This window comes from Virgibacillus sp. CM-4, from assembly GCF_000445495.1.
Taxonomy (GTDB): Bacteria; Bacillota; Bacilli; order Bacillales; family Amphibacillaceae; genus Virgibacillus; species Virgibacillus salexigens.
On the sequence record NZ_AUQA01000002.1, the window covers coordinates 980416 to 1095758 of the forward strand.

A 115343-nucleotide genomic window follows, 5' to 3' on the forward strand; every position below is an offset into this window, starting at 1 on the left:
ATAAATAATTGTCGTAAAAGCAGATGAAGAATTAAGGACTTTAAACTTAGATGCAAAACGAAAATGATACTTATGGACTACGCGCAAACCAATCAATTATCTATACAAATATAACATAATTATAATAGAATTGTAACTTAATTTCTACATATTTCCACAATTTCTGCCACATTTTTTTGATAAATTATATTTATTTCAGGTATAAACAATAGTATAATAGAATGTATATTAATTGTTAAAAGTTTGTAAATTCAACGTTAAAAAAACATAGTATAATAGTATTTATCAAAATACGGAGGTTTTTCATAATGAAAAAAGTAATCACTTATGGAACATTTGACTTACTGCATACAGGTCATATAAATATATTACGTCGTGCAAAAGAATACGGAGATTATTTAATTGTTGCAATATCAGCAGATGAATTTAATGCCTTAAAGGGGAAGAAAGCTTATTATACCTTTGAACAAAGAAAGGCTATTCTCGAGGCTATTCGTTACGTGGACTTGGTAATTCCTGAGTATACGTGGGAACAAAAAATAGAGGACGTCCAAAAATACGATGTCGATATTTTTGTTATGGGAGACGACTGGGAAGGTAAATTCGACTTTTTGGAAGAACATTGTGAAGTTGTTTACTTGCCAAGAACTGTTGGTATCTCTACAACAAAAATTAAGACTGACCTAAACATGACAAATAATGGTTAAAGAAATTTTTATAAGTATATACCTCTTTGCTTTCCGTATACTTTTTAATTTCTTTAAATTATTCCCACTAAAACAAAAAACAGTAGGTGTTTCCACGTTTGGGGATAATATTTACTATACAACTGAAGCTTTATCCAACTTGTCCGACGAAGAGATTATTATTCTTAAAGATGGGTCATGTAGGTATCCGTTTGATGATACAAATGCAACCATTATTCCGTTTTCTTTAAAAAATCCATTTGCATTTATTAAATCAGTTTACCATCTTGCTACTGCTACTACTATTTTAGTAGATACGTATTATGGTTTTTTAGCCGTTACCCATTTCAAACAAGGAGTAACCTGTATCCAATTATGGCATGCTGGTGGTGCAATCAAGCAGTTTGGTCTAATGGATCCTACAAATAAATATAGAACAGCAAAAGCAAATGAACGCTTTGCCAATGTCTACCGGAGCTTTGATTACACGGTTGTCGGATCGGAAATGATGGCAGAGACATTTAAAGAAAGTTTTGGGCTTTCAGATAATCGCATTCTGCGTACTGGTATACCGCGCTCAGATGTTTTATACGATCGTTCGATGAAGGATCGTATTTATCATAACATGTTAGTTAAGCATCCCAACATTAAGAATAAACAAATTATTTTATATGCACCAACATTTCGAAATAACCAGTTATCTAATTATCAATTGAAGTTAGAGATTGATAAGCTGTACCGCGAACTGTCTGATGATTATGTGCTGTTTATTAAACCTCATCCTGCGGTAACTTATGAGATAAGTGAAGTTTATAAAGATTTTGTATATGATGTGTCGGAATTTTATGATACGAATCACTTATTGCTTATCACTGACTTATTAATTACCGACTATTCATCCATTCCATTTGAGTATGCTTTATTGGAAAAACCAATGATTTTCTTTGCTTATGATATGGATGAATTTAGTTTTACTAGTGGCTTAATTGATGATTATGAACACAAGATGCCAGGCCCAGTCATAGCGTCGACAGAAGCTATTATTCTAGCAATTAAGGAAAATAAGTTTAATTATAAACAAATCAAAGACTTTGCAAAACAATGGAATGAGTACTCAAATGGTACATCCAGTTTAAATCTAGCGAAATATTTAACCGATACAGAAGAAAAAGAAAGAGCAATTGTTTAACATCCCATTTCATATGGGATGTTTTTTTATAATCTTTTTAAGCCCCTATCCAAACTCTTACACCTAGCATATCATATTTCATCCAGCATATTCTGTTAAGTTTCAGTAAATAATGTTAATTATCTGTAAATATAAATGAAATTAGTTAACTTATATATTAATATGGACACGTAAAGGATTAAATAGTTATTCTTTAACACCCGATGCGTGAACTTCAAAGGAGCCTGAGTAAATGATGAAACATATAACAATAATGAATGTTCCTTTTCTAAATACAGATCATCATTCGTTTGTATACTTACTAAACAAACGAATTCAACAAAAAGAGAAAACATTTGTTGTAACGGCAAATCCAGAAGTAGTGATGAAGGCACAAGAGGATTTGCATTTTATGCAGCAATTGCAACAAGCAACGTATATCGTCGCGGACGGAATAGGAATTGTAAAGGCAGCTAAAATATTAAAACAGCCTTTACCTGAACGAGTTACTGGCTATGATACAATGATTGATTTATTAAAACTAGCAGAAAAAAATCACTATCGTATTTTTTTACTTGGTGCACAGGAAGAAACCTTACAAAGAGCGATAACTAACATCCAGAACCAGTTTCCAAATATTGAAATTGTTGGTTGTAAAGATGGCTATTTTAACCTGGAATCAAATGATATTACAGATCACATTGTACAGTTACAGCCTGATATAACATTTGTCGCGCTGGGATGTCCAAGACAAGAGAATTGGATCGCGAACAATCTATCAAAATTCAATCATGGATTGTTAATGGGAGTTGGGGGTTCTTTCGACGTTATTGCAGGGAAGGTTCAGCGAGCACCTGTAATTTTTCAGAAGTTGAATTTGGAATGGCTTTACCGATTAGTAAAACAACCAACCAGATGGAGAAGAATGCTTGCACTTCCACAATTTGCTTTCCACATTGTTAAGCAAAAGAAAAAGGAAAAAGTTTCATGAGCCGTTCTGCTTTTGTTAGAAGTACGTTACTATTAACGGTCGCCACTTTAGTATCTAAAGTATTGGGAAGTGTTTTTCGAATACCTCTTCAAAATATTGCTGGTGACCATGTCTTAGGAATCTTTAGTCTTGTATACCCGGTTTATATGGTGGCTCTTACGTTATCTGTAGCAGGTATTCCTATTGCTATTTCAAAGCTAATCGCCGATGCTCGAGCAAAGGGTGAATTATCATTTGTAAAAGAAATTTACGTAACAGCAAGTATTCTGGCTTTATTGTTCGGTATCTCTAGCTTTCTACTAATATATAGCTTATCCACTCCTTTAGCTTCAGCTTTAGGAGGACAGTCTACAAGACTTGCTTTAATTGTAGTTACAGCCACCTTATTAGTTGCACCGTATATGGCTGTTTATCGAGGTTACTTTCAAGGCTTTGAGGATATGAAACCGACTGCTATCTCACAAGTTATTGAACAGTTCATCCGCGTTGGTTTGATTTTAGTTATTGCCTATTACTTTGTTCAACAAGACTTTTCTGATGCTACGGTAGCTGGTGGTGTCATGATTGGTTCGGTTGTAGGAGCATTTACATCACTTATCTATTTAAGAGTGAAATATATTCGTTCACCTTTAAGGCAAACCTTAACTAGGAAATATACGTTAAAGCTATTCTCCTCTTGGAGCAAACAGATATTAAAACTATCGATACCGATTGCTATTGGCACAATTACCATGGCTTTAATAAATTTTATCGACTCTTTTACCATTCCTTATGGTTTACGTAGTATAGGTGAATCGGAAACGGGGATTAATTATCTTTATGGTATCTATGGCCGTGGCCTTTCCATTGTCCAAATTGCGACTGTTTTTTCGACGTCGATTGTTCTCCCACTCATTCCGTTAATAACAACAAAGCTAGCAGAAGGAGAGACACAACAAGTAAGGTCCGTCATAGAAAAGACATATCGTATGACGCATTTACTTTCATGGCCTGCAGCAATGGGGTTACTAGGTCTTACATTACCAATTAATTTAGCTTTATTTACTGACTTAGAAGGAAGCGGAGTTCTAGCTATCCTTGGACTAAGTTCTGTTTTTACTTCGTTAACCATTTTAAGTACCGGTATTCTACAAGGTATGAACTTAGCTAAACAAGCAGCCTTCATAATTGTTTGCGGTATATTAATGAAAGCCCTATGCAATATTTACTTCATTCAATTATTTGGATTACGTGGTGCAGCTTTCTCTACGTTATTGGTATATATTGTTTTATTAATTATCAATACATGGTATATCTTTAAGCATTATCCATTTTCCATTAGACGTAAGCTAATAACAAAAATAATGATTGCTTCCATATCCATGGGGGCTGTTATTGGAGTACCAACCTTGTATGTATCTATAACAGATTGGTCACGGGTTCAAGCTCTTCTCTATTTGCTCGTAGCTATGTTCATTGGAGTTACTATCTATGTGTTACAACTATACCTATTTAATGTGGTGAATAAAACAGACATCGTAAAGAATATTCCTTATTTCTCCCAGAAAGGAAGAGCAGAAAAATGAACAAGCAGAAATGGATTTGGATGACGTTAATCGTCTTACTTGCAGTTACAATACCCGGAATTATTGAGCGTTGGCAGACAGAGGCAGAAAATAATACGTACGAAATCGCCGCTCCTTATCAAGAGATTGATCAGCTAGCAACAGATCATGAAGAATTAAATACAGAGGACATTCTTTCTTCTTTAAAAAAGTCTGGCTTAAATACGGTTAGCATAAGTCCTCTATCATTAAATTGGATGGAGAACCAAGACATCGTTACTATCTATAACGAACAGGAGTTAAACGATGCGTTACGATTTAGTAATCAAGACGAAATGGTGGACACGGAAGCAAAAGGATATTACATCACTCAACCAAGGGATGCTTATTTTAATAAACTGATTTCCGAAAACCTACAGCCTTCTTCCGTTACAATTAGTGGTCAGGATTTTTACTTTATTGAAAAAGAAATGGATATCCTATCTAGAAACATTGCTTACAATGAAGAGACGTTAGATCAAGTTAAACAGCTTGGACTTAACTATATGTTCCGAGTAGAAAATACAAACCAGAAATGGAATCAAAAAAGTGTCGATCAGCTCATCAAGTTAAAGGAAACAGATACTACTAATTTATTATTTTATGGTCAGGATGTCATTGGATATCCAAATATGGAAGAAGTAGAACAATGGACAAACCAATTAACCGATGTAGGCTACCATTTTTATTCCATTGAGTTTACTCAACAAAAAGGGTTACAAACAATAGCTCGTAATACTGACTACAATACGATCAGATTGCATAGTATGGATTTAAATAATAAAACACTACCGGAAAATATTGATCAAGCTGTACGAGCTGTCAAAGAACGAAATATACGATCTATTTTCTTCCATATTCAAACAGGTGATCCAACTGAAAGCTTAGAGAATGCGAATGCATTTGTTGAAGGTGTTCATCACAACTTAGAGAATAATTTCCAGCAAGGCTCTCCTAAGCCATTTACCGAAATAAACACACCAATCTGGACCCAAGTACTCCTCTTCCTTGCCGGCATTCTGTTTACAGGTTTAGCTGCAACGATCGTAAGGGATAGAAAATGGATGATTGCTGCTATCGTATTCATGACGCTTTTAGTAATAGGATATTATCTTACTGAAAGACTATTCCTCATACAGGGCTTTGCACTAATTCTTGCGATAGTAGCACCAATTTATGCTGTACTATCTACAATAAATACAGGAGATAAGCAGCTAGGCGGTATTACTTTGCATTATTTAAAGGCACTAGGGATAACCTTTGTCGGTATAATCATTGTCATTGGCCTACTAAACGGTAATGCTTTTATCACCGGATTTGAAGTGTTTAGAGGAGTAAAATTAGTTTATCTTATTCCTATTCTATTTGTCGGTGTATTTCTATTCTGGAGAGAAATCGTAATGCTATTAAAAGTTCCAGTGAAGTACTGGCATCTTGCAGTCATCTTTATCATTGGCGTAATAGGCATCTATTATATTACGAGAACAGGTAATAGTGCGACTGTAAGCGACATGGAACTGATGATACGAAGCACATTAGAGGAATGGCTATATGTTCGCCCTAGAACAAAAGAATTCCTCATTGGTCTTCCATTTTATTTATTAGCAATCTATGTGTTCAAAACGAATAAATTACTGGGAAAAGTCTTGGTGATTCCAGGGATCATTGGCTTTCTATCAATCATGAATACTTTTACCCACCTTCATATCCCATTGCATATTTCCTTACTAAGAACAGGTTATAGCATTGTTATTGGCTATCTCTTAGGACTGTTGCTTATCTGGATTTATCGAAAATGTGTACCCTTTATTACAAAACGCATCCGAAGGGAGTGGGTATAATGCATATTGTTGTTTCCGGTTATTATGGATTTGATAATGTTGGCGATGAGGCTATTTTGTTTTCCATTATAGAACAGCTTCGAATGGTTCAACCTACCATTAAAATTACCATATTATCTAATAACCCAGAACAAACGAAAAGAACCTATCAAGTAAATGCCGTAAACCGACGAAAGATTAATGAGATCATTCAAGCATTACGCGATTCAGATGGATTAATTAGTGGTGGTGGCAGTCTTTTACAAGATAAAACAGGGATGTTGACCATCCCCTATTATACGGGCATCATCAAATTGGCCAAATGGCTGCAGAAACCTGTGTTTATTTATGCGCAAGGGATGGGACCAATTAATGGGGTTTTAAGTAAATGGTTAGTGAAATATGCGTTAAATCATGTGGAGCAAATCACGGTACGCGATCAAGCTTCACAGCACTTACTGAATCAAATTGGCATTAAACATATGTCTACAATTGTTCCCGATCCTGTTTTAGGTTTAGATTCTAGCTCCTATGACCATCAATGGGAGACGGCTGATAAATTAACTCAAAAGTTCATTACTGTGAGTGTGAGGGATTGGCCAACGAATAAGCCATTCACTCAAAAGATAGCATCTACTTTAGATCAGCTCGTTCAAGATGGATATGCTGTGGTGTTCGTACCAATGCATGGGGAAAAGGATCAACGTAAATCGCAAGAGACAGCTGAACGAATGACAGAGCATAGTTATATTTCGCCAGCGAACGCTTCCTTAGAAGCTAAAATTGCGCTTATCGGTGAATCCAATTTACTCATTGGCATGCGTCTGCATTCACTCATATTTTCAGCAATTAATTATACGCCATTTGTAGCAATTTCGTACGACCCAAAAATTGATGCTTTTGCTGCGCTTTGTAATCAACCTGTAGTCGGACATGTAGAAGAAGACAATTGGGACGATAAACAGTTATATCAACAAGCAACCCATGCACTCGACAATGAAGAGCTAAGAAGAATGAAATTGAGAGAGATTGTACGCATGTATCAACGCGATGCAAGAGCCACACCAGAACTTGCGCTAGATACTTTCTTTGGGCGAGAAAAACGTCCATATAGTAATGTATAAATGTTAAATGGAAACACCCAAGTAGATTAGCTGACACCAATCTGCTTGGGTAATGAAAGGGAAAAATTCGTATTCAAACTAAAAAATGCGAACAAAGCTAGGAAGCAGCCTTGTTCGCATTTTTTAGTTTCGATCGTTGTAAGAGGTTTCTGATGTTCGTAATTAACGTTACGATAGCATAGCCATTTAATATACACATAACTGGTATAATAAAAAAGCCATATCTTGGAATAGTTAGGAATAGATTGGATAATCCAATATACAGGATAAGAATAGAAGCAATTGCGATTGCTTCTTTTTTTCGAGAAATAAACGAAATAATCACCGTAATAAATGCTAGATTTACAATTAGATGATGGATCATCTTGACGAAGTTCACATAACCATATGCCGTGTAGAAATAGATGGCATCTGGAAGTTTAAATAATTCGTATGTTTTTCCTACCGTAAACCAAGCTAACCAGAGTCCAAAATTTGTTTCAAACCCTTCTTTTATTTTCATGAGTGCATATTCCTTACTATCCATGCCCAGTTCCTCTTGTTCTTTCCAATAATCCGAAAAGCTGTACATATCAAAAGGGTTACTCCCTGCAAACCAACTGTTGCCTGAATGTGTAGATAATAGAATAAACTCTTGAAACACAATAAAATTTCGAATTACCCATGGAGCAATAACCACGGCAGCACCCACTGCCCAAAGAGCACTAATGACGATTGACGTTTTTATTTGATGACGATATTTTAGAAACAAAATAACAAATGCAATTAGTACCAAAGGCGCAATTACTGGTCGGAGCATAACTCCATAACAAAATACAACTGCAAATAAGATATGAAAGATTTTCTTGTTTTTTTCTAACGCTATTAAAAATAAATAGATCGCTAAACAAAAGAAAAAGATACCCGGTATTTCAGTTAACGCTGTCCGAAAATAATGGTAAGGTGTAAAGTAGACGGCATAAAAAGCACTTGCAGCAACCCCCATCCATTGATTCTTAAACGTCTTCAAAGCAATGTTATAGATGAGTAAAATAGTAGCTAAACTTAATACCATATTAAACACAGTTACGATGATCATTTGTTCGACACCTAAGGTATTCGCGATAAGAAAGAGTACCACTAATATCATGGGATAACCAGGTGTTACAAATGCATTGCTTTCCCCATTTGTGTTGTAACCATAGATGCCATCTTCAATGATTTGATTTGCCATTTCCGTATATAGATAAGCGTCCCGACTCCCATACTTCCATGTATGCTCTTTTAGCGCCGCTATCCTTTCACTTATCACGCCATCGTCTAATTGTTGTTGAATCTCTTCATCAGTTGGTTGAACAAAATTACTCCCTGGATGCTCGATGAAAAAATAGATATAGATGAAAAAGGAAAGGAACAAAATGAGTCCAAGGATATATAATGGGGCCTTCTCATATAACTGTTGAAAAAAAGTAGATCGATTCATAGATTACCTCGCTATTAAATATACTCCAAAAACAATAATTGCTGCACCAGCCCATTGAATTGGGGTAACCGTTTCTTTAAAAATAACGTATCCAATAACAACACCTAATACATAAGCAAGACTTTGGAAGGGATAGGCAATGCTAAACGGCATTCTAGACAATATGTATAACCAAAGGCCTGTTGCTAATACATAGATTAGACCACCACCAATAATATATGGCGATTTTATCACTTCAACTATCGTTCCTAACCCCATGGTGCCAATTTGCTGCATGCCCACTTTCCATAACATTTGACCACTAACTAAAAGCAAAATATTCACAACGAGCAAAAGATAATTCATATATTTTCTTTCCTTTTTTCCTCAAATTCTGAGCTTGAATTACGCTGCTGTTCTTTTAGTAATGCAAACTCTTGAGTTAAATGAATAACTTTCTGATTTAATTTCGAGATGCGCCTCGTTAAATCAAAAATCATAATAATCGTACTCAGTAAACCAAATAAGAATAATAAACTCGGTGCATAAACGATTCCTAACCAATCAGCGATTAGTTCCAACAATCCTCTTGAAAGACTCAGTATCCCCAAGATGACACTTAAAAAAAGCCAAATTAATGCATCTTTTGTTTCGAGAATCCCTCTCCGAACAGATTCAATAACGATGACAAAGAACAAACAAACAATAAGAAAACTAAATAAATTGATATTCATTGTTGCCTTACTCCTTAACAATAGACTGCATTAGGATGGAAAGTGTAACTTTTCCAAAGTAATATATGCTCTTCATAGGCGTTATCGATGATTCGCCACCAAGACGGGCATGCATATTGGCAGTGACTTCTTTAATTCTCATGTTTTTGCGATTCAAATGCATAAGTACTTCCGGCTCAGGATAATCTTTGGGATAATGATGAGCAAATAAAGTAATTACTTTACGATTAATGGCACGGTATCCAGAAGTAGGATCAGTAAAACGCTTTTTAGTTAGAAGCTTTAAAACAATATAAAAATAATAAATGCCAATTCTCCTTGTTTTACTCCCCTTATAATCCGTTTTCTTCAAGAACCTAGAGCCGATAACCATATCTTCTTCCTCCTTTATAATCGGCTCGATTAATTCTAATAAATCATGCACATTATGCTGGCCATCTGCATCAAATTGAACTGCAATTTCATAGCCATGGTTATATGCATATTTATAACCTGTTTGCACTGCTCCGCCTATTCCTAGATTTTGGGGTAAATGTAATGACACAATGTCAAATGTATCAATTATTTCTTTTGTTCGGTCCGTGGATCCGTCATTCACCACGCATATCTCTAATCTATCGATCTGATTGCTTAACTCCATTAAACTTGTTAATGTGGTAGCAATACTAGCTTCTTCATTATAGGCAGGTACAATAATAATCGTCTTAGGAATAGTTTTGATATTCATGGATATTACTTCCCTTCTGCTTTGGAATTTTAAATAATTTTTGCAGATTCATTTTTCCAAATAGCACCCAATAAAAAGGAATAAATCGATACGTTACACGTACAGCCAACCAGCTGAGTAAACCTACAAGAATAAATGTGATCACTTGCCATCCGTGATAGATGATTGGCGATCCAGAGTTAACTAACTGTCTGAATACCATTAGGAACAAGGGGTGGATGAGATAAATTCCAAAGGATGTTGCCCCTATTTCCATAAACACCATTTTGGTTCTTAATTGAAATGTTTGGTTTGCAAGATGAGCTAAATAGAACAAGAATACACCCGCAAATAAAGCATGCGTTGCCCATGTAAACTCCCCAATATAACTAGATACAAAACCAGGTAAGTAATTACCAATCGTTGTGAAAACACCAATCCTTGATAAATACATATAACCGGTATATAAAAATACCATTACGCCATAACCAAGGGTCAGTGGAATGATGATTCTCTCTTTAAAAAGTGGTTGCTTCCACTTAGCCTTTAAATCGTTATAATAGATTCCCAGAAATGCTCCCATAAAATAAAAAGATAAATAGGATAATGAAATCGACCCCTTCCAAGGAATATGGAAATAGTTGTTATTTAGAATAACCCATCCCCATTGCAATAGGAGGCCAATCCAAATGGCGTGTTTTCTTAAAAACGTTAATTTCTTAAAGGCAATCAAAAACAAAGGAAATAGTAGGTAGAATTGCACACTAATAAAGACGAAATATAAATGAGTATGTGCTTTCCCTAATGCCAATAAGGTTATAAAGCGGTTAATGGCAAAGGAAATACTGGGATAATCATAATAGACAACCATTTTTATAACAAAATAGAGTAAAGAAAATACAAAATAGGGAATTAAAATAAACTTTAGCCGCTTGCCATAAAATCGTTTCATTAATCCCCAGTTTGTTTCTCTAGGATAGTAATTATAAAATAATACAAAACTGCTTAGCATAATAAATGTTGGCGTACCTAGTTTTCCAGCTATATTCAAGAAATTATAAATCGGAAAAAGTACTGAATCTGGTTCAACATTTGTCACACCGCTCGATGAACCGTGAACCGCCAGTACTGCCAAAATCGCAAAAGCTCGTGCTAGCTGTATTTCATCCAGTGTATTCTTTCGCAATTGATTCACTCTCATCACCATTACCTATGTCATATTTCCGAAGTAACTTGTACTGCCAACCATTGCTTAGCTTACTTCGATTTTTCTTTACTTGTTTCTATCCAATTCAATATTGGTCGATATCTTTCACTCACAAGACCAGTTACTTCCACAATTAATTCAACCATTATCAAGACGGTCATCAAAATAATCGTCGTTCCCCACATTGCTGAACGAGTTAATATGACAGCTGCTAAGCTAAACAACCCACTTAAAGCATAAATCATGATTACCGTCTGACTATGACTGTAGCCCATACGGATAATACAATGATGCAAATGGAATTTATCAGGAGCAGCTAATGGTTTCTTATGTACAATTCTGCGGATGATCGCAAATAATGTATCTAAAATCGGGATAGCCAAAATAATAATTGGAACCATTAGAGAAAAAAGCGCCACATTTTTGAATAAGCCCATTACTGCAATCACGCTTATCATATAACCAAGAAACAGAGATCCAGTATCTCCCATAAATATCTTGGCAGGATGGAAATTATAAACCAAAAATCCAATCGTACTTCCTAATAGCATGAAAGAGAGCAATGCAATTGGATAATTCCCCATTGAAATAGCCAGTACAGAAATGGTTAATAACGCAATCGAAGATACTCCTGCCGCTAGCCCGTCCAATCCATCAATAAGGTTGATCGCGTTTGTAATGGCTACAATCCAAATAATTGTTAATGGTATCGCGGCAATACCAAATTCAATTCGGTCACCAAATGGCACCGTTATAAATTCAATTGTGTACCCGCCAAACACAGGCACCATTGCTGCGATTAGTTGCCCACCAAACTTCACCTTAGCAGATAGTTGCATTACATCATCCAAAATGCCGACAAACATAATAATCGTTGCCCCAATTAAAATTGGCCAATAGTTGTACGTCTGTGGAAGAAAAATGAGAAATCCTAGTAAAAAGCTGCTATAAATAGCAAGACCACCTAACCGTGGCATCATTTTTTGATGTACTTTTCGATGATTTGGTTTATCAACTGCACCAATTACAATTGCCAGTTTTTTTACAAATGGAGTTAAAATAATTGCTGCAATTAAACATATAATAATACCACTATAGCTCACAGGGAGAATCCTCCTATTATTTTTAATGACTTCACAAAAATAAAAATGCTCATAAGAGCATAACTATTTTATCCTACTTCTGTGCTAGACATGTATGAAATTAAACGATAACTTTCTGTAATTTTGAAGAAGTATCTGGATAATGATAAGCTTTATATTTTTCTAATTCATCTGTTGTTACCAAAACAGAAGGATACTTCTTAAATCGTTGCATTTGTTCTACGCTATTCACTGTCCATGCAACAACTTGAATACCTAACCCTTCGCAACGATTCACATATTTTTCTTTTAAGCCATCATGTTTCACAGCAATATAGCTTGCGTCCAATTTTTCAATAAGTCGAAAATGAGAGCGTCTCAATTTATTAACTAACGGTCCTATTTTGACTTCACTTGAAAGTTCACGAAGTTTTGCTAGTGATTTATGATCAAATGAAATTACATAAACTTGCTCAATCATATCAACCTTTTGAATCATTTCGAAAACTTTCTCTTCCACAGAATCATATAATTTTGTGTTTTTCATTTCTATTGAAACAATAACTTGATTTTTAGCTAATCGAAGAACTTCTTCTAAAGTAGGAATTTTTTCGTTTTTCTCAATAGAGAATTCCTGAAGTTCTGATAGAGTATAGTCACGAATTTCGCCAACCCCATCGGTCATTCGATCAATTTTATAATCATGCATAACAACTGGGATACCATCTTTACTAAGATGTACATCCAATTCGATATGAGTAAATCCTAATTCAATAGCAGCTTGAAAAGAAGACATTGTATTTTCTGGATATTTAGCTGGATAACCTCGATGTCCAATACCTCTAATAGTCATCACCATTCTCCTTTCTGCTTTCGAAAATAGTAGTGTTTATTTTCGATTAATTCCATTATAAATCTAATGTATTAAGCGCATATTAGCTAAGAGTAAATAGTTTGTAAATTTGATGAATATAATATAAAAAATTTCTAAAACAAGGTGTTAAACAAATAAAATGGTTAAAAACGGAGGTAACAGGAGATGAAAAAAGTAATTACCTATGGAACATTCGATATCCTTCATACTGGTCATATCAATTTATTAAGACGTGCCAAGAAATATGGTGACTACTTAATTGTTGCTATCTCTACAGATACATTTAATGCAAAAAAAGGAAAACAGGCATACTATACTTTTGAACAAAGAAAATTGATACTAGAAGCAATCCAATATGTAGATGAAGTAATCCCAGAACAGACATGGGATCAAAAAAGAAAAGATATTGAAAAATACCATATTGATGTTTTCGTTATGGGAGATGATTGGAAAGGAAAGTTTGATGATTTACAAGAACTTTGTGAAGTTATTTATTTGCCCAGAACGATTGGGATATCCACAACAAAAATTAAGAAGGATTTAACAAAACCTACACATGAATAGAGAGTTACTGATTACTTTTTATCTGATCATCTTTCGAATTGTTTTTAATCTTTTTCAATTCTTTCCTATTCGAAAAAAAACAACCATGATTGCTTCCTTAGGTCATAACATCCGCTTTACAGCGGAAGCATTAGAAAAACACACAGACGAATCGATCATTATTTTAAAAACAAAACGATGTCAACTCGAATTCAGGTCAACGGACCGGCGTACCATTATTCCGTTCAATGCTAATCACCCATTTGATTGGCTGCGCTCTATTTACCATTTAGCAACCTCGCACGTTATCTTTGCTGATAATTATTATGGGATATTGGCTGTTACCAACTTCCGGCATCGTGTACGTGTTGTTCAACTGTGGCATGCCGCTGGGGCAATTAAAAAGTTCGGACTTCAAGATCCATCCAACAAATACCGCTCTAAAAAAGCGATTGCACGATTCCAAAAAGTGTATCAGCGTTTTACAGACGTTGTGATTGGATCTGAAAAAATGGCATCCATATTCAAAAGAAGCTTCCATATTTCGGATAATCGGTTACGACGTACTGGAATTCCAAGAACAGATTTCTTTTATCAAACAGATCATATACGTCAAGTCAAAAATGAGCTTCAGCATTCCATCGGTTACGATCAAACAAAAAAGATTATCCTATATGCTCCGACTTTTCGAAACATGCCGAAAGCAGATGTTCAATTAAATATAAAGCAGCTATATGACCATTTAAAACATGAATATCTTCTTTTCTTAAGCATTCATCCGTCGGAACAGATTACCGCTACCAATCGCTATCCAGATTTTGTGTTTGATGTTTCTCATTTTTCGATGAATCATATATTAACCATCACCGAAATACTAATTACAGATTACTCTTCCATTCCATTTGAATTTGCTTTTTTTCAACGTCCAATGATCTTTTTCGCTTATGATTTAGAGGATTATAAACAAGAAAGAGGAATGTGGCAGGAATATGAGAATCTCGTTCCAGGTCCAATTGTAAAGACAACCGAAGCGATTGTACATTTAATAAGGGCAAATCGATTTAACCTGAATCACATGCCAGATTTCCATAAAGAATGGAATACCTATTCTGATGGTCACGCTTCAAACCGATTGATTAAAACAATTTATCACCTTTAGCATACCAGTCAAAAAAATCTGGAGTAATGTCCACCAAGTTTTTTTCAAGCTGTCGAGAAAATGTTCGACAGCTATTTCCGTGCTTGGAAAGCAGACACCTATGCATAAAAAAGATAAAATTCATGCAGTTCACCCATCATTGTTGATCTGCATGACTTCTTTAGATGCCCAGTCTATCTTAAGGAACTCCAAGGATAGAAGGTCCTTTCACCTCTACGGAAGAACGATTGAGCCGAGATCACCGAGCGTGAGCTTCAGAAGAAGCTCGGGCGCTCGTTCGTGGAATGGGAGGAACCTTCGTTACTAACAGCAAAAAAGCTTGCGGAAAACCAACGGTTTCTCCGCAAGCTAATGAATTTGGAGTATGGTACTAAAAATTTGTTTCGTTCATTACGAATCTCGATGCTTTGCTTCAATCTGTTTGGAACCTAATATTAAATAATTTAATTCTTCTTTTGGGATCTTATTAAACTCCGTTCGTTTCACAAGGTAGAAAATTCCACCTAACACAATCCAAGCTAATAAAGCGATCCTTGATTCAATTCCTAAAAAGGCTGGTGATCCCGGAATAAGCAGCAATGCTAGGAACACAATACTTGCAATCATCCCTAATGCTGAGAGTGTTTTCTTAAACGGTGAAATCACATGTTTTTTTGGATTAAATTTCTCATCCTTCTTTGTCTTGAATAGTGTAAAGGCTGTGTAACACGTATAAAAATAAGCGATGGTTACACCAATGGAAGACATGTCCACAACCCATAATAAAGCTTCTCTCCCGAACCATGGAGCAAGAGCGGAAACCACAACCGTAAAGATAATCCCCACATACGGCGTTTTGTGTTTAGGGTGAAGTCTAGCAAAAGCTTCTGGTAAGATCTTCGCACGAGCCATTGCAAACAATAAGCGACTGGAAGAAATAATAAAACCATTTAATCCTGTAAATACTCCCATCGTAAGAGCTGTAACTAATAGCACAAGTCCCATCGTACCAAGCAGTTCTTGAATGGCTGCACCTGTACCCCAAACATGGTTTTCATTTACAAGCCCCTGCCAAGGTTCGATCATCGCTGTGGCAAGTATCATAAGACTATATAAAATAGCTGCAAATAAAATAGCAAGAATAATTAATGAAAAAGCTTTTTTTGAAGAAAAATGAAATTCTTCAGCAGCTTGTGGTACATTATCAAAACCTACATAAGCCCAAGGGGCAATCGCTACAATTGATATAATTGCTGCAAAAGCCGTTGTATCCGTAGGGTATAATGGTTGAATATTTGCCAAACCAGAACCTGGATGCCCACCAACCATAAAGGTAATGGCTACAATACTAAGTATCATAATACTACAAAATATAAATTGCATACGACCGGATAAGCCAGTCCCTTTGATATTAAAATATCCAAATGCCCCTAGCAATACAGCAGCAATAATAATTTCCATGCCATAAACATCCCAGCCGGCTATTTGGTAAAGATGTAAATTCTCGATTAAGGCAGGGAATACGAACTTAATCATTAAAGCAAATGCAGACGCGTTCAAAGCTACAATACAAATATAACCTAATGTTAAAAACCAACCGCTTATAAACGCATGCGTACGTCCTAAACTAATAAAAGCATATGCGAATTCCCCCCCTGATACGGGGAAACTTTTTATAAGGAAACCATAGCTGACAGCGATAAGCATCATTAATAAAGCACCAATACCGAAGCCAAGAATTACTCCCATTGGTCCAGCTGTAGACATCCACGTAGTAGGTTGAACAAATGCTCCCCAACCAATTGATGAACCTAAAGCAATAGCCCATACCCAATGGGCTTTCAAAGATTTTTGCAGTGTCGTTCTCTCTTCCATGATTGATCTCCTTTTTTTGGTCAAATGGACCTAGTTGTTCCGTTCACACCTGTAAAATTTTATCACAGTAGTTGAACAGTAAACAAACTCCATTTCTCCTCACATATCAACTAGAAAAGGAACGTCCGGGCAGATGGTGGCATTTTTAATTGAACAGAATACATTATGACCGTATTTCTTGAGTATTCGGAACCTTCCTATCTTTACACGCTGGAACATTCATTGAAATTCTATTTTTCAATACTAATTTTCCCTTTTGCAATCCACTATACATAAGATATGCAAGGATAAATACCAGCGGTGTAAACAACAGATTCCACTCTAATGTTTCAAGCATATCTTGATAGCCATAACTTTTCATGAGCATGCGTACGCTTTCCATTACAAACACATGCGATACATAGATCCCGACTGCGTTTGATCCGATCTTTGATATAAGGGAACCTTTTCCTATCTGATCATATCTAAGAATGAATAAGAAGAGTGTTACTAGAAATGGAATTGTAGATAAATAATAATTCCCTTCTTCCCCGTCCATTAAACGTAAAGTAATAAACCCTTCACCAACTTGCGTAATAGCAAATAACAGGAGAAGACCTACATATATAAATACCGGTATTCTATCCGATAATTTCTTCCACTTCTCAACATATTGAGCAAAGATGCCACCTAGCGAAATGTAGAATAAAGCAAAGAACAAGGTATCTCGTGTATTTATCGGTACCTCAAAAAAGGAAGTATAGGATTGTCCAAACAGCCCAACAAGATTTAATCCTAAACTAATTAAAAATAGGATACGAAGTAACCTACATTTGGTAAACAAAAACAAAAGACTAACCGACCAGATAAGCGCTAATAGAAACCATAAATGATACTGTGTAAAACCAGCCCCATAATAGAACAGATCTAATGTAAAAACATCCTTTGTATAATTCCAAAACATCTCTTGTAAGGCTGGTATTGTTTTAGGCGTATCGATAAATTTAATACCCAAACTAAAGAGGTAATAAAAGAAAAACCAGGCTAGCCAAAGCTTAACTAACTTCCAAGTATATTTCTTGAAGTATGCCCACTGATAAACAAACGGTTTATCATGCTGTTGTTGGATGCTTTTCAATTTACTAATAAACAAATAGCCCGATACAACAAAGAAAAAAGGTACTGCAAACCGAGCTAATGTATCAATAACAAAATCGATATCATCACCTGCTATATTACCAAGCTTCGTATCACTTAACGTACCGGTATGGATACAGACAACAGCAAATATTGCATAGAATTTAAAATAATCAATACTATAATTGCGTCCCATGGTGTTTACCTTCCTTTCATATTGTTACCTATTATGTTTAATAAGTTAGTGTAAACGTAACACCATCTATTCATACTCTTTCGGACGTCGGCAGCAAGGTGTGCGGTATTTAATATATTTGTAAATGCTTATTAACTTTCGTTGCTAAAATTTAATATATTGCATAAAAAAAACCACAACTTTTGTGGTTTTCAACTTACAGAACTTAAATAAAAGATTAGAAGTTCTGTTTAACTATTTAAGCTATCTCCCCTCAAATATGCTTCTGATTTTCCTTTTGGGATACTTAAGGTTTGCCATGTATCACCCTTTAGCTGCTTGCTTATATAGAGAATCTGCCCAACATGAGAAGCATAATGGGCGAGTTGTCGCTCAATTGCATCAATGATGACAAGTGCTTCCCCGCGGATGCTGATATGCTTTTCTAAATCATGCTCATGTAGATGATTAAGAGCAGTAAACAAAACTTCCCACCCTTTCTCCCATAACTCGAACATTTCTTGGTTTGTAGCAATGGTATCGACAAACTCCTGATCGCGATTACGATCTGACTTCTCTCCATCAGTAGTTAGAAAGTCCTTCCATCTTGAATGCATATTTCCGCTCATATGTTTTACTATTACAGCAACACTGTTTGATACTTCGTTGGGTTTCCAGTGAATCTCATTATCATTCAGTTGAGCCATTGCTTTTTCACCTTGATCTTTTACTTGTTTGAACCGTTTTTGAATAACCTGAAGATAGATTATACCAATTGCCATATAAATCTCCTCCTCTATTATGTAGTTTCTACATACACACTATGATAGCTGTAATAAAGAACAGCTCCTTTAGGAAGCTGTTCTTTATTCTAGCCGAAGATCCCCCATAGCTTGCCGAAAATCAACCATAGTTGATTAAAAATAAACCCTAATGGATTGTCATTATCTTCTTCTTTATCATTATTTAATTGAGTTACCGTAACCGTTTCGACTGTCTCATGACCTGCTAGATCCACAACTTTAAATTCAAATTCATTCTCACCTTCTTCAAGATCTAGTTCAACTTCAATTTCATCCTTAAATTTATTCTTACCATAAGGTTTAGAGAGTTCATGTGTAAAGACATGGTCGCCATCAACAAATAAATTAATATCATCAAAGTTGTCCTTCACTTTGGCGGTTAGTGTGATCGAGTCTGATTTGGTTTTCTTTTTCCCTTTTACGTTTAATTTTGCTTTTGAACTATCAACGAAGTACCTGCGCCCAATTTCTGTTTCATTTCCAACATGATCGACTGCCTTAATATGTTTAAAGTAGTAGCCATCTTTTTTATGATCCATCGGTAATGAAAAGTCATAACGCTCTTCTGCTTCATTGTAAATAAGCTCGGCTTTTTCTCCATCAATGGTAACTTCTTTTACACCGGATTCATCTGTAACATATCCCTCAAAAATAACTTCCCTATCTGCATCAACGCCATTCATTTCAGGTGTAAGTAAATGTAAATCTGGAACGGTTGTGTCCGGTTCCACCATTTCCGCATCCACTTCCACTTCATTACCGGCGTAATCCGCTGTTACAACCGTAATGGTATCTTCCGGTTCAATTCCCGTTAATGGATGTTCCGTTTCCCCATCGACATAAGGTTCTTCTAAGACAGGTTCTCCATTAACAAATACATCCCAATAGGCGACGCCACTACCTTCTCCTTTATCTGTGGCATTGACCGTTAAAAGTTCGTTATCAAAGCTATAACTTGCTTCTACTTCTGGAGCCGTATTATCCAATATAACTGGTAATTGCAGGCTTTGCCATTCTGCTCCCTCAAAATCAATTACAGCTTCTACTTGAAGATAATAATTACCTTCAGGTGCCTGTTCCCCTTTTATTTTCCCGTCCCAAGCTCTTGCACCGGAAATAGAGTAATAGGCCGCTGCACCAGAATCATAATGATTTTTTGTTAATTCGGATTCTAAGCGAATCGTCCTTACCTTCTTCCCATCTTTATTAAGAACAGTAAACTTCGCATCCTTTGCATTTCTTAGGAATGACAGCATCATGAGTGCATCGTCCTGTACACCATCGCCATTTGGAGAGAATGCAATCTTTTCTGGATCTACTTCACCAGTAGCTAAATCTTCTCCTAAATAACCATATTGCATTTCTCCAGCATCGTCTTCTCCTAATGATGTGACAACAGATGTCATTCCATAGAATGAATCCTCATCCCAGATAGGTTCATCAAAAATTGGAGCATCGTCCCATTCTCCTTTAAATCCTACATAAGGAACAGCCAATTCGGGGTTAGTATCTGTCGGATCCGTTAATGTTACAAATCCCTCGAGCCAATATCCATTTGTAAAGATCTCTGATAGTGAATCATCTACGGAACTTATATCGATTGTAACGGTAAATGTCGTGGAATCATTTGCTGGAACTTCAATGGTTGTACTCGTTTCTCCATTAATTGTCGCCAACTCTCCAAGATCGTTTGCTGCAAAATCATTTGGGGCTGTCACCGTAACGCCTCCGCCATCTACGGGAGTATCCGTTTGGACATTAGCCTTGACATCATACGTTACCGCTTCATCACTTACATTCTCTGCAGTTAATTCAAACGATACTTGATCGCCTTCTATCTCTTTCAAAGCCACTTTGGCCTCATTTGTTTCTGCTTCTGTCACAACAACTGGCGTGGATAACGCTGCATGTAATTGCATGATTCCCGCCCCTTGTCGACGTGGAGATACTGGCTCACCTTCAAATTCAACTTGATCAGAAGTATTCATCATTAATTTTTTCGCTAGATTAACTCGATCTGCCTGCTCATATCCAAATTCTTCATCTACACGTTGCAATACAAGTGCGCTTCCCCCCGATACATGAGGAGCTGCCATGGATGTCCCGCTCATTAAACCATATTGGTTATCATTCAATGTCGAATAGATTTGCCCGCCTGGAGCCGTAATTTCTGGTTTAAAGTCTAGATTTGGCGTTAATCCCCAAGATGTGAAAGCACTCATCTTTCCAGCATCAGGATTATCAATTGTTGCTGTATCTCCTGAGAATCCAACGGTTACAGCTTGTCCATTGTTAAGTGCCTCAGCCAATTGATCTCCATCACTTTTTAGCATAAATAACTGCGGTATCGTAATTGCTGCGTCTGTTGCCATATTAACAATACCATCTGTATTATTGTAGATAATTACACCAGCAGCACCATTTTCTTGTGCATTCAATGCTTTTTCAGTAAATGCAAGTTCTCCTCTTTGGATTAACGCATACTTTCCTTCTACTTCTTTTCCTTCAAAATCTTCAGGATATCCTAAGCCCGCCTCAATGACCTCAAAGGCTGAACCATCAGTCGGAGGACTTGTCTGACCAGCCGATAAAAATGCTGCCGTTCCTGAATCCCCATCAATCGTGTAATCAAGTTCATCTACTTCCATGAATGTATTTTCATAAGAAGCTACCTGTAAAGAATCATCAGCTACTCCAGGTGAACCTACTAGCCCGTAATCTGGATTGGAAGCGTATGGGTAAAAATAGCCATCAGCAAACAATGCAGAGTTCCCGGCGGATATTGACATTAGTACACCATTGTCTACCGCACGCGTTACCGCTTGTTGTTCAGGTGAATCTGCGTCCACAAAACCTGATGGCGAACCAAGGCTCATATTTAGAGCATCCACACCTAACTTAATCGCATCATCAATTGCTTTTATATAGATATCACCAAACGTATATTGCATCTCTGGATCATTCCCAAATACTTTAAGTGCAAGTAATTGAGCCTCTGGAGCTATCCCTAGCACTCCCCCATTTTCTTCATCACCATTAGCGGCAACCGTACCAGCTACATGCATCCCATGATAGTTTGCCTCTGCATGTATTTCTCTTATTTCGTCATTCTCATCCATATAGTTATATCCATATGGTACTTTATTGGTATAATAACCGCCTGGAAGGTCCTCCTCTTCAATAATCCCATTCACGGTATCTTCTGTGAGAGCTGCTGACTCATTGTCAGAAAGCACCATATCCTGGTGAGTAGGATCAATTCCAGTATCAATAATTCCAACAACCATTCCTTCACCCTTGAAACCATAATCTCTCCATGCTTGTTGTGCCTCTACGAGCTCTTTGCTGTATTTCATATTAGGCTTTGCAATTGGACGTTCATACTTATTCACTACATGAACCTCTTTGACGCTAGGAATCGAACTAACTTTTTCTATGTCACCTTGCTTTATTTCTGCACTAAAACCATTTACGACCGTCGTAAACTCTTGTAAGTATTCTGCTTCTACTTTCTGTTGTGTCATTTCTGATTTAATTGTTTTTTGTTTCTTTTTCGCATCTACTTCTAATTTCTTTTTCTCACTTTCAGCCATACTATTAAAGGTTATCCCTCGTTTTGTGGCTACTTCAATAGCAGGCTGATCATCTACTTCAACAATGACACGTACCTCTTTATCAGGATCTTCTGTTGCATTCAGTTTATCCTTGGATAATTCCGTTTTCTTTAACGCTTGTCCAGATAATTGACTGATAGCATTTACTGTAGAAAAATTACTGAACGTGAGTAAGAATACAAATAAAATAAGAATAGTCCGTCTTATTCTCGGTTTTCCCTTCATTGACTTCTCCCCCTCTTCATAGTTTACTAGACTAAAGTGAGCCTCCTCCCTCTGAATGTACTAAGACTTAATATTCAGATTATAACAATCATATTAAATTTCAGAAAATTACACCAGTATCTAAAGTCCTAGTCGATAAGTTACATAATAAGTTGTGGATCGGCAACTTATTCATTTGTTTTATTTTATTTTTGCCATACTTATCCAATATATGACAATTTAAGTCCTTACGATAATCGTGACTAAAGACCCGGAAGAGGGATTACTTTGGTAAAATAAAACTCTCTCTTTCATTTTCAAAATGAATCAAAGTAAAAAACTACCCCCCTAAGTGAGGTGTAGTTTTTAAAATCTACGATTCATTTATAACCAGTTCGTATGGAATACGCCTTCTTTGTCTTTTCGTTGGTACGTATGTGCACCAAAATAATCCCGTTGTGCTTGGAGTAAGTTAGCAGGTAAGTCTTCTGCACGGTAACTATCGTAATAAGCAATTGCACTTGAAAATGCCGGAACAGCTATTCCTTGTTTTATTGCAATTGCAACGACTTCACGTAATGCATCCTGATACCCTTCAACAATCTCTTTGAAGTAAGGATCTAACATTAGGTTAGCTAATCCTGGTTCACGATCATACGCATCTTTAATCTTTTGTAAGAAATGCGCACGTATAATGCAACCACCACGCCAGATCATGGCAATATCACCATATCGTAGATTCCAGCCATTTTCTTCTGATTGAGCACGCATTTGTGCAAATCCTTGAGCATAAGAACAAATTTTACTCATGTACAATGCTTTACGTACCGCTTCAATTAGTTCTTGTTTGTCCCCGGAATATGAAAGTACAGCTGGACCTTGCAATTGTTTACTTGCCTTCACGCGTTCCTCTTTCATTGCTGAAATAAACCTTGCAAAAACAGATTCCGTAATTAATGGAAGTGGTACCCCTAAGTCAAGGGCATTCTTGCTTGTCCATTTACCTGTTCCTTTTTGTCCTGCAGTATCTAAAATGACTTCGACTAATGGTTTTCCAGTTTCTTGGTCTTTTTTTGTAAAGATATCCGCCGTAATTTCGATTAAATAACTGTCTAATTCACCTTTATTCCATTCGGCAAAAACCTCATGTAATTCATCCGTGTCCAAACCTAACACATGTTTTAAAATATAATAAGCCTCGGAAATAAGCTGCATATCCCCGTATTCAATGCCATTATGAACCATTTTTACATAGTGTCCTGCTCCATCTGGACCTATGTATGTTGTACAAGCCTCTCCATCTACTTTTGCAGAAATCGCCTCAAAAATTGGCGCGACTAAGTCATACGCCTCTTTTTGGCCACCAGGCATAATGGAAGGTCCTTTTAATGCTCCTTCTTCTCCTCCAGATACACCTGTCCCAATAAAGTGAATTCCTTTATCTTCCAATAACTTATTCCTGCGAATCGTCTCTTCATATAATGTATTCCCACCATCAATAAGAATATCACCTTTATCTAAATGCGGAAGCAGCGACTCAATGGTCGCATCTGTTGGCCTCCCTGCTTTTACCATCAACATAATCTTTCTCGGCTTTTCAAGCGATTGAACAAATTCTTCAATCGTTTTCGACCCTTTAAAGTTCTTTCCTTTAGCTTCATTTTCTAAAAAAGCCTCTGTTTTATCGCCAGAACGGTTATAAACAGCAACGGAGTACCCTCGACTTTCAATGTTTAACGCTAGGTTTTTCCCCATTACCGCTAAACCGATAACACCAATTTGTTGTTCCATGAAAATATGCCATTCCTTTCTACTACGATACAAATCGTTTAAATTTGATGTGACGAACTCCTTAACCACCAAATCTACCTTCATTATAGTAAATTTCCGGTATTTATAAAACACTTATGATTTATCCCTGTTCTTTTTCAATATTCGCCTAATAAAGTCAAGCATTGGGCGTTTACCTCCCATGACGATTCCAGCCATTTCTGCAAATAGATGAATCAGGAGCAGCACTAAAATGGTAATAAGAAACGCTGTAGTCATACTTGCAAAGGAAAACGGTATAGCCATCGTACCAAATAGGATACTGAATGCATAAATAATCAACACCGTTTTTCGATGGCTATACCCGGCTTGTAAGAGTTGATAGTGAACATGCTTATTATCTGCCATCATGATACTTTCTTTGTTGTAAGCTCTACGAATAACTGCAAATAATGTATCAAAGATTGGTACTGCGAGAACAATGATTGGGATGATAAAACTAAATAACGCAATGTTTTTGAAGAGACCTAACATGGATACAACGGCAATCATATACCCGAGAAAATTAGATCCTGTATCGCCCATATAGATTTTGGCAGGATAAAAGTTATGATATAAAAAGCCTAAATTACTTCCAATTAAAGCGATACAGAAATATGCAGCAACTACTTGCATATCAATAAAAGCCATCATACAAATACTAATTAATGCAATTGTTGAAACTCCTGTCGCTAACCCATCCAAACCATCAATTAGATTAATTGCATTGGTTACACCAACCACCCACAAAACCGTAATGAGTACACTAATAAACCCCAACTCTACGGTACCAAAGAAAGGTAACGTAAGTCTTTCAATAATTAAACCGGAAGATATTAAAAACGATGCAGCAATTAGTTGACCTGTTAACTTTACCACAGGTTGAATTGTAAATCGATCATCGATTGCACCTGTTAACACAATTACTACTGCACCTGCAGCAATTTCTGGTAGATGTGGATGCACTGGCTGCAAATAGAGCAAACCAGCTATTGTCCCCAAAAAGATAGCAATGCCACCTAGTCGAGGTGTTACCTTTGTATGTATTTTCCGGTGATTAGGAAAATCAACTGCACCGACAAGCGTTGCAAATTTCTTTACCGGGTAGGTTGTTAGAAAAGCAGTTAAGATTGCGATGACAAACGCTATTAGTAAATCCAAAACATTCAACATATCATTCTCCTAGCATCTTTGCTGTAATTCTTAGCTGCCTATATTGTCGGTTACATAATTGGTTAAATTATAGCGGATATTCGTTGGTTTTAGCAAATCATTGTCTATGAAGAAACGTTTGAACTTATAAAAAAGAGGCTGACGTACAAATCAGCCTTTCACCTATGCAACTGCAGTATAATGTTCCTATGGGATTCCTTTGTTAAAAATCAAGCTGAGCGAATGACAGCAATGATTTATCCTTGATTGTCTTCCATATCCAAATCTAATCGTTCCATAAATTCTTCAGCAGCACTATATCCTTGCTGTTGCAAATACCAATTATTAGCAGCAGCCTCAATCAACCCAACCACATCTCGACCTGGTTGCAGTTGAATTTCTATTTTAGGAACTGTCACATCCATATATTCACTCGATTCAGTTTCTACCTCTAACTCATTATTCAGTGCGTCCTTTTCCCATTCGGTTAATTTGATATCTAAGGCTATTCTCGTTTCTTCTTGAAATGCCTTCTGCCCATACACCCTTACTACATTTAATAAGCCAACACTTCGGAGAGCGAGAAACTCTTTATTCGTTTGATTATGTGTTCCGAGTAATGTATCTGGACCAAGCTTCTTCAAGACAACAATATCATCTGCTACTAATCGATGACCTCTGCCAATTAAAGCATGTGCAATCTCACTTTTGCCAATTCCTGACTTTCCTCTAATTAGAATACCTAACCCAAAAATATTGACACACACCGCATGGACTGCCGTTTCTGGCGCTAACGCCTTCACCATGTAGGCATCATATTTCTCGATAAATGTTGACGTAGGCTCTTTCGTTCGTAATAAAGGTATTCCCTCTTCTTTACAAAACTGCGTTAAATATGTCAGCCCAGCTTGCTCTGATGTAACGATAAAGCAAGGAGGGTGGTAATTTACAATATTACCAATTCGTAATCGTCGCTCCTCATGTGTCAGCTGATGTAAATACGTAATTTCTTTTCGTCCGAGCACTTGGACATGTTCCATCGGAAAAAAGTCAAAGTAGCCGATAAATTCTAACCCAGGGCGATGCGTTCTCGCCTTGGTAATGGATCGATCAAGTTGATCCTCTCCAGCCAATATTTCCAGATTGAATCTACCAGCTAGTTGTTTAATTGTTATTGACTTCATCTGTATACGCTCCATTTCTATTACAACTATAGCTTTTAACTATATTATGTTTCTATACGAAAAACAAGAAATGGAGGTTTCATAACGGATTGGAAATGTTAGAAAGTAAAATCTACTTCTTTTTTTTCCTGTTTTTCATAGCCTTTCATATAGTTAATTCGACGTTGCGCCGAGGCTTGGGTTACTTGTTCATCTGCATGATAAGAAGATCGAACCAATGGTCCAGCTTCACAATGTGAAAATCCTTTCTCAAGTGCAATTTGTTTTAACTCGGCAAACTCATCTGGATGGTAATAACGCTCAACATTCAAATGTTTTTTTGTTGGTTGTAAATACTGACCAATTGTCATAATATCGACTTTATGCGCTAAAAGATCATCCATTGCTTGAATGATTTCCGCTTTCTCCTCACCCAAACCAACCATAATACTAGATTTGGTCGGTGTTTTAGGAGCGATTTCCTTCACGCGTTCCAATAATTGAAGAGACCGATCATACATCGCTCTAGCTCTTACACGTTTTGTTAGCCTGCGTACCGTTTCAATATTATGATTAAAAATATCTGGTGCACTATCCATCAATGTATATAGACTCTCGTAGTCCCCTTTCATATCTGATGGTAGAATTTCAATCGTACATCCTGGGTTTTTTCTTCGAATTGCTCGTACCGTCTCAGCAAATACAGCCGCTCCCCCATCATTTAAATCATCACGTGCCACTGCTGTAACTACAACATGCCGTAGCCCCATAACGGTAACCGAATTAGCCACCCTTTCTGGCTCTCCCCAATCTAATTCATTTGGTAATCCAGTTTTTACAGCACAAAAGCGGCATCCTCTTGTACATGTATCTCCTAAGATCATAAACGTCGCAGTTTTACGTTCACTCCAACACTCATGTATATTTGGGCAGCGTGCTTCTTCACACACTGTATTCAGGCGATTTTCGCGCATTAATTTCTTTAATCCTCTGTAGGATTTATTCGTGTTTATTTTTGTTTTTAACCACTCCGGCTTTCGTATATATGTTTGATCTTTAGGCATGGGATACAACTCCTTTGATTGTATTATCTGTATATTTTCGTTCTGCTAGATCGTATACTTCATTCCATTGGCTTTTTGTTAATGTAAAAGGTTCAAGTTCAATATTCAATCCCTCTCCGAATCCTTCTAAAAAAGCTGTTTTAACCGTTTCATAGGAATGTTTCCTTTGCGTTACCTGATTAATCGTCGTAGCTTTTTTCCAAAATGCCTGTTTTTTTCTCTCCTTGACACGTTCAGAAGGAAATAAAAAAAGATCGAATAACATATCTACATTCATCGATATCGGAATCGAACCATGTTGGAGCAATACTCCTTTTTTTCTTGTCTGTGCATTACCAGATATCTTTTTGCCATCTGCAACCATTTCATAGAATGCGGGTCTCTCAAAACAAATACTACTCCGTTCTTTTGAAAACGATTCGGCATAATCAACTGGAATGTTTAAATTTTGATAGCCTCGTAGTATGCCTTTTGACAAATCATAGTACGCTTGACGAATCGATGAAGCAATTGCCGGATGTTGTTCAGATATTACAATACTATACGTTAGTTCATCATCATGCAGAACTGCACTGCCCCCAGTCATTCTCCGCACAAATTGACATTGATGGTTTTGAATACCTTCTACATCGATTTTTCCGTCTACTTTTTGAAAATGACCAATTGAAAGCGTGGGGGCTATCCATTGATAAAAACGTAATGTAGGCGGTATTTTTCCTTCATGATGCCAATTAAGTAATGCCTCATCTAATGCCATGTTAATGGCAGCATCATGAGGTACATTTTCTAAAAATCCCCATTTTTCTTGCACGAAAATCGCCTCCCATAAGAAGAATCTTTTCAACAAAGGCCTAACCGGAGGTGCACATGTATGAAAGAAAACCATGATACTTCCTCATAAAAAAGACTGCATTCGTCGTGAATGCAGTCAATAAAGTATCCCTATTGACCACACTTTCCCACGCAGGCATTATCCTGTTCGGGTACGAAGGGTCAAAACGATTCCTACGCTCTTCTCAGCTACTTTACATAGCTCCCCTAGTGTTGAAAAGATTCCATTTAGTTTTAATTTACCAACAAAATCAGCTTAACAAGCTTGCCATAAATTGTAAAGGCGCAATTTTTTTCGTACAACTTCATTTCTATTATTCTTCTATTTCTTTAAAGCGATGGCTTGATCTAAAACCTTATCTCCTTGGATCATGCCATAAGCTATTTGATCAATTACATCAACAGCGATTCCTTTTGGTTCCAACTGCTCTCTAATCTTCTTTTCTAAATAACGGACTTGTGGACCAATTAATACAACATCAAGATCATCCAGCTCGTTCTTTAATTGTGATTCTGCTACCGCATTAATCTCGGCCATTATATTTCTATCGTCAGCTGATTGTTTCATTTTTTTTACAAGCATGGAAGTCGACATCCCCGCAGAACAAACTAAAATAATCTTCATTTGTTTCCCTCCTCTAGGATTTGCATCTTTTCATACATATCAATCATTTCACTAGCTAAATCTTTTACTGTCATGGCGGTCATTAGATGGTCCTGTGCATGTATTAGAATGACGGAAACCTCTGTTTGGTTCCCTTCTGCTTCTTCCTGTAAAAATTTCGTTTGAATATGATGAGCTTCTGTAAATTCTTCATCCGCCTCTGCTATTTTTTGTCGTGCTTCAGCAAATTGATAAGATTTTGCTAAAGAAATAGCTTCCATTGCAGATGACCTTGCATTTCCAGCATGAAGTATAATCGAAAAGGATAGCATCTGTACATCTTCTTTTGTAGTCATGGTTATTCCCCCTTATTTCTCTTTAAGGTTCTTGCACCTGCTAAAATGAATGGAATATACATGATAACAGCCAGCACTAAATTAAATACTTGAAGCCCAATTCCACGCCAGCTACCGCCTGTTACTAGATAACCACTTAAAATTGGCGGTGTTGTCCATGGAAGAATTGCCACTGTTCTTGGCACTATACCAGTAGCTAATGCAATATAGGATGTAATCGTCAATGTTACAGGAATCAATATAAATGGAATTAACATCACAGGGTTTAATACAATTGGTAGTCCAAAAATAACCGGTTCATTAATGTTAAATAGCCCTGCTGGCGCTGATAACTTTGCAACTTGTCGATATGGATGGTTTCTCTCTCTACGTATTACAATAAAGACTGCAATTAACAATGCAATGGTCGTTCCTGATCCACCCATAAAAACAAATGAATCTAAGAATGGTTTTGTTACAATATTAGGTACGTCAAATGCTGACATACCGCTCTTAAATAAATCGAGATTTTGTTCAATCAGTGGCAAGTAGACCGGTTCAATTACTGATCCAATAATATTCGTCCCATGTAAACCAAAGAACCATAATAAGTGATTAAGAAAGGATACAACCATTGCTGCGGGCAAAGTATTCCCCAAACCTTGTAACGGTTCTTGAATTGCATTAAAGATAACTTCAAAAATACTTTGCTCTGCGAACACATTCATTAATGCCTGGAAAAAACCTAGAATAATTAAAATGATCACCGCAGGTACTAATGCTTTGAAGGAGCGTGTAACCCCGTCTGGAACACCTTCTGGCATTTTAATAGTCAAATTCGAATTTATCAATATTCTGAAAAGTTCTGTGACAAGAAGCGCTATAATAATTCCAACAAATAGTCCTTGCGTACCTAACCATGCTGCGGTTAAACCAGCGCCATCCTCTGTCCAAGGGACTAGCATAATAAAACCGGCAGCTGATATGAGACCAGCAGATAGCCCATCTACGTCATAAGACTTAGCTAAATTATAAGCTATAGAAAAGGATACTAAAAGACCTAATATAGCAAAAGTACCGTTCCAAATACTCCCCCCGACTGTTTGCCAATTGCCATCACCAAAGATTCCATTCATCCATTCAACAAAATTAAAGTTGCCAAATGGCGGAAAATTATTAATTAAAATAGCAAGTGACCCAACGATAATTAATGGCATGATCGCAACGAACCCGTCTCGGACAGCTACTAGATGTCGCTGTGATCCAATACGTCCAGCAATTTCAATGAACTTTTGCATAAATTTACTGTTCATCTTAAATCCCCCTTGAATTAAATTGTGGCAAATATGCTTGATGTGCTTCCAATAACTCATCCAGCACATCCTTGCTTCTCTTTTCATCAGCAAGTAATGGATTCATCACCATTGCTGTGTATGCATCGTTGTAGTTCCCAGTGATACTTGCTTGAATAACTAGTTCCTCAAAGGCCTTCATTTGATAAATATGACCTTTAACCGAAAGTGGTAAATGCCCAACAGCAATTGGTTTTGGTCCATTTTTAGTAATAATGCAATTAACTTCAATAACAGCATCTTCTGGCAAATCGGGTATTGCTCCATGGTTCCATGTGTTTACCGTCTGAATATCCTGTTTATTATTATAAATGGAGTCCATTAAACTACATGCTACATCGCTATAAAAAGCTCCACCACGTTCTTCAAGTTCCTTTGGCTTCTCATATAACGACGGGTTTTTATAAATCTCAAAAAGAGATCCTTCCAAATCCTGAACTACCTCGGCTCGTGTGCCATTTTCTTTAAACGCTTTCAAGTCTTTTTTTAGAACATCCGCCGTTTGAAAATAATATTGATGATATGGATTCGGAAGTAGACCCGTAGCTTCTATAAACGTCTTGGTCCAGCCTAAATTAACAATATTTGCTGGTGAATAGTCAAGGTCGTGGGTCACTTTTTCTAATACTTCATTCGTTCGATCTTCTCCATTAACAAGGACCTTACTACCAAATACAAAATGATTCATGCCAATAAATTCAATACTCACTTCATCTGGCTTTACATTTAAAATTTCTGCAGTCGAATGTCGCATATTAAATGGGATATTGCATACACCGATAACCTTCTTATGCGGAGAGTGTTTTAATAAAGCTTCTGTAACAATTCCAGCAGGGTTTGTGAAATTAATTATCCATGCATTCGGACAAATGTCATGCACGTCTTTCGCTAATTCTAAAAGGACTGGGATAGTACGAAATGCTTTGAAGATACCTCCAGCTCCGTTTGTTTCTTGCCCAATAAACCCATGGCTTAATGGAATACGTTCGTCTTTTGATCTGGCTTCTAACCCACCCACTCGTATTTGAGTAGAAACAAAGTCCGCATTTTCAAGTGCTTGCCGGCGATTTAAGGTCCATGTTAGATGAATTGCTTTATTTGATTTCTCTATCATTCGTAATGCTAATCGTCCAATTATTTCTAGTTTCTCTTTCCCCGCTTCAACATCTACAAGTACAATGTCTGTAACGGGAAATGAGTCATAGCGCCGAATAATTCCTTCAATTATTTCAGGTGTGTAACTAGACCCTCCACCTACTACTACAAGTTTTAATGTCATTTCCTTTAACTCCTTTGATGTTTTTTGAAACCGCTTTTATAATAGTGTATCGTTGTATTTTGTTGTTCATCTAAAATGTATCATACAAATTATTTAAAGTCCATACATTTCAAGAAATATGTTTCTTATTGTAATAACATTTATAAAATATTGTCATTATATGTGTAATCTTGTACACTTTAATTAAGTGAATTATTGCTTTTTTATGTCTTTAATTTTAGCGTTAATATATATCCAAACTAGGATCGAGTAAGGAAGTGTGCAAATGGAAAAGAATCAATCATTACATGCTTATATTAAGGAAGAATTGTTGAATCGTATTAAAACAAACAAATATAAGAAAGGAGAGAAAATACCTACCGAATTAGAGTTATGTGAAGATTTTGGAGTGAGCAGAACAACCATCCGAACTGCTCTAAATCAACTAACACTAGAAGGGTATTTAAATCGCCACCAAGGACGAGGTACATTTGTAGCAGATCAAAAAGTGAAACAAACGCTTTCGCAAACGGTAAAACGCTACAGTGATCAAGTTGCTATTCAAGGCAAAGAAGCTGAGATAACTGTATTAGATATACAAGTTATTCCTGCAAATGAATATATCGAGCATTCCTTAGACGTTTCTTTAAACGATCCTATTCAGCGCGTGGAACGTGTGAGAAAGGCAAATATGGAACCAACGCAATATGAGATTTCCTATATTCCGTGGAATGTTGCTCCAGGCATCACAAAAACGCAAGCAGAATCATCGCTATATGCTGCTTTAAAAGAAGAGTTTCAAGTACATATAGCCAAAACGATTGAACATGTAGAAATTACGTTAGCAGATGAAAGAGCTTCCAGCCATCTAAATTGTGAACAAGGTGCGCCTTGCTTTTATATTGAAACCGTTGCAGAAAACGAAAAAGGAGAGAAAGTAGAGTATTCACGTGCTTTCTTTAGAGGGGATAAAACAAATTTTGTAATTGAACGTAATTATCCATTTGAAAATAATCTATAATTTTAGAATGTAGGGGGATATTTATGATGCATGTCTTATTCAATGCCGATGATTTCGGATTAACCAAGGGCGTAACAGACGGAATTATAATGGCCCATCAAAATGGAGTTGTCACTTCAACAACCTTAATGATGAATGGGAAAGCAGTGAATTATGCTGTCGCACGTGCTAAAGAGAATGATACATTACATGTCGGCATTCATCTTGTCTTAACATGGGGGAAACCTTTAAGTTCCGTACCGGAATTGGTTTGTGAAAATAACCGGTTTAAATATTCAAGCAGGTATCGACACATGGAAGCGCCAAACTTGCAGGCAGTTGAGAAAGAATGGCGTGCACAAATTGAAGCTTTTTTAGCTACTGGTCTCTCTCTACACCATATCGATAGTCACCATCATGTACATGGATGGGAACCGCTACAACAGTTAATCATTTCACTGGCAAAAGAATACCAAGTGCCCGTACGTATAACAGATAACTTAGCTGCAGAACAAGATATTTTATTGACGGAACAAATTTGGTTAGACTTTTATGGGGATGGAGTTTCTGCTGACATTTTTACACGGCTGAAGCAGACAAATGCCAAAAGTATCGAAGTAATGACACACCCTGCCATTGTCGATAAGGAATTACGTCAGATTAGCAGCTATACAGATAAACGGAAGCAAGAGTTAGATATTCTTTGCTCCTTACACGTCCCCGATTGGGCTATCATTGAGTAAAGACATCTTCCATATAGGGGGGATTTCATGCAACAAGATGATGTATCTGTAGCGAAAGTATGTTTATTAGCTGGGAAAATCATGTTACAAAGCGGTGCTGAAACGTATCGCGTAGAAGATACCATGAACAGGATCGCCGCTTCTTATGGATTTAAAAAGGCTGAAAGTTATGCTACTCCAACTGGAATTCAATTTTCTACGGAAGGAGAAGCAACCTATTTCCGGAGGATTTCTAATCGTTCAACAGACTTACATAAGATCGCCGAAGTAAATCATATCTCTCGGCAAATCTCTGCACAAACGATTGAACCAAAGGAAGCTCTCCTGCACCTGAAAGGTATTCAGCATGCAAGTGAATCTTTTCCTTATTGGATACAAATGATTGCTGCTGCCTTCGTTAGTGGAAGCTTTACGATTATGTTTGGTGGAGCATGGCCAGATTTTTTACCCTCCTTCTTTGCAGGCGGTATTGGTTTTTTTGCAATGATTTGGTTTGAAAAAGTAGTTGAAATTCGGTTTATTGCTGAATTCTTTGCTTCCTTTATGATTGCAATAGCTTCAGGAATCGCCATTCACATTGGATTTGGTATACAGATGGATAAAATAATTATTGGTGCGGTCATGCCTCTTGTTCCTGGTCTGCATATTACCAATGCAGTTCGTGATTTGATGGCTGGACATTTGGTAGCTGGTGTTTCCAAAGGTGTAGAGGCAATTCTCACAGCATTTGCAATTGGTGCAGGTGTTGCTGTTGTATTTGCAATCATATAGATGTAGGAGCTGATATGTATGATTATCGCCCAACTAGTTACTAGTTTTATTGCGGCTAGCGGTTTTGGTGTCCTATTTAATGCACCACGTCAAGCCTTAATCCAATGCGGGATGGTTGGTATGTTTGGCTGGATTCTTTATTATATTTTAGTTGATCAAGGTATAGATGCTGTTCCAGCTACGATCTTTGGATCGATGCTTGTAGCAATACTTAGTCACCTATGCGCAAGACTATATAAGACACCAATTATTATTTTTAACGTATCTGGCATTATTCCTCTTGTACCCGGAGGGATTGCGTATGATGCTATGAGACATTTTGTTGAGAATGATTATTTTACAGCCGTACAACTTTCAACTAAGGTAATGCTGCTTGCCGGTGCGATTGCTATCGGACTCATGTTTTCAGAGGTTGCTAACCAGATCATTAAAAAAACTTGGGGTTGGCTCCGTCCGGAATAGTTGATTTTAGGATTTTTTCCTTATAAGATAGGTTGTATTATAATAACTTACATTTAGCTCATAAGCTAATTCGTAAATAGAAAATGGAGAGGGTATTCATGAGTACAGATAAACCAAATGCAATTATTGTTATCTTTGGAGCAACAGGAGACTTATCTAAGCGAAAATTATTCCCTTCCATTTACCGGCTATATAAAAATGGTAAGATTGGTGAGGAATTTGCAGTGGTGGGTCTTGCACGACGTCCATGGACAAATGATGTGTTTAGAGAAAATGTCCGTAATTCTATCGAGCAGTCATCCTCAAAAGAAGAGGATTTAGAAGATTTTTCTTCCCACTTTTATTATCATTCCTTTGACGTGACAGACACATCTTCGTATGATGATTTAAATAATCTGTTAGAGGACTTGGAAGGGCATTACCAAACAGATGGAAATAGAATCTTTTATCTTGCAATGGCGCCTGAATATTTTGGTTCAATTGCCAATCAATTAGAGGAAAATGGTCTGAAGAATGGAAAAGGTTGGACAAGACTTGTTATTGAAAAGCCATTCGGACATGATTTAGATTCCGCCAAGGAATTAAACAATCAAATTCGACATGCATTTGATGAAGATCAAATTTACCGAATTGATCATTACCTAGGCAAAGAAATGGTACAAAATATTGAAGTAATCCGTTTTGCTAATGGCATATTTGAACATCTTTGGAATAATCGATTCATCTCGAATATTCAAATCACATCTAGTGAGAAATTAGGAGTTGAAGAGCGAGCGCGTTACTATGATCATTCAGGGGCAACTAGAGATATGGTACAAAATCATATGTTGCAAATGGTTGCTTTATTAGCCATGGAGCCACCAATTAAATTGACGCCAGAAGAGATTCGATCAGAAAAAGTAAAAGTACTTCGTGCGCTTCGTCTTGTAGATCCAGAGAAAGTAAATGAATTTTTCGTTCGCGGTCAATATGGCAGCAGTAACTCTATCAAGGGATATCGTGAAGAAGCAACAGATCTTGCCAACTCAACTACCGAAACATTTGTTGCTGGTAAAGTAATGATTGATAACTATCGTTGGGCTGGAGTTCCCTTTTATATTCGAACAGGTAAAAAGATGAAGGAAAAGTCAACAAAAATTGTGGTTGAATTCAATGATATACCAATGAATTTATACTACAAAAATGAGACCGAAAAACACCCAAATCTGTTAATAATTAATATTCAACCTAATGAAGGAATTACCTTATACTTAAATGCTAAAAAAGCTGGAATTGGCTCTATTGCTGAACCGATCAAGCTTTCTTACACAAATAATGGCGTTGATGATATAAATACACCAGAAGCGTATGAGAAATTACTATATGATTGTATCATTGGTGATACAACCAATTTTACACATTGGGATGAAGTGGCGCATTCGTGGGAATTTGTAGATTCGCTACTAGATGCATGGGCAGCAGTAACACCAGACTTTCCTAACTACCCTGCAGGATCGATGGGACCTGAAGCTGCGGATGATTTATTAGAAAAGGATGGCTTTCATTGGTGGCCAATTACAGACTAGTTCATGTGAACAAGATACCTTACTACAACGTGAGGTACCTTGTTTTTTACATGCTAATCACCAGATTGATTATCAGGCATCATACCAGTAATGATTAGTACCACCGCTGTAATAAGATGCATAATCATACCAATCCCTGGAATCCATCCAATTAAAGAAGTTAGAATTCCAATTATACTTCCTGCTGTTGCTCCACCATCTCTTCTTGATAAGATCAACGTTATAATATGAAGTACGAGCATAACAAATAGTGGTCCCCATAAATTCGATATAATAAAAGCTCCACCAAGTATTGGAAAACCTAATAACGCTTCAAATATTCCCGTAATCCATTTCATAATTCGTGATATTGACATAGCCTTACCTCCAATCTTACTACCGATTACTATTCCCAAAATGCTTCGTTGTAAACGAATCTCTAAGAAAAATTAGCAGCTCTCATTTTAATTAATTATCAATTTTTTCATCAGTGGGCACTGCTTCAGCTAACTCGCCAAGCACGCTTACCCGATTAGAACATCACAACCCACGCTATTTGACACCAGAATCATGTCTATGACATTTGCTAAGAGTTACGGAAAAATCTGTCTATCCCTTTTGATAATCATATACTCATGTAAAACGGTCTTCTAGCATCAGTGCATGTTCCTTTTCTCGACAAAAGGAACTCCCTCCAAGTAACAGATTTAGTTTCCAGTCTACTTTGAAGGGAGTGTATCAAATAACCGTTCGGATTATTCTCTATCTAGATTATCTTTACTCTTTTTATCTCTTTTAGTAATCTTAGCTGTTAAATCATCAAATAAGGTGTATATTACTGGAATTAACAATAAGGTAAATAAGCTAGATACACCGAGACCAAAAATAATGGTAACTGCCATTGGCTGTTGTGTCTCAGCACCCTCACCAAGAGCTAGCGCCAATGGTACCATTGCCAATATGGTTGTCAAAGTCGTCATAAGAATTGGACGTAATCTACTTGGGCCAGCTTCCAAGATAGCATCATGACGATCCATTCCTTGTCTTCGCAGAATATTTATATAATCTACCAATACGATCGAATTATTAACCACAATACCGGCGAGCATAATAATCCCGATAAACGCAGGAATACTTAATGGTATACCTACAACATATAAGCCGATCAATACCCCAATAACTGTTGTTGGCATAGCAAACATGATAATTAATGGGAATAAGAAATTCTCAAATTGCACTGCCATTACCGCATATACTAAAAGAATCGAGAAGACTAATGCAATTGCCAAATCCGTAAAGGACTCGGTCATATCCTCGGTTTGACCGCCCATTTCATAACTATATCCTTCCGGTAAGTTCATATCTGCCAATGCAGCCTCTACATCCGATGAAACGCTGCCCAGATCTCGATCAACAATTTCACTGGTTACATTCATCTGCGGTTGCTGATTTTCTCGAAGTAAACTTACAGGACCACTCATTTGTTTAAATTCAGCGACTTCATCTAACGATATGGTAGAGCCTTGCGGCGTTTGAATTTTCATATCATGTAAATCCTCAATCGAACTACGCTGGTCTTCTGGATACATCATCGTGACATCCATTTCTTGACCATCTTCCTTGAACTGTGTAGCTACCTGTCCAGTAAACTGCATTTGAATTTGGCCAAGAATTTGTTCCTGATTAAGACCATAAGTTGCCGCTTCTTCCTGATCAACTACTACATTCATTTGCGGTACACCTTCAGAAGCTGTAGTTTCCGGATTGTAGACACCATCAACTTGCGAAATTTCGTCAACCACTTGGTTTGATAATTCACTTAGCACTTCATGCTCTGGCCCATTTAGTTGAATCTGAATTGGACTACCCGTATTCATTCCAGAATCCATCGAACTAACCGTGATTTCCGCACCCGGTATATCTTTCAGGGCCTCATCTATCTCCTGTACCACGTCTGAAGTTGTTTTAACTCTTTCACCAGAAGGCACTAATTGCATTGTGTAGACGGCTTGGTTTCCACTACTACCACCACTGGCGGCAGCCATGCCGCCTCCGCCACCAACACTGACATAATTCGTTTCGATTACAGACTCGAATGGTTCTAACTCTTGATTTACTTTTTCTACGATATCTTCTGTATGACTAAGAGAACTTCCTGGAGCTGTTTCGACTCGAACTTCCATTTGACCTTGATCGGCCGATGGAATCAACTCTGCACCAATAAATGGGGTTAATGCTAAACTTCCTACAATCGCTAAAATGGTGACAAATACGGTAGTCTTCCTATGTCCAAGCACCCACTTTAACACACTGCGGTAACGATCATTTAGCCAACTTAACAAACGGTCAAACCAATAGCGGCGGCCTCCATCTGTCATTGCTTTTTTCAAGAGCTTGGATGATAACATCGGAACAAGTGTCACTGCTACAACGAGCGATGTGATAAGTGAAAACGATACGGCTAGTGCAAGTGGGGTAAATAGATCGGAAGCTATCCCCTCTACATAGATAATTGGTAAGAAAACCACCAATGTAGTTGTAGTTGATGCAATAACCGCAGGGGCTAATTCACTTGCACCCTTGATTGCAGAATCTTTTAAACTGTAACCCCGTTGACGATAAGAATAAATATGCTCGAGAATGACAATCGAACTATCAACCATCATCCCTAACCCAAGGGCTAAGCCGCCTAATGTTAAAATATTCAACGTTTCCCCTGTAAAATACATTAATATGAACGTGGTAATAATTGCAATTGGAATGGATAAACCAATAACAATCGTCGCCCGTACACTCTTAAGGAAGAGTAATAAGATAAAGATGGATATGATACCACCAATTAATATGTTTTGTATGACAGAATCAATCGACATCTCAATAAAATCTGAAGTATCGATAATTACATCCAAATTAACATCTGATGGAAGATCTTGTTTAATTTCCTCAATGCCATCTTCAATATTCGTGGCAACTTCTACTGTATTGCTATCCGTCTTCTTCAACACGGATAAAACTACAGATGGCTTACCATTAACAAGTGTCATACCTGATTGTTCTTTGTAATCGTCTTTTACTTCAGCAAGATCTTCAACATGAACGGTTGCACCTGCTTCTGTTTGAACAATCGTTTGTTCAATATCTTCTAGCGATTCAAATTCACCAGTCACCCGCAGCTGTAGATCTTTATTCCCTTTATCAATGGAGCCAACAGAAGCAGACTGATTGGTGCTATTCAATGATTGTATAATCATTTGTGTAGTTACACCATACTGTTGTAATTTTGCTTCATCTAGTATTAGTTGGATTTCTCTTTCTTTTCCGCCTTCAACCGAAACGGAGCCTACTCCTTCTTGTCTTTCAAAGAATGGGACGACTTGCTCATCAGCTGTTTGCGTTAATGATGCTGCATCATCACCAGTTAAACCGACCCACATAACAGGCATTTGATCTGGATTAAATCGCATAATATTTGGATCTCCAGCCTGCTCAGGCAAAGCTGCTTTCACCTGATCCACACTTTCTCGAACATCTAATAACGCTTGATCTAAGTCCGTTCCATTACTAAACATCAGTACTACTAAAGATGCCCCAGATTGTGACTGGGATTGTACAGTTTCTATCCCTTCTACCGTACTAACTGCTGATTCGATTGGTCTACTAATTAAATTCTCAACTTCTTGTGGTGCTGCATCGTCATATGATGTTGCTACTACTGCTACAGGAAGATCCATCTTAGGGAAAAGATCAATTGTCAAGCTTCGTAAAGAAACGGCACCAAGAGCCAGTAGAGCGAGAACGATCATAATTACGCCAACAGGGCGTTTAACAGATGTTTTAATTATCTTCAACGTCTATTCTCCTTTCACAACATTTACCTGGCTGCCGTCAGATAATGATAACTGACCATTTATAACAATTTGATCGCCTGCTTTAACCTCACCCTCAATGGCTGTTTTATCAGACTGCGTTTCTTTTGGAGTAACTACCGTTCGAATAGCTTCATTATCTTTGATAACATAAACAAAAGACTCATTATTAGCTTCTTCAATTGCTTCTGTCGGTACAATGATGGCAGAATTTATTCTCTCTTCCGGAATATGCAGTTTTGCAGTTAGTCCTGCTATCAAATCCTCTTCATCATTATTAACTGTTGCTTCTATTGGATATAAACCTGTATCATCTGGCATGGTTCCAACTGACGACACTTCTGCTTTATATTGGTTCCCATCAATATCCACGTTTAGCTTATCCTCTCTCTCTACTAAACCACGAACATCCGAGGTAACGGTAAAGTTTAATTGAATTGTTTGTAAATCTGTAATAATCGCTAATGGCTCTTCAGTGGATGCAATTCCTCCCTCACTTACCGATAATTGAGCAATCTCTCCAGCTTTAGAAGCCCTAATATTCTGCTTTCCAGCAAGGGTTTGTATCGTTGCAATGACATCATCTTCTTCTACTTGATCACCATTTTGGACTTCTAATGAATCTATTTCACCAGGATTTTGTACCATTACTGGAGTTGAAGCAGAAGGGGCGGTTCTCCCATATATTGTCTTCTCAATAACAATATCGCCTTCCGTTGCTTCTTCTGTTTCTACAGGTATTACTTTTTCTTCCTGCTCCTGCTCGTCATCATCAGCTTGCTGATTGCATGCACCAAGCAAGGTGATCAATAAAATGGCGGCTATACTAATTCCAATCTTTTTCATCTGTGAAGCTCCTCTCGTTTATCAACGTTATTCAAGATAATAATTCCACATCAAATAAGTCAGCCAATTGTTCAGTCTCTTCTTTTAACTCAGGAAATTGATAGAAATGAGCAAGTAAACCTTGAACAACAACGGATTGATATTCATCCTGGTCTACTTCTTTTTGTAATGCGCTTATTACTTCATGAAGTTGTGCTTTTTTTATTTCATCTAGTTGGATTGCTTCTACATTCATTTTTAACAATTTAAGGGCTATCTGAATCTCATTCCGTTTTTGGTCCATTTCAGCAAAGGAATATGCATTTGGGACTTGGTCTAAACCGATTAGCGGCTCTTCCTTTCTATGTAGCATACCTTTGACTAAATCATCAATTCTCCGAACTAAAAATGCTCCTGCTTCACCACTATCTATTTGTATATCCTCTATCATTAGCCATTTAAAATATCCGCTAAGCAGTCCCTCCGCTTGAATAATGATGTCAATCAAAATAGCATCCATTTCATCCATTTCTTCTTGGTAAATTGCCTTTAAATTGCTCTTCATCCAATTAAAGTTTTCTACTTTTAAGTTATAAATTAACTTATCAATATTTTCTCCTAAGGATATATTCTCACGTATAAACATAAAAATGTAATCCTTATGGCAATAGATATAATCTATTGAAACAGCGAGTTGATTTGCAAAATTCTCTCTTGGTGTGTTACTGTCTTGTTGCATTTGCTTCATTTCTTCAGAAATACGTTGATGGAAGTTATGAATAGCGGTGGCAATAAACGCTTCTTTTGAAGAAAAATAGATATAAAATGATCCTTTGGATACACCAGCTTCATTAGCAATTTCTTGAATAGAAGTATTATAATAGCCTTTTTCAGCTATTAACTTCATCCCAATTTCAATTAATTTTTGTTTCTTATCATTCATGATTAACCCCTCTTTGTAGTACGGATATGCCAGACTATTTGTTTCATTAAACGAATGACTGACCGGTTAGTCACATCACGTTTTACTAAGTGTAACAATGAAACTGTTTTCATTACAAGCACGAAAATAAAATGACATGAAATCTTCATAAATTGCTTCTCATAAAAACAAGGCACTCCTGATAAATGAGCACCTTATGAATCACAACAGCTATCTCAAAATTCGTTTAGAAGGGTTACCTCTACTAAATAGAAAGGAACGGTTCATATGTACAATAATTTGACTTGTACGCTTATATTGCATATCAAATGTATTTAACGATGTATGCGCTAGTAAGTTACTCCCATCATTAAATTGGATTGATGTACATTGGTCATGACTTTGATAGGAATGAATATGATGATATGCAACCCACACACAGGATTTGTTCTTAGTTGAAGCTGTTGGAATCATATATACACCCATTTCGGGAATAACAGGTATCGGAAGCTTACTTGAAGTTTTTAATATATCTCGTACAGCTCCCTTCCTCCCCTCTAGTGTAGACCCGTATACTAAGCAGCTATTGTCAATGATTTGTTCTGGTTTATGTAATGACTTTCTTTCTCTATTCTCTTCTATTATGAGTGATCGGTAATAGGTTAATTCTTTAAGGATAATTGCTTTTGTTCTTGGTGAAATAATATAAACAGATGTAATACAGTTTGTCATTGTCCTCCTCCTTTTTACTAAATTTTGTAATTCTATTTTACTATGATGGCTTTCTTTTTTCATTATTTTTTCAGATTATTTAAAAATATTGGTTTTTAAGGTTTATCTATATAAAGATTCGGGAAACGACTTCTAAATCAAGATTTACTAGTCATGCATTTCCATTGACTAAATTTGCTCATTCAAGGAGGAGAAATTATGGCAGAACAGAATCAAAATACCAATCAACAGAAAGAACTTCGTCTTCAGCACCTTATTACAGGGTCTTTAATCGGGGCAATTGTTGGAGCAATTACATCTTTATTATTTGCACCCAAAACCGGTAGAGAACTACGTGCTGATTTATCCAAACAAATGGTGAACACAAAGGATAATACAGTTGATATCACGAAAAGATTTGGCACTACAGCAAAGGGTAAACTAACAAATATGAAAGAATCTGCTATTGAAAAATCAAGTAAACACAGCATGAAACAGAACGATACTTCAACAGAAGGAATAAATGAAACCAGTGCTTCTACATCTGAACCAACTGAAACAATTGAATCGGATAAGCAAACTGTCAAAGCTAAGTAAATATAAAATACCTAATTTATGTTCAGCTACTACTTATGGAGTTTAAAAGATGGATGTAACGTACATTCAACAAAAAGCAAACCTTCCTCTGTAAAAAAGGAAGGTTTGCTTTCTAATATAAGTATCCAATTATAGTCGATACTAAAACTTATTGGTTACCTTGACCACCATTATTATTTTCTTCTTGCATGTTGTTATCCTTATTTTCTTCCATACCATTATCTTCGTTTGTTTCGTCCTCTAGCGCTGGATCTTCTTCATTCATGCCACCATTGTCATCAGCTGGGTTCTCATTGTTTTCTTGTTCTTCTTGCATTGGAGCATCTTCCTCAGCTGGATCTTGTTGATCATCGGTTCCACAAGCAGCTATTAAAGACAACGCTAAAATGGGGGAACCAAATTTCACGAATAGTTTTTTCTTCATGTGCAAAACCTCCTTTTGAATTCGTTTTCGGTCTTAGCATAACCAAAACAAAAGAAGTCATACACATTTTTTCAATTATTTCCTATAAGTGAAAGATAAAGCAACTATATTATTTTATGGCAAACATAATTTCAGCTTCACAAGCAATTTCTCCATCAACTTTTGCAACAGCTTTGCCTTTGCCAATAGGCCCCTTTAACCTTAATATCTCAACTTCCATTTGTAACTGATCCCCAGGTTTCACTTGTTTTTTAAAGCGACAGTTGTCTACACCGGCTAGAAATCCAATTTTACCTTGATTTTCTTCTAATCCAAGCATGGCAATTGCCCCAACTTGAGCCAAGGCTTCTAAAATTAAAACTCCTGGCATCACTGCATAGCCTGGGAAATGTCCTTGGAAAAATGGTTCGTTTGCAGTAACATTTTTTATACCAGTCACTCGCTTCCCTGTTTCCATTTCCGTTACTCGATCTACCAATAAAAATGGATAACGATGTGGGATTGTTTCTTTAATTTGTTCAATATCCATGAATTACTCTCCTTTTATTATGCTACTATAATTAATATACCATTTGGACGTCATTTACTCATTTAATACATATATAATAACTCGCACCTTTATGCGTAACAAAGCTGAAAAAAGCATCTAGTCTAACGACCGGATGCTTTTTTACTTATTCTGTTTTTATAACGATATCAATTATATGCTGCCATGTTTCTTTTTTTAGTGCATCAACAGGAGCACCGTCACCTATTACACCATAACCAATCATTAGCCCAATAACTAATGCGATTAAACAAAGAAGAAGCACAACAATGATACGTAACCATATTGGGAATACTCGCAACCGGGGAAGCTTATTGTTATTCTTCTGCTTTCGCTTTTGCTCGCTTCTTGACCCTTCAGCTAAGCGCTCCGCTTTCTTTCTAAATGAAAAGCGTTTCTTCGGAGGCACTGCTTGTTTTTCTTCGATTGTTTGATCCTCTTGATTCATAGACATTGTTTTACCCCTTAATTCTTTAAAACTTGAAAAGAAGTTCTATCATTCTGATCACATATATACCGTTATGATCGTAATTGATTAACTAAACCGGACATTTGATCACTCATTGAAATTGTTCGCGAATTAAATTGATAAGCACGCTGCGTTCTTAAGAGATCAGACATTTCTTTTGAAATGTCAATATTCGAAGCCTCTAATGCCCCACTTTTAATCATCTGCTCTTCTGGATTCACCTGTTGGATTATTTCATTCGTATCAATTCCTAGATCAGCTATATTCGGTAATTGAAACATATTATTTCCATCAGACTCTAAAAGTCTAGGACGTACTGCCTCGATCACCGCTAATTGTTCAACGACCTCTGTCTGATTACCTCTTGTAATTTGAATCTGTCCATTAGATTGAATGGCGATATTATCAAACCCTTGTTCAAAAATAATTGGTCCATTTTCCCCTAATATTGGATTTCCATTGCTATTTGTAAGCATAACTTCTTGATTATTATTTATTGGGCTTAAATAAAACGAGCCATCTCTTGTATATCGTGTTTGGGCTATTCCATTCTCGATAACTTGAACCTGATAGAATAAATTCCCTTGAAGTAATGCTGTATCTAAAGCACGTTCCGTTTCTTTAATATTTCCTAAGCTTAAGTTAACATTTGTAGAACCTAGTTTAGCTCCTGCACCAATCCTAATTCCTTCTGGTGTTAATCTTGCCTGTGGATTAGCTGGTTCCGTCAAATTATTTATCTGTTGAAATAATAAAGAGGAAAATTCAGTTTGTCTCGCCTTATAACCTGTTGTTTGGCTATTTGCTAAATTGTTTCCAATCGTATCTAGTTGATTCTGTAACTGATTCATTGTAACAGCAGCCTGTATCATTGTTCTAGACATAAACTTCCCTCCCTAAACCAAACGACCAATTTCGCTTACTGCTTTACCCATGCTTTCGTCATACGCTTTTAATACACGCTGATTTGTTTCAAACATCCGATAAGATTCCATCATTTGTGTCATTGATTGCAACGAATCTACATTTGAACGTTCTAGGAACCCTTGTTTAATGGAAAACGTGACATCTGCTGGCATTTCATCAACTTCACCTGCAAATAAGTTATTCCCTTCTTTTACCATATTATTTGCGTCTGGTGTATAAGCAATATTCAATGCAGCGGTCTGCTCGGGTGTTCGTAACATTCCGTTTGCAGTAACGGTAAATTCCATTCCATTCGTTTGAATAGGTTGTCCTTCTTGATCTAAAACATAGTAACCTTGGTTTGTTACTAGATAACCTTGGCCATCTACAGTAAAGTTCCCATTTCTCGTATATCGAACTTCCCCGGCCTCATTTTGCACAGTAAAAAAAAGATTTGCCGACTGATTTGGTAATTCTCCATTAACCAATGCTAAATCAGTGGTACTACCTGTTTCTCTTATATCACCTTGTCTAAAGTTCGGAATTGTTTCCTGAACATAGACACCTGTGTTTAATGCACCGATCGATTGATGGATTGGAAATTGCATCGATGAATTAACTGAGATTTGATTCCCTTTTCCACCAATGCGATTCATTAACATTTCCGGAAATGCATGCAATGTTGTTTGATCTGCTTTATAACCTGGTGTGTTTGCATTGGAAATATTATTTGAAAAAGCTTCCTGTTGGCGTTGTTGGGCAATCATTCCACTAGCTGCCGTATAAAAGCCTCTTAACAAAATATTCCCTCCCGCTATCCATATTTAATGTATAGTTACACTACTTTTTTTCGTTCTACCTTATCAATATTCTCTAACATAATCCCTGTACCTTTAGCCACACAATTCATAGGTTCTTCTGCAATAAAGACTGGTACTTTCAACTCTTCAGCAAGTAGTTCGTCTATTCCATGTATTAATGCTCCACCACCCGTTAAAATAACTCCACGATCAATAATATCAGCAGACAATTCTGGTGGTGTACGTTCAAGTACAGACTTAGCAGCTTGTACAATAAGGGATACAGATTCACGTAATGCCTCTTCTATTTCAACTGAATTAACAGCAATCGTTCGAGGAAGACCAGAAACCATATCTCTACCGCGGATTTCCATTTCCTCTTTACGTCCATCCTTGAAAACTGTTGCTACATTAATCTTAATTTCTTCTGCTGTTCGTTCGCCGATTAACAGTTTATATTTTTTCTTTATGTATTGAAGTATCTCGATATCAAACTTGTCACCAGCCATTTTAATGGATTCAGAGGTAACAATATCCCCCATCGATAACACGGCAACATCTGTTGTTCCCCCGCCAATATCTACGACCATATTACCGCTTGGCTGGAATATTTCCATTCCTGCGCCGATAGCAGCTACTTTAGGCTCTTCTTCTAAATAAACTTTTTTACCGCCAGATTTTTCAGCTGCTTCTTTAATTGCTTTTTGCTCTACTTTCGTAATATTAGTAGGACAGCAAATAAGGATTCTTGGCTTTGAAAGAAAGCCCTTTACATTTATTTTATTTATAAAATGCTTTAGCATAGCCTCTGTCACATCGAAATCCGCAATTACTCCATCCTTTAGTGGGCGGATTGCTTCAATGTTTCCTGGTGTACGCCCAACCATCTTTCTAGCGGCCTCTCCAACTTCCAATACTTTACCAGTTTGTCGGTCCATAGCCACTACAGAAGGTTCGTTTAAAACAATACCTTTTCCTTTTACATGAATCAATACATTGGCTGTACCAAGATCAATTCCAATATCCCTAGAAAACATGGGTCTAGATCCTCCTAATTAAATTACTGTTACTTTTTTTCCATACTGCTACTAATATAATATTTTACCACAAAAGTCTACAATTAACTGCAATTTAAATAAATTTTGTCTAGGAATTTAGACTTACATCAGTTTTTAGACTTCTAAACATACCAAAACCCAGCAGATAAATCACTGGGTTTTTGAATAAGTGTAATATAACATACTTTTATCCTACTGGTTTAACTTCTTCTTCCTGCTCTGGTTCAATTCTATACTTTTTTCTAGTTGCTTCTCCCCCACGAAGATGACGAATAGCCTTGTGATGTTCTAATATTTTTTTAACCCGATTCGCTAGTTCTGGGTTAATCTCTGGCAATCGTTCTGTCAAGTCTTTGTGGACTGTGCTTTTGGAAACACCAAACTCTTTTGCTATCACTCGGACAGTTTTCTTCGTCTCCACGACATAATTTCCTATCCTGATAGTCCTCTCTTTGATGTAATCGTGCACACCGTTCGCCTCCCTGAGTTGTATATTTCCGAGGTGGTAAGTGAGACAAGGTGTTTGTAATAATAGGCCTGCATATCTCCTGAAAATTCGATAATCAAAGACGATGCTATATAACTTGCGATAGTTCACACCTGCATGCTTCCGTCAATAATTTTACTAAATATTCTGTCATTTATATTCATACCATTAAATTAGTGGGATGTAATTAGGTCTAAAGCTACACAAGTTCTCACCTCAGACATTTCAGTTTAAGTTGGTTTGTATAAGTTTATTAGCAAACGTTTGGGATTATGATTAAAAAAGCATCTTTATCAAGAAGGACAGGTTAATTTTATAAACAAAGGTGGATGTTTCAAATGAAATAGGAGGGTTTGTGGCAATAAAAAACGAAGAAATCATTATAATTTATAAAAAACGATTCAACTTTTCCTTCTTGCATTCATTTTACTTGTTTCTAATTCCTACTAGTAAGTCGTTGACCTTGTTCATAGTATGGTATTTTTTATTTAGTATACCAAACGTGACTCTTAATCGATCCATCCTAGATCAGGATCAGCAGATTGAATACTAACTCCACCATCAATCCATCCTAAATCCGGATCAGCTGTCAGATTACCAGGAATAAAAGAAATCACCATCACTAAAGTAACCACACCAAGTAAAGATTTTAACTTTTTCATTTTATTACCTCCTAATAATTGGTAAGGTAAGAAAAAGTTGAATCGTTAATCCCTATTTAATTGTAAAAGACCAATGCTTAAATCCTACTTATTCCTTTTTATTTCATTGTTTTTAATACACTAAGTGGTAACCTACTGAAGAAGAAATCACTTCGCTTTTCAATAAATTCATTATAAGACTGCAGCAATATTTGCTTGTCATATTTTGCCTTCCCCATATAATACAGTTTAAAAGGGCTATCTAATTTTATTTTACTTAATATAGAAATTGCCTTTGCATTATTGCCTTTAGCTATTTCCATATGAGCTAATTCACTCGCATCCGTTGTTGTTATGTGTTCAAACTGATCAAGTTTCCTAAAGTGAGAAGTTAGAAAAGGTATATTATTATTATTAACACTGTGAATTATATTTTGGAGGCCATGATATTCTGCAATAGAAATTGCTTCATTTAAGTGATACATTCCTTGTAAATACGTATCAAATATATAACTAAGTCCCAATTTAATATGGACACCGGCTTTTGTGTTTGGATTTTGTGATAAATTGAGGACTCTGTAAGCACACTTTCTTGCCATAATTAGCTCATTTCGTAATAAATAATAAATCATCAAGAACTGATTAAGTCTGATATTAAAAAAGGCGATTAAAAAGCGATCATCAATTCGTTCAAAGAGCCTTTGTTGAATATCTAAAAAATTACCGATTTTATCATATTGTTGTAAATCATAATATAAGGTGACTTTGACAAACTCTATTAAACATTTTGTTTCGGGGTCATCTGCAGTCATACGCTTTACTTTCTGCAGTAATTCGTGAGGAGAGTATCGAGTTGTATTGCGATCAATCATTATTTGATAGATTGAGGCCCATTGTCTGTTTGAAGTATACGTAGATTTTTTGTTTTTCTCTACCAACTGTTGCAGTTCTTCAAAAAAGCCATTCATATATAAGAATTCCATGCCTTTTTTCTGAATATCTCTGGATGAGGATTGTAAACAATATTTCCTAATTAATTGCATAACTGTTTCGTTATCATGGTCACGCGACAAGAATTCTTTAAGCTGCTCCAAAGATAAAGTCAATTCATCTTCACCAGCTATAAACGTAGTAGGTAAGGACATGAATCAAAACTCCTTTCCAACAAGAAAACCAAGGAAAAAATATTAGTTATTTCGTCAAGCTTCAACATAATATTTTATTTATCTTTATATTAACACATTTTCCACAAATAAAAAGAGGGAATCGTTCGACAAATTCTGCAAACCATAAAAAACCCCTAACCTCTAAGTTAGGGGACATGCATGATATTTAGATTATGCACTTTTAGATGTTTCTGTTGATGCACCTGATTCCGTTTCACTTTGATCTGGATTCTCTGTTTCAGTTTGGTCATCAGTATCATCCGATTCAGACTCACCGTTTTCTTCATCTGCTTTTGGTTTTTCTTCAGAGCTATCTTCATCTTCTTGCTTCGCATCTTCTTCATTTGTTGAAGACTCTTCCGCTTCTTCACTCGTTTCTGATTCCTCAGCAGCTTCTTCTGTCACACTGTTCAGGCTGCTAACTGGCTGATTAAAGTATTCTTCAGGATTTACTTCTTTACCAGCTTTACGCAGTTCGAAGTGCACGTGAGTTCCATTATCTTTTCCAAATACATTTTTCCCAGCTGAACCAAGTTTATCTCCTTGTTTAACGTCAGCTCCTGCCTTAACACTAACATCATTAAGGCTGGCGTAATATGTCTTTACATCATCACCATGTGTTAGAACAACAACGTTACCAAGTAATGGATCTTCTTTAACTTCACTAATTGTTCCACTTATTGCTGCTACAACATCAAATGATTCGTCATTTGCTGAAGCAATATCTACCCCAGTACTTTGGTAATACTTGTTGTTGTAGAGAACTAAAGCTTGTTCTTGATCTTCTTGTTCTGCATTGTAATCATAAAATTTAGTTACGATTTCTGCTTCTTCTTGGTTTGTTACAGGCATTTGAATCATCTCTTGCTGGTCTAATACTGGTTCAGCATCTTCACCATGTTGTGCAGGAGTATATTCATTTGCCTCATCCTGTGCATCTGGTACTTGATTATCCATATTTTGATACCAAACGACGACAGATAACAATACAGCGGCGATTGTTAGATAGACAGCTGGAAAAAACCACTTCTTACGAAAAATTCGGGTCCACTTATTTTTTGAAGCCCCTTTGTTTTCCTCATTCATTAGATCATCACCTCAACAACCATTCTGATCAGAAAAAGGGATTTATATACATCTTTAAAAAAATATTTTGTAAATTTATGCATTTTTTCTTAAAAGTTGGGGAAAGTAAAGGGTTTTTCAATCTTTTATGGACAAAGAAAGACCCTCGCCTATTTGGAGACGAGAGTTGGAGCTGTTTCATTCACTGTACTTATTTTTACATCTTTATAATAATAATTCACGATATCTTTATAGTTTTTCCCTTCCTTAGCCATGCCGTTAGCACCATATTGACTCATTCCAATTCCGTGTCCAAAACCCTTTGTTGTAAAAATAAAGTGATCATTTTTTTGTTCAATTGTAAAGTCACTTGACCGCAATTCTAGCTTTTCCCGAACATCTCTTCCAGAGAAAGTCTTTCCATCTATTTGCAATTTGCCAACTCGTTTACTATCCGTTCTTGTTAGCTCAATGGGCAACGGCGTTTGATTAGGTAAATCAATTTCCAGCGCTGCTTCCAATTGACCAAACGTAAATGTCTTCTGATCTAAAAATTTTGGTGAGTTTTCATCCCACGGGCTTTCTACACTGCGTAGATAAGGAAGTTCATTTTCCCAATAATCCTCTGAATTTTCTGTGTATCCATTGCTTGTTGAAAAAAACGCGGGAGTTATTGGGGATTCCTTATACGTTAATATTTCTCCTTCCGTTTCTGCCACTGCTTCTTTTATCTTATTGATTTTCCAATCATAGTCGCTTCCCCACTGTTTTCTAAGTTGATAATTGTCTTTATAAACTTGGTGTTGAACCGTATCTGTTACATCTGACTTCTCCGTTGATTCCCCGTGCAGCTTATGATTAACAATGTAGGTTCTAGCAGCAAGTGATTGAGCTTTTAATGCTTCTTTTTCAAAATCAGCAGGCATTTCTGATGCTACTACTCCTACAACATATTCTTCTAAAGGTATACCCTCCACTTCATCAGACGCTGTTCTCATAACAGAGACAGAAAATGGGGATGACCCTAATTCAACTGATGATGCTGCTTCTTCATTTTCTATGGCGCCCGTACTTTGTTGTTCTTGATTATCTTTGCCGAAGGGAACAACAATTAACGTCGGAATAACAAGAATAATCGTTAACAGACTAGAGAGCAATATGACGGTTGGTAATCTCCATTTGGAAGGCGACTTTGGCTTTTTATTTAAATAGTACGGTTTTTTTGACTTGAAAATGGCGAGCGTATCATTTCGCGTTAATCGCTCTGTTGAATGCTGTTTCTTAAGAGATGACTGCTGCTTTGATTTAATTTTTTTCATTAGATTGGAATTGCGTTTCTTCCAAGCTTTGGCTCCATGTTTTTGCTGGAATTGCGTTTTTTTCATTACCTTCCCCCTTCCATTTCATTTAATCTAGCTTCCCTACTATTAAATTTATACAGTAACTGGAAACAATAGAACTGAAAAATAAAAAACTTGGGAAACCCCAAGTTACAATAATAACTAGTTAATAGATTAATTTAGTTTTGTTGCAAGTCCCCTCGCTTGTTCCGTATTTACTATTGTCTCATCATATAAATGACAAGCGACATAATGATCTTGTTCAATTTCTTGCCAGGTCGGTTTTTTTAATGCACAGACTTCCATTGCCATCGGGCAACGAGTACGAAAAACACAACCACTTGGAGGATGAATTGGACTCGGTAATTCTCCTTTTAGGATAATTCGTTCTCTTGTTTCTTCGATATCCGGATCAGGAATCGGAATAGCCGAAAGTAAAGCTTTTGTATAAGGATGAAGTGGATTATCATATAATTCTTCACTATTAGTGAGCTCGACTAAATTCCCTAGATACATAACTCCTATACGATCAGAAATTAGCTTAACCATGGATAAATCATGAGCAATAAATAAAAAAGTCAATCCTTTATCCATTTGCAAATCCTTTAATAAGTTCACCACTTGTGCTTGAACGGATACATCTAATGCTGAAATTGGCTCATCAGCAATAATAAAGTCTGGATTCAAAGCTAGTGCTCTGGCAATCCCTATACGCTGACGCTGTCCGCCACTAAATTCATGCGGGTAACGATTCGCATGATCTCGATTAAGGCCTACTTCTTCTAATAACTGATATACCCGATCAAGTTTCTCCTGTTTATTTTTATAAACCCCATGTACTTCCATGGGTTCTGAAATGACCTCTTTAATAGTCGACCTTGGATTTAAGGATGCATATGGGTCTTGGAAAATCATTTGCATGCGTCGATACATTTGGAATTTTTCTTTTGTCGTTAATGAATGAATATTATTGCCGTCGTACAAAACCTCTCCATCTGTTTTATCATATAATCCTAGTATGGTACGTCCGATTGTAGACTTTCCACAGCCTGACTCTCCAACTAAGCCAAATGTCTCTCCTTTATTAATACTAAATGAAACATCGTTAACAGCTAGAAGTACTTGGCCACCTCCAACAGTAAAATACTTCTTAAGTTGGTTGACCTCCAAAATTTTTTCGCCCATCTGAATTCACCTCATTTGTTAGCCAGTAGCGTCTTGCAGCACATAGCTCTTTCTCATAAACGGTATGCTTTAATTCAATTATTTCTACCCCTTTTCCAGTTTGTGGGGAATGAATCATTTTACCATCTCCATAATAAATGCCAACATGATGTAGCTTCCCCTTTCCTTCCTCATAGGCGAAGAACAGCAAATCTCCTGGCTGTAGATGGTTATAAGCCACCACTTTTCCAGATTTAGCTTGATCGCCAGCATCCCGTGCAATTTGATAACCATTTGCTTTATGAGCAGCATAAGCCAGCCCTGAACAATCATAACCAAAAGAACTCATTCCACCCCAAAAATAAGCTAAACCCACAAAATCTTCTACGGCTTTTACAATTGATCTACCAGTACCTTGTTTACATCCCTCTGAAATGTTGTTCAACTCAACATCTTCTCTCGCTATATACTGTAAACCATGCGGTGTCTGAATCTTTACAAGTTTATCCATTATGGAAATAACTGGTATAATGCTTAAATAACTTAACTTTATCGTAGGTTTTCCATTTTCGTTTTTTAACCATGCCTTATCCTTTATAACCATTGCTTGGATAGGATAATTATTCGTTGAATAACCTACTTCGGCCAATTGGTAAATAGGAATCCAGCCTGGATATCCCCGTTCATCTTTATAAGATGGCTGCGAAGGGATAATAACCTTTGCCCAATCTCCTTCTTTGTTAATAAGCTCGACCGATTCACCATAAAGAACTTGCGTTTGCACCAGATTTTTATTACATAATTCTAATTTTGAATGGTAATCCAATAATTCTACCCACTGATCAATATCTGTTGGGGCTGTTAACCCTGGTGAATCTATCTTCCTAGCAGAATCTGGTGTTGTCCACACTGTTGCTACCTGCACAGCAGTTACCCAGTTAGTAACTTTTTGATCAAACATTTGTTTCGTCATGTTATACACCCCTAGCTATGCTCACTTTAGTTCAAACTAAACGGAGGAACAAGAAACGTATTCTTTAGCGTTGTTCCGTTCGATGGAGCCGCTCCCATATGCATCTTTACAAGTCTATTGCACACCAGGTTTAGCGATAAGTTTTTTATTTCCTGTTGACAAATAACCTTCTACACCTAATGGTATTGCTAGATTAGGCAGGCAATGCCCCATTTTAAATCCCGCAATAACCGGTTTATTGAGATTAGAAAAATAGCTTTGAAATACTGCATTCATAGATAGAGAGGGAGTTACCTTTGCTTTTGCATCAGCAAAGTCTCCTAGCATAAAACCAGCAGCACTGCTCAACTTCCCAGCCAGCTTTAATTGATTAAGCATACTATCAACCCTATATGGCTCTTCTCCTATATCTTCAAGTAAAATTAACCGATTCGTTGTATCAATTTCAAAAGGTGTTCCTAACGAGCTTACTAATAACGATAAATTCCCCCCAACGATCATCCCGGTAGCCTCGCCTTCTACGAATACATGTAAGGGGCCAAATTGTTCTGAATATGTATAAGTAATTGGGCGAAAAAGCTGTTCAAACATGCTTGCAGAAACATGATCAAAATTATCTTTCGCAATATCAGATGCCAGCATTGGACCGTGGAATGTGATTAGTCCTGTCTGTTGGCGAATAGCAGTATGCAGATACGTAATGTCACTATAACCCCAGTAAACCTTAGGATTACGCTTTATACATGTATAGTCTAGATATGAAGCTATTCGTGCAGTCCCATACCCCCCCCTAGCGAAAATGATTGCTTTTATCTCTGGATTTATAATCATATGATGTAAATCTTCGGTCCTTTCCTTATCCGTACCGGCTAAATATCCATTTACTTTTTCAATGTTTTTCCCTAACTGCACATTTAAGCCCATTTTTTCAAAAAAAGAAACAGCTTGATGTAAACATTCCTGATCTGGTGGTCCTGCAGGTGCTACCACACCAATTCTATCTCCTGTTTGCAATCTTGGCGGATGAATCATCTTATTCTCCTCTCCTTCAAGACGTGTGCATGGTGTAAAAAAGGAGGGCCCATTTACAAACGTAGATGAGCCTTCTCTTTGCCTATCCATTTACTGTTTATCTGTATGTTTCAACTCAAGGTAACTAACCGGATGCCGCACAAGGTTGGTAATACCTTCTTGCAATATCTCAACTTGATTGTAATAGCGAACCGGAAATGCTGGCATTTCTTCTGCTAACAGCTTCTCGGCTTCATACATGTATTCCCAACGCTTTTCTTCATCTGCTTCTGCTTTTATTTTGGTAATTAATTCATCATATGACTCATTAGACCAACCAGTACGGTTCATATAGGAGCCTGTAATAAAGCTTTCTAAAAAATTAACAGGATCTGCGTAATCATATAAGAATGAACTACGGGATAACTGATGCTCCAATGCTTTTTGATCTTCTTGGAAGACGTTCCATTCTGTGTTTTCTAACGTAACCTCTACTCCAAGATTTTCACTAAACATGCCTTGTAAAGCTTCGGCTACTGCCTTATTTACATCATCCGTATTATATGACAATGTAATTGCTGGCAGCTCATCGTACCCCTCTTCTTTCATCCCTTCTTCTAATAATTGCTTCGCTTTCTCTGGATTGAATTCTACTAATTCATCATTAACATCACGGAAATCCTCCCCAGATGGATTCTCAAACCCTGGTGATACAAATCCATATGCAGGTTCTACCTTATTCTTAACCACAAACTCAGCAATATTTTGACGATTCACTGCCAATGCAAACGCTTGACGGATTTTTTTATTTTGGAATGGCTCTTCTGTTACATTAAACCGATAGAAGTCTAAACCGCCTTGATCAACAATTTGTACATTCTCTCCATCAATGAGTTGATCTGACATCTCCGCTGGAATTTCAGTAGCGTCTAGATCTCCCCGTTCAAACATTTGATATTCTGTGTTAATTTCGTTCACCATTGCCCATTCTACACCATCTAATGGCACATTTTCTGCATCCCAGTATTCTTCATTTTTAGCAAATACCATCTCACTATCATGTTCCCATGACTCTAATTTGAATGGCCCATTGGCTACAAATGACGATGCTTCGGCATGCCATTCTGGATTTTCTTCGGCAACTTTATGATTAACTGGAAAGAAGGCTGGATTTGTTACAACATGTAAAAAATACCCAGTAGGACTTTCTAATTCTACCTTAAATGTTTTCTCATCAACTGCTGTTAATCCCAAATCCTCTACTGATCCTTCTCCATTATTAAAGGCTTCTCCACCTTTAATAAAGTAACCTAAGAACGCTGCCGACGAGCCGGTTTCTGGATCAAGCAACCTTTTCCACGCATAAACAAAGTCTTCTGCAACAACTGGATCTCCATTTGACCAATTTGCATTCTCTCTTAAATGAAAAGTATAGGTTTTTCCATCTTCGGATACCTCCCATTCTTCTGCCATCGCAGGCTGTGGTTGATGACTGCTATCTAATCGTGTCAGTCCTTCCAATAAATTATTCAATGGATTCCAAGATACAGAATCAAACCCAATTGCTGGATCAAACGAAGTTGGTTCCTGTTGATTATTCAATTTTAATATTTTCTCTTCTCCTCCAGCTTCCTCTGTTGTATCCCCTTCTGCATTACTCTCGGGCTGTTCTTCGCCAGCATTTTCATTGGCCGTACAAGCAGCCAAAACGAAAATGATAAAGCTAACCGCAATGAATAGAAGCCATTTTTTCTTCATACCTTTTCCTCCCCCTTTTATGTTATTGCTTTATGGCTGATGCAGCCAATAACTGCTTCGCCCGTTCATCCTGTAACCAGCAGTCTACCTTATGGGTATCGCTTTGTTCAGTAGTAACGGGATAAACTTTATCACACACCTCCATCGCGAATGGACATCGTGCAGTAAATGGACAACCCTTTGGAGGTGAGAATAAATCAGGTGGTGTTCCATCAATAGGTACTAACTTTTCTCCTGTTACATCTAATCGTGGAACAGATTTTAATAATCCCTTCGTATAGGGATGCTGTGGATCATAAAAAATCTCACGTTTCGTTCCAACTTCAATAATCTTTCCTGCATACATTACCGCAATTCGATCTGCTATCTTAGCCACTACACCTAGATCATGGGTAATAAGTATAATGGATACTCCTGTTGCTTCTTGTATTTCATCAAATAACTCAAGGATCTGTGCCTGTATCGTCACATCTAAAGCGGTGGTTGGTTCATCCGCAATAAGTAATTCCGGTTCACAGATTAAAGCCATTGCAATGACAATGCGCTGCCGCATTCCTCCACTGAATTGATGAGGATATTGTTTCAGTCTCTCCGTAGGATTTGGAATACCAACTAAATGCATCATTTCTAACGCCTTTGACTTTGCTTGATCGCTGGTAATACGATGATGTTGACGTACACCTTCCATAAGCTGCGTACCGATGGTCAATGTTGGATTAAGTGCCGTCATAGGATCTTGGAATATCATTGAAATGTCAACGCCTCGAATGGATCGCATTGTTTTCTCCGGTAATGCTGTAAGATCTTTATCCTTAAATACAATGGTACCGTTTGTAATTTTTCCTGGAGGATCAGGAATCAGGCGCATAATCGCATTCGATGTTACACTTTTTCCGCATCCGGATTCACCAACAATAGCCAACGTCTCTCCTTTATTTAAATGAAAATCCACGCCACGTACAGCTTTAATCGTACCCCCATAAGTAGAAAAGGTAACATGCAGGTTCTTAACTTCTAGTATTGTATCCATGTATACACCTACTTTCTAAGCTTCGGATCAAGTGCATCCTGAAGCCCATCACCTAAGACATTAAAAGCAAACATCGTGAACGAGATAAAAAACGCCGGGAAAAATAAGGTCCACCAATTGCCGGATAAAATAGCACCTAATGCATCATTTGCCATTACACCCCAACTTGCAAAAGGCGCTTGTATACCTAAACCAAGAAAGCTTAGAAATGCTTCCGCAAAAATCGCACTAGGTACTGTTAAAGTCATTTGGACAATGATTGGACCCATTGTATTCGGCAATAAATTCTTACGGATAATACGTGATGTAGTCGTGCCAAATGACTTTGAAGCCAGAATAAACTCGAAGTTTTTAATTTGTAATACTTGGCCTCGAACAATGCGAGCCATTCCAACCCATCCCGTAACAGTCAATGCAATAACAATCGTACTTAAACTGGGGCCTAGCACAACTAATAATAAGATAACTACTAGTAAGTAGGGAAGACCATAAAGTATTTCAATGATCCGCATCATCATATTATCGGTGCGTCCACCTTTATAACCAGAGATTCCACCATATATAATACCAATAGTAAAATCTATTAACGCGGCCATCAGGCCAACAAATAGCGAAATACGGGCACCATACCACGTTCTTGTAAATACATCGCGACCAGCACTATCCGTTCCAAACCAATGGTCTGCTGATGGAGGTTGGTATTGGTTTGGTAAGTCTTGTCTATTTACATCATACGGTGAAAAAATTGGTCCAAAGACAGCAAAAATTACAAGTAATATTAGAAAGACCAGCCCCGCCATTGCAAGTTTGTTTTTTACTAATCTTCTCCATGCATCTTTCCAATAGGACAAAGACGGCCTTGATACTGCTTCCGATGCAGTCCTATCTTGCTCCTTCCATGTAAACCATTCATCAGGAACTTCACTAGGGGGAAGAGATGAATTGGGAGTCTTATTCGCTAGCTTCATATTATTCCCCTCCCTTTTTGTGGATTTTTATACGTGGATCAAGAATACCGTAGGCAATATCCACAAGGAATAACATAATGATTAAGAACGAACTGTAAAAGACCGTAGTTCCCATAATAACTGGATAATCCCGTTGATTAATGCTTTCGACAAAATATTTGCCCATACCTGGAACCGCAAAAATCTTTTCAATAACAAATGTTCCAGTCAAAATACTTGCCAGTAATGTTCCCATAATGGTTACAACTGGAAGTAACGCATTTTTTAACGCATGTTTGATAATGATTTTCCATGGAGAGAGCCCCTTCGCTCGTGCCATTTTTATATAATCTTGTGTTAAAACTTCTAACATCGTTGATCTTGTTAATCTAGCAATGATTGCCATAGGTCCTGTCGCTAAAGCTGTTATTGGTAAAATCATATGCGCTGGGCTTAGCCACCTTGCAACAGGGAAAATCTCAAGATTAACAGCTAACTGCTGAATAAGTAATGTCGCCAATACAAAGTTTGGAATAGAGATTCCTAACACTGCAAATCCCATTGCCAAGTAGTCAATTACATTATTATGCTTAAGCGCTGCAAAAACGCCTAGTGTTACTCCAGATATAACAGCAACAATAATCGTCATTATTCCTAACTCAAATGAAATGGGAAATCCCCGACCCAGCATATCATTTACTGTTTGTGATGGCTGTTTAATAGATGGGCCAAAATCAAAAGTAACAATGGACTTTAAATAAAGAAGGTACTGTATAATATATGGTTCATCTAAATTATAATGCGCTTCTAGATTAGCCTGTACAGCTTCATTCGTTCCACGTTCACTATTAAAGGGCGAACCCGGAATCGAAACCATTAATATAAAAGTAAGTGTGACAATAATCCATAACGTAACTAACATAATCATTAGCCGTTTTAATATGTATCGCAGCATGCTTATTCCCCCTATCCCCCTATGAAAATGTTGTATTCATAGCGAGCTCTGTCATTACCAGCATCGCTTGATACGCTTCTCTTATATCCTTTGCCTGAAAAACAACGGTTGTTGTACCTGGTTCTATCTCCGTTCCTGGCATTAAATTTGCCCACTCGGCTTGACCAAAATTATTGAATTCTATTCTAAGAACTGGATGCGAAGGAGGTGTTAACGGCTTTACCTGGTGACGATTATGAATTGCCCGTTCTACTTTGTTTGTTAAAAGTTCTCCTGCTTTTTTTGGAGTTAAACTTTTAACTGCAGACCTAGATATTGTTTCTTTCACAGCTGCTACCGTAACGTGAGGAATGAGCTCTTTTGCTTCCTTTACTGCTTGATCATCTCCTGCAACAAAAATAATTGGAACCTCATAATAACCAGCAAGATATGCATTAAGTCCCATTTCACCTATTTGATGGTCGTTTATATAAAAATTGCGTACAGCATGAATCATCGCATGTGACATAACACCAAACTGCCCTGCCCTTGCATGGTATCCAATGAACATGGCACCATTATATGTATCATCCAAGCCTTGCATCATCGAAAATGGTTTGACGTCTCCGGTAATTAACTTAGCTTCTGATTCGAGCTGATCAATAAGTATATTATTCATTTTCGAATGACTATCATTAATTACAATATCCTTACAGCCATTTTGAAAAGCTGCTCTAATAACGTAGTTTGTTTCTTCTGTCATGACTTTTCTCGCACGATCATAATTATGTTTCCTAGCATCTACAAAGGTATGATCTGGTAGTCCTGTGATTCCTTCCATATCTACAGAGACATATAATTTCATGATGAGAACTCCTTTTGTATACTTTTCATTTTTACTAATTTTCTTAAATTTTAACATACACATAATCAAAAGAAAAGTCGGAAAATAAAGTATACTATCGTATATCTGTCATGTATAATCAAAATTTCAACTTACCATAACCTTAGAATCTGTAGTTCCAATTTATTCAAGTCCATTCCAACAAACTTGCTTCAACCACAAAAAAACAGATGCTCGGTTACCAGCATCTGTTTTTATCAAATTATACTATTATTTCATTTTCTATTACTAGGATAACTCAGCTGCTATTTGATCTTTCGTAGCAGAATCTACTTGTACAAACGGTACTACTGTATTACCGTTTCCGTCCACACGTTCTACATCGGCACCTAAAGCTGCAAGTTTCCCTGCAAAATCAACATACCCTCGATCTAAATGTTTTAACTCTGTTACCCTAGTTACCCCTTCAGCACACAAACCAGCTAATATTAAAGCTGCTGCAGCACGTAAATCAGTAGCTGCAACTTCTGCGCCTTGAAGATCACTTGGTCCTTCAATTATTACGCTATGACCCTCAATTTTCATCTTTGCATTCATTCTACGGAATTCTTCTACATGCATGAACCGATTCTCAAACACCGTTTCTGTAATTACACTTGTACCTTGCGCAGCAAGCATAAGAGACATCATTTGCGACTGCATATCTGTAGGAAAACCAGGGTGAGGCAAGGTTTTAATATCTGTCGCTTTTAATTGTTTCGGCCCAACAACACGCAAGCCAGTTGGTTCTTCTGTAACACGTACTCCCATTTCCTCAAGTTTAGAAATAACCGAACGAAGATGCTCAGGCTCAGCATTCTCTATTAATACATTACCTTGTGTGATAGCTGCTGCAACCATGAATGTGCCAGCTTCTACACGATCAGGAATGATCGTATGCTCTGTACCTTTTAATGTTTCTACCCCATCAATGCGAATTGTTTCCGTACCTGCTCCTACAACTTTAGCTCCCATCTTATTTAGATAATTAGCTAAGTCAACAATCTCCGGTTCTTTCGCACAATTTTCAATAATGGTTCTTCCATCTGCGAGTGCTGCAGCCATCATGATATTTTCAGTAGCACCAACACTTGGCATATCTAAATAAATTTTAGCACCCTTAAGGCGTCCATTAACTTTTAGTTCAACAAAACCATTACCTACATGGGTTTCTGCTCCCATGGCTTCAAATCCTTTTAAGTGTAAGTCAATTGGACGTGATCCAATGGCACATCCACCCGGCATTGCTACTTTTGCATGACCATAGCGCGCCAATAACGGTCCGATAACAAGGACAGAGGCACGCATTTTACGAACATATTCAAATGGAGCTTCAGTTGTTAATTTATTTGATGCATCAACGGTAACTGTATTATCTTTAAATTTTACATTTGCATTCATATTGCTTAGCACTTGATTAATTGTATATACATCTGCTAATTCTGGGACATCTGTAATAACACTTTTTCCTTCACTTGCGATAAGACTTGCTGCAATGACAGGAAGCACAGCATTCTTAGCACCTTCAACTTTCACAGTGCCGTTCAATTGGTGTCCGCCTCTTACGATGATTTTTTCCATATTTCAAATCTCCTTCAGATCCAATTTCATAATATTAATATTCATTTATTAGGATAGGTGTTCCTATCGTGTATGTAGGATAGTCCGATCCATTATCTGTTACTGCTACTTGTAAGTTCATTGGAAAATTATTTACAGAAATTTTATGAGCCCATAGTGGTGTATACCCATAAATTATTTTTTTATGCGTAGATTTTTTTACTGTATCGAATTGTGTCTTTGTTTGTTGTACTTTAAAATGTTCTGTCAACGTACTTAAAAAATAATCACCACTAATTATATCATTTCCCGCAGTTGTCAGACAAGCAAATTTTTTCATGGAATCCGAGAAATATAAATTCTCTATTGTAGTCACTGTATTCTTATAGAATTCTTCAATTTCCTGACTCCAAATACTTCCTTTAATCACAACTACAATTTCTGGCTCGTACTGTTTTTGTTTTGGAACAATCACATTATATAATACGTTAAATTGATCTGAAAAGCGAGTGTCCTGAAAGGAATATTTTAACTTTTTTTCATCCTCGGTCACCAATTTGTTGAAATGTCCCTCTAGATCGTCAACTAATTGCTCACTACGCTTTCTTGAGATACTTTCTTTCATCGTAGTCTGCCACTGTTGAACCTCTAATTGTTGTGTTGTTATAAAGTTGGCTATATCAGTTAATTGATCCTGCTTGAACTCTACATCTTTAGCCATTACATTATTAGCCAGAAACATTAATAAAATACATAGAATAATAGATTTCTTCATAAAAAAACCTCCCAATTCATACGATAGCTATCTACAGTATGAACCAGGAGGTTTATAGACATACAATACAAATTACGACATGGAATGGAACGCAATACCTAAAATAAATGATTTAAATCCCGTGACCATTGAAGGATTTCCAAAAAGAAACGACTAACACCTGCACCAATGACAATTGTTAAAAATAGGATGAATATCTGCGCTTCTTTTGCTCTTCCTTTTTTTATCATAGGTTCAAAATTAATCGCCATCATTAAACGCCAAGTAAGATAAATAAATAAAATATGTGAAATAATACTAATCATTGCCTGTTGTCCAATTGAAAACATAAGAACCACCTTTATATATTACTAATAGTAACTTTGCCATGGAACAATTAAAAAGTCAATTAAAATAAGACATGATAAGCTACGAACCATTTCCCGGGAAATATCGACAAGCTCCTGCTATATATCCCATAAAAAAATCTCTCATAACAGCTGTTACAAGAGATTTTTTTATTATTTTGCGACATGAAGTCGATTTATTGCCCTTTGGAGTGCTAATTCTGCCCTCTGGTAGTCAATATTGTCTTGTTTTGACTGCAGACGTTGCTCTGCACGAGTCTTTGCTGCTTCGGCTCGTTTCACATCAATGTCCGAAGGTGTTTCAGCAGATTGAGCTAGAATAGTTACCTTATCTGGTCTAACCTCCATGAAACCACCATTTACCGCTAAGCGTTCGATGTCGTTTTCACCTTTAAGACGAACAGCACTAATGGACAAAGGTGCCACTAGTGGAATATGTCCGGGTAGAATACCAAGTTCTCCACTTTCAGCTTTACAGCTAACCATTTGGAAACTGTCTTCCAATATTGGGCCATCAGGAGTAACAACACTCACCGTTAGTGTTTTCAATGTAACCCCTCCTTTATTGACACGGAGTCGGTTTATCTACTTATATTAAAATAAGAGTAGACCTAAATCAAAACCAATCTCCTGCCAATATCTATTATTCCATTCCTTTAGCTTTTTCAACTACTTCTTCAATACGACCAACAAGACGGAAAGCATCTTCTGGTAAGTCATCATATTTACCATCTAAAATTTCTCTAAATCCTTTTACTGTTTCAGATACAGGCACATAAGAACCTTTTTGACCTGTAAACTGTTCAGCTACGTGGAAGTTTTGTGATAAGAAGAATTGAATTCGGCGTGCACGAGCAACTACTAATTTATCCTCATCGCTTAATTCATCCATACCAAGGATAGCGATAATATCTTGCAGCTCACGGTAACGTTGTAACGTCTGTTGAACTTCAGCTGCCACCTGGTAATGATCATTCCCCACAACTTCCGGGTCTAATGCACGAGAAGTTGATGCTAGTGGATCAACCGCTGGATAAATACCTTGCTCTGATAAACCACGATCCAAGTTTGTCGTTGCATCTAAGTGAGCAAAGGTTGTTGCTGGTGCGGGATCCGTATAGTCATCGGCAGGTACATAGATAGCTTGAATTGATGTTACGGAACCTTTGTTTGTTGATGTAATACGTTCCTGTAATTGACCCATCTCTGTAGCTAATGTTGGCTGGTAACCAACAGCAGATGGCATACGACCTAGAAGTGCAGAAACCTCTGAACCTGCCTGGGTAAAACGGAAAATATTATCAATAAATAATAGCACGTCTTGCCCTTGCTCATCACGGAAGTATTCAGCCATCGTTAAACCGGTAAGGGCGACACGCATACGCGCACCAGGTGGTTCATTCATTTGACCAAAAACCATGGCTGTCTTGGCAATTACGCCAGAATCTTTCATTTCAAAATAAAGGTCATTACCTTCACGGGTACGCTCACCAACACCAGCAAACACGGAAATACCGCCGTGTTCTTGAGCAATATTATTAATTAATTCTTGGATAAGTACCGTCTTCCCAACACCGGCACCACCAAATAAACCGATCTTACCACCTTTTACATATGGTGCTAATAAATCAACAACTTTTATGCCGGTTTCTAAAATTTCTGTTTCGGTAGTTAAGTCTTCAAACTCAGGAGCTTGTCTGTGTATCGGGTCACGGCGTACATCTTTAGCTAATGGTTCATCTAAGTCAATGTTTTCACCTAATACATTAAAAACTCTGCCTAATGTTACATCGCCAACTGGTACAGAAATTGGATTACCCTTATTTTCAACTTCTATGCCACGTTTTAATCCATCTGTAGACGACATGGCAATCGTACGAACACTATTATCGCCTAAATGAAGTGCTACTTCTAAAGCAAGATCAGTAGTTGTGCCTGCATCTTCATTGATTATTTGCACAGTCAAGGCGTTGTAGATATCTGGAAGCTGTCCGTCTTCGAATTTCACGTCAACAACAGGTCCCATAACTTGTGTTACAAATCCTTTGCTCATCGATTTCCCTCCTAACTTACTTTCCAGGAAATGGGGGAACAGCTACTCGAGTGCAGCTACTCCTCCGCTGATTTCCGTAATCTCTTGCGTTATTGCAGCCTGACGTACGCGGTTATAGGTTAGTGTTAGATCATCAATTAGTTCACCAGCATTATCGGTTGCACTCTTCATTGCTGTCATACTTGCCGCGTGTTCACTAGCTTTACTATCTAATAATGCACCATATATTAAACTTTCAGCGTATTGTGGTAAAAGTACATCAAGAATTTGTTGCTCATTTGGTTCGTATTCATAATCACTGTTCGAACCACCAGACTCTTGTAAATTAGTAATTGGCAATAGCTGCGCACTTGTAACCTGTTGAGATATCGCACTTACATAGTGATTATAGAACATGTGTAATTCATCTATTTCTTCATCCGTATACAATTGTACTGTTTCTGATGCAAGTGCCTTTATATCCGCAAAGTCAGGTTGGTCAGCTATGCCTACAACACTTTTCGCAATGGGAAGTTCCATTTTTTTACAAAATTCATACCCCATACGTCCAATGGCAATAATTGTATACTCATCCTTTGATTGATGACGCTCTTGAATGGTTCTATAAAGTGCCTTTAGTACATTACTGTTATAAGCACCAACTAATCCCTTATCAGCTGTAATAACCAAATATCCACTCTTTTTAATTTCTCTATTCTCAAGCATCGGATGTGAAGCATCTGAAGTGGAATTAGCAATGTTCGCCATAACTTCTTGAATCTTTTTGCTATATGGTTCAAATGCTTTAGTGTTTTGCTCTGCTTTCGACATTTTTGAAGCAGATACCATTTGCATTGCAGATGTAATTTTTCTTGTCTTTTTTGTAGAATTAATCCTACCTTGGATATCTCTTAGTGATGCCAAGCTATTTCACCGCCCTTTCATAAAAGGTTACGCGTATACTTATCATGATACTTAACCTTCAGATGGCAAGAATGTTTTCTTAAATGTTTCGATTGCATCTTTCATGTCCGCTTCTTCTGGCAATTTACCAGTTTCACGAATGGAGTTGAGCAGTTCTTTGCGGTTTGTGTCCATCCATAGGTTCATTTCTTCTTCAAAGCGTAAGATGTCGTCAATTGCGATATCGTCAAGGAATCCTCTAGTTAGTGCGTAGAGACTCATGACCTGCTTTTCGACAACCATAGGTTTGTGAAGTCCTTGCTTCAAGATTTCCACTGTACGTTGACCTCTGTTCAACTTCGCCTGTGTCGACTTATCCAGATCAGACCCAAATTGCGAAAATGCTTCTAGTTCGCGGAAAGAAGCTAAATCCAGTCGTAACGTACCCGCAACTTTTTTCATTGCTTTAATTTGAGCAGATCCTCCAACACGTGACACAGAAAGACCTGCATTAATCGCTGGACGTACTCCTGAGAAGAATAAATCCGATTGCAAGAAGATCTGACCATCTGTAATAGAAATAACGTTTGTTGGAATATAAGCAGCGATGTCTCCAGCTTGTGTTTCAACAAATGGAAGCGCGGTTAATGATCCACCGCCTTTTGCATCGCTTAATTTAGCTGCTCGCTCAAGTAAACGTGAGTGAATATAGAAAACATCACCAGGGAAAGCTTCACGACCCGGTGGACGACGTAATAATAACGAAAGCTCACGGTAAGCTACAGCTTGTTTCGATAGATCATCATATACTACCAGAACATGCTTGCCGTTATACATGAATTCTTCACCCATTGCTACACCCGCATAAGGAGCTAAGTATAGTAATGGAGCAGGATCAGATGCACCTGCGGAAACAACAATTGTATAGTCTAGAGCACCGTGACGGCGGAAAGTTTCAACGGTACTTCTCACTGTTGATTCTTTTTGTCCGATAGCAACATAAATACAAATCATATCTTGATCGGACTGATTAAGGATGGTATCAACAGCAACTGTTGTTTTTCCTGTTTGACGGTCTCCAATTATTAATTCACGTTGGCCTCGACCAATTGGTACGAGGGCATCAATTGCCTTTATCCCAGTTTGTAATGGTTCATCAACCGATTTACGGTCCATTACGCCTGGTGCAGGAGCTTCAATTGGTCTTGTGTTACTTGTTTCAATCGAACCTTTTCCGTCTAATGGCTGCCCAAGCGGGTTAACCACTCGCCCAATTAACTCCTCTCCTACAGGTACTTGCATAATTCGTCCGGTGCGGCGTACTTCGTCTCCTTCTTTAATGCCTGTGTACGGGCCAAGAATTACTATCCCAACATTGCTTTCCTCAAGGTTTTGTGCCAAGCCCATGACACCATTTGAGAATTCTAAAAGCTCTCCAGCCATTGCATTATCTAGGCCGTGAGCACGTGCGATACCGTCACCAATTTCAATAACTGTGCCGACATCACTTACTTCAATATCCGAATCAAATGTTTCGATTTGCTGTTTGATCAGATTACTGATTTCTTCTGCTTTGATGCTCATACCATTTCACCCCTATCTTCATTTGTTTGCAGTTACAATATCTCGTTCAATTCGTTTTAATTTACCACTGACTGTACCATCGTAAATGGTATTTCCTATACGAATCTTTAGTCCGCCAATCAATGAGGAATCGACCATATTTGTAAGTTGAATTTGTTTTTTATTAAAACGTGCTGCAAAGCGATTTTCTAGTTCTTTATGTTCCTCGTCTGTTAGCTCTCGAACGGAATAAACGGTTGCTTCTGCAATTCCATTAGCATCATTTACTAATTGGATAAAATGATCAATAATCGAAGATGTCATTTCAATACGATGCCTTTCAACGAGTAATTTCAACGTATGAATGACATTTGCTTGTAACCCTTGAAACACTTCGTCAATAAATTGTTTCTTCTTATCATTCGTAATCCGTGGATGCATAAGGAATCGATAAAGATCTTGATTGTGTTCCACTACTTTTTTGACCACACGAAGCTCATCTAATAGCTTATCTAATGTAGCTTTTTCTTTACCTAGTTGAAAAAGAGCTTCTGCATATCGTTTTGCAACTACTGCATCACTCATAGATCTTCTCCTACCTCTTTGATGTAGTCATTGATCAGTTTCTCCTGATCTTGTGTGCTTATTTCTTTTTCGATTACCTTACTTGCAATAAGAACAGATAAGGACGCCACTTTATCTTGTAATGCTTGCAGCGCTTTTTCTTTTTCATTTTGAATATCAGCTTGCGCTGCCTCTTTTATACGATCAGCTTCTGCCTTTGCAGCTGCTATAATTTCTTCCTGTTGTCTAGTTCCAGCATTTCTTGCTTCTTCTATCATCGATTGTGCTTCTTGTTTTGTTTGCTTTAATTGTTCCATTGCTTCTTTTGAAGCCTGTTCTGCATCTGCGCGACTTTTCTCTGCAGCTTCAATTTCGCCTGCAACATATTCTTCACGCTTCTGCATCATATTCATCACAGGACCCCAAGCAAATTTACGAACTAAAAGGAGCAATACAATAAAGAAGAACAATTGCATTAACATATCGCCGACATGGAAACCTCCCAGTGCCGCATAAATCATTGAATTATCCGTGAATGCTTGCACAGAATTCACTCCTTTCACTTCTATTCGTGAACCTATACTAACTTTAGACCACCAAAAAGTATCCTAGTACAAACAACGGCGAAGCACGATATAATGATGGTCTTCGCCATTTCAATAATAAAATCTATTACTACATAACCATTAATGCGATAACTACGGCGATGATCGGCATTGCCTCAACCAAACCTACACCAATAAACATAGTAGTTTGCAATTGACCTCTTAATTCTGGTTGACGAGCAATCCCCTCAACTGTACGACTAACGATTAAACCGTTACCTACACCAGCACCTAATGCACCTAATCCTACTGCGATTGCAGCTGCTAAAGCTCCCATAATATAAAATCCTCCTCAAAATGTGTTATAAGTTTTTAATCATTTCCTATCCTATTAAACTTTAATAGTGACAGGCTAATTAACAATATTAATGTTCTTCACTTACCTTGTGTGAAATATATACCATTGACAGCATTGTGAAGATAAAGGCTTGGATTCCTCCAATAAACACGCTGAACCCTTGCCATGCTAAGAATGGTATAGCACCACCTAAGAATCCAACTACGGACGAAGTGGTTAAGCCAACTAATAGAGATAATAATACTTCTCCAGCATATAGGTTACCAAATAGACGTAAGCCTAATGTTAAAGTATTAGAGAACTCTTCAATAACCTTTATTGGAAATAAAAACGGTAGTGGTCGAAAATAATCCTTTACATATTCTTTTCCACCACGTAGTTTAATGCCATAGAAATGTGATAATATAATGACCATGGCTGCTAAAGTTAAGGTGATTCCTGGGTCAGCCGTTGGCGATTTCCACCAAAGGTCATGACCATAAACGCCATTTGTAATAACCCCTAACATATTACCTACTAGAATATAAGTGAATAAAGTTAATGCTAGAGGAAGGAATAGCTTACCTGTTCTCCAATCCATGGCATCATTTACAATACCTTTGACAAAGTCGAGAACCCATTCCATTACATTTTGTGCACCTCTTGGTTTCATTTGTAGCTTTCTGGCACCTAGTACACATAGAACGAAAACAATTAAAGATGTAATAAACATCATTAATACATTAGACAAATTAAAATCAAGCCATGAAATACCAAATACATCATGTACTATTGGTGCAGTATGATCCATGTAATTCACCCCTCTTTCTTGCCCGAATGTTTAATATTAAGAGCAAAATCTATCATAATGACGAAATAAGATGTCATTAATCCCAAAATAACTGCGATTATGTGAAAATATGCTTCGAATCGAAGTGCGATGATGACTGCTAAAGCTGCGGCTGCGAATCGTGATACTGTCCCAAGCCCTTTTGCACGTTGTTGCTTTACTGCAGATTCTGCAAAATCATCAATCTTTTTTTGGAGTAAGTATAAGTTATAAAAACTTACTACACTCCCTAACAGCAGCCCGAGGAAAATACGTGGATAAGGTGTGAATCCAGCTCCTAATACTAGAATTGCAAGAAGATAGAACATCCATTTTCGTTGTCGTTCGATCATTTTTTTATATTGCGACATAATTCACTCTTCCTCATGTTCTTTGCAATGTTGTAAAGCTTGTTCGTATTATAGTACTTAGGAAGCTATAACCCTATTGTGTAATCCTTACTGCTTGTCATTCGAAGTTAAGATGTAGAAAATCCTATGTTTACAGCTGGGTTACAACTTTTTTATGTAACGGCTGTTTAATGAAGAAATATACGTTAACGCTGTGAAACCCCTACCATTCCACACTAAGCAAGTTTACATGAGCTACCCCTTAATGTCAATTGGTTTCGGCGATATTTTACGCGAAATTATAGAGCCAATTTGTAGAGATACATCTTCATTTTTCGACATCTTTTTAAAATGTTCCCATAAGCACTTAAATTCAACGGAAATAAAGGGAATTCCTACTACTATTATAGTGGATTCCCTTACCTCCATTCATGACATTTTTGTGAACTAAAAGGGGTGCTTGATGCAGTGATTCGATTACTTATGGTATGGCAATCATTGTCTCGTAACTTTCATATTTTCCATTGGCTAATTGTATGGTTATAATCGCCAAATAATGACCGGATTTTCCTACTTTCTTCTTATCTATTTGCCCCTCGTTCACTCCTGTATCTAACGCTTCCTTGGTCATCAAATTTCGCTCAAACATAAGGGTATCCGGATTATACAAATCAACTTCTACCCGTTTGGTCGGTTCCGTTAAATACAAGCGGTAAGTAAATTCCTCTTTAGAAAATGGTTTTAATGTAAATTCAAACCCCATTGCTTTTGGGTTATCTGCAGATTGATTAACAAACAAATAAGGTAGCCGATATGTTTTTCCTTTCCTCTCAAGTGTAATCCACCCTTGGTGAACACCGGTTTTTAATTGAGGAGAGGTTACCTTTAATTCAATAGGAACTTTCTTTTTTTCCTTTGGTTCTAACGTAAATGAAGTTGGCAATTTCCAACTATAACCAGCCTGTTTATACGGAACATTAAAACGATAGGTTTGCGTTTCATTGGTTGTATTTTCAATCACTATGTTCTCTCTTTTTGATTGACTGTAATCGGTAATCTGCCCAAATGCCAATTGTGGATCGTATAAAATCGTTTCTGTTTCCATTGCTTCCTGTGGTTTTATCAACCCCATACCTTGTATAATAGGTTGAACTAGTTGTTTATTCCCATCTTTCATTTGTACTGCTGTTGTCTTTAATGCACCATATATTTGTTGATTCGTCCAATCAGGCTTTGCTTCTTTTAATAGAGCAATTGCTCCAGCTACATGTGGTGCTGCCATACTAGTTCCTTGTAGTACTTGATAACCTCCAGGCACAGTACTTAAAATCGAAGTACCTGGAGCTAATATATCAGGCTTAATATTCCAATTCACGGTAACTGGTCCCCTCGAACTAAATTCAGCTATCGATTGCTGTTTGGTTTGGTAATGTGTTTCTAGGGAAACTTTTTGTTTATCTTTAAGTTTATCTACCAACCATTCTCCATCTACTTTAGATATGGATACAACCGGGATTTTAATATGTTGTTGCTTATTGTCAATCATTCCTTGAAATGCGCCCTCATCTTTATTATATATCACAACCGCCCTAGCACCTTTTTCCTGCGCTAGCCTTGCTTTCTCCGTAAAAGGGATACTCCCTCTTTGGAATAAGGCAATTTTCCCATCCAAATCTTTGGTTGTTTCTGCATCAACAAGATCATAAAACGTATTTAAATCCCAGGGAATAGAACCAGCCATTGGTGTAATTTCAATCTTTTTATCCTCCCATCTTTCATATAGAAAGGGAATTTCTTGCTTCGGACTAGATGCACCAACAGACATTGCTTTATTTGCAGTTGCTGGAGACCCTACTGTCCAATCACCAGGACCATTATTTCCATTTGCAATGACAACCGCTACTCCTAACTGAGCTGCCTTATTAACCGCAACACTTGTTGGGTAATCAGGTCCATTAACATTATTACCAAGCGAAAGATTCATCACGTCTACACCATCTTCTACTGCTTGTTCCATTGCTGCAATGACTTGAATGGATGTTCCTTGTCCACCTGGACCAAGGGCACGATAAGCGTAGATATCAGCATCCGGTGCCACTCCCTTCATGTCACCATCGGCTGCAATAATACCAGCAACATGAGAACCATGTAGGGTAGGAATCCCCTGCTGTGATGTTGTCTCCATTGGATCATCATCTAAATCCACAAGATCATATCCTTTTTGATAATTTTTTTGTAAATCTGGATGCTCATAATCTATGCCTGTATCAATAACTCCCACTTTCACCCCTTCTCCTGTATAACCTGTTGTATTAAGTTCAGCAGGAAAAACTGCATTTGGATCAGCTGCTGCCTCTAGAGTTGTTGTTTGCTCTGTTGCTTCATATGTTTGCACAGTATGTATGTTCTTAACAAAATCAAGTGATTGCATTCGGTCTAATGCTTGATCTTCCCCTTGAAGTGCTATCCCATTAAATAACTTTGTATACACAGCTACTACTTCTACGGATGGGTAGTGTGTTTGTACATATTCCTTATGTTCATTTGGATCACCTTCCACCTCAATAATGATCGATTGTATATGATCCTCCGTTTCCGCTGCGAAGGAAGAGGTTATCGGTATAATTGATAATAAGCACATCAAAACAAGAATTCGCCCCATGGTCTGCACTCCTTTTCTCCTTAGCTTTTGAAGCAAAGGGAAAAATATACATATACTTAGCCCTCCAAACATTTAACGTGCAGTACAAACCAGTGATTGTGATTTTAAGTTACTAAGAATCGTTGATTAATGGTAACTAAATTAGCTCATGCTTGTAGATGAGAGCAAATATTATTGCCTTAATAGGTTTTCGGACACGCCCTGTTCCATTGGAGTCAGACCTATTTTCAGCTGTTATGATCACCGTGGTAATCACATTATAAAAGCAAAACAAAAAATCCGAACTACCATCCGGATGTACCTTTTTATACTCGGATAGTAATTCGGAATATCTGTGTCTAAAAATGCTTTATCTCGCCTGATTCCATTATCATGTACTAAAATAATCTAGGATGGCATCAGTAATGCGACGAGATGCTTCACCGTCCCCATATGGATTTGCAGCTTTCGCCATGTCATCATATGCCTGTTGATCAGATAAAAGCTGATGAGCTAATTGGTATATCGTATCTTCATCCGTTCCAGCTAATTTTAAGGTTCCAGCATCAATTCCTTCCGGCCGTTCTGTCGTATCCCTAAGAACAAGCACAGGTACGCCTAATGAAGGAGCCTCCTCTTGTACACCACCTGAATCAGTCAAAATTAAATGGGAACGCGCTGCAAAATTATGAAAATCAACTACACCTAATGGTTTAATAAGTTGAATACGCTCATCATTACCCAAAATATCATTTGCTGTTTCCTGTACTACAGGATTTAAGTGAACTGGATAAACAACATGTATATCATCATGGGTTTCTACTAGACGCTTAATCGCTCGAAACATTTGCTTCATATTATTCCCTAGATTTTCTCTACGATGAGCGGTCATCAATACAAGACGCTTGTCTCCTAGTTCATCTAAAATAGGATGCTGATACGATTGATCCACCGTTGTTTTTAATGCGTCAATGGCTGTATTTCCTGTAACCACAATATGCTCTTTAGGTTTATTTTCTTGGATAAGATTCTGCTTGGATTTCTCTGTTGGAGAAAAATGCAAGTCCGCCATTACCCCGGTAAGCTGGCGATTAAGCTCTTCCGGATAAGGAGAGTATTTATTCCATGTTCTAAGGCCTGCCTCCACATGTCCAACCGCAATTTGATTGTAATATGCAGCAAGCGAAGCGGCAAATGTTGTTGTTGTATCGCCATGAACAAGTACAACATCCGGCTTTGTTTCTTTCATAACCTCATCTAATCCTTCTAAAGCACGCGTTGTAATCTGTGCTAATGTTTGCTGCTTCTTCATAATGTTCAAGTCGTAATCAGGGGTGATAGCAAAAATATCTAGCACTTGATCTAACATTTCCCTATGCTGTGCGGTTACCGTAACAATCGATTCAAACTGATCCTTACGTTTATTTAGTTCCAGTACGAGTGGGGCCATTTTTATAGCTTCCGGCCTTGTTCCAAATATAGTCATTACTTTAATCCGGTTTGTCATTATCTCTCACTCCAAAGACTATTCATTATCGAATCTCTCTATTTATTTCGTACCAAACAATCGGTCACCTGCGTCCCCTAGCCCTGGGATAATATAGCCTTTTTCGTCTAACTTTTCATCTAAAGCACCTAAATAGATATCAACATCGGGATGGTCTTTTTTAATAACTTCTACCCCTTCTGGAGCTGCAATGAGGCACATTAATCGTATATTCTGAGCACCTCGTTTTTTTAATGAATGAATCGCATCATTTGCTGATCCACCAGTTGCTAACATTGGGTCGATAACGATTAATTCTCGTTCCTCAATATCGGAAGGTAATTTAATGTAGTACTCCACAGGCTGTAACGTTTTAGGATCGCGGTATAAGCCAACATGCCCTACTTTTGCAGCTGGAATTAGTTTTAACATACCATCTACCATACCTAACCCAGCACGAAGAATAGGAACCAATCCAATTTTTTTACCTGCTAAAACACTTGATTCTGTCTCCACAACTGGTGTTTCAATTGTTTTTGGTTGCAGCGGTAAGTTTCTGGTAATTTCAAAGGCCATAAGCATCGCTACTTCGTCTACTAATTCACGAAATTCTTTCGTTCCTGTATGCTTATCTCTTATGTACGTTAATTTATGTTGTATTAATGGATGATCCAATACGAAAACCTGTCCCATTTTGCCGTTCACTCCTTTTTATTAGTTGCATCTTTAAAATTGTACTCAAAATTAGACGAGCTTTCAACCTGTGCAGGAACATTTACAGATTGCAAATCGCTTACAGGTTTGTAAACAATACGTTAACATGAACGATTTATAGAGATTAACTGCCCAATTTCATTACCTATATTTACTAACCCAAAGCAAAGAGATGCCCTAAAAGGGCATCTCTAACAATTATGCATACACGGTATACAATGGAAATCTTTCGGTTAAATCTTTTACACGTTGTTCTGCTGTCTTTAACACATTTTCATCTTCATGATTTTTCAGTGTGAGTGCAATAATTGCTGCTATCTCTTTCATTTCTTCTTTACCGAACCCACGAGAGGTGACGGCTGCGGTTCCAATTCGAACACCACTTGTTACAAACGGACTTTCTTTATCGAAAGGAATGGTATTTTTATTTGCAGTAATCCCAATATCGTCTAAAACCTTTTCTGAAACTTTCCCGGTTAAACCTAATGGCGTAACATCCAATAATAGCAAGTGGTTGTCTGTGCCACCAGATACAATTCGAATTCCTTCTTCTTGTAGCGCTTGCCCCAGCATGGTTGCATTCTCTATAATTTGTTTACTATATGTTTTAAATGAATCTGATAAAGCTTCTTTAAATGAAACTGCTTTTGCAGCAATAATATGCATTAAAGGTCCACCCTGCATTCCAGGAAAAACCGTTTTATCAATCTTTTTGGCAAATTCTTCTTTACATAGAATCATTCCACCACGTGGGCCACGCAATGTTTTGTGAGTTGTTGTAGTTACAAAGTCAGCATATGGTACTGGATTTGGATGAAGACCAGATGCTACTAAACCTGCAATATGAGCCATGTCGACCATTAAATATGCCCCTACACTATCTGCTATATCTCGAAATTTAGCAAAATCGATCATCCGAGAATAAGCACTCGCCCCCGCCACAATTAGTTTCGGTTGAACCTCTTGAGCTTTGCGCAGAACAGCATTGTAATCTAATTGTTCGGTCTTTTCGTCTACACCATATTCAACAAAATTATAGAGTGTTCCACTAAAGTTGACTGGACTACCATGGGTTAAATGACCTCCATGATTTAAATTCATCCCCAACACTGTATCTCCTGGCTCTAATACAGTAAAGTAAACTGCCATATTTGCTTGAGCCCCAGAATGCGGTTGTACGTTTGCATGATCAGCACCAAATAATTGTTTAGCACGATCTCTTGCTAGGTTTTCAACTACATCTACATGTTCACACCCACCATAATATCGTTTTCCAGGATATCCCTCAGCGTATTTATTAGTTAATACTGAACCCATTGCTTCCATAACTGCTTCCGAGACAAAATTTTCAGACGCAATAAGCTCAATTTTATCCTGCTGTCTTTTCTTTTCTGCTTCCATAGCTTCAAATAATTCAACGTCGGTTTGTTTTACATGTTCCATCGTAACCCCTCCTATGTATTTTATACTACTTAAGTTGTAAGCAAATTATTTACAGCTTTCTGTTACAGTTGAATTTGTATCGGGATATTTGGCACGATGCCCACCAATACGTTTTGGACGCGTGAATGCCGCATTAACACGAGCACCTCCCAGGTTTCTTTGTTGAAAACGAAGTGGGACAGCTACCGATTTCAAATGCATCCCTATCATGGTTTCTCCTATATCCATCCCAGCATGCGCAGAAATAGTCTCCACCACAACAGGATTTTTCAGATGTTTAAAAGCAAAAGAGGCCATTGAACCTCCCGCTTTTGGTACTGGTATAACGGAAACTTCTTGCAACTGATAGCGATTCATCGTTTCCCTTTCCACAACAAGCGCACGATTTAAATGCTCGCAACATTGAAAAACTAGATGGACACCCGTTTGCTCACGAAGTTTAAGTAATTGTTCAAAGATCACAGCAGCAATTTCTTCACTTCCAAGTGTGCCTATTCGATTCCCACTTATTTCACTTGTTGAACAGCCTAATACAAACAATTCCCCGTCGTGCAGATGCCCAGATCGGTCCCATTCTGACTGTAGTATTTTCATTTCTTGCCTGATACGATCGAGCAGTTGGGTCATTTTTGATCACCTGCCATCCTAAATTAGATCAGAACGTAGTTTATTCTCTACTTTTCCTCATACGTCTTAATCTTATCAATACGGTTTGCGTGACGCCCTCCATCAAATTCTGTCTCTAACCATACTTTAGCTATCTCACGTGCCAGCCCTGGTCCAATTACTCTTTCTCCCAAGGCTATAACATTTGAGTTATTATGTTGACGAGTCAATTTAGCACTATAAACATCATGTGTTAATGCACATCGTATCCCTTTCACTTTATTAGCTGCAATGGACATACCAATTCCTGTACCACATATAAAAATACCTCTATCAAACTCCCCATTAGCAATACGCTCTGCTGCAGGCAATGCATAATCAGGATAATCAACAGAAGATTCACAGCTACAGCCAACATCTTCGAATTCAATCTCCATCTCTTCCAATAAATCTTTCACTTCGTTTCGTATCGTCATTCCTGCATGGTCTGCGGTAATAATTACCTTCATCTAAGCGCACTCCTTTCTAACTAAGCTAATTAACATTGAACTTATGAATTTGCTGTTTTAAATCATTCGTTTGTTCTTCTAATTCATATGCCAGACTATCCACCTGTTCAATCGTACTTGCTTGTTCATGGATAGCTGCATTTACTTCCTCAGCTCCAGCAGATGTTTCTTCAGCAATCGCAGCTACCTCCTGAGATTGCCTTACTGTATTTTGAATTGAAAGTAACTGGCTGTCTACTAAACCTGATATTCCCCCTATTTCTGCTGCAACATCTTCCACAGATTTAGACATGTTGGTAATCGACATGTTCACTGTTTCCCCATATGTCGCTTCCTTTATGGCATAAGATACATTTTCATTCAACTTATCAACGACAGCTGAAACATCTTCTTGGATTACAGTAATTAAGCCAGATATTCTTTGCACAGCTTGAGCACTTTGATCTGCCAACTTTCTTATTTCATCAGCAACTACTGCAAACCCCTTCCCATATTCTCCAGCACGTGCAGCTTCTATTGAGGCATTCAAGGCTAACAAATTCGTTTGATCCGCTATATCACCGACCAAGGTAATAATCGTCTCGACCTGCAATGCATTCTGCTTTAAATGGGCAACATCTTGTAAGGATAGCTCTTGTTCATTTGCCAACTTTTGAATTCCGTCTACTAATCGATTAACAGACTGTTTCCCCTGTTGCAGAATAAGAAGCATTTCATCCGATTTATCCTTTGACTGAGCTGCCTTTCCTTGAACTTTTTGGGCTAATTCGGTAGCTAACTCCACAGATTCTACTGTCTGTTGAATTGCCTCTGCTGAGCTTTCAGCGCCTTTAGAAATATCATCAATTGAAGTTTGAATAAAAGATGAATGCTCCGAAACTTGATTAGAGGCTCCTTTAATTTGAATTACTGATGTATTCGTACTTTCAAAATGCCTATCTATATTATGTACGATATTCGCCAAATTTTTAAGCATTTTATCAAAAGAAATTCCAAGTGCCCTAACTTCATCATCAGATTTAGAAATCTCAATGTGTTGATTTAAATTTCCTTTTGCAGCTTCGCCAGCAGCGTGTTCAAGCTTAGATAGTGGTTTGGTAATAACATGTGCAGCAAAAAACGCTAAAATTCCTGACCATAAAATACCAAGAATTAAAGTACTTATTGTAAATAGTTGTTCGGAAATCCCCCAAAATCCTTGTACATAATCATAGATGTAGTAAAGAAATATAGCACTTACGGAATATGTAACTAGTGCTAATAAGGTAGTGAATAAAACTAATTTCAAACGTAAACTAAATCGATATTTCTTCTTCTCCATTCTCTGTTCCCCTGCCTAATAATTTAATTTCTTTTGCAGCAGGTCAATATTTTCTTCCAATTCATTCAGCGTTTCCTGATAAATTTGCATATCTCCACCAAATGGATCTGAAATATCATAATTGATTAAATTTGCTTCTAGTCTACGAATTTGTTCAATATCATGCGCTAAATGATCTTGTATCTTTTTTGCGAGTAAGGAATTATCCAATTTATGTTGGTTTTCCTGAATAAATAATGACCTTTTTTCCTCGTACGCTGCATATAACTTTTTTAATTTTCCCCATATTTCTTTATCGGCTTCGGAAACATATTCTTTTAACGTATAATATTTATCTTGAAAGTTAGGGTACTCCATAATTAGCGACTGTTTATGTTGGGTTGTCATTGTTAAGACGACATCTGCCCAATTTAATAGTTTTGTGGTTATAGGCTGAGAAGAATGGTTCATATCGATTTGTTTTTGTTTCAAAGCTTCCATTGCTTTTGGACTTGCTTGTTGACCATTTACTGCAAAAATACCGGCAGACTGCACTTCTACTTCGGGGATTTTGTCTTTCACTAGTGCTTCCGCCATTGGGCTTCGACACGTATTTCCAGTACAGATAAATAAAATTCTCATATAGGGAACCTCCGATACTAAACGCTACTTCCAATATATCATATTCTGCTTCAGTTAAACCACCACATTTTATTCCTATTAAAAGAACCTCGTTCTTAGTTGAACGAGGCCGATACAAGATGAAGTTTCATTCCATCATGCGTATTCCTAAATCCAAGTTTCTGATAAAAAGCGTTAGCCAATGGTCTACGTTTATCCGTAGTTAATTGAACAACATGGCATCCTTTTTCCTTAGCTAATTTTATCGCCTGACGTATTAAATAACTACCAATTCCTTTTCCCCTAACCATTGAACTCGTTCGAACTCCTTCTATGGTAGCTCGCCACGACCCCTGGTACGTTAGGTACGGAGTAAAAGTCAATTGTAAAACCCCAACAATTTGATTACGAATAACCGCTACTAGTAATTGATTATTAGGATCTGCTGCAATTGCTTGAAATGCTTCTATATATGAACCCGGAAGCGGATTTACCTCATTTTCTCTATGTTTTCCTAACGGGTCATCTGCAAGTAATTTTACTATAGCTGGAAGATCTTGTTGATCAGCGCATCGATAGCTTAGAATATCCTTCATATTCTCCCTCTTTCCAGTACCATTTACAACTATTATCAGTTTACATAAATACAACTCAAATGAATAATACGAGGTTATTATTTCTACTGATAACTTTCTCTTATCGTTATCCAAATACTAACCGTAGACCGAATGCCACTAGAATACTTCCCCCTAAAATCTCACTATACACACCTAAAAACCCACGAACTTTTCGTCCCAAGAACATGCCAACCCAGGAGAGAATGGTGCTCATCACACCAAATAGTAAGAGCGCTACTAACGTCTTTACTCCTGACATGCCAAGACTTAAACCTACCGAAAAACTATCGATACTCAACCCAAAGGCTAGTAAAAACATCCCTACTCCGATTGGTTGGATGATTTTTTTTGCTTGGTGGTTAAAAGAGGAAAATACCATTTGACAACCAATACCAACAAGTAACAACCCACCTGCTAATGTTGTTAAATGGCCAATTTGGGAAGATATCAATTGTCCCAATACAATTCCGATAAAGGGCATCAGAAGGTGAAATACGCCTATAACAAGACCAATTAATGCAACACGTTTTAGTCGTAAACGCTGCATTCCTAGCCCAAGGCTTACGGAAAAAGCATCTAATCCTAATGCCAATGATAAAAATAATAGTGCTGTAAATTCGCCAATATATCCTGACATCCATAATCCCCCTTGGACATGCTTATAAACTATATGCACGTCCAAAAGAAATTATGATTCTCAAAAGATCTTATCCATCTGGCGTACGATCTCGATTCATTTTTTGGGAGGACAATTATGTCGACTAAGGCTATATACGAATAATGGCCCCTCTTATAGATATCGTAGTTGTAAGTTCGTACATTATAGAATTAAGATTTCCATACTGAGAGGTATTCAGCCTTGTCGCCCCCATTCCCATGTTGTTTGCTCATTAAAAAAGACACTCTTTCGCCTATCTTGATAGAGGAGGAGCGTCTTTTCGTTTTCAAACATGTTATTTTGCAGAGAGTTATATTCCATTTTCTTAAGGAAAACAACTCAAGCTTTAATCCCTATATATATAGTTACTTGCAGCCTTTTTCAACCGATTCATCACCGCTTGACCAATGCCCTTTTCCGGAAAAGCTTCACATATAATAATATCCACATTACTTTGTTTGAAGGTCCGTAATGCATGGTATAAATTCGCTGCGATCTCACTCAGATTTTCTCCTAAAGCGATCGCTTCATCTGCTACCAGTTTATCAACAATGTGATTACTAGCTATAAGTCCTACACGATTTCCGGTTTCCTTTTGTCCTGTAATTTCTTGCTGCATTCTTTTCAAGGAACCATCGATAATCCACAAAGGAACTTCTGGTGAATAATGACGATACTTCATTCCTGGTGACTTCGGTTTGTCTGATTGGTTTGCTAAAGCTGGATCTGTCATAACAACCCCAGTAACTTTTTCAATTTGCTCTTGGGTAATGCCCCCAGGACGTAAAATAACTGGAATCTCTTGTGTACAATCGATAACTGTAGATTCAAGTCCAACACCTGTTGGCCCTCCATCCACAATCCCAGAAATCCTACCATTTAAATCTGCAAAGACATGGTTTGCTGTTGTAGGGCTAGGTTTTCCAGATAAATTTGCACTAGGAGCTGCAATAGGTAACTGACACGCCTTTAGTAATTGTTGTGCAACAGGATGACTCGGAATACGAACTCCAATTGTGGATAATCCTGCAGTCACATTTGTGGCACAGATGCCATTACTGGGCAAAACAAATGTCAATGGACCTGGAGTAAAAGCTTCAATTAAGTTATCCACATAGCCTGGCCATGGTCCAACGAGTTTTTCCATCTGAACACGATCTGAAACATGAGCAATTAACGGATTGTCTTGTGGACGCCCTTTTGCTTGAAATATCTTATTAACTGCGTCATGATCGGTAGCATTTGCACCGAGTCCATAAACCGTTTCTGTTGGAAAAGCAACTACTTCTCCATTGATAAGCATGGTTGCAGCTTCATCAATTGCTTCACAATCTTTAAGTTGATTATTTGTAAGTTTCCAATAGTTTGTTTCCATCATGCTACCTCTTTTCTACCTTTTTATTTTAGTAGATAGAGGATGTTTTCGCAATCATTCATCTACCAAGTTATACACAGAATAGATTCAAAAGTTATCCACATATATAAATACGTATAAAGAGGATTTTTTGTTGTTTATATCTTTTTATACACAGTAATCCACAGCTTCACAGTTAATTATCAACAGAAACTGTGGATTTTTTGTGAATCATGCTTATGATACGTGATATAACCACCAATTTCCTTCACTTTTATCATATTTATCCACGAAAACCCTTTCTTTTTGTGGATGAAATTGCAACGCTTCCAATAATATATCAACGACAGGCTGATGACTATGCACATAGACACGTTGTGCATGCTGCTGTTTTGCCATCATTAAAATTGCTTCTAATAATACTGGAAGTATAGCTGCTTCTGATTGAGTAATATATAACTGCTTAAGCCAATATGTTCCTTCTTCCATTTCTTCAAGAATAAAACATCCCTCTATTTGTCCTTTTAATTCGACTACATAGCCCTTACACAACAAACTCTGTCTTTTTACATTAGGGTTATTTTCTAAAAACTTATCTATTTTTCCCTCTTCTGCTTTATCCGCCGGAATTAAATTCATACTTTCACCTCTCTATTTGATTTAATAGTTTTCAACCTTTTACCTTATCTTATGCACGTTTCACTAAAACTATGACAATCCTAGCCATTCAAATAGAAAAAATTTCACCTCTGCATCCTTTGTTTCCTCCGCTTCCTTATGTTCTTTAGAATCCGCTTCTTTTGATTCATTTTCTTCTGATTCCGCAGCCACCGCACTTGTACCATTAGAGAAATCTAGAAAACATAATGGTGGAAAAAGAACACACCACCAGTTCGCACCTTTTCCCTCACCAATAGTGATTAATACAGCTTCATATTCGCCTGCTGGGTAGATGTAAGATCCATATATCTTAGCAGGGAAACTTATATTTTTCCCATATTCCACTTTATAATCATTTTCTTCGCCTGATTCCTTTATAACCTCCGCAACTGTTTGGTTAATTTCTGAAATCCGCTTTTCTATCAATCGGCGAGCTTCCTTAATATCTGTAATATCTTCTACCCATTTCGTTATTTTTTCGTTTACACGATCACGAACTAACCGTTTCAATTGCTGATCCTCTTGCTGATCACTGTTTGCCAAAATCCGCAATCGAATTGCCTCATCTGGTATCACTTGATACTCCTGATTCTGGCTTGATTGTTCAGGGTGTTTTCCAATAATGTGCGTTGGAATACTTAATAATAATATGAAAATAATAAAAACAAAAAATACTAGTTTCTTCATTACCTATTTCCTCCCTTACTATAAAAAACAGTATGCTCGGAAGAAGATAATTTTAAACTAGTATTCTATAAATTATTTTAAGAGAATCGTGACAAAAGTTCTTAAGCTCTATTCTGCGAGATTCTAAAGCTGCGCTGTTACGATTCGATCTTTTCCATTAATATCTTTTATAATTGCAACATCACTATGTGGATAACTTTCTTTTAGAAGCTTCAAAACTTGAGGTCCTTGTTGATGACCAATTTCAAAAACAATTGTTCCGCGTTTACATAGCACCTGCTTTGATTGATCAATCAGTTTGATATAGGCAGCGAGTCCCTCATCCTCTGCAAATAAGGCGAGCTCAGGATCAAAATCCCTTACTGTATCAGCAAGCTCCATCTTCTCTTTTATCGAAATATAAGGAGGATTAGAGACAATCATATCAACATGAATTTGTTGATCAATCAAAGGCTGTAGAAAATCCCCATCATGAAAATGGATAGCTGCTTGATGATCATCTGCATTCTTTTTCGCTACTTTTAGCGCTTCTTTTGATAAATCAGTCGCATGGATCTTAGCATTTGCTAGCTCTAACGCAAGTGTAATGGCAATGACACCACTTCCAGTTCCAGCATCAACAATTACTGGTAACTTATCCACAGATTTACCTTCTGTGGATGAAATACTATGATAAACGAGTTCTTCCGTTTCTGGTCTGGGGATAAGCACATGATTAGTAACATAGAATTTACGTCCATAAAAATACGCATATCCCATTAGATGTTGTATAGGAATACCAATAGTAGCATGTTGTTTAATATCCTCTACATACTTAACTAACACATCTTCTGGAATCCAATCTCTCATCATGGTATAAAACCTCGATGACGACACATTTAAATGATATTGCAGGAGAAGTTCAGCTACTCTTTGTTCCCGATGATGCTGTTCTAAAAAAAGAGAAGCCCAATTTAGGACTTCATATTGCTTCATTGCCTTCATTTTATTCACCAATTTGTTCTAATTTTTTCGTTTGTTCTTCTAATAATAAAGCTTCAATAAACTCATCCAATTTTCCTTGCAGTATTTGATCTAACTTCTGTATCGTTAAACCAATTCGGTGATCTGTCACACGATTTTGCGGAAAATTATAAGTACGAATTCGCTCTGAACGATCTCCCGTACCAACAGCAGATTTTCGAGTTTCATCATATTCTGCCTGTGCCTCACGCTGGTACATATCATAAATTCGTGCACGCAATACTTTCATTGCTTTTTCTTTGTTTTTTATTTGTGATTTTTCATCTTGTATAGAAACAACTACCCCTGTAGGTTCATGCGTTAAACGGACAGCCGACATTGTCGTGTTAACACTTTGCCCTCCTGGACCACTAGATGCAAATGTGTCCACCCTTATATCTTTTTCATGGATATCAACTTCGACTTCTTCTGCTTCAGGAAGAACAGCCACAGTGGCAGTTGATGTGTGTATACGGCCACCAGATTCTGTTTCAGGTACTCGTTGAACACGATGCGCACCGTTCTCATATTTTAGTCGTGAATAGGCTCCTTTTCCATTAATCATAAAGATAATCTCTTTATAACCACCTACACCAGTAGTACTTGCTTCCATAACATCAATTTTCCAACCATATTGCTCTGCATAGCGAGAATACATCCGATATAAATCGCCAGCAAATAAAGCAGCCTCATCTCCGCCAGCTGCACCGCGAATTTCCATAAACACGTTCTTATCATCATTAGGATCTTTGGGGAGTAGAAGGATTTTCATTTTTTCCTCTAGATCGGTTTTATTTTCATTAAGCTCAGAGATTTCTAATTTTACCATCTCATGCATCTCTTCATCTAAATTATCTTCTAACATTTCTTTCGCATCTTTTAACTGAGATGTTACATCTTTATATTCACGGTATGCTTGAACAACATCTTCTAGTCCTGCTTGTTCTTTAGAATATTCACGGAGTTTTGTTGAATCATTTACTATTTCCGGATCACTTAGCATTTCATTTAATTTATCATAACGATCTTCTAAAGATTGTAAACGTTCTAGCATCACGGTCACCTCTTTCTAATTAACAGTATAATTATAGTATACTCCTGATGAGAGGTCAAAATTATTCCTGCTTTTTTTTATATATTGGTCGATGCTTGTGGATAAATACCTTTGCCTAGAACAAATACTATTGTTAATTGCTTCAAATAGGAAAAAAGACGTCTATGGACGCCTATTATTTAGATAACTTTGACAAACTATTTAAAATAGTATTATTTGGCTTATTGGGAACTTCATGGTGATGGCGGCATCTTGGTTCATACGATTCTGATGCTCCTACAAGAATCACTGGATCATCGTATGAAGCGGGTTTATCATTAATTAAACGCTGCGTTCTGCTTGCTGGTGATCCACATATTGGGCATATCGCATTTAATTTAGTTACTGATTCACTTAGTGCCATTAACTTAGGCATTGGCCCAAATGGTTCCCCACGAAAATCAGTATCTAATCCAGCGATAATTACGCGAATCCCACGGTTAGCTAATTCCTCAGCTGTCTCAACAATATTTTCATCAAAAAATTGAACTTCATCAATCCCTATAATGTCGACCTTCTCATCTATATGCTCTAATAGTTCGTCCGAACTTTTTACAGGTCGAGCAATGATCGAAGTACCGTTATGTGAAACAACTGCTTCTTCCTCGTAACGATTGTCAATTGCTGGTTTAAACACACGTACAGATAAATTTGCGTACGTAGCACGACGTACACGACGGATTAGTTCTTCTGATTTACCTGAAAACATACTCCCGCAGATTACCTCTACCCAGCCGCTCTGTTTCATCACATACATGATTCGTACCCTCTCTTTCTCATTCTATGTATTATATTCGTCTAACCTATACATTTATTGTAAAACTTAGATCGTTTCACGTCTAAGTTGTCCAAGAATTTTTATTTTATCAATAGTAAAAGTAAAAAAACAGGCAAAATTAGACGTTTTGCCTGTTTTTACAGTTATACTCAATGATTAACCTTGAGATTATTCTCAACGTTTTCTAGAAATTAACCTCGGCAACGATGCAGTTGCTTCAGTTGTTTATTTCATATTATATTTCTTCTTGAATCGGTCTACACGTCCGCCAACTTTGTCAGCTTTTTGTTTACCTGTGTAGAAAGGATGTGAATCTGAGCTAATCTCAACACGGATTAACGGGTATGTGTTACCATCTTCCCATTCGATCGTCTCTTCAGATGATTTCGTTGAGCCACTCAAAAATTTGAAATCAGAGCTAGTATCTAAAAATACTACTTTTCTGTACTCTGGATGAATATCCTTTTTCATGTCATTCCACTCCTTTTTGCCCTGAATCCTTTGGAAACAGAGTTATTGTAAGAGCCGTCATAGGTAGTAAACCTTATCTAAACTCACATAAAAAGATTATAACAGTATGCTATACTGAATGCAATAGTCTTGACTTAAATAATATCTTATACAGAACAAGCATTGATTAACGTTTGGTGCCACGTCGCTTCATTTCTTCATCCATTAATTGGAAGAAATCATCATTGGTCTCTGAGGACTTAAGTCTTCTCAAGAAGCGTTCAAGAAAATCATTTGAGTCTTGCATGGTTTTACGGATAGCCCACATTTTGTCAAGATGTGATTTTTCTACAAGAAGCTCTTCTTTTCTTGTTCCGGATCGTAGAATATCAATAGCAGGGAAAATACGACGTTGTGCCAAGTTACGATCTAAGTGCAATTCCATGTTTCCTGTTCCCTTAAATTCTTCATAAATCACGTCATCCATACGCGAACCGGTATCTACTAGCGCTGTTGCAAGTATAGTGAAGCTACCGCCTTCTTCGATGTTTCGGGCTGCACCAAAGAATCGTTTTGGACGATGGAATGCTGCTGGATCGATCCCTCCAGACAAGGTACGACCACTTGGTGGAATGACCAGATTGTATGCTCTTGCCAGTCTTGTAATACTATCCATCAAAACGATCACATCACGCTTGTGCTCTACTAATCGCATTGCACGCTCTAATACTAACTCCGAAACTTTAATGTGACTTTCTGGTACTTCATCGAATGTAGAGCTTACTACATCCACATCTGGGTGAACAGAACGTTCGATATCCGTTACTTCTTCAGGTCGTTCATCTACTAGCAATATAATCAATTTTGCATTCGGGTGGTTCTCCGAAATACTATTAGCAATTTCTTTTAATAGAATGGTTTTACCTGCTTTTGGCGGTGCTACTATTAATCCACGCTGCCCATAACCTACGGGTGTCATTAAATCAATAATTCGTGTAGATAATTTATTTGTTTTTGTTTCTAATTTCATTAAGCGATCCGGATACAACGCTGTTAATGCAGGAAAATGAACACGCTCTTTTGCTGTTTCAGGATCATCGCCATTTACAGCATCAACATGTAATAGCCCATAATATCTTTCATTTTCTTTTGGAGGGCGAACTTTACCAGATACCTTGTCCCCATTCCGTAAGTCAAAACGGCGAATCTGAGATGCAGAAATATAAATGTCTTCTGCACTAGGCGAATAATTTATTGGTCTTAAAAAACCAAACCCCTCGGAAGGAATGATCTCTAATATCCCATCCATAAATAAATAACCATCTTTTTCAGCTTGTCCTTTTAAAATTGCAAAAATAAGTTCTTTTTTCGTTAGCTTTGCATAGTAAGAAACTTTATATTCTCGAGCTAACGCATAAATTTCTTTTAGTGTTAACGTCTCCAGATGGGAGATAGTTAATTCTGCCATAAAAATCACCACGCCTATTCATATTTAAAACGTAAAATTGTTTTTAAAAACCAGTAAAAAAGCTAAAGAGTTGTATGACACATTATTATAGTTATTTACGTTACCTTCCTTACAAACATTCATTTAATAATAAAAAATATAATTGCAAAACCCATTTCAATAAGAGTCCAGAGATTTTTTACTCCTTTTGGAAGGTTTATCCTTGTAGAAATGAAGAAAAGGTAGAAGCTAGATTAGAAGTCAGCAAAATAATCATGTATTAAACATATACCATAATACTCTTTTGATGCATAATATTCAACACTATAATTATAATTATCTAAGAAATTCTTGAAAATTGAGGTGTTGGTCTTGAAGATGTCAAATGAATAGAAAAGGAAGCCACTTAACGCGGGCTCCCTTTTCCGGTAGATCTGAAAAAGAAAGTATTGTTACTTTCTATTTGTAACCAATTTTTAATCCATTCATACATTAGGATTTGATTACTAGATTTGGTTTTTTCTGCAGGCTGTGAGCCCCGTCAACGAAACGGACGGTACCACTCTTCGCACGCATTACGATCGTTTCTGTTTTTGCTTTCGATCCTTTAAATTGAACGCCTTTTAATAATTCGCCATCCGTAACTCCTGTAGCAGCGAATATAGCGTCATCTCCACTACAAAAATCTTCCATCATCAATACTTTATTTAGGTCAGCAATTCCCATCTTATTACAACGTTCTTCTTCCTCTTTATTCGATGCAACAAGCTTTCCTTGCATTTCACCACCTAAACATTTCAAAGCTACTGCTGCAATAACTCCCTCTGGAGCACCGCCAGTTCCTAATAAGATGTCTACTCCTGTTTCATCAAATGCAGTATTAATCGCACCGGCTACATCCCCATTGGATATTAATTTAATTCGTGCACCTGCTTGGCGGATTTCCTCAATCAATTCTTTATGGCGAGGTCGATCCAATACGGTTACAACAACATCTTCTACATCTTTATTTTTAGCTTTAGCTACAGCTTGAAGGTTCTCTAACGTAGAAGCATTAATATCAATTTTGCCAACAGCCTCTGGACCAACAGCAATCTTTTGCATATACATATCAGGTGCATGTAATAACGTTCCTTTATCCGCAATAGCAATAACTGCTAGAGCATTCCATGAACCATTTGCTACGATACTAGTACCTTCTAGAGGATCGACGGCAACATCGACACCTGGCCCATGGCCAGTACCAAGGTTTTCACCAATATAGAGCATTGGTGCTTCATCCATTTCGCCTTCACCTATTACCACGGTACCTTGCATTGGAATCGTATCAAACACATCACGCATAGCCGTTGTTGCTGCGTCATCTGCCTCATCTTTTTTACCTCTACCCATCCAACGGGCAGATTTTAAGGCGGCCGCTTCGGTCACCCTGACTAATTCCATTGTTAAGCTTCTTTCCATTATAATCTCTCCCTTTAGTAAAATATCCTCATCCCAAGAAGAATTTTTACAAAGGTTTGCAATCACCTTCATGCTACGTTAGGAATTCTGTAGTTGTATAATTTCTTGGTCTGTCATCTCTTCGCGCCATATATTAGCACCAAGGTTAGTTAACTTCTCTGTAATTTTCTCATAACCACGGTCAATATGATCAAGTCCAGTAATTTCTGTGACCCCGTTCGCCATAAGACCAGCAACAATCAATGCTGCACCTGCTCGTAAATCCGTAGCGTTTACTTTTGCACCTTGTAGTTGAACAGGACCTGAAACAATAGCCGAACCGCCCTCAACTTTAATAGAAGCATTCATTCTTCTCAATTCATCAATATGCTTCAGTCTAGCAGAATAGATTGTATCTGTAACTACACCTGTGTTAACTGCTTTTGTTAATAAGGAAGTGAACGGCTGTTGCAAGTCTGTCGGAAAACCTGGATAAACAAGTGTTTTGATATCTACACTTTTCAATGGATTATTCGGTGTAATTAATAGCTGTTCGCCACTTTCCTCTATGGATACCCCCATTTCACGTAACTTTGCCAATAACGATTCCAAATGGGGAGGGATCACATTATCAATTACAACCTCCTTTCCCATCGATGCTGCTGCAATAATGTAGGTACCAGCTTCAATTCGATCAGGGATTATCGTATGCCGACATCCACTCAAAGATGAGACACCTTCGATCCGAATAACATCTGTTCCTACACCTTTTATTTTCGCCCCCATATTCGTAAGTAATGTGGCTACATCGATAATTTCAGGCTCTTTGGCTGCATTTTCAATAATCGTTTTCCCTTTTGCTTTAACAGCAGCTAGCATAATATTTATGGTTGCTCCGACACTTACAACATCAAGGTAAATTCGTGCCCCCCTTAACTCATTTGCACGTAGATAAATTGCTCCCTGTTCATTGGTAACTTCTGCACCGAGTGCTTCAAAACCTTTAATATGTTGATCAATCGGACGTGGACCTAAGAAGCAACCGCCGGGAAGGCCGATGACTGCCTTATTAAATTTGCCAAGCATTGCTCCCATAAAATAATAGGAAGCACGTAATTTTTTTACTTTGCCATTTGGTAATGGCATAGCAATCATCTTTTCAGGATTGATATGCACGGTCTGTCCATCCCAGGAAACAGTTCCGCCAATCTCTTCAAGTAGATCACCAAGTGTATAGACATCGGATATTTCTGGAAGTCCTTCGATAGTGACATCTGAATCTGCCAAAATAGCTGCCGGCAAGAGTGCTACAGCACTATTCTTAGCCCCGCTAATGCGTACTTTGCCATTCAAATAATGGCCGCCTTCAACTAACATTTTTTGCATGTAGAAAACCCCACTTAGGCAAGGAACATGTTAAGCACAAGTAAGAGGTGCTCACATAATACTTGCAGACTTTATTGCAGCTCGAAAACTGCATCTCTGTTCCTTAGGATGTGTAATTCTTCCATTATTATGCAATTAATTTTGCTTGTTCCAATCAGCTAGGAATTTTTCAATTCCTTGATCAGTTAATGGATGTTTCACCAATTGCCCTAGTACCTTATACGGTAGTGTTGCAATATGTGCTCCTCGTTTTGCAGCATCAATAACATGTAAAGGGTGACGAATAGATGCTGCGATAATTTGTGTTCCAATTTCATGCTTATCAAATATAGTGGATATCGTTTGTATTAGTTCCATTCCATCATGCCCAATGTCATCCAAACGGCCTAAAAATGGTGATACGTATGTTGCTCCAGCACGTGCAGCAAGTAAAGCTTGATTTGCGTTAAAAATTAATGTTACATTCGTTTTTATATTTAAATCACTGAATGCCTTTACTGCTTTCAGTCCTTCTAATGTCATTGGAACTTTAACAGTAATATTTGGAGCAATGGCAGCAAGCTCTTTTCCTTCGCGAATCATACCTTCTGCATCTTCAGAGATAACCTCTGCACTTACTGATCCAGATACTTCTTCTGTAATTTCTCGCAATCGATCATGAAACGAAACGCCTTCTTTGGATACTAAGCTTGGATTAGTAGTTACTCCATCCAATACACCAAGTGCATTTGCTTCACGAATTTCATTAATATTTGCCGTATCAATAAAAAATCTCATTGAACGTTGCCTCCTATGCCCTATTAATTTAATTATGCTTGTTGAGAAGAACCAAATTCACGCATTTTTCCGATTACCGTCTGCTTAATTGCTTCTGTACCTGGTCCTAAGTATTTACGTGGGTCATACAAATCAGGCTTTTCTTGTAACACTTCACGCACTGCTTTTGCTTGGGCTACTTGGTTTTCCGTATTTACATTGATTTTTGAAGTACCGAACGAAATAGCCCGCTTAATATCTTTTGTTGGGATACCAGTACCACCATGTAATACCAATGGAACCTTCACTGTAGCAAGGATTTCTTCCATTTCTTTAAATCCTAGGTTTGGTTCACCTTTATAAGGTCCATGCACGGAGCCGAGTGCTGGAGCTAAACAATCAATTCCAGTTTCATCAACTAAAACCTTGCACTCTTTTGGATCTGCGTAAATGACGCCATCAGCCACAACATCATCTTCCTGGCCTCCAACTGTTCCTAATTCAGCTTCAACGGAAACACCATGAAGATGAGCCAATTCAACAACTTTTTTGGTAATATCGATATTTTCTTCTAATGGATCATGAGATGCATCGATCATCACAGATGTGAAACCTGCATGTATTGCTTCTGCACATTTTGCGAAACTTGAACCATGATCTAAATGTATTGCAACTGGTACTGTTGTACCATAAGAATCCATCAGTGCTTTTACCATTGATACAACAACATTAAAACCACCCATATATCTTGCCGCACCTTCAGATACTCCAAGGATTACAGGAGATTGCTCTTCTTCTGCTGCTTGAAGTATTGCCTGCGCGTATTCTAAGTTATTTAAGTTGAACTGGCCAACCGCATAACCATTGTCTTTACCTTTTTCCAGCATCTCTTTCATTGATACTAATGGCATGTATATATCCTCCTCTTAGATGAACAATGCACCTATATAAATATAAATTAATTACATTAATAGAATACCAACAACAACACAAAGTAGCAACAATCCTGCTAATTATCCAATAGTTGCTTTTACGAGTTTGCATACTTCATGTATATTAAAAGGTTTAGACAGTACGCTTTCAATTTTGCTGCAATCTTCTTTTTCTCGAATGTCATCTTCTGTCATTCCACTCATTAGAATCGTTGGTACGATTCGATTCTCAGCTTCCATTCTACGCAGCACTTCAAACGCATTAAATATTGGTAACTTATAATCAATCATAAGTAAATGAAAAGATGAATTGTTAATTTTGTCCAATCCCTCTTTTCCTGTTTTAGCAGTTTCAACATGATAACCCTCACTCGTAAGAATATCTGTTAGTAGCATACAAATACCCGGCTGGTCATCAACAACTAAAATTTCCTTTTTCATCAATTGCATATCCCCTTTCCAAAAAAGCATTTATCCCCCATCAGTTATATTCGATACATTTGAAGTAATATCCTGCCGTTAATGATAGTTTTACAACTTTAGGAGTTGATGATATAAGTAGGATCATTGATGAAAACGGATGAAATAGGAAAAAGGGAAGTCACATATGAAAGCAACTTCCCTTTACGGATTAATTATTTTCCTACTTGTTGTTCAACTGCAGCACCAATAAATCCTTTAAACAAAGATTGCGCTCTCGTTGGGCGAGATGTGAATTCTGGATGAAATTGACTTGCCACAAACCAAGGGTGATCTTTAATTTCAATTGTTTCAACAAGTCTTCCGTCAGGACTTGTACCTGAAAAGACAAAACCATTCTCAACCATTTGATCACGATACGCATTATTAAATTCATATCGATGGCGATGACGTTCTTCAATATAATCTGCTCCATCATAAGCAGCTTTTGTTTTTGTATTATCTTGCAGCTTACAAGGATATATCCCTAAACGTAAAGTTCCACCAAGATCAGAAATATCCTTTTGTTCAGGTAACAAATCAATGATTGGGTATGGAGTATTTGGATCAATTTCTGCAGAATGTGCACCTCTCAAACCAAGAACATTACGTGCAAATTCTACAGAAGCTAATTGCATTCCTAAACAAATGCCCAAGAATGGAATCTTATTTTCTCTAGCATACTGAATCGCAGCAATTTTTCCGTCAATACCGCGATCTCCAAATCCACCTGGTACCAAGATACCATCCACATGTTCTAAATGTTGGTTTATCGTTTCCTGATCTAGCTTCTCTGAATTAATCCAATGAACTTGAATGTCGGCATCGTATACAAATCCAGCATGCTTTAATGCTTCCACTACAGAAATATATGCATCTGGTAATTCAACATATTTACCAACGAGTGCAATATCGATTTTTTTAGAGAGATTGCGCACTTTGGAAACCAATTCCTTCCACTCTTCCATGTCTGCATCTTGACAATCCAGACCGAAATGTTCGCAAGTTAAATGATCAAGCCGTTGTTCTTGTAGAGAAATAGGAACCTGATAAAGGGTATCTGCATCGCGCATTTCAATTACTGCATGTTCGTTAATATCACAGAACAATGCAATCTTTTCCTTCATTTCTTTGCTAATCGCTTGTTCCGTTCGTAATACGATAACATCAGGCTGTATACCTAATGAACGTAATTCTTTAACACTATGCTGAGTTGGTTTCGTCTTCATCTCGCCAGCGGCTTTAATGTAAGGGACAAGTGTACAATGCAAGTACATCACACTGTCTCTTCCTACCTCTTTTTTTATTTGTCGAATAGCTTCCAAGAATGGTAATGACTCGATATCACCAACTGTACCGCCAATCTCCGTTATAACGACATCTGCTCCTGTAGCTTCTCCTGCCCGAAATACCTGTTCTTTAATTTCGTTCGTAATATGGGGAATCACTTGCACAGTGCCTCCCAAATAATCCCCACGACGTTCTTTACGAATAACGCTTGAATATACTTTACCTGTAGTAATATTGCTATATTTATTTAAGTTAATATCTATAAACCGTTCATAGTGCCCCAAATCCAAATCCGTTTCCGCACCATCTTGTGTTACATATACTTCACCGTGTTGATAAGGACTCATTGTACCAGGGTCAACATTGATATAAGGATCAAATTTTTGAATAGTCACCTTCAATCCCCTGTTTTTCAACAAACGTCCCAAGGAAGCAGCAGTTATCCCTTTCCCTAAAGATGATACAACTCCTCCAGTCACAAAAATGTACTTGGTCATCGTCTTTCCCTCTTTCTCTGTGTATTCTTTTCTGTATCCAATATTAATGCATCAATTGGGTAGCGTAATAGTTTTAGCATGTACTAATCTGCTGAAAAAATAATAAAAGCGCCTCCCCAAATATAATGGGGAAACGCTTTGATAATTAAAATAAAAGAGCCCAATTTAAATTGTACTGATTCATTTTAAAAAAGTCAAGCATCCATTAAATTACCAATCACTACTTAAAAACTTACTTCTCTTCTTCCTCTTCTTCCTCGCTATCTTCAAACTCTTCATCGTCATCAAAGTCCTCATCGAAATCTTCATCTAGTTCATCAAGGTCTTCATCGATATCAAAGTCTTCATCAAAAATTTCCATTTCATCATCGGTGATATCAAGATTTTCTTCCTCTTCCGATTCATTCGCCTCTTCTTTTTTCTTTGCTTTCTTTTTCTTCTTCGGCGCATTGGTAACTTCTTCGTCCATTTGCTCTACTGGGTACCATCTCTTCAATCCCCACATATTTTCACCAATTGTAATGAAACGGCCGTCTACATTTAAATCGGTATAAAACTGAGCAATTGTCGCCTGTTTCTCTTCTTCCGAATACCCTCTTAAATCTGCAAGTTTATTAAATATATCTTTAAAATGAATGGCTTTTTTTTCATCCAAAAGAATTAAACTTGCCAATTCAATCATAGACATATTTTGAATTTGTTCGTGGCTAAAATCTTTTAAGCTCACGGCAACGCACTCCCTTTACTTTATATTAATTGCTTCTTCGCAATACACTATTAAATTAATTGTTTATTTGATCATGTATTTCTAGCAGTTCGCTTCATTAACCATACCATACATTATAAACAAATCTATAGGGTTTATGCTAGAGAAAAAGCAGAAAAAGTTATGTAGGGACAAAATATTTTATTATTTGATCATTCTTACGAACTGGTACGTACAGAAATCATCCAGTAAATCATTTGTTACGGTTTATTTCACCGTTAGACTATGCATTAAAAAATAAATCTGCCTATCGATATAGTCCTCTAAAGTAAATTGCTTCTGTAGCATCCATCTTCGGAAGCCCCACATTTGACCTTGAATAAAAATATTGTTCGCAAGAAGCTCTCTGTCCAAAAGAGAAATCGTTCCTGGAAAACAAGTATCAATTACTCGTTCAAGCATAGCCACCATGTCTCTTTCTTTCTGCAACACATATTCTTTTGTTTCCTTTTTTAAAGATTTGACTTCCTGGTACATGATAACAACTTCTTCTTGCATGTCATCCATCAAATAAAAATAGGACCTTATGACCTTTTCAAAATGTTCGACGGAAGAGTTGGTAAGATCAATTTGAGCTACTAAACGCTCTTGTACTTGTTGGTAAATTGCATCACACACTAAAAACAGGATATCTTCTTTCGTTCGAATATATTCATATAAGGTGCCAATACTGAATCCAGAAGCTTTAGCAATTTCTCTCGTAGTTGTGCGATGAAAGCCTTTCTCCTTGAAAAGCGTAATTGCCCCTTTGATCATTTGTCTTCTGCGTTTTTCAATTAATTGCTGATCCTTAATGGATGTTGAAATTGGATCCATCGTGATGTAGCACCTCCCTTTAAGTTTATTTTGTTACCATTTTACCAATTACTAATCGTTGAATTTCATTGGTGCCTTCGTATATCTGCGTTATTTTCGCATCACGCATATAACGCTCTACCGGATAGTCTTTGGTATACCCGTATCCTCCAAATACTTGTACTGCTTCTACTGTGATGCGCATAGCAGCATCTCCTGCAAATAATTTAGACATTGCTGACGCTTTCCCATAAGGTAATCCCTGTGATTCTAACCACGCTGCTTGGTACGTCAATAATCTTGCAGCCTCTATTTCCGTTGCCATATCTGCCAATTTAAAAGAAATTCCTTGATTACTAGCTAACGGCTTTCCAAATTGCTCTCGTTCTTTTGCGTAGGCTGTAGCTGCCTCAAATGCTCCTTGTGCAATTCCTAGCGCTTGAGCGGCTATTCCATTCCGACCACCATCTAATGTCATCATCGCAATTTTAAATCCCTCTCCTTCATCACCAAGCATATTTGCTTTAGGAATGCGACAATTTTCAAATATTAATTCCGTGGTGGGTGAAGAACGAATACCAAGTTTCTTTTCTTTTTTTCCAAATGTAAAACCGCTTGTTCCTTTTTCAACAATGAATGCACTAATCCCTTTATGACGCTTATCCAAATTTGTCTTTGCAAAAACAATATAAATATCAGCTACTCCACCATTCGTAATCCATACTTTATTTCCATTTAAAATGTAATGATCGCCATCTTCCTTTGCCGATGTTTTCATTGAAACGACATCACTTCCTGCACCAGGTTCTGATAATGCATAGGCCCCTAACGCCTCTCCGGACGCAAGTCGTTTTAGGAAAGACTTTTTTTGTGCTTCGTTTCCGTATTTATAAATTGGCCAGCTGGCAAGTGATACATGCGCTGATAATGTAACTCCAGTTGAAGCACATACCCGCGACAGTTCTTCCACTGCAATGATGTAACTCATATAATCAGCACCGATTCCACCATATTCCTCCGGCCAAGGTATCCCCGTTAACCCTAACTCTGCCATTTTATGAAATATTTCTCGATCAAATCGTTCTTCTTCATCACGTTCCGCTGCTGTCGGTTCAACATCATTGGTTGCAAAATCACGGACCATTTTCCGTAGCATGTCTTGTTCATCTGTTAATTGAAAATCCACAAATAAACCCTCCTTATTTCTTCAGTAAGTGCTTTGCAATCACCATATGTTGTATTTCACTCGTTCCTTCATAAATTTCGGTGATTTTAGCATCCCTAAATAGCCTTTCTACTGGATAATCTTCTGTATATCCATAACCACCAAGAACTTGTACTGCTTCAATTGCATTTTTCACGGCAGATTTCGAGGCATAAAGCTTAGCCATTGAAACTTCTTTCGCACAAGAAACGCCTTGTTCAACAAGTGATGCAGCTTGATAGACTAATAGTTTTGCGGCTTCCGAACGTGTTGCCATATCCGCCAATTTAAACGAGATGCCTTGATTATCGGCAATCGGACCAGTAAATTGCTTTCTTTCCTTTGCATAATTTATTGCATGTGTAACTGCTGCATCACTAATTCCTAAAGCCTGTGCAGCTATTCCAATCCTGCCTATATTCAAATTATGCATCGCAATTGCAAACCCTTCATGTTCCTTCCCTAGTAATTGATCACCAGATAGTTGACAATTATCAAATGTCAGCGATACGGTATTGGATCCATGGAGCCCCATTTTTCTTTCCTTTTTTCCAATAATAAATCCAGGCGTATCTTTCTCCACAATAAATGCACTAATATCCCGTTTGCCTTCCCCTGTACGAGCAAAAGTGATATAGGTATCAGCCTCACCACCATTCGTTATAAATACCTTTGACCCATTTAATAGATATGAATTACCAGATTTGACAGCTTTTGTTCTTATACCTCCAGCATCGGATCCAGCATTTGGTTCTGAAAGCGCAAATGCACCAATGTACTGTCCACTCGCAAGTTTTGGCAAATAGTGCTGCTTCTGCTGCTCAGTTCCAAAATAAACGATTGGATTTGTTCCTACGGACGTGTGTACCGACAAAATCACACCCACTGCAGCGCTGACTTTTGATATCTGATGAACAGCTTGAATATAGGACGTATAGTTCATCCCAGCCCCACCATATTCGACTGGAATGGGAATACCCATCAATCCTAAAGAACCCATTTTTTGAATTAATTCTCTAGGAAATCGATCTTCCCTTTCCATTCGCAGAACTTCTTGGGCAATCTCCGTTTCGGCAAATTCTTTTATCATTCGCACAAGCATCTCCTGCTCAGCTGTTACCTGCTTCATGTTTCCTTCCTCCTGTCGATTCTTGTGGATTACGAATAATTATAAAAACCTTTACCAGACTTTTTACCAAGCCATCCTGCTTTGACATATTGCCTTAAAAGTGGACATGGGCGATACTTGCTATCAGCGAACCCTTCATGAAGAACCTCCATAATATAAAGACATGTATCAAGTCCAATAAAATCCGCTAATGTCAATGGCCCCATCGGATGATTCATTCCTAATTTCATAGACGTATCAATATCTTCCACTGTTGCAATTCCCTCATAAAGGGTGTAAATTGCTTCATTGATCATTGGCATTAAGATACGATTGGACACAAATCCAGGAAAGTCATTTACTGCAATGGGTGTCTTTGCAAGCTTCCTTGCCAGCTGTTCAATGGTTTGGAATGTCTCCTCACTTGTTTGCAGTCCGCGTATAATTTCCACTAGTTTCATAACAGGTACCGGATTCATAAAATGCATGCCAATTACTTGATCTGGCCGTTTTGTATGTGCTGCTAACTCGGTAATCGGTAAAGAGGATGTATTCGAAGCTAGGAGAGTATGGGTTGGAGCAATTTTATCCAACTCATGGAATATCGATGCTTTTACCTGCAAATTCTCAACCACTGCTTCAATAATTAAATCTGCCTGTTCAGCATCTTGTAGTCGGTTAGAAAGCGTTAGTCGTTTTAATGCATCCTCCTTCTCCTGAGCCGATATTCGTTGTTTCTGAACAGAGCGTTCTAGAAGTTTATCAATTGTATTTATTCCTTTTGTCCGTGCTTCATCGTTCTTATCATGAAGGTAGACAGTGTATCCTCCCTGTGCACAAACTTGTGCAATTCCTGCTCCCATTTGCCCTGCGCCAATGACCATGATATTTTCTATTGTTTTCACAGCATATCCTCCTCTACATTAAACCAATCTAACTGATTGGTACTTCAATCAATATGGCATCACCTTGCCCACCACCACTGCAAATTGCAGCTATACCTAAACCACCGCCTCGTCTCTTTAATTCATATATCAATGTTAATATGATTCGAGCCCCACTTGCTCCAATTGGATGACCCAGCGCAACTGCACCACCATTTACATTCACTTTTTCCTGAGCGATCCCAGCGATTTTTCCACTCGCTAATGAAACAGCAGCAAATGCTTCGTTAATTTCAAACAAATCAATATCATCTTTGCCGTAACCTGTTTTTTCAAGTAGTTGATTGATAACAAGACCAGGTGTTTTAGGGAAATCTTCTGCTGGTACAGCCAATTCTGTATGTCCTTTGATCACAGCCATCGGGGTTTTCCCAAGTGCTTCCGCTTTTTCATTAGACATAACTACAAACGCGCAAGCTCCATCATTAACACCTGGAGCATTTCCTGCTGTTATGGTTCCATCTGAATCAAAGGCTGATCTTAATTTTTCTAAACTTTCTAAACTTGTATCTTTTCGAGGTGCTTCATCTTGATTAATGATCTTGGAAGAACCTTTCCGTTGTTTTTGTTCCATTGGTATAATCTCTTCGGCAAATTTCCCATCTGCTATTGCTTGAATAGCTCTTTTATGACTTCGATAAGCCCATTGATCTTGTTCTTCCCTTGTTATTCCATATTCTTTAGCAGTAGCATTTCCATAACTTCCCATGTGGACATGCTGGAAAGAGCACGTCAAGCCATCATGAACCATCATATCGATAACCTTTTTGTCCCCCATCCGATTTCCCCAACGAGCATCTGGAAGGATATATGGAGCATTGCTCATACTTTCCATTCCACCAGCAACAATCACTTCCTCATCCCCAAGGCGAATTAATTGGTTAGCCAATGTGACACTACGTAACCCGGAAGCACAGACCTTATTAATGGTTTCTGTTTTTACATTCCATGGGATACCTGCTTCCCTTGCCGCCTGACGAGAAGGTAGTTGCCCTTGCCCGCCTTGTAATACATTGCCAATGATTACTTCATCAACCAACGCACGATCCAAGTTAGCACGTTGCAACGCGGCTTTAATTGCATGCCCACCTAGTTCCGATGCGGTAAACCCCTTTAATGCACCACCAAATTTCCCAAATGGGGTTCTTGCTCCAGATACAATTACAGCTTCTCTTACCATTCATACTCCTCCTTATTGTTAGCGCTTACTTTTGACTGAACGCTCGCTCACTTGATTTTAGAATGGAAAGTCTTGATTAACAATCAAGACTTTCAACGCTTAGTATTTTGTTACTCGCTGTTTTATGCAGTTTGCTGTTCTTGTTCCAATACCACCGATAATGCTAGTATTTCAGCGACATCCATTGTGCCTATATCTTCTTCAACCTCTTTGGCTTTCGTACCATCACTAATCATGGTTAAACAATACGGACAAGCACTAGAGATCATATTTGGTTGAACTGCCATTGCCTGTTCTGTACGGGCAACATTAATCCTATTCCCTGTTGTTTCTTCTGACCACATTAGTCCACCACCGGCTCCACAGCACATTCCATTTTCTTTACTTCGTTTCATTTCTACTAATTCTAATCCTGGAATAGATTTGAGAATCTCTCTAGGCGGATCATAGACACCATTGTATCTGCCCAAATAACATGAATCATGATATGTCAATCGCTGATTAATTGCTTTTTTCGGTTTCAACTTGCCATCCATCACTAAATCATACATAAGTTGCGTATGGTGATACACTTCTGCTTCAAAACCAAAATCAGGATATTCATTTTTAAAAATGTTATATGCATGCGGATCGATGGTAACGATTTTCTTTACATCATGTTTGTTAAACTCTTTTATGTTCTTCTCAGCAATTTCTTGGAATAGAAATTCATTTCCAATTCGACGTGCAGTATCGCCTGAATTCGCTTCTTTATTTCCTAAAATAGCAAAGTCTACACCAGCTTGATTCATTAGTTTTGCAAAAGCTATCGCGATCTTTTGACTTCTGCTATCATAGGATCCCATCGAACTTACCCAAAACAAATATTCAAAATCCTTCTCTTCCTTTTTCAATTCCTTCACGGTAGGGATATATACCGATTCATCTTGTTCGCGCCATTTGATACGATCTTTTTTTGACAAGCCCCAAGGATTACCCTGACGCTCAATATTCATGACGGCACGCTGTACATCTTGATCCATTTTCCCCTCTGTCATTACTAAATACCTACGCATATCAATAATTGTACCAACATGTTCATTGTTAACAGGGCAAGCATCTTCACAGTTGCGACAAGTCGTACAGCCAGCTAACTCTTCTTCTGTAATGACATCACCAATCAGACTAGCACTTTGTACAGTCGCCGCTGCTTCATTTTTTGCAGTTGCTTGATTTCCCTGGGTATTTGCAAATGCATATGCAGGCACCCAGGGGGACTTGCCGGTAATTGCGGCTCCTTTTTCAGTAAGGTGATCCCTTACTTTAATCATAATATCCATTGGAGAAAGCATCTTCCCTGTTCCTGACGCTGGGCATACATCGGTACATCTCCCACATTCAACACATGCATAGAAGTCAATCATTTGATATTGTTCAAAATCTTCTACCTTACCAACGCCAAATGATATCTCTTCTTCATTGACATCTTCATCCATATCAAAGTTAATTTTCTTTAATTTACCGGGGACACGTTTACTTAGGAACACATTAATTGGAGCTGCAATTAAGTGTGCATGCTTCGATTGTGGTACATAAACAAGGAAAGTTAATATGGTAATCGTATGTACCCACCAAGCTATATAAAACCATACCATTGCTGCAGTAGGTGATATCCAACTAAACAAAAATGCGATGGAGCTAGCAATTGGCTCTGTCCATGTTAATTCATGCCCATGCCACAACATGGCCATTCCATTGCCGACTAACACGGATATCATTAATGTACCAATAAATAAAAGTACTAACCCTGCTTTAAAACCACGCTTCAGACGTACAAGTTTTTCCATATACCGTCGATAAAAAGCCCAGACAACAGCAACAAGGATCATTAATGTTACTAATTCTTGGAAAAAGACAAAACCAGGGTAAAAGATTCCAAATGGCAAATGATTACCTGGTGAAAGACCTTTCACAAACATATCAATTGCTCCAAATTGAACGAGAATAAACCCATAGAACATCATGACATGAATAGTACCAGATTTTTTATCCTTTAATAGTTTTGATTGACCAAACACAATCTTCCCAATTCTTCGAAGCCTCCCTTTAAAATCACGGTCAAATTCTGATTTCTTACCAAGACGAATGTAAGCAACTCGAGTCGCAACAACTTTAGCAAATAAATATAGACCATAAATCGTAATTGCTGCAAATGCTACGGCATTAATAAGCAGAAATGCATCCATGTCTTTGCTCCCCCTAATCATGTAGTAATAATCTATTATAATGAGAACCTTTCATTGTATATTCCAATGAAAGATAAAAAAACGAAATGATAGCGATTCCATTTTTCTGAAAAATAATATCTTTTGAAATCTTATAACCTTACTATAAATATGAATGATCATTCAGTCAACCTTTTTCCGTGTTTTTCTCTACATTTTCCTTAATTTGTAAATTGTTTTAAACAGTTCTTAACCGGTGTACCAACAAATAGGATATTAGACAAGAACACCTTCTTGCTCAGTTGCTCCCCCTCTTTCTCGTTTTGCTACGGAAAATCTACTTATTTCATTAGAAAGTTGCTTCAAACGAACCAGCTCTTTATTTTCTCGGATAAATAATGAAAAGGATACGTGACCCAAAAATAAAGCTACCCCTATTATTATAGGAATAGCTTTTGTCTGTTATTTAAGTAAGCCGCATCGTACTGCTTCAGCTTACATTTTTTCTGGCGCTGTTACACCGATTAATTGCAGGGCATTAGATAATGTAATTCGTACAGCTTTCATTAAAGCGATTCGAGCTTTCGTTCGATCTAGATGGTCAGCATCGATCACTTTTTCTCCATTGTAGAAACTGTGTAATAAGGTTGCTAAATCATATAGATATTGCGTTACTTTATGGGGAGTATGCTTCCCTGCAGCATCAGCAACTACCTGCGGAAATTCACCTAGTTTTTTTAGCAGGTCAATCTCTTTTTCTGCCGTCAATAAAGAAGCATCAAAGCTGTTATCGACAGAAATACCTTTACTTTCAGCTTGCTTTAACATCGTACAAATTCGTGCATACGCATATTGCACATAAAACACAGGGTTATCATTCGATTGCGAACGTGCTAGATCCATATCGAAATCCAGTTGTGAATCATTTGATCTTGCAACGAAGTAATAACGTACTGCATCTACACCTACTTCTTCCATCAATTCTCGAAGTGCAACAGCTTTGCCTGTACGTTTACTCATCCGCAACTTTTCTCCATTTTCAAACAAGTTAACCATTTGAATTATTTTCACGTCAAATTTTTCAACTGGGTAGCCTAATCCTTGAATGGCTGCACGCATCCGAGGAATATAGCCATGGTGGTCAGATCCCCATACATTTACAATTTGGTCAAAACCTCGATCTAGCTTATTCTTATGATAAGCAATATCTGGAGTTAAATAAGTATAGGATCCATCTTGTTTTATGAGCACTCGATCTTTATCATCACCAAAGTCTGTCGTACGGAACCAAGTTGCCCCATCCTTTTCATACATATATGGATCTAATACCTTTAAAGCATCGGTAATCTTATTTTCCTTATACAACGAACGTTCAGAGAACCATGAATCAAAGTGGACACGAAATTCAGCAAGGTCTTGCTCAATCTTACCAAGCTCATATTTCAAACCATATTCTTTAAAGAATTTTAATCGTTCTTCTCGTTCTGTGACTGCCCATTGATCTCCATACTCCACACCAAGTTGTTTCCCAATTTCTATAATATCTTCGCCATGATAACCATCTTCTGGCATGTCCACGTCATTTCCAAGTGCCTGTAAATAACGAGCTTCTACAGAAAGTGCAAGATTATCAATCTGATTCCCAGCATCATTAATATAATATTCACGTTCTACTTGATAGCCTGCCGCATCTAGTACATTACATAAAACATCTCCAAAGGCAGCGCCACGTGCATGACCCAAGTGAAGGTCTCCAGTTGGGTTCACCGATACAAACTCGACTTGAATGCGTTTCCTATCTCCAGCATTGGTTTTACCATATTCCGTATCTTCTTTTAAAATGGTTGGAATAATTTCTCCAAGAAAGTCATCTTTCATAAAGAAATTAATAAACCCTGGGCCAGCAATCTCTATTTTCTCTACCGATGCTTCTGATTGATTTAGTTGGTTTACAATGTCATCAGCAATTTGTCTTGGTGCCTTTCTAGCGATTCTTGCCAGCTGCATCGCAATATTTGTTGCAAAGTCACCGTGTGATTTATCTTTCGGTTTTTCTAAAATAATATCTGGAATTTCTTCCTTTGTAGCAAGCTCTGCTTGAATAACTGCTGATTCAATCGTTTGCTTTAATTTGTCCTCTGTCTGTGCCAAGACATTCATGACATGTCCTCCTTCATCATTAAATCGATTTTTTGATGTCTTTCTTCTTGTCCATTTAACCTTACTGTGTAAGCAATTGTCAGGCTTCCACTTTTGGCTTTTTGTAATGGATGATAAGAAATGGATTGTGTGAAGGTTTCCATATGGATACTACCATAAGGATGCTTTACCACATTTTCTGTTGTTTGCTTTTCTTGAAATTGTTGATTCATCGAAATATTACCAGAGCGCTTTATATTCACCCGATTTGATTGAATGGTGATTAGGTTCTTAATCATCGTTTGGTCATCTGCTATTTCCTCAAATGTGAGAACATCCAAATTTCCTTTTTTATATAAAAATCCAGTCTCTTGAATTTTATTATATTCCATTTGACCATTATCATCGATTATTGTAGAAAGTTCAATAACAACTTGTGTCGTTGGAGTATTCATTCTATCGCCTCAGTCTTTAAAATCATATTTTACTATTATAGCGATAAATAAGGTGGATTAGCAATACTAATAATAAAAATCACCTAGTTAAGCTATATCCAAAAAGCCCTCGTATGAAACGGTTATTATTTCCAAGCATTATTTCAATGAGGGGTCCTGTAGCTGTAAGCTAAATTACATATGGTTTTTGGTAAACAACATGCTCCAATGGATACTTCCATTACATGTAACAGTAAATTTATCGTGAGTGATGTCAGAAAGCCAAGCAATTTCTCTAAATATGTTTATTTGGCTATCGGTTATCCCATAATGCTAATAATGCAGACTTTAATGAGGGAAAACATATGTCGAAATTTCGAAACGTACGTAAACATAAATTCATTCTAACTGTTATAGGAGCGACCACACTTTTTTTTGCTACTTTTATAGTTGGTATCTATCTCATTAGCTTTCTACTCGGTCCACCAGAATTAGCAAACGAACAAAATACCATCTTGTATAGTAATTCAGGGGAAATCATAGGAGAAGAAAGTGGCTTAGAAAACCGGCAATGGGTCGATTTAAATGATATGTCGAACGATCTCATACAAGCGACGTTAGCAATTGAAGATCGTAATTTTTATGAACATCATGGATTTGATTTTAAACGGATATTTGCTGCTATATTAAAAGATATACAAACACTATCCCTTAAGGAAGGTGCAAGTACATTATCACAACAATACGCACGTAATTTGTACTTAACGCACGAAAAAACGTGGCTGCGTAAAATAAAAGAAGCTTTTTATACGGTTCGTCTAGAAATGTTCTATTCCAAGGATGAAATATTAGAAGGATACTTGAATACGATCTATTACGGACATGGTGCTTACGGTATCGAGTACGCTAGTAATTTATTCTTTAATCAGACATCTAGTCAAATTTCTTTGGCACAGGCTGCGATGTTAGCAGGTATACCTAAAGGACCAACATATTACTCACCTTTGAATGATAAAAAACGTGCAGAGCAGCGTCAGCAACAAATACTCAAAGCAATGCGGGCACAAAATAGAATTAGTGAAGAAGCTTATCATAATGCTATTCAAGAAAAATTAGTATATCAAAAGCCCAAAAAAGAAGATAAAAAAGCAATCGGCCCCTATTTTCAGGATTATGCTATTAAAGAAGCTGCTAACCTTCTAGATGTCGATGTAGAGGCAATACGATCTGGGGGATATGAAATTCATACCACATTAAATAAAGATTCACAGGTTCAGTTAGAGCAGCAAATATCAGATAAAATTTCTGATGCAAGTGAAGTTCAAGCAGGCGGCTTAGCAATGAATCCGAAAACTGGTGGAATAATTGCAATGGTAGGTGGCCGTAACTACGGAGAGAGTACATTCAATCGAACTGTACAAGCGAAACGGATGCCAGGATCTTCATTTAAACCATTTGTCTATTATACTGCGCTGGAAAATGGCTATACGCCTAACACCATGTTGATGAGCAAACCTACGTCTTTTGAATTAGCAAACGGTGAAGTCTATCAGCCCAGTAATTTTAATGGTTACTATGCAAATAAAAAGATATCATTAGCACAAGCTTTAGCACTCTCTGATAATATTTATGCTGTGAAAACAAATATGTATGTTGGTCCCAAGAATGTTGTAGAAACGGTAAAAGAAATGGGCTTTACAAGTAAGCTTCAAGCTGTTCCATCGCTTGCCCTTGGGACGGCAGCTGTATCTATGCAAGAAATGGTTACCGGTTATAGTATATTGGCAAATGGTGGACATGACATTCAGCCCCATGCAGTAACAGAAATTAATGACCATACAGGAAAAGCAGTATATAAAAATACACAAGAACAAGGAAAACAAATCCTTGATTCGAAAAGCACCTTCATCCTTACACATTTAATGACTGGGATGTTTGACCATGAATTGGACGGTTATATGCAAGTTACCGGTTCTTCGATAGCAGATGAACTGGATCGATTGTATGCAGGAAAATCAGGAACAACCAATTCAGATAGTTGGATGATGGGCTATAGTCCATCTATCACAGCTGGGATTTGGATCGGATACGATGATAACCGCAAAATGGAGGTCGTAGAGGAAGCAAGTTACGCAAAAGAAATATGGGCTGGATTTATGAATAATGCCCATAAAGATTTGCCACAAGAAACTTTCGCTATCCCTTCAGATGTTGTAGGAGTACCGATAGACCCCACCACTGGGAAACGAGCAACTCCTTATTGTGAATCAAGTCGTGTCATGTATTTTGAAAAAGGTACAGAGCCAGATGAACACTGCATGGTACATTTTCATCAAAATGAAGAAAAGCAACAACCAAAGACAGAGCAAGAAGACAAAAGCATGATGGAAAAAATATTTGATTTATTTAATTAGAATAGTTAAATATTCAGATTAAAAAAGCAGCCGAACCCAGCAATCACTGATTTCGGCTGCTTTTTTGTCCTAGTAATACATGAGTAGCCCATGTACACCTATATTTTACAAATTTCTAAAAAAAAGTACAAGATAAAACTGAATGGTTTATCATGACGTCACAAAATGTTCACTTTTTAGCAAATAACGTAAATAAACTCGAAAAAGGTGTACTACCTTAGTATCATTCACCAGATTTGTACACCTTTTCTTTCTTATTCTGGAAGAGACGACTTTAACTCTTCCGTTGAATTATTCCACATGTCTGGATTAAACTCGACTAAAAAGTCTTTTAGTAATTTTTTCGAAGGCGCATCCATATGGTCTACAATGATTTTACCTTTGAGAGACTTTTCCATATGCGTTACATGCTCAGGCATCGATTTGTAGGCACGTTTTATTGATCGATCAACGCGCAATTCGCTACCTGCTACACCGGAATAAAAAGGACCTTTCTCTCCTTGATCAACATTTACCCAGACAATCCAATATAATTTACCATTTGGTACTTCACTTTTATCGTTTAGATATTTGACTCGTCGTTCAATATCGCTTCTTGCATGCATGGCTGCCATATCAACGTAAGCTTTATTCTCATTCGGATCCACAATCACAGAAGACATGTTTTCTAAACTAATCGAGCCGTACCCGTATCCACCATGTCCATCCGTGGAGTCATCCTTAATGATCGTAAAGTTATTTTTTTTCTTATTCGAAGATTGATCGGAACTCATCCCAAAATCCTCCTTCTATTTCTACTGTCTTATATTTTAGCATAGGTACAGGTATGATGACACATATCTGACTTTAATGCCTCAACCACTTAATAAAAAATTGTGCCTCTTGTATTTCCTCATCCGTATATTTTTGCTTCGGTTTCACCGTATGTACTTTCGCGACGTTCTCTTCCGGAGACAAACCATCAAAATATAGCATCGTAGCTACGAGCTCTAAAAACCTTGAGCTTTTCCCTTTCATTGCTTCTACTTGTCCTGAAAATTCGGGCATGTCCATTGCAAATTGATGCAAGAACTCCTCTCCATCATTCGTAATCGTATAATGATATTGAAAATAGTTACTTTTATCTTCTTTTTTTTCTTGGATAAACCCTAAATTACATAATTCTTCTACTCGCAATGTTAACTCTTCCGAATAAGGACCGTAAAAATGAAATTCATATTTCTCCTCAAATGGCAACCCACACTTTTGTAGAATATAAATCATTTTTTGTAGTTTTTTTCTGCCAGTCACTTCATTAGCTACTGAAAAAAACTGCATTAACTTTGCGTGATTAGTTAGCATTCTTGACATCTCCCTGACCATTCAGAATTTCTTCTACACGTTCCTTCATCGCACTATTTTCCATCTTTTCTACCAAATCATTAGGAAAATACAATTTATGATCTGTCCGTTTTTTTCCAGAAATAGATTCAACGATTTCCGATTGCCTTGACAATTCTCTAAGCTCACCGTTCGGCATTAGCAAGTGAATAGGTAAGCGTTCTTCCTCTTCTCCTGGCCGGTAAAAGTCATACGGTAAATCAGAAGAAGAATCAACAACTAGATAGTAATCTGGATCAATTCCCGCTTGCATGAATAACCGGTGAAGTTCCATCCATTCATTCATTTGTAAATTCGGGTTAAACTCAATATATTTAAATAACCTTCTGTTTGTAAATCTTTCACATAAATCACTTAATATTGCATCCTCTTCTTCTTGCCAAAGCTGAAAATAATAAGAGACGATTCCCTCATCCAACTTTAAATAATCCTTTAAATCAACATTACCATTAAAGAAAGAAAGGAAATGTGTAGGCTCTAATTTAAACGTATAATGTGTATCTTCATACAGAACCTTCGCTCGATGAAGGATTTTGGATAATATTACTTCTGCACTTCGGGTTACTGGATGAAAATAAACTTGCCAATACATTTGATATCGGCTCATAATATAATCTTCAACGGCGTGCATTCCAGTATACTTAATAACTACTTGATCCTCCATGGGGCGCATCACACGGAGGATTCTTTCCATATCAAAATGCCCATAGCTTACCCCTGTAAAATAAGCATCTCGTTGTAAATAATCCATGCGATCCGCATCGATCTGACTGGAAATCAAACTAACGACTAATTTGTCTTTATAGGTTTTGGCAATGACATCTGAAACATTCTGTGCAAATCCTTTATCCACACGCTCTAAGATTTTATTTACCGTCGTATCTCCTAAAATAATTTGCTGTGTGAAATATTCATGATCTAACTTAAATACTTTTTCAAACGAATGAGAAAACGGGCCATGTCCCAAATCGTGCAACAATGCAGCACATAAGCAAAGAAGACGTTCCTCACTGTTCCAATGAGGGCGTCCTTCAAAGTTAGATATGATTCTACGAACAATCTCATAAACACCAAGCGAATGATTAAATCTGCTATGTTCTGCACCATGAAAGGTCAAATTTGTGGTACCTAATTGTTTAATTCTACGAAGCCGTTGAAATTCTGGAGCTGAAATTAAATCCCAGATAACTCTATCTTTTACATGCACGTATCGATGTACAGGATCCTTGAACACTTTTTCTTCATGTAGTTGTTCGTCTTTATATGCCATGTATGTATACCCATCCGTTTCTTTTCGACGATTTCTTTTTATTATATAATAGATAAAGTGAACCTTCAATCTGGTTTTTTCTGATTGATAGGTGAACCAATCGGACATTTACTGGCAGTTTCCTTTCTCCCCTTTCTTGATGATATTCACTAGCAATTAATGAAAGGTTTACTGCCAGTTAGATGCGGGATAAAGTGAACCTTCAATTTGGTTTTTTCTGATAAAATAGTCCCAAAGACTAACTTCGCCACCTCCTGTGGCAATGTCTTTGTAACCTACACTCATGCCGGCCAATACTATCAGTCATTTAGAAACATAATTCTAAGAAAAAAGCTAAAAATACACTTACAATTTCATTGCAAGTAAATCAAGGAGTTAACTATGAAAAATTGGGAAGACATCATTCAACAAGATACATTTCGATACATCGACCATTCCGCGATATCCACCTTTCATAATGAATCGTTTACAGCTCTTCATTCTTTTGCTATTGATGATGCTCTGGCATTATCAATAAGTAATAAATTTTCACCATCAACCTTACGCCTATGGGTGCATGAAAATACGATTGTCCTCGGCATCCCCGATGCCAAGCTTCCCTACATCGATGAAGGGATTCAATTGCTTAAAAAGGCAGGATTCCAAGTGATTATTCGCAATTCGGGCGGCTTAGCTGTGGCTTTAGATGATGGTGTACTCAATATTTCCTTAATTCTTCCTGGGGTGAAAGATCTATCCATTCATGAAGGATATGAAGCAATGGTTAGTTTTGTTAAACACATACTGAAAGACTTAACAGATCAAATTGAAGCATACGAAATTATAAACTCCTATTGTCCTGGAGAGTATGATCTAAGCATTAACGGAAAGAAATTTGCTGGAATTTCACAACGTAGAGTTAAAAATGGAGTAGCTGTACAAATATACTTGGATATAGAAGGCAATAGTTATAAACGAGCAACTCTGATTAAAAATTTTTACGAGACGAGCAAAAAAGGCGAATCCACAAAATTCAGCTATCCTTCTGTAGATCCAAATGTAATGGCGTCTTTATCTGACTTATTACGGACAAAATTAACCGTTAAGGATATCAAAGAACGGATCACTCAGGCATTAGCAGATTTTAATAATCAAATTATTGAATCTCCCTTTTCTGAACCAGAGCTAGCAGATTATCAAAAACGCCTCGAACAAATGAAAAAACGTAATGAACGAATACGAAATGAAGGCTAAAAAAGCTTGCATGGGCGACCCCATAGCAAGCTTTATTTATTCTGCCTGAGCAGCAGTAATTAATGCTAAATTATATACATCTTCCGCGCTACAGCCACGTGATAAGTCATTTACTGGTTTATTCAAACCTTGGAGAATTGGTCCAACTGCCTCAAACTCACCTAAACGTTGGGCAATTTTATAGCCGATATTCCCTGCTTCCAAACTTGGAAATACAAAGACATTCGCATCTCCTTGTAGTTCAGCATCCGGGGCTTTTTTCTTTGCTACACTTGGTACAAAGGCAGCATCGAATTGAAATTCTCCATCAATTGTTAGTGAAGGATTCTTTTCTTTTGCAATGGATAGGGCTTCTACTACACGTTCTGTTTCCTCTGATTTTGCTGAACCCTTTGTAGAAAAACTGAGCATTGCTACACGTGGATTCACATCAAACAGTTCTGCGGTTGTCGCACTTTCCACAGCAATTTCAGCAAGATCTTGACTATTCGGGGCAATGTTAATCGCACAATCTGCGAACACATACTTCTCTTCACCACGAACCATAATGAACACACCAGACGTTTTTTGAACCCCTTCTTTCGTTTTGATAATTTGCAATGCAGGCCTAACTGTATCAGCTGTCGAATGAGTAGCACCACTTACTAGGCCATCTGCTTGATTCATATAGACAAGCATGGTACCAAAATAATTTTCATCAAGTAGAATTTTTTTTGCATCTTCTTTTGAAACTTTACCTTTACGGCGTTCTACAAACGTCTCAACCATAAGGTCAAATTCCGGAAATTCAGCTGGATCCATTAGTTTACAACGGGATACATCCACACCGACTTCTTCTCCTTTTTGTTTAATAGCCGTTTTATCTCCAATTAGGATTGGTGTTAAAATCCCTGCTGCAGCTAATTGACTTGCAGCTGTTAATATACGTTCATCTGTCCCTTCCGGAAACACGATCGATTTATTTTGGTTAGAAACCTTTTCTTTCACTTGATCGAATAATTCACTCACTTTTATAAAACCTCCTAAATGGATATAGTTAAATAGTAGATGATTCTTAGCATAAATGAAAGCAATTGTTACTGCATGGACGTTTTTTGACAGTCCAATGACAATTCTAACATGGCGTGTCAATTACAAGTCTACATCATGAATATCCTTCCCCAAATATGCTATAGTAAAAATGGAAATAAATAAATTATTGATAGAGATAGTTAGAGGTCTATACTAGATCTTTTGGCCACCTCTACTAGTTGATATAAAAAGGAGAGATAGTGATGGTAGAAGCAGTAGAAACCATGGATGGTTGGTATAGCCTGCATGATTTCCGCACTGTGGATTGGACTTCTTGGAAGTTAGCTACAGAAGAAGAAAGAAAAGAGGCTATTGAAAGCCTTCAACAATTGTTGGCAGCATGGGAGAAAGTAGAAGAAGAAAATAATGGAAGTCACGTGCTTTATAATATTGTTGGGCAAAAAGCAGACCTGATGTTTATGTTCTTACGACCAACAACAAACGAGTTGTCTGAAATTGAAACAGAGCTTAATAAATCTAAAATGGGAGAATTTTTAATTCCTGCACACTCTTATGTATCTGTTGTAGAGTTATCTAAGTACCGTCCATATAAAGTGGAAAAACCAGAGGAGCTTCCCGAGATAGCAAAACGGCTAAAACCAATACTACCTAAATGGGAGCATGTGTGTTTCTATCCAATGGACAGACGACGTCAAGGGGAAGAAAATTGGTATACACTGGAAAAAGACGTCAGAGGGCAATTGCTTTATGAACATAGTAAGACAGGTCGTAAATATGCAGGCAAAGTTAGCCAAATTATTACCGGCTCGATTGGATTAGACGATTGGGAATGGGGCGTTACTTTATTTGCACACGATCCATTACAGTTCAAAAAAATTGTCTATGAAATGCGTTTTGACGAAGTAAGTTCGAAATACGGAGAGTTCGGTGAATTCTTTGTTGGAAATCACCTTCCAAATGATGCCATCGCAGCTTACTTAAATATATAATAAGTAATTAGGAATGCCCCTGTTCAGGCGGCATTCCTTTTTTTGATTAAATAAGTGGAAAATACGGTTTATACTGTGGATTTGAGTAATAAGGTGGCCGCTCACCAATAACTGGCATGGACCA

General features: G+C 37.4%; 112 protein-coding genes and 1 riboswitch (1 of these 113 running past the window's edge). Of the genes, 17 read left to right on the forward strand and 95 right to left on the reverse strand.

What is annotated here, in order from left to right; translation table 11 throughout:
- Positions 1 to 308: 308 nt before the first annotated feature.
- The 6 genes from tagD (M948_RS28115) (at position 309) to csaB (ending at position 7372) form a co-directional block, all read left to right on the forward strand.
- Positions 309 to 707 (forward strand): glycerol-3-phosphate cytidylyltransferase, encoded by a 399-nt coding sequence (gene tagD / locus M948_RS28115; RefSeq protein ID WP_021289757.1) that lies wholly within the window; start codon positions 309 to 311, stop codon positions 705 to 707.
- The gene (locus tag M948_RS28120) at positions 700 to 1875 is read left to right on the forward strand and encodes a CDP-glycerol glycerophosphotransferase family protein (protein ID WP_021289758.1); all 1176 of its coding nucleotides are present in this window, start codon (positions 700 to 702) and stop codon (positions 1873 to 1875) included. The genes tagD (M948_RS28115) and M948_RS28120 overlap by 8 nt, the downstream gene beginning before the upstream one ends.
- Positions 1876 to 2107: 232 nt before the next feature.
- Positions 2108 to 2845 carry a WecB/TagA/CpsF family glycosyltransferase gene (locus tag M948_RS28125; RefSeq protein ID WP_021289759.1) on the forward strand — a complete coding sequence of 246 codons (738 nt, stop codon included), beginning with the start codon at positions 2108 to 2110 and terminating at the stop codon, positions 2843 to 2845.
- The gene (locus M948_RS28130; protein WP_021289760.1) at positions 2842 to 4410 is read left to right on the forward strand and encodes a putative polysaccharide biosynthesis protein; all 1569 of its coding nucleotides are present in this window, start codon (positions 2842 to 2844) and stop codon (positions 4408 to 4410) included. The genes M948_RS28125 and M948_RS28130 overlap by 4 nt, the downstream gene beginning before the upstream one ends.
- Positions 4407 to 6269, forward strand: a complete 1863-nt coding sequence (locus M948_RS28135; RefSeq protein ID WP_021289761.1) for a DUF5693 family protein — start codon at positions 4407 to 4409, stop codon at positions 6267 to 6269. Before M948_RS28130 ends, M948_RS28135 begins: the two co-directional genes overlap by 4 nt.
- On the forward strand, positions 6269 to 7372 hold the full coding sequence (gene csaB / locus M948_RS28140) for a polysaccharide pyruvyl transferase CsaB (RefSeq protein WP_021289762.1): 1104 nt from the start codon (positions 6269 to 6271) through the stop codon (positions 7370 to 7372). Before M948_RS28135 ends, csaB begins: the two co-directional genes overlap by 1 nt.
- A gap of 97 nt (positions 7373 to 7469) precedes the next feature.
- Here csaB and M948_RS28145 read toward each other — a convergent pair whose 3' ends face one another.
- The 7 genes from M948_RS28145 to M948_RS42510 all read right to left on the reverse strand — a co-directional run bounded on the left by M948_RS28145 (position 7470) and on the right by M948_RS42510 (position 13395).
- On the reverse strand, positions 7470 to 8834 hold the full coding sequence (locus M948_RS28145) for an ArnT family glycosyltransferase (RefSeq protein ID WP_021289763.1): 1365 nt from the start codon (positions 8832 to 8834) through the stop codon (positions 7470 to 7472).
- 3 nt (positions 8835 to 8837) lie between these two features.
- Complete coding sequence (locus M948_RS28150) at positions 8838 to 9179, reverse strand: EamA family transporter (RefSeq protein WP_021289764.1); 342 nt, start codon at positions 9177 to 9179, stop codon at positions 8838 to 8840.
- The gene (locus tag M948_RS28155; RefSeq protein WP_021289765.1) at positions 9176 to 9547 is read right to left on the reverse strand and encodes a DUF2304 domain-containing protein; all 372 of its coding nucleotides are present in this window, start codon (positions 9545 to 9547) and stop codon (positions 9176 to 9178) included. The genes M948_RS28150 and M948_RS28155 overlap by 4 nt, the downstream gene beginning before the upstream one ends.
- A gap of 7 nt (positions 9548 to 9554) precedes the next feature.
- Entirely contained in the window at positions 9555 to 10274 is a 720-nt protein-coding gene (locus M948_RS28160; RefSeq protein ID WP_021289766.1) for a glycosyltransferase family 2 protein, read from the reverse strand.
- Entirely contained in the window at positions 10252 to 11439 is a 1188-nt protein-coding gene (locus tag M948_RS28165) for an acyltransferase (RefSeq protein WP_021289767.1), read from the reverse strand. The genes M948_RS28160 and M948_RS28165 overlap by 23 nt, the downstream gene beginning before the upstream one ends.
- Before the next feature lie 71 nt (positions 11440 to 11510).
- The gene (locus M948_RS28170; protein ID WP_021289768.1) at positions 11511 to 12563 is read right to left on the reverse strand and encodes a glycosyltransferase family 4 protein; all 1053 of its coding nucleotides are present in this window, start codon (positions 12561 to 12563) and stop codon (positions 11511 to 11513) included.
- A 100-nt stretch (positions 12564 to 12663) separates the two neighbouring features.
- Positions 12664 to 13395 (reverse strand): glycerophosphodiester phosphodiesterase, encoded by a 732-nt coding sequence (locus tag M948_RS42510; protein WP_021289769.1) that lies wholly within the window; start codon positions 13393 to 13395, stop codon positions 12664 to 12666.
- Positions 13396 to 13581: 186 nt separating this feature from the next.
- On the opposite strand from M948_RS42510, the gene tagD (M948_RS28180) reads away from it, so the two are divergent.
- Positions 13582 to 13980 carry a glycerol-3-phosphate cytidylyltransferase gene (tagD, locus tag M948_RS28180; protein ID WP_021289770.1) on the forward strand — a complete coding sequence of 133 codons (399 nt, stop codon included), beginning with the start codon at positions 13582 to 13584 and terminating at the stop codon, positions 13978 to 13980.
- A complete protein-coding gene (locus tag M948_RS28185) occupies positions 13973 to 15118 on the forward strand; it encodes a CDP-glycerol glycerophosphotransferase family protein (RefSeq protein ID WP_021289771.1) in 1146 nt (381 codons plus the stop codon). The genes tagD (M948_RS28180) and M948_RS28185 overlap by 8 nt, the downstream gene beginning before the upstream one ends.
- Positions 15119 to 15508: 390 nt before the next feature.
- Here the strand turns inward: M948_RS28185 and M948_RS28190 are convergent, their stop codons facing one another.
- The 13 genes from M948_RS28190 to M948_RS28250 all read right to left on the reverse strand — a co-directional run bounded on the left by M948_RS28190 (position 15509) and on the right by M948_RS28250 (position 32473).
- Positions 15509 to 16972 (reverse strand): APC family permease, encoded by a 1464-nt coding sequence (locus M948_RS28190; protein ID WP_021289772.1) that lies wholly within the window; start codon positions 16970 to 16972, stop codon positions 15509 to 15511.
- A 163-nt stretch (positions 16973 to 17135) separates the two neighbouring features.
- Entirely contained in the window at positions 17136 to 18284 is a 1149-nt protein-coding gene (locus M948_RS28195; protein WP_021289773.1) for an acyltransferase, read from the reverse strand.
- 230 nt (positions 18285 to 18514) lie between these two features.
- Positions 18515 to 19045, reverse strand: a complete 531-nt coding sequence (locus M948_RS28200) for a DUF1572 family protein (RefSeq protein WP_021289774.1) — start codon at positions 19043 to 19045, stop codon at positions 18515 to 18517.
- Positions 19046 to 19134: 89 nt separating this feature from the next.
- Entirely contained in the window at positions 19135 to 22905 is a 3771-nt protein-coding gene (locus tag M948_RS28205) for a S8 family serine peptidase (protein WP_021289775.1), read from the reverse strand.
- A gap of 363 nt (positions 22906 to 23268) precedes the next feature.
- On the reverse strand, positions 23269 to 24675 hold the full coding sequence (gene gndA / locus M948_RS28210) for an NADP-dependent phosphogluconate dehydrogenase (RefSeq protein WP_031335187.1): 1407 nt from the start codon (positions 24673 to 24675) through the stop codon (positions 23269 to 23271).
- A 114-nt stretch (positions 24676 to 24789) separates the two neighbouring features.
- Positions 24790 to 25866: a glycosyltransferase family 4 protein gene (locus M948_RS28215; protein WP_021289777.1), complete on the reverse strand. Its 1077-nt coding sequence runs from the start codon at positions 25864 to 25866 to the stop codon at positions 24790 to 24792.
- A gap of 236 nt (positions 25867 to 26102) precedes the next feature.
- Positions 26103 to 27029 (reverse strand): HPr(Ser) kinase/phosphatase, encoded by a 927-nt coding sequence (gene hprK / locus M948_RS28220; protein WP_021289778.1) that lies wholly within the window; start codon positions 27027 to 27029, stop codon positions 26103 to 26105.
- Positions 27030 to 27127: 98 nt separating this feature from the next.
- Positions 27128 to 28072, reverse strand: a complete 945-nt coding sequence (gene lipA, locus M948_RS28225) for a lipoyl synthase (protein WP_021289779.1) — start codon at positions 28070 to 28072, stop codon at positions 27128 to 27130.
- Positions 28065 to 28883, reverse strand: a complete 819-nt coding sequence (locus tag M948_RS28230) for a lipoate--protein ligase family protein (protein ID WP_021289780.1) — start codon at positions 28881 to 28883, stop codon at positions 28065 to 28067. The genes lipA and M948_RS28230 overlap by 8 nt, the downstream gene beginning before the upstream one ends.
- Positions 28884 to 29011: 128 nt before the next feature.
- Positions 29012 to 29122: riboswitch (TPP riboswitch) on the reverse strand.
- A 103-nt stretch (positions 29123 to 29225) separates the two neighbouring features.
- Positions 29226 to 29528, reverse strand: a complete 303-nt coding sequence (locus M948_RS28235) for a PTS sugar transporter subunit IIB (protein ID WP_021289781.1) — start codon at positions 29526 to 29528, stop codon at positions 29226 to 29228.
- Positions 29525 to 29863 (reverse strand): PTS lactose/cellobiose transporter subunit IIA, encoded by a 339-nt coding sequence (locus M948_RS28240; RefSeq protein ID WP_021289782.1) that lies wholly within the window; start codon positions 29861 to 29863, stop codon positions 29525 to 29527. The genes M948_RS28235 and M948_RS28240 overlap by 4 nt, the downstream gene beginning before the upstream one ends.
- A 2-nt stretch (positions 29864 to 29865) precedes the next feature.
- The gene (locus M948_RS28245; RefSeq protein ID WP_021289783.1) at positions 29866 to 31155 is read right to left on the reverse strand and encodes a PTS sugar transporter subunit IIC; all 1290 of its coding nucleotides are present in this window, start codon (positions 31153 to 31155) and stop codon (positions 29866 to 29868) included.
- A 1-nt stretch (position 31156) separates the two neighbouring features.
- Complete coding sequence (locus M948_RS28250) at positions 31157 to 32473, reverse strand: 6-phospho-beta-glucosidase (RefSeq protein WP_021289784.1); 1317 nt, start codon at positions 32471 to 32473, stop codon at positions 31157 to 31159.
- Between the two features lie 265 nt (positions 32474 to 32738).
- Between M948_RS28250 and M948_RS28255 the strand changes: the two genes are divergently transcribed.
- The 5 genes from M948_RS28255 to zwf all read left to right on the forward strand — a co-directional run bounded on the left by M948_RS28255 (position 32739) and on the right by zwf (position 36993).
- A complete protein-coding gene (locus tag M948_RS28255; protein ID WP_021289785.1) occupies positions 32739 to 33473 on the forward strand; it encodes a GntR family transcriptional regulator in 735 nt (244 codons plus the stop codon).
- Positions 33474 to 33496: 23 nt separating this feature from the next.
- On the forward strand, positions 33497 to 34195 hold the full coding sequence (gene chbG, locus M948_RS28260) for a chitin disaccharide deacetylase (RefSeq protein WP_021289786.1): 699 nt from the start codon (positions 33497 to 33499) through the stop codon (positions 34193 to 34195).
- Positions 34196 to 34222: 27 nt separating this feature from the next.
- A complete protein-coding gene (locus M948_RS28265; protein ID WP_021289787.1) occupies positions 34223 to 34966 on the forward strand; it encodes a threonine/serine exporter family protein in 744 nt (247 codons plus the stop codon).
- 18 nt (positions 34967 to 34984) lie between these two features.
- The gene (locus M948_RS28270) at positions 34985 to 35428 is read left to right on the forward strand and encodes a threonine/serine exporter family protein (RefSeq protein ID WP_021289788.1); all 444 of its coding nucleotides are present in this window, start codon (positions 34985 to 34987) and stop codon (positions 35426 to 35428) included.
- Between the two features lie 98 nt (positions 35429 to 35526).
- Positions 35527 to 36993: a glucose-6-phosphate dehydrogenase gene (gene zwf, locus M948_RS28275; RefSeq protein WP_021289789.1), complete on the forward strand. Its 1467-nt coding sequence runs from the start codon at positions 35527 to 35529 to the stop codon at positions 36991 to 36993.
- 53 nt (positions 36994 to 37046) lie between these two features.
- Here zwf and M948_RS28280 read toward each other — a convergent pair whose 3' ends face one another.
- The 5 genes from M948_RS28280 to M948_RS28300 form a co-directional block, all read right to left on the reverse strand.
- Positions 37047 to 37349, reverse strand: a complete 303-nt coding sequence (locus tag M948_RS28280) for a hypothetical protein (protein WP_021289790.1) — start codon at positions 37347 to 37349, stop codon at positions 37047 to 37049.
- Between the two features lie 378 nt (positions 37350 to 37727).
- Positions 37728 to 40820: an efflux RND transporter permease subunit gene (locus M948_RS28285; RefSeq protein ID WP_021289791.1), complete on the reverse strand. Its 3093-nt coding sequence runs from the start codon at positions 40818 to 40820 to the stop codon at positions 37728 to 37730.
- Positions 40821 to 40823: 3 nt separating this feature from the next.
- Positions 40824 to 41684 carry an efflux RND transporter periplasmic adaptor subunit gene (locus M948_RS28290; protein WP_021289792.1) on the reverse strand — a complete coding sequence of 287 codons (861 nt, stop codon included), beginning with the start codon at positions 41682 to 41684 and terminating at the stop codon, positions 40824 to 40826.
- 31 nt (positions 41685 to 41715) lie between these two features.
- A complete protein-coding gene (locus M948_RS28295; protein WP_021289793.1) occupies positions 41716 to 42606 on the reverse strand; it encodes a TetR/AcrR family transcriptional regulator in 891 nt (296 codons plus the stop codon).
- A 210-nt stretch (positions 42607 to 42816) separates the two neighbouring features.
- Positions 42817 to 43317: a competence protein ComK gene (locus tag M948_RS28300; protein ID WP_021289794.1), complete on the reverse strand. Its 501-nt coding sequence runs from the start codon at positions 43315 to 43317 to the stop codon at positions 42817 to 42819.
- Positions 43318 to 43515: 198 nt separating this feature from the next.
- Here M948_RS28300 and M948_RS28305 point away from each other — a divergent pair, with 198 nt between their 5' ends.
- Positions 43516 to 43893 carry a YtxH domain-containing protein gene (locus M948_RS28305; protein WP_021289795.1) on the forward strand — a complete coding sequence of 126 codons (378 nt, stop codon included), beginning with the start codon at positions 43516 to 43518 and terminating at the stop codon, positions 43891 to 43893.
- A 148-nt stretch (positions 43894 to 44041) separates the two neighbouring features.
- Here the strand turns inward: M948_RS28305 and M948_RS28310 are convergent, their stop codons facing one another.
- From M948_RS28310 to M948_RS28620, 65 genes are all read right to left on the reverse strand, one after another.
- On the reverse strand, positions 44042 to 44317 hold the full coding sequence (locus M948_RS28310; RefSeq protein WP_021289796.1) for a hypothetical protein: 276 nt from the start codon (positions 44315 to 44317) through the stop codon (positions 44042 to 44044).
- 109 nt (positions 44318 to 44426) lie between these two features.
- Complete coding sequence (gene fabZ, locus M948_RS28315) at positions 44427 to 44846, reverse strand: 3-hydroxyacyl-ACP dehydratase FabZ (protein ID WP_021289797.1); 420 nt, start codon at positions 44844 to 44846, stop codon at positions 44427 to 44429.
- Positions 44847 to 44991: 145 nt separating this feature from the next.
- Positions 44992 to 45318, reverse strand: a complete 327-nt coding sequence (locus M948_RS28320; RefSeq protein ID WP_021289798.1) for a DNA-directed RNA polymerase subunit beta — start codon at positions 45316 to 45318, stop codon at positions 44992 to 44994.
- A gap of 65 nt (positions 45319 to 45383) precedes the next feature.
- Complete coding sequence (locus M948_RS28325; protein WP_021289799.1) at positions 45384 to 46217, reverse strand: flagellar hook-basal body protein; 834 nt, start codon at positions 46215 to 46217, stop codon at positions 45384 to 45386.
- A 12-nt stretch (positions 46218 to 46229) separates the two neighbouring features.
- Positions 46230 to 47039 (reverse strand): flagellar hook-basal body protein, encoded by an 810-nt coding sequence (locus tag M948_RS28330; RefSeq protein WP_021289800.1) that lies wholly within the window; start codon positions 47037 to 47039, stop codon positions 46230 to 46232.
- Positions 47040 to 47074: 35 nt separating this feature from the next.
- Positions 47075 to 48076: a rod shape-determining protein gene (locus M948_RS28335; protein WP_021289801.1), complete on the reverse strand. Its 1002-nt coding sequence runs from the start codon at positions 48074 to 48076 to the stop codon at positions 47075 to 47077.
- 208 nt (positions 48077 to 48284) lie between these two features.
- Positions 48285 to 48566: a sporulation transcriptional regulator SpoIIID gene (gene spoIIID, locus M948_RS28340; RefSeq protein WP_021289802.1), complete on the reverse strand. Its 282-nt coding sequence runs from the start codon at positions 48564 to 48566 to the stop codon at positions 48285 to 48287.
- A 527-nt stretch (positions 48567 to 49093) separates the two neighbouring features.
- On the reverse strand, positions 49094 to 49246 hold the full coding sequence (locus M948_RS43150; protein WP_021289803.1) for a hypothetical protein: 153 nt from the start codon (positions 49244 to 49246) through the stop codon (positions 49094 to 49096).
- A gap of 98 nt (positions 49247 to 49344) precedes the next feature.
- Positions 49345 to 50370: an AimR family lysis-lysogeny pheromone receptor gene (locus tag M948_RS28345; RefSeq protein ID WP_021289804.1), complete on the reverse strand. Its 1026-nt coding sequence runs from the start codon at positions 50368 to 50370 to the stop codon at positions 49345 to 49347.
- A gap of 192 nt (positions 50371 to 50562) precedes the next feature.
- Complete coding sequence (locus tag M948_RS28350; protein ID WP_021289805.1) at positions 50563 to 51477, reverse strand: M23 family metallopeptidase; 915 nt, start codon at positions 51475 to 51477, stop codon at positions 50563 to 50565.
- A 149-nt stretch (positions 51478 to 51626) separates the two neighbouring features.
- Positions 51627 to 52841: a stage II sporulation protein D gene (gene spoIID, locus M948_RS28355; protein WP_021289806.1), complete on the reverse strand. Its 1215-nt coding sequence runs from the start codon at positions 52839 to 52841 to the stop codon at positions 51627 to 51629.
- Positions 52842 to 52970: 129 nt separating this feature from the next.
- Entirely contained in the window at positions 52971 to 53981 is a 1011-nt protein-coding gene (locus M948_RS28360) for an ABC transporter ATP-binding protein (RefSeq protein ID WP_021289807.1), read from the reverse strand.
- The gene (locus M948_RS28365; protein WP_021289808.1) at positions 53947 to 54933 is read right to left on the reverse strand and encodes a C40 family peptidase; all 987 of its coding nucleotides are present in this window, start codon (positions 54931 to 54933) and stop codon (positions 53947 to 53949) included. The genes M948_RS28360 and M948_RS28365 overlap by 35 nt, the downstream gene beginning before the upstream one ends.
- A gap of 114 nt (positions 54934 to 55047) precedes the next feature.
- Positions 55048 to 55965 carry a S66 peptidase family protein gene (locus tag M948_RS28370; RefSeq protein ID WP_021289809.1) on the reverse strand — a complete coding sequence of 306 codons (918 nt, stop codon included), beginning with the start codon at positions 55963 to 55965 and terminating at the stop codon, positions 55048 to 55050.
- Between the two features lie 90 nt (positions 55966 to 56055).
- A complete protein-coding gene (locus M948_RS28375; protein ID WP_021289810.1) occupies positions 56056 to 57702 on the reverse strand; it encodes a peptide ABC transporter substrate-binding protein in 1647 nt (548 codons plus the stop codon).
- 22 nt (positions 57703 to 57724) lie between these two features.
- Complete coding sequence (locus M948_RS28380; RefSeq protein ID WP_021289811.1) at positions 57725 to 58732, reverse strand: ABC transporter ATP-binding protein; 1008 nt, start codon at positions 58730 to 58732, stop codon at positions 57725 to 57727.
- An 8-nt stretch (positions 58733 to 58740) separates the two neighbouring features.
- On the reverse strand, positions 58741 to 59700 hold the full coding sequence (locus tag M948_RS28385; RefSeq protein ID WP_021289812.1) for an ABC transporter permease: 960 nt from the start codon (positions 59698 to 59700) through the stop codon (positions 58741 to 58743).
- 1 nt (position 59701) lies between these two features.
- Positions 59702 to 60634 carry an ABC transporter permease gene (locus M948_RS28390; RefSeq protein WP_021289813.1) on the reverse strand — a complete coding sequence of 311 codons (933 nt, stop codon included), beginning with the start codon at positions 60632 to 60634 and terminating at the stop codon, positions 59702 to 59704.
- A 19-nt stretch (positions 60635 to 60653) separates the two neighbouring features.
- Complete coding sequence (locus tag M948_RS28395) at positions 60654 to 61478, reverse strand: M55 family metallopeptidase (protein ID WP_021289814.1); 825 nt, start codon at positions 61476 to 61478, stop codon at positions 60654 to 60656.
- 267 nt (positions 61479 to 61745) lie between these two features.
- The gene (gene murA / locus M948_RS28400) at positions 61746 to 63077 is read right to left on the reverse strand and encodes a UDP-N-acetylglucosamine 1-carboxyvinyltransferase (protein WP_021289815.1); all 1332 of its coding nucleotides are present in this window, start codon (positions 63075 to 63077) and stop codon (positions 61746 to 61748) included.
- Between the two features lie 34 nt (positions 63078 to 63111).
- Complete coding sequence (locus M948_RS28405; RefSeq protein WP_021289816.1) at positions 63112 to 63831, reverse strand: YwmB family TATA-box binding protein; 720 nt, start codon at positions 63829 to 63831, stop codon at positions 63112 to 63114.
- A 98-nt stretch (positions 63832 to 63929) separates the two neighbouring features.
- The gene (locus M948_RS28410) at positions 63930 to 64160 is read right to left on the reverse strand and encodes a DUF1146 family protein (protein ID WP_021289817.1); all 231 of its coding nucleotides are present in this window, start codon (positions 64158 to 64160) and stop codon (positions 63930 to 63932) included.
- A 171-nt stretch (positions 64161 to 64331) separates the two neighbouring features.
- Positions 64332 to 64727: a F0F1 ATP synthase subunit epsilon gene (locus M948_RS28415; RefSeq protein WP_021289818.1), complete on the reverse strand. Its 396-nt coding sequence runs from the start codon at positions 64725 to 64727 to the stop codon at positions 64332 to 64334.
- Positions 64728 to 64821: 94 nt separating this feature from the next.
- The gene (atpD, locus tag M948_RS28420; protein WP_021289819.1) at positions 64822 to 66231 is read right to left on the reverse strand and encodes a F0F1 ATP synthase subunit beta; all 1410 of its coding nucleotides are present in this window, start codon (positions 66229 to 66231) and stop codon (positions 64822 to 64824) included.
- 42 nt (positions 66232 to 66273) lie between these two features.
- A complete protein-coding gene (gene atpG, locus M948_RS28425; protein ID WP_021289820.1) occupies positions 66274 to 67134 on the reverse strand; it encodes an ATP synthase F1 subunit gamma in 861 nt (286 codons plus the stop codon).
- A 51-nt stretch (positions 67135 to 67185) separates the two neighbouring features.
- The gene (atpA, locus tag M948_RS28430) at positions 67186 to 68697 is read right to left on the reverse strand and encodes a F0F1 ATP synthase subunit alpha (protein WP_021289821.1); all 1512 of its coding nucleotides are present in this window, start codon (positions 68695 to 68697) and stop codon (positions 67186 to 67188) included.
- A gap of 18 nt (positions 68698 to 68715) precedes the next feature.
- Positions 68716 to 69261: a F0F1 ATP synthase subunit delta gene (locus M948_RS28435; protein WP_021289822.1), complete on the reverse strand. Its 546-nt coding sequence runs from the start codon at positions 69259 to 69261 to the stop codon at positions 68716 to 68718.
- Positions 69258 to 69785: a F0F1 ATP synthase subunit B gene (atpF, locus tag M948_RS28440; RefSeq protein ID WP_021289823.1), complete on the reverse strand. Its 528-nt coding sequence runs from the start codon at positions 69783 to 69785 to the stop codon at positions 69258 to 69260. Before atpF ends, M948_RS28435 begins: the two co-directional genes overlap by 4 nt.
- A gap of 130 nt (positions 69786 to 69915) precedes the next feature.
- On the reverse strand, positions 69916 to 70122 hold the full coding sequence (gene atpE / locus M948_RS28445) for a F0F1 ATP synthase subunit C (protein WP_021289824.1): 207 nt from the start codon (positions 70120 to 70122) through the stop codon (positions 69916 to 69918).
- Positions 70123 to 70210: 88 nt separating this feature from the next.
- Positions 70211 to 70933, reverse strand: a complete 723-nt coding sequence (gene atpB, locus M948_RS28450) for a F0F1 ATP synthase subunit A (protein ID WP_021289825.1) — start codon at positions 70931 to 70933, stop codon at positions 70211 to 70213.
- 5 nt (positions 70934 to 70938) lie between these two features.
- Positions 70939 to 71322: an ATP synthase subunit I gene (locus M948_RS28455; protein ID WP_021289826.1), complete on the reverse strand. Its 384-nt coding sequence runs from the start codon at positions 71320 to 71322 to the stop codon at positions 70939 to 70941.
- 460 nt (positions 71323 to 71782) lie between these two features.
- Positions 71783 to 73963: a S8 family serine peptidase gene (locus M948_RS28460; protein WP_021289827.1), complete on the reverse strand. Its 2181-nt coding sequence runs from the start codon at positions 73961 to 73963 to the stop codon at positions 71783 to 71785.
- A gap of 370 nt (positions 73964 to 74333) precedes the next feature.
- Positions 74334 to 75449 carry a non-hydrolyzing UDP-N-acetylglucosamine 2-epimerase gene (wecB, locus tag M948_RS28465; RefSeq protein WP_021289828.1) on the reverse strand — a complete coding sequence of 372 codons (1116 nt, stop codon included), beginning with the start codon at positions 75447 to 75449 and terminating at the stop codon, positions 74334 to 74336.
- 42 nt (positions 75450 to 75491) lie between these two features.
- Complete coding sequence (upp, locus tag M948_RS28470; RefSeq protein ID WP_021289829.1) at positions 75492 to 76121, reverse strand: uracil phosphoribosyltransferase; 630 nt, start codon at positions 76119 to 76121, stop codon at positions 75492 to 75494.
- A gap of 219 nt (positions 76122 to 76340) precedes the next feature.
- A complete protein-coding gene (glyA, locus tag M948_RS28475; RefSeq protein ID WP_021289830.1) occupies positions 76341 to 77585 on the reverse strand; it encodes a serine hydroxymethyltransferase in 1245 nt (414 codons plus the stop codon).
- Between the two features lie 45 nt (positions 77586 to 77630).
- Positions 77631 to 78179, reverse strand: coding sequence for a TIGR01440 family protein (locus tag M948_RS28480; RefSeq protein WP_231378664.1), 549 nt, complete (start codon positions 78177 to 78179; stop codon positions 77631 to 77633).
- 80 nt (positions 78180 to 78259) lie between these two features.
- Complete coding sequence (gene rpiB / locus M948_RS28485; protein WP_021289832.1) at positions 78260 to 78700, reverse strand: ribose 5-phosphate isomerase B; 441 nt, start codon at positions 78698 to 78700, stop codon at positions 78260 to 78262.
- A 25-nt stretch (positions 78701 to 78725) separates the two neighbouring features.
- Positions 78726 to 80021 (reverse strand): methyl-accepting chemotaxis protein, encoded by a 1296-nt coding sequence (locus M948_RS28490; protein ID WP_021289833.1) that lies wholly within the window; start codon positions 80019 to 80021, stop codon positions 78726 to 78728.
- Between the two features lie 15 nt (positions 80022 to 80036).
- A complete protein-coding gene (locus M948_RS28495; RefSeq protein ID WP_021289834.1) occupies positions 80037 to 80642 on the reverse strand; it encodes a low molecular weight protein arginine phosphatase in 606 nt (201 codons plus the stop codon).
- Between the two features lie 95 nt (positions 80643 to 80737).
- Positions 80738 to 81217, reverse strand: a complete 480-nt coding sequence (locus tag M948_RS28500; RefSeq protein ID WP_021289835.1) for a GNAT family N-acetyltransferase — start codon at positions 81215 to 81217, stop codon at positions 80738 to 80740.
- A gap of 106 nt (positions 81218 to 81323) precedes the next feature.
- Positions 81324 to 81875, reverse strand: coding sequence for a manganese efflux pump MntP (locus M948_RS28505; RefSeq protein WP_021289836.1), 552 nt, complete (start codon positions 81873 to 81875; stop codon positions 81324 to 81326).
- A gap of 367 nt (positions 81876 to 82242) precedes the next feature.
- Positions 82243 to 83271 (reverse strand): L-threonylcarbamoyladenylate synthase, encoded by a 1029-nt coding sequence (locus M948_RS28510; RefSeq protein ID WP_021289837.1) that lies wholly within the window; start codon positions 83269 to 83271, stop codon positions 82243 to 82245.
- 216 nt (positions 83272 to 83487) lie between these two features.
- Entirely contained in the window at positions 83488 to 83889 is a 402-nt protein-coding gene (locus M948_RS28515) for a hypothetical protein (RefSeq protein WP_021289838.1), read from the reverse strand.
- A gap of 69 nt (positions 83890 to 83958) precedes the next feature.
- The gene (gene spoIIR, locus M948_RS28520; protein ID WP_021289839.1) at positions 83959 to 84597 is read right to left on the reverse strand and encodes a stage II sporulation protein R; all 639 of its coding nucleotides are present in this window, start codon (positions 84595 to 84597) and stop codon (positions 83959 to 83961) included.
- A gap of 123 nt (positions 84598 to 84720) precedes the next feature.
- Positions 84721 to 85581, reverse strand: a complete 861-nt coding sequence (gene prmC / locus M948_RS28525; RefSeq protein WP_021289840.1) for a peptide chain release factor N(5)-glutamine methyltransferase — start codon at positions 85579 to 85581, stop codon at positions 84721 to 84723.
- 1 nt (position 85582) lies between these two features.
- Positions 85583 to 86653, reverse strand: coding sequence for a peptide chain release factor 1 (gene prfA / locus M948_RS28530; RefSeq protein WP_021289841.1), 1071 nt, complete (start codon positions 86651 to 86653; stop codon positions 85583 to 85585).
- 175 nt (positions 86654 to 86828) lie between these two features.
- On the reverse strand, positions 86829 to 87449 hold the full coding sequence (locus tag M948_RS28535; protein WP_021289842.1) for a thymidine kinase: 621 nt from the start codon (positions 87447 to 87449) through the stop codon (positions 86829 to 86831).
- A gap of 246 nt (positions 87450 to 87695) precedes the next feature.
- Complete coding sequence (locus M948_RS28540; RefSeq protein ID WP_021289843.1) at positions 87696 to 87941, reverse strand: type B 50S ribosomal protein L31; 246 nt, start codon at positions 87939 to 87941, stop codon at positions 87696 to 87698.
- 166 nt (positions 87942 to 88107) lie between these two features.
- Positions 88108 to 89388, reverse strand: coding sequence for a transcription termination factor Rho (rho, locus tag M948_RS28545; RefSeq protein WP_021289844.1), 1281 nt, complete (start codon positions 89386 to 89388; stop codon positions 88108 to 88110).
- Between the two features lie 471 nt (positions 89389 to 89859).
- A complete protein-coding gene (gene glpX / locus M948_RS28550) occupies positions 89860 to 90828 on the reverse strand; it encodes a class II fructose-bisphosphatase (RefSeq protein WP_021289845.1) in 969 nt (322 codons plus the stop codon).
- A 78-nt stretch (positions 90829 to 90906) separates the two neighbouring features.
- Complete coding sequence (locus M948_RS28555) at positions 90907 to 92193, reverse strand: UDP-N-acetylglucosamine 1-carboxyvinyltransferase (RefSeq protein ID WP_021289846.1); 1287 nt, start codon at positions 92191 to 92193, stop codon at positions 90907 to 90909.
- 135 nt (positions 92194 to 92328) lie between these two features.
- Positions 92329 to 92970: a fructose-6-phosphate aldolase gene (fsa, locus tag M948_RS28560; protein ID WP_021289847.1), complete on the reverse strand. Its 642-nt coding sequence runs from the start codon at positions 92968 to 92970 to the stop codon at positions 92329 to 92331.
- 32 nt (positions 92971 to 93002) lie between these two features.
- Positions 93003 to 93860, reverse strand: a complete 858-nt coding sequence (locus tag M948_RS28565) for a class II fructose-bisphosphate aldolase (RefSeq protein ID WP_021289848.1) — start codon at positions 93858 to 93860, stop codon at positions 93003 to 93005.
- A gap of 102 nt (positions 93861 to 93962) precedes the next feature.
- Positions 93963 to 94322 (reverse strand): response regulator, encoded by a 360-nt coding sequence (locus tag M948_RS28570; RefSeq protein WP_031335201.1) that lies wholly within the window; start codon positions 94320 to 94322, stop codon positions 93963 to 93965.
- A 194-nt stretch (positions 94323 to 94516) separates the two neighbouring features.
- Positions 94517 to 96127 (reverse strand): CTP synthase, encoded by a 1611-nt coding sequence (locus tag M948_RS28575; RefSeq protein ID WP_021289850.1) that lies wholly within the window; start codon positions 96125 to 96127, stop codon positions 94517 to 94519.
- 232 nt (positions 96128 to 96359) lie between these two features.
- Positions 96360 to 96854, reverse strand: coding sequence for a DNA-directed RNA polymerase subunit delta (rpoE, locus tag M948_RS28580; protein ID WP_021289851.1), 495 nt, complete (start codon positions 96852 to 96854; stop codon positions 96360 to 96362).
- A gap of 246 nt (positions 96855 to 97100) precedes the next feature.
- Positions 97101 to 97709, reverse strand: coding sequence for a TetR/AcrR family transcriptional regulator (locus M948_RS28585; protein ID WP_021289852.1), 609 nt, complete (start codon positions 97707 to 97709; stop codon positions 97101 to 97103).
- A gap of 25 nt (positions 97710 to 97734) precedes the next feature.
- Positions 97735 to 98874 (reverse strand): acyl-CoA dehydrogenase, encoded by a 1140-nt coding sequence (locus tag M948_RS28590; protein ID WP_021289853.1) that lies wholly within the window; start codon positions 98872 to 98874, stop codon positions 97735 to 97737.
- Positions 98875 to 98887: 13 nt separating this feature from the next.
- A complete protein-coding gene (locus M948_RS28595; protein ID WP_021289854.1) occupies positions 98888 to 100021 on the reverse strand; it encodes an acyl-CoA dehydrogenase in 1134 nt (377 codons plus the stop codon).
- A gap of 29 nt (positions 100022 to 100050) precedes the next feature.
- Positions 100051 to 100896: a 3-hydroxybutyryl-CoA dehydrogenase gene (locus tag M948_RS28600; RefSeq protein ID WP_369759834.1), complete on the reverse strand. Its 846-nt coding sequence runs from the start codon at positions 100894 to 100896 to the stop codon at positions 100051 to 100053.
- A gap of 37 nt (positions 100897 to 100933) precedes the next feature.
- Positions 100934 to 102124 (reverse strand): acetyl-CoA C-acetyltransferase, encoded by a 1191-nt coding sequence (locus M948_RS28605; protein WP_021289856.1) that lies wholly within the window; start codon positions 102122 to 102124, stop codon positions 100934 to 100936.
- 122 nt (positions 102125 to 102246) lie between these two features.
- Positions 102247 to 104349 carry a (Fe-S)-binding protein gene (locus M948_RS28610; RefSeq protein ID WP_021289857.1) on the reverse strand — a complete coding sequence of 701 codons (2103 nt, stop codon included), beginning with the start codon at positions 104347 to 104349 and terminating at the stop codon, positions 102247 to 102249.
- 255 nt (positions 104350 to 104604) lie between these two features.
- Complete coding sequence (locus M948_RS43155; protein ID WP_021289858.1) at positions 104605 to 104748, reverse strand: hypothetical protein; 144 nt, start codon at positions 104746 to 104748, stop codon at positions 104605 to 104607.
- Positions 104749 to 104823: 75 nt separating this feature from the next.
- Positions 104824 to 106488, reverse strand: a complete 1665-nt coding sequence (gene argS / locus M948_RS28615) for an arginine--tRNA ligase (RefSeq protein WP_021289859.1) — start codon at positions 106486 to 106488, stop codon at positions 104824 to 104826.
- Positions 106485 to 106922 carry a DUF1934 domain-containing protein gene (locus M948_RS28620; RefSeq protein ID WP_021289860.1) on the reverse strand — a complete coding sequence of 146 codons (438 nt, stop codon included), beginning with the start codon at positions 106920 to 106922 and terminating at the stop codon, positions 106485 to 106487. Before M948_RS28620 ends, argS begins: the two co-directional genes overlap by 4 nt.
- A 344-nt stretch (positions 106923 to 107266) precedes the next feature.
- On the opposite strand from M948_RS28620, the gene M948_RS28625 reads away from it, so the two are divergent.
- Positions 107267 to 109315 (forward strand): transglycosylase domain-containing protein, encoded by a 2049-nt coding sequence (locus M948_RS28625; protein ID WP_021289861.1) that lies wholly within the window; start codon positions 107267 to 107269, stop codon positions 109313 to 109315.
- A gap of 254 nt (positions 109316 to 109569) precedes the next feature.
- Here M948_RS28625 and M948_RS28630 read toward each other — a convergent pair whose 3' ends face one another.
- From M948_RS28630 to M948_RS28640, 3 genes are all read right to left on the reverse strand, one after another.
- The gene (locus tag M948_RS28630) at positions 109570 to 110088 is read right to left on the reverse strand and encodes a YwhD family protein (RefSeq protein WP_021289862.1); all 519 of its coding nucleotides are present in this window, start codon (positions 110086 to 110088) and stop codon (positions 109570 to 109572) included.
- 73 nt (positions 110089 to 110161) lie between these two features.
- Entirely contained in the window at positions 110162 to 110656 is a 495-nt protein-coding gene (locus M948_RS28635; protein WP_021289863.1) for a YwgA family protein, read from the reverse strand.
- Positions 110646 to 111965 carry an HD domain-containing protein gene (locus M948_RS28640; protein ID WP_031335206.1) on the reverse strand — a complete coding sequence of 440 codons (1320 nt, stop codon included), beginning with the start codon at positions 111963 to 111965 and terminating at the stop codon, positions 110646 to 110648. Before M948_RS28640 ends, M948_RS28635 begins: the two co-directional genes overlap by 11 nt.
- Positions 111966 to 112346: 381 nt before the next feature.
- On the opposite strand from M948_RS28640, the gene M948_RS28645 reads away from it, so the two are divergent.
- Positions 112347 to 113198, forward strand: coding sequence for a lipoate--protein ligase family protein (locus M948_RS28645; RefSeq protein WP_021289865.1), 852 nt, complete (start codon positions 112347 to 112349; stop codon positions 113196 to 113198).
- Between the two features lie 36 nt (positions 113199 to 113234).
- On the opposite strand, the gene pta is transcribed toward M948_RS28645, so the two are convergent.
- Positions 113235 to 114206: a phosphate acetyltransferase gene (pta, locus tag M948_RS28650; protein ID WP_021289866.1), complete on the reverse strand. Its 972-nt coding sequence runs from the start codon at positions 114204 to 114206 to the stop codon at positions 113235 to 113237.
- A 266-nt stretch (positions 114207 to 114472) separates the two neighbouring features.
- On the opposite strand from pta, the gene hemQ reads away from it, so the two are divergent.
- Positions 114473 to 115219 (forward strand): hydrogen peroxide-dependent heme synthase, encoded by a 747-nt coding sequence (gene hemQ / locus M948_RS28655; protein WP_021289867.1) that lies wholly within the window; start codon positions 114473 to 114475, stop codon positions 115217 to 115219.
- A gap of 46 nt (positions 115220 to 115265) precedes the next feature.
- Here hemQ and M948_RS43450 read toward each other — a convergent pair whose 3' ends face one another.
- A protein-coding gene (locus M948_RS43450) for a hypothetical protein (protein WP_021289868.1) crosses the window boundary here: on the reverse strand, positions 115266 to 115343 show its end. The gene runs 87 nt beyond the window's last position; the window shows 78 of its 165 coding nt (coding positions 88-165); its start codon lies off the right edge, out of view; it ends in the stop codon at positions 115266 to 115268.

Coding starts and splice junctions, on each gene's coding strand:
- M948_RS28200 (WP_021289774.1), bottom strand. CDS start 19,045: ATGGCAATTGGTATAATCTATCTTCAGGTTATTCAAAAACGGTTCAAA.
- M948_RS28350 (WP_021289805.1), bottom strand. CDS start 51,477: ATGAATGAGGAAAACAAAGGGGCTTCAAAAAATAAGTGGACCCGAATT.
- M948_RS28160 (WP_021289766.1), bottom strand. CDS start 10,274: ATGAATATCAAAACTATTCCTAAGACGATTATTATTGTACCTGCCTAT.
- fabZ (WP_021289797.1), bottom strand. CDS start 44,846: ATGGATATTGAACAAATTAAAGAAACAATCCCACATCGTTATCCATTT.
- M948_RS28500 (WP_021289835.1), bottom strand. CDS start 81,217: ATGAAGGATATTCTAAGCTATCGATGCGCTGATCAACAAGATCTTCCA.
- M948_RS28310 (WP_021289796.1), bottom strand. CDS start 44,317: ATGAAGAAAAAACTATTCGTGAAATTTGGTTCCCCCATTTTAGCGTTG.
- M948_RS28325 (WP_021289799.1), bottom strand. CDS start 46,217: ATGTCTAGAACAATGATACAGGCTGCTGTTACAATGAATCAGTTACAG.
- M948_RS28305 (WP_021289795.1), top strand. CDS start 43,516: ATGGCAGAACAGAATCAAAATACCAATCAACAGAAAGAACTTCGTCTT.
- tagD (WP_021289757.1), top strand. CDS start 309: ATGAAAAAAGTAATCACTTATGGAACATTTGACTTACTGCATACAGGT.
- M948_RS28490 (WP_021289833.1), bottom strand. CDS start 80,021: ATGGAGAAGAAGAAATATCGATTTAGTTTACGTTTGAAATTAGTTTTA.
- upp (WP_021289829.1), bottom strand. CDS start 76,121: ATGGGACAGGTTTTCGTATTGGATCATCCATTAATACAACATAAATTA.
- M948_RS28570 (WP_031335201.1), bottom strand. CDS start 94,322: ATGAAAAAGGAAATTTTAGTTGTTGATGACCAGCCGGGTATTTGTATG.
- spoIID (WP_021289806.1), bottom strand. CDS start 52,841: ATGAAAAAAACGCAATTCCAGCAAAAACATGGAGCCAAAGCTTGGAAG.
- hprK (WP_021289778.1), bottom strand. CDS start 27,029: ATGAAGTCAATAACAATTAAACAACTAGCTGGTAGATTCAATCTGGAA.
- M948_RS28235 (WP_021289781.1), bottom strand. CDS start 29,528: ATGAAGATTATTTTAGTTTGTTCTGCGGGGATGTCGACTTCCATGCTT.
- M948_RS28295 (WP_021289793.1), bottom strand. CDS start 42,606: ATGAATGATAAGAAACAAAAATTAATTGAAATTGGGATGAAGTTAATA.
- M948_RS28635 (WP_021289863.1), bottom strand. CDS start 110,656: ATGCTAACTAATCACGCAAAGTTAATGCAGTTTTTTTCAGTAGCTAAT.
- M948_RS28505 (WP_021289836.1), bottom strand. CDS start 81,875: ATGTCAGGATATATTGGCGAATTTACAGCACTATTATTTTTATCATTG.
- M948_RS28575 (WP_021289850.1), bottom strand. CDS start 96,127: ATGACCAAGTACATTTTTGTGACTGGAGGAGTTGTATCATCTTTAGGG.
- rpiB (WP_021289832.1), bottom strand. CDS start 78,700: ATGAAGGTAATTATTACCGCAGACCATGCAGGAATGACGATACGAAAC.
- M948_RS28375 (WP_021289810.1), bottom strand. CDS start 57,702: ATGAAGAAAAAATGGCTTCTATTCATTGCGGTTAGCTTTATCATTTTC.
- M948_RS28410 (WP_021289817.1), bottom strand. CDS start 64,160: ATGTTTTCAATTGGACAACAGGCAATGATTAGTATTATTTCACATATT.
- glyA (WP_021289830.1), bottom strand. CDS start 77,585: ATGGAACATGTAAAACAAACCGACGTTGAATTATTTGAAGCTATGGAA.
- chbG (WP_021289786.1), top strand. CDS start 33,497: ATGATGCATGTCTTATTCAATGCCGATGATTTCGGATTAACCAAGGGC.
- M948_RS28245 (WP_021289783.1), bottom strand. CDS start 31,155: ATGAACAGTAAATTTATGCAAAAGTTCATTGAAATTGCTGGACGTATT.
- M948_RS28460 (WP_021289827.1), bottom strand. CDS start 73,963: ATGGGGCGAATTCTTGTTTTGATGTGCTTATTATCAATTATACCGATA.
- M948_RS28360 (WP_021289807.1), bottom strand. CDS start 53,981: ATGGGCGAAAAAATTTTGGAGGTCAACCAACTTAAGAAGTATTTTACT.
- M948_RS28190 (WP_021289772.1), bottom strand. CDS start 16,972: ATGGAAGAGAGAACGACACTGCAAAAATCTTTGAAAGCCCATTGGGTA.
- murA (WP_021289815.1), bottom strand. CDS start 63,077: ATGGAAAAAATCATCGTAAGAGGCGGACACCAATTGAACGGCACTGTG.
- M948_RS28390 (WP_021289813.1), bottom strand. CDS start 60,634: ATGCTGCGATACATATTAAAACGGCTAATGATTATGTTAGTTACGTTA.
- M948_RS28150 (WP_021289764.1), bottom strand. CDS start 9,179: ATGAATTATCTTTTGCTCGTTGTGAATATTTTGCTTTTAGTTAGTGGT.
- M948_RS28130 (WP_021289760.1), top strand. CDS start 2,842: ATGAGCCGTTCTGCTTTTGTTAGAAGTACGTTACTATTAACGGTCGCC.
- M948_RS28480 (WP_231378664.1), bottom strand. CDS start 78,179: ATGAAAATACTACAGTCAGAATGGGACCGATCTGGGCATCTGCACGAC.
- M948_RS28125 (WP_021289759.1), top strand. CDS start 2,108: ATGATGAAACATATAACAATAATGAATGTTCCTTTTCTAAATACAGAT.
- M948_RS28195 (WP_021289773.1), bottom strand. CDS start 18,284: ATGGGACGCAATTATAGTATTGATTATTTTAAATTCTATGCAATATTT.
- M948_RS28155 (WP_021289765.1), bottom strand. CDS start 9,547: ATGAATATCAATTTATTTAGTTTTCTTATTGTTTGTTTGTTCTTTGTC.
- M948_RS28380 (WP_021289811.1), bottom strand. CDS start 58,732: ATGGATACAATACTAGAAGTTAAGAACCTGCATGTTACCTTTTCTACT.
- M948_RS28280 (WP_021289790.1), bottom strand. CDS start 37,349: ATGTCAATATCACGAATTATGAAATGGATTACGGGAATATTTGAAGCG.
- M948_RS28515 (WP_021289838.1), bottom strand. CDS start 83,889: ATGAATTTAATTCCGGCGGATAAAGCAGAAGAGGGAAAAATAGATAAG.
- atpA (WP_021289821.1), bottom strand. CDS start 68,697: ATGAGCATCAAAGCAGAAGAAATCAGTAATCTGATCAAACAGCAAATC.
- prfA (WP_021289841.1), bottom strand. CDS start 86,653: ATGCTAGAACGTTTACAATCTTTAGAAGATCGTTATGATAAATTAAAT.
- prmC (WP_021289840.1), bottom strand. CDS start 85,581: ATGAAGGCAATGAAGCAATATGAAGTCCTAAATTGGGCTTCTCTTTTT.
- rho (WP_021289844.1), bottom strand. CDS start 89,388: ATGGCAGAATTAACTATCTCCCATCTGGAGACGTTAACACTAAAAGAA.
- M948_RS28405 (WP_021289816.1), bottom strand. CDS start 63,831: ATGAAGAAATCTATTATTCTATGTATTTTATTAATGTTTCTGGCTAAT.
- spoIIR (WP_021289839.1), bottom strand. CDS start 84,597: ATGAAGAAACTAGTATTTTTTGTTTTTATTATTTTCATATTATTATTA.
- M948_RS28645 (WP_021289865.1), top strand. CDS start 112,347: ATGAAAAATTGGGAAGACATCATTCAACAAGATACATTTCGATACATC.
- zwf (WP_021289789.1), top strand. CDS start 35,527: ATGAGTACAGATAAACCAAATGCAATTATTGTTATCTTTGGAGCAACA.
- M948_RS28640 (WP_031335206.1), bottom strand. CDS start 111,965: ATGGCATATAAAGACGAACAACTACATGAAGAAAAAGTGTTCAAGGAT.
- M948_RS28135 (WP_021289761.1), top strand. CDS start 4,407: ATGAACAAGCAGAAATGGATTTGGATGACGTTAATCGTCTTACTTGCA.
- M948_RS28540 (WP_021289843.1), bottom strand. CDS start 87,941: ATGAAAAAGGATATTCATCCAGAGTACAGAAAAGTAGTATTTTTAGAT.
- M948_RS28630 (WP_021289862.1), bottom strand. CDS start 110,088: ATGAGTTCCGATCAATCTTCGAATAAGAAAAAAAATAACTTTACGATC.
- csaB (WP_021289762.1), top strand. CDS start 6,269: ATGCATATTGTTGTTTCCGGTTATTATGGATTTGATAATGTTGGCGAT.
- gndA (WP_031335187.1), bottom strand. CDS start 24,675: ATGGAACAACAAATTGGTGTTATCGGTTTAGCGGTAATGGGGAAAAAC.
- M948_RS28395 (WP_021289814.1), bottom strand. CDS start 61,478: ATGAAATTATATGTCTCTGTAGATATGGAAGGAATCACAGGACTACCA.
- atpD (WP_021289819.1), bottom strand. CDS start 66,231: ATGAGCAAAGGATTTGTAACACAAGTTATGGGACCTGTTGTTGACGTG.
- M948_RS28385 (WP_021289812.1), bottom strand. CDS start 59,700: ATGAAGCTAGCGAATAAGACTCCCAATTCATCTCTTCCCCCTAGTGAA.
- M948_RS28370 (WP_021289809.1), bottom strand. CDS start 55,965: ATGATTCATCCGCCAAGATTGCAAACAGGAGATAGAATTGGTGTGGTA.
- argS (WP_021289859.1), bottom strand. CDS start 106,488: ATGAATGTCTTGGCACAGACAGAGGACAAATTAAAGCAAACGATTGAA.
- M948_RS28215 (WP_021289777.1), bottom strand. CDS start 25,866: ATGTTGAATGTTTTGGATTTACTAATAGCGTTTGTCATCGCAATCTTA.
- M948_RS28605 (WP_021289856.1), bottom strand. CDS start 102,124: ATGGTAAGAGAAGCTGTAATTGTATCTGGAGCAAGAACCCCATTTGGG.
- M948_RS28290 (WP_021289792.1), bottom strand. CDS start 41,684: ATGAAAAAGATTGGAATTAGTATAGCCGCCATTTTATTGATCACCTTG.
- glpX (WP_021289845.1), bottom strand. CDS start 90,828: ATGGAAAGAAGCTTAACAATGGAATTAGTCAGGGTGACCGAAGCGGCC.
- M948_RS28255 (WP_021289785.1), top strand. CDS start 32,739: ATGGAAAAGAATCAATCATTACATGCTTATATTAAGGAAGAATTGTTG.
- hemQ (WP_021289867.1), top strand. CDS start 114,473: ATGGTAGAAGCAGTAGAAACCATGGATGGTTGGTATAGCCTGCATGAT.
- M948_RS28595 (WP_021289854.1), bottom strand. CDS start 100,021: ATGAAGCAGGTAACAGCTGAGCAGGAGATGCTTGTGCGAATGATAAAA.
- tagD (WP_021289770.1), top strand. CDS start 13,582: ATGAAAAAAGTAATTACCTATGGAACATTCGATATCCTTCATACTGGT.
- M948_RS28625 (WP_021289861.1), top strand. CDS start 107,267: ATGTCGAAATTTCGAAACGTACGTAAACATAAATTCATTCTAACTGTT.
- M948_RS28535 (WP_021289842.1), bottom strand. CDS start 87,449: ATGTATGTGATGAAACAGAGCGGCTGGGTAGAGGTAATCTGCGGGAGT.
- atpB (WP_021289825.1), bottom strand. CDS start 70,933: ATGGATCATACTGCACCAATAGTACATGATGTATTTGGTATTTCATGG.
- M948_RS28240 (WP_021289782.1), bottom strand. CDS start 29,863: ATGACTACAAAAGAAGATGTACAGATGCTATCCTTTTCGATTATACTT.
- M948_RS28120 (WP_021289758.1), top strand. CDS start 700: ATGGTTAAAGAAATTTTTATAAGTATATACCTCTTTGCTTTCCGTATA.
- lipA (WP_021289779.1), bottom strand. CDS start 28,072: ATGCCTAAAGATCAAACATATATACGAAAGCCGGAGTGGTTAAAAACA.
- M948_RS28345 (WP_021289804.1), bottom strand. CDS start 50,370: ATGTCCTTACCTACTACGTTTATAGCTGGTGAAGATGAATTGACTTTA.
- M948_RS28335 (WP_021289801.1), bottom strand. CDS start 48,076: ATGTTTTCTAGGGATATTGGAATTGATCTTGGTACAGCCAATGTATTG.
- M948_RS28510 (WP_021289837.1), bottom strand. CDS start 83,271: ATGGAAACAAACTATTGGAAACTTACAAATAATCAACTTAAAGATTGT.
- M948_RS28270 (WP_021289788.1), top strand. CDS start 34,985: ATGATTATCGCCCAACTAGTTACTAGTTTTATTGCGGCTAGCGGTTTT.
- wecB (WP_021289828.1), bottom strand. CDS start 75,449: ATGACAAACCGGATTAAAGTAATGACTATATTTGGAACAAGGCCGGAA.
- M948_RS28435 (WP_021289822.1), bottom strand. CDS start 69,261: ATGAGTGATGCAGTAGTTGCAAAACGATATGCAGAAGCTCTTTTTCAA.
- M948_RS28455 (WP_021289826.1), bottom strand. CDS start 71,322: ATGTCGCAATATAAAAAAATGATCGAACGACAACGAAAATGGATGTTC.
- M948_RS42510 (WP_021289769.1), bottom strand. CDS start 13,395: ATGACTATTAGAGGTATTGGACATCGAGGTTATCCAGCTAAATATCCA.
- fsa (WP_021289847.1), bottom strand. CDS start 92,970: ATGAGATTTTTTATTGATACGGCAAATATTAATGAAATTCGTGAAGCA.
- M948_RS28495 (WP_021289834.1), bottom strand. CDS start 80,642: ATGAGAATTTTATTTATCTGTACTGGAAATACGTGTCGAAGCCCAATG.
- M948_RS28320 (WP_021289798.1), bottom strand. CDS start 45,318: ATGTCTATGAATCAAGAGGATCAAACAATCGAAGAAAAACAAGCAGTG.
- M948_RS28610 (WP_021289857.1), bottom strand. CDS start 104,349: ATGGATGCATTTCTGCTTATTAATGCCGTAGCATTTGCAGCAATTACG.
- M948_RS28250 (WP_021289784.1), bottom strand. CDS start 32,473: ATGACATTAAAACTTGTAGTAGTAGGTGGAGGGTCTAGTTACACACCT.
- M948_RS43150 (WP_021289803.1), bottom strand. CDS start 49,246: ATGAAAAAGTTAAAATCTTTACTTGGTGTGGTTACTTTAGTGATGGTG.
- M948_RS28565 (WP_021289848.1), bottom strand. CDS start 93,860: ATGCCATTAGTATCAATGAAAGAGATGCTGGAAAAAGGTAAAGACAAT.
- M948_RS28145 (WP_021289763.1), bottom strand. CDS start 8,834: ATGAATCGATCTACTTTTTTTCAACAGTTATATGAGAAGGCCCCATTA.
- M948_RS28185 (WP_021289771.1), top strand. CDS start 13,973: ATGAATAGAGAGTTACTGATTACTTTTTATCTGATCATCTTTCGAATT.
- M948_RS28300 (WP_021289794.1), bottom strand. CDS start 43,317: ATGACAAACTGTATTACATCTGTTTATATTATTTCACCAAGAACAAAA.
- M948_RS28205 (WP_021289775.1), bottom strand. CDS start 22,905: ATGAAGGGAAAACCGAGAATAAGACGGACTATTCTTATTTTATTTGTA.
- M948_RS28365 (WP_021289808.1), bottom strand. CDS start 54,933: ATGACGAAACAAATGTTTGATCAAAAAGTTACTAACTGGGTAACTGCT.
- M948_RS28620 (WP_021289860.1), bottom strand. CDS start 106,922: ATGAATACTCCAACGACACAAGTTGTTATTGAACTTTCTACAATAATC.
- M948_RS28555 (WP_021289846.1), bottom strand. CDS start 92,193: ATGCAAAAAATGTTAGTTGAAGGCGGCCATTATTTGAATGGCAAAGTA.
- atpE (WP_021289824.1), bottom strand. CDS start 70,122: ATGGGAGCTTTAGCAGCTGCAATCGCAGTAGGATTAGGTGCATTAGGT.
- M948_RS28585 (WP_021289852.1), bottom strand. CDS start 97,709: ATGGATCCAATTTCAACATCCATTAAGGATCAGCAATTAATTGAAAAA.
- M948_RS28265 (WP_021289787.1), top strand. CDS start 34,223: ATGCAACAAGATGATGTATCTGTAGCGAAAGTATGTTTATTAGCTGGG.